This is a genomic window from Dysgonomonas mossii DSM 22836, from assembly GCF_000213575.1.
Classification (GTDB): Bacteria; Bacteroidota; Bacteroidia; order Bacteroidales; family Dysgonomonadaceae; genus Dysgonomonas; species Dysgonomonas mossii.
Genome location: NZ_GL892006.1, coordinates 618,730 through 734,072 on the forward strand (window position 1 = coordinate 618,730; position 115,343 = coordinate 734,072).

General features: G+C 38.1%; 108 protein-coding genes and 1 pseudogene (1 of these 109 running past the window's edge). 63 read left to right on the forward strand and 46 right to left on the reverse strand.

The window, feature by feature from the left end; translation table 11 throughout:
- Positions 1 to 47 precede the first annotated feature (47 nt).
- Positions 48 to 971, reverse strand: a complete 924-nt coding sequence (locus HMPREF9456_RS09535; RefSeq protein ID WP_006843303.1) for an HU domain-containing protein — start codon at positions 969 to 971, stop codon at positions 48 to 50.
- A gap of 132 nt (positions 972 to 1,103) precedes the next feature.
- Here HMPREF9456_RS09535 and HMPREF9456_RS09540 point away from each other — a divergent pair, with 132 nt between their 5' ends.
- The 18 genes from HMPREF9456_RS09540 to HMPREF9456_RS09625 all read left to right on the forward strand — a co-directional run bounded on the left by HMPREF9456_RS09540 (position 1,104) and on the right by HMPREF9456_RS09625 (position 21,463).
- The gene (locus HMPREF9456_RS09540; RefSeq protein WP_006843304.1) at positions 1,104 to 1,694 is read left to right on the forward strand and encodes a D-sedoheptulose-7-phosphate isomerase; all 591 of its coding nucleotides are present in this window, start codon (positions 1,104 to 1,106) and stop codon (positions 1,692 to 1,694) included.
- A gap of 300 nt (positions 1,695 to 1,994) precedes the next feature.
- On the forward strand, positions 1,995 to 4,412 hold the full coding sequence (locus HMPREF9456_RS09545) for an SLBB domain-containing protein (RefSeq protein ID WP_006843305.1): 2,418 nt from the start codon (positions 1,995 to 1,997) through the stop codon (positions 4,410 to 4,412).
- A 1-nt stretch (position 4,413) separates the two neighbouring features.
- Positions 4,414 to 5,493: a Wzz/FepE/Etk N-terminal domain-containing protein gene (locus tag HMPREF9456_RS09550; RefSeq protein WP_006843306.1), complete on the forward strand. Its 1,080-nt coding sequence runs from the start codon at positions 4,414 to 4,416 to the stop codon at positions 5,491 to 5,493.
- A 7-nt stretch (positions 5,494 to 5,500) separates the two neighbouring features.
- Positions 5,501 to 7,036, forward strand: coding sequence for an MATE family efflux transporter (locus HMPREF9456_RS09555; protein WP_006843307.1), 1,536 nt, complete (start codon positions 5,501 to 5,503; stop codon positions 7,034 to 7,036).
- Positions 7,037 to 7,045: 9 nt separating this feature from the next.
- Positions 7,046 to 8,263, forward strand: a complete 1,218-nt coding sequence (locus HMPREF9456_RS09560) for a CapA family protein (protein ID WP_006843308.1) — start codon at positions 7,046 to 7,048, stop codon at positions 8,261 to 8,263.
- Positions 8,260 to 9,531 (forward strand): hypothetical protein, encoded by a 1,272-nt coding sequence (locus tag HMPREF9456_RS09565; RefSeq protein ID WP_006843309.1) that lies wholly within the window; start codon positions 8,260 to 8,262, stop codon positions 9,529 to 9,531. Before HMPREF9456_RS09560 ends, HMPREF9456_RS09565 begins: the two co-directional genes overlap by 4 nt.
- A complete protein-coding gene (locus HMPREF9456_RS09570; RefSeq protein ID WP_006843310.1) occupies positions 9,528 to 10,460 on the forward strand; it encodes a polysaccharide pyruvyl transferase family protein in 933 nt (310 codons plus the stop codon). Before HMPREF9456_RS09565 ends, HMPREF9456_RS09570 begins: the two co-directional genes overlap by 4 nt.
- A 7-nt stretch (positions 10,461 to 10,467) precedes the next feature.
- Positions 10,468 to 11,502 carry a glycosyltransferase family 2 protein gene (locus tag HMPREF9456_RS09575; RefSeq protein ID WP_006843311.1) on the forward strand — a complete coding sequence of 345 codons (1,035 nt, stop codon included), beginning with the start codon at positions 10,468 to 10,470 and terminating at the stop codon, positions 11,500 to 11,502.
- A gap of 30 nt (positions 11,503 to 11,532) precedes the next feature.
- On the forward strand, positions 11,533 to 13,077 hold the full coding sequence (locus HMPREF9456_RS09580) for an aldolase catalytic domain-containing protein (protein WP_006843312.1): 1,545 nt from the start codon (positions 11,533 to 11,535) through the stop codon (positions 13,075 to 13,077).
- A 1-nt stretch (position 13,078) separates the two neighbouring features.
- Entirely contained in the window at positions 13,079 to 13,771 is a 693-nt protein-coding gene (locus tag HMPREF9456_RS09585; RefSeq protein WP_006843313.1) for an acylneuraminate cytidylyltransferase family protein, read from the forward strand.
- 20 nt (positions 13,772 to 13,791) lie between these two features.
- Entirely contained in the window at positions 13,792 to 14,961 is a 1,170-nt protein-coding gene (locus HMPREF9456_RS09590; RefSeq protein ID WP_006843314.1) for a sialidase family protein, read from the forward strand.
- 104 nt (positions 14,962 to 15,065) lie between these two features.
- Positions 15,066 to 15,659, forward strand: coding sequence for a hypothetical protein (locus tag HMPREF9456_RS09595; RefSeq protein WP_006843315.1), 594 nt, complete (start codon positions 15,066 to 15,068; stop codon positions 15,657 to 15,659).
- A 299-nt stretch (positions 15,660 to 15,958) separates the two neighbouring features.
- On the forward strand, positions 15,959 to 16,744 hold the full coding sequence (locus HMPREF9456_RS09600; protein ID WP_035329735.1) for a glycosyltransferase family 2 protein: 786 nt from the start codon (positions 15,959 to 15,961) through the stop codon (positions 16,742 to 16,744).
- Positions 16,745 to 16,746: 2 nt separating this feature from the next.
- Entirely contained in the window at positions 16,747 to 17,979 is a 1,233-nt protein-coding gene (locus HMPREF9456_RS09605; RefSeq protein WP_006843318.1) for an O-antigen ligase family protein, read from the forward strand.
- Positions 17,976 to 19,088 carry a glycosyltransferase family 4 protein gene (locus HMPREF9456_RS09610; protein WP_006843319.1) on the forward strand — a complete coding sequence of 371 codons (1,113 nt, stop codon included), beginning with the start codon at positions 17,976 to 17,978 and terminating at the stop codon, positions 19,086 to 19,088. Before HMPREF9456_RS09605 ends, HMPREF9456_RS09610 begins: the two co-directional genes overlap by 4 nt.
- Before the next feature lie 22 nt (positions 19,089 to 19,110).
- Positions 19,111 to 20,262, forward strand: a complete 1,152-nt coding sequence (locus HMPREF9456_RS09615) for a glycosyltransferase family 4 protein (RefSeq protein ID WP_006843320.1) — start codon at positions 19,111 to 19,113, stop codon at positions 20,260 to 20,262.
- A gap of 9 nt (positions 20,263 to 20,271) precedes the next feature.
- The gene (locus tag HMPREF9456_RS09620) at positions 20,272 to 20,988 is read left to right on the forward strand and encodes a WecB/TagA/CpsF family glycosyltransferase (RefSeq protein WP_006843321.1); all 717 of its coding nucleotides are present in this window, start codon (positions 20,272 to 20,274) and stop codon (positions 20,986 to 20,988) included.
- Positions 20,981 to 21,463: a GAF domain-containing protein gene (locus tag HMPREF9456_RS09625; RefSeq protein WP_006843322.1), complete on the forward strand. Its 483-nt coding sequence runs from the start codon at positions 20,981 to 20,983 to the stop codon at positions 21,461 to 21,463. The genes HMPREF9456_RS09620 and HMPREF9456_RS09625 overlap by 8 nt, the downstream gene beginning before the upstream one ends.
- Positions 21,464 to 21,469: 6 nt before the next feature.
- Here the strand turns inward: HMPREF9456_RS09625 and HMPREF9456_RS09630 are convergent, their stop codons facing one another.
- Both HMPREF9456_RS09630 and HMPREF9456_RS09635 read right to left on the reverse strand, forming a co-directional pair.
- Complete coding sequence (locus HMPREF9456_RS09630) at positions 21,470 to 23,299, reverse strand: SLC13 family permease (protein WP_026177068.1); 1,830 nt, start codon at positions 23,297 to 23,299, stop codon at positions 21,470 to 21,472.
- A gap of 469 nt (positions 23,300 to 23,768) precedes the next feature.
- The gene (locus tag HMPREF9456_RS09635) at positions 23,769 to 24,296 is read right to left on the reverse strand and encodes a hypothetical protein (protein WP_006843324.1); all 528 of its coding nucleotides are present in this window, start codon (positions 24,294 to 24,296) and stop codon (positions 23,769 to 23,771) included.
- Between the two features lie 393 nt (positions 24,297 to 24,689).
- Between HMPREF9456_RS09635 and HMPREF9456_RS09640 the strand changes: the two genes are divergently transcribed.
- The 7 genes from HMPREF9456_RS09640 (at position 24,690) to HMPREF9456_RS09670 (ending at position 34,599) form a co-directional block, all read left to right on the forward strand.
- Positions 24,690 to 25,244, forward strand: a complete 555-nt coding sequence (locus tag HMPREF9456_RS09640; protein WP_006843325.1) for a nucleotide exchange factor GrpE — start codon at positions 24,690 to 24,692, stop codon at positions 25,242 to 25,244.
- A gap of 15 nt (positions 25,245 to 25,259) precedes the next feature.
- A complete protein-coding gene (gene dnaJ, locus HMPREF9456_RS09645) occupies positions 25,260 to 26,396 on the forward strand; it encodes a molecular chaperone DnaJ (RefSeq protein ID WP_006843326.1) in 1,137 nt (378 codons plus the stop codon).
- A 233-nt stretch (positions 26,397 to 26,629) separates the two neighbouring features.
- Positions 26,630 to 28,180, forward strand: coding sequence for a phage tail sheath family protein (locus HMPREF9456_RS09650; RefSeq protein WP_006843327.1), 1,551 nt, complete (start codon positions 26,630 to 26,632; stop codon positions 28,178 to 28,180).
- 113 nt (positions 28,181 to 28,293) lie between these two features.
- Entirely contained in the window at positions 28,294 to 29,388 is a 1,095-nt protein-coding gene (locus HMPREF9456_RS09655) for a Nif3-like dinuclear metal center hexameric protein (protein WP_018074912.1), read from the forward strand.
- Between the two features lie 111 nt (positions 29,389 to 29,499).
- A complete protein-coding gene (locus HMPREF9456_RS09660; RefSeq protein ID WP_006843329.1) occupies positions 29,500 to 30,255 on the forward strand; it encodes a zinc ribbon domain-containing protein in 756 nt (251 codons plus the stop codon).
- A gap of 326 nt (positions 30,256 to 30,581) precedes the next feature.
- A complete protein-coding gene (locus tag HMPREF9456_RS09665) occupies positions 30,582 to 33,125 on the forward strand; it encodes an adenosylcobalamin-dependent ribonucleoside-diphosphate reductase (protein WP_006843330.1) in 2,544 nt (847 codons plus the stop codon).
- Positions 33,126 to 33,216: 91 nt separating this feature from the next.
- Positions 33,217 to 34,599, forward strand: coding sequence for a DUF3329 domain-containing protein (locus HMPREF9456_RS09670; protein ID WP_006843331.1), 1,383 nt, complete (start codon positions 33,217 to 33,219; stop codon positions 34,597 to 34,599).
- A 12-nt stretch (positions 34,600 to 34,611) separates the two neighbouring features.
- Here HMPREF9456_RS09670 and HMPREF9456_RS09675 read toward each other — a convergent pair whose 3' ends face one another.
- The 5 genes from HMPREF9456_RS09675 to HMPREF9456_RS09695 all read right to left on the reverse strand — a co-directional run bounded on the left by HMPREF9456_RS09675 (position 34,612) and on the right by HMPREF9456_RS09695 (position 40,767).
- Entirely contained in the window at positions 34,612 to 35,259 is a 648-nt protein-coding gene (locus HMPREF9456_RS09675) for a LysE family translocator (RefSeq protein ID WP_006843332.1), read from the reverse strand.
- A gap of 312 nt (positions 35,260 to 35,571) precedes the next feature.
- A complete protein-coding gene (locus HMPREF9456_RS09680; RefSeq protein ID WP_006843333.1) occupies positions 35,572 to 37,857 on the reverse strand; it encodes a TonB-dependent receptor in 2,286 nt (761 codons plus the stop codon).
- Between the two features lie 195 nt (positions 37,858 to 38,052).
- The gene (locus HMPREF9456_RS09685; RefSeq protein ID WP_006843334.1) at positions 38,053 to 38,433 is read right to left on the reverse strand and encodes a hypothetical protein; all 381 of its coding nucleotides are present in this window, start codon (positions 38,431 to 38,433) and stop codon (positions 38,053 to 38,055) included.
- Between the two features lie 17 nt (positions 38,434 to 38,450).
- Positions 38,451 to 39,863: a DUF4270 domain-containing protein gene (locus HMPREF9456_RS09690; protein WP_006843335.1), complete on the reverse strand. Its 1,413-nt coding sequence runs from the start codon at positions 39,861 to 39,863 to the stop codon at positions 38,451 to 38,453.
- Between the two features lie 97 nt (positions 39,864 to 39,960).
- Positions 39,961 to 40,767, reverse strand: a complete 807-nt coding sequence (locus tag HMPREF9456_RS09695) for a glycogen/starch synthase (RefSeq protein WP_006843336.1) — start codon at positions 40,765 to 40,767, stop codon at positions 39,961 to 39,963.
- 229 nt (positions 40,768 to 40,996) lie between these two features.
- Here HMPREF9456_RS09695 and panC point away from each other — a divergent pair, with 229 nt between their 5' ends.
- Genes panC through HMPREF9456_RS09710 form a run of 3 tightly spaced genes read left to right on the forward strand, consistent with a single transcriptional unit; the run spans position 40,997 to position 43,633 of the window.
- Positions 40,997 to 41,848 (forward strand): pantoate--beta-alanine ligase, encoded by an 852-nt coding sequence (gene panC / locus HMPREF9456_RS09700; RefSeq protein WP_006843337.1) that lies wholly within the window; start codon positions 40,997 to 40,999, stop codon positions 41,846 to 41,848.
- Between the two features lie 15 nt (positions 41,849 to 41,863).
- Positions 41,864 to 42,217 (forward strand): aspartate 1-decarboxylase, encoded by a 354-nt coding sequence (gene panD / locus HMPREF9456_RS09705; protein WP_006843338.1) that lies wholly within the window; start codon positions 41,864 to 41,866, stop codon positions 42,215 to 42,217.
- A gap of 60 nt (positions 42,218 to 42,277) precedes the next feature.
- Positions 42,278 to 43,633 carry an MATE family efflux transporter gene (locus tag HMPREF9456_RS09710; protein ID WP_006843339.1) on the forward strand — a complete coding sequence of 452 codons (1,356 nt, stop codon included), beginning with the start codon at positions 42,278 to 42,280 and terminating at the stop codon, positions 43,631 to 43,633.
- A gap of 38 nt (positions 43,634 to 43,671) precedes the next feature.
- On the opposite strand, the gene HMPREF9456_RS09715 is transcribed toward HMPREF9456_RS09710, so the two are convergent.
- Positions 43,672 to 44,382 carry a tRNA1(Val) (adenine(37)-N6)-methyltransferase gene (locus HMPREF9456_RS09715; protein WP_006843340.1) on the reverse strand — a complete coding sequence of 237 codons (711 nt, stop codon included), beginning with the start codon at positions 44,380 to 44,382 and terminating at the stop codon, positions 43,672 to 43,674.
- Between the two features lie 200 nt (positions 44,383 to 44,582).
- On the opposite strand from HMPREF9456_RS09715, the gene lon reads away from it, so the two are divergent.
- From lon to HMPREF9456_RS09745, 6 genes are all read left to right on the forward strand, one after another.
- A complete protein-coding gene (gene lon / locus HMPREF9456_RS09720) occupies positions 44,583 to 47,072 on the forward strand; it encodes an endopeptidase La (RefSeq protein WP_006843341.1) in 2,490 nt (829 codons plus the stop codon).
- Positions 47,073 to 47,221: 149 nt separating this feature from the next.
- Positions 47,222 to 47,776: a DUF4199 domain-containing protein gene (locus HMPREF9456_RS09725; protein ID WP_006843342.1), complete on the forward strand. Its 555-nt coding sequence runs from the start codon at positions 47,222 to 47,224 to the stop codon at positions 47,774 to 47,776.
- Between the two features lie 7 nt (positions 47,777 to 47,783).
- On the forward strand, positions 47,784 to 48,734 hold the full coding sequence (locus tag HMPREF9456_RS09730; protein WP_006843343.1) for a glycosyltransferase family 2 protein: 951 nt from the start codon (positions 47,784 to 47,786) through the stop codon (positions 48,732 to 48,734).
- A gap of 85 nt (positions 48,735 to 48,819) precedes the next feature.
- Complete coding sequence (locus tag HMPREF9456_RS09735; RefSeq protein ID WP_006843344.1) at positions 48,820 to 49,338, forward strand: nitroreductase family protein; 519 nt, start codon at positions 48,820 to 48,822, stop codon at positions 49,336 to 49,338.
- Complete coding sequence (locus HMPREF9456_RS09740; RefSeq protein WP_147591735.1) at positions 49,335 to 49,949, forward strand: manganese efflux pump MntP; 615 nt, start codon at positions 49,335 to 49,337, stop codon at positions 49,947 to 49,949. Before HMPREF9456_RS09735 ends, HMPREF9456_RS09740 begins: the two co-directional genes overlap by 4 nt.
- Before the next feature lie 91 nt (positions 49,950 to 50,040).
- The gene (locus HMPREF9456_RS09745; protein WP_006843346.1) at positions 50,041 to 50,292 is read left to right on the forward strand and encodes a DUF4834 family protein; all 252 of its coding nucleotides are present in this window, start codon (positions 50,041 to 50,043) and stop codon (positions 50,290 to 50,292) included.
- Between the two features lie 71 nt (positions 50,293 to 50,363).
- Here HMPREF9456_RS09745 and HMPREF9456_RS09750 read toward each other — a convergent pair whose 3' ends face one another.
- The 21 genes from HMPREF9456_RS09750 to HMPREF9456_RS09850 all read right to left on the reverse strand — a co-directional run bounded on the left by HMPREF9456_RS09750 (position 50,364) and on the right by HMPREF9456_RS09850 (position 74,192).
- Positions 50,364 to 51,032 carry an HD domain-containing protein gene (locus HMPREF9456_RS09750; protein WP_006843347.1) on the reverse strand — a complete coding sequence of 223 codons (669 nt, stop codon included), beginning with the start codon at positions 51,030 to 51,032 and terminating at the stop codon, positions 50,364 to 50,366.
- Between the two features lie 126 nt (positions 51,033 to 51,158).
- On the reverse strand, positions 51,159 to 52,559 hold the full coding sequence (asnS, locus tag HMPREF9456_RS09755; protein ID WP_026177070.1) for an asparagine--tRNA ligase: 1,401 nt from the start codon (positions 52,557 to 52,559) through the stop codon (positions 51,159 to 51,161).
- A gap of 98 nt (positions 52,560 to 52,657) precedes the next feature.
- Positions 52,658 to 54,106: a pseudouridine synthase gene (locus HMPREF9456_RS09760; RefSeq protein WP_006843349.1), complete on the reverse strand. Its 1,449-nt coding sequence runs from the start codon at positions 54,104 to 54,106 to the stop codon at positions 52,658 to 52,660.
- 76 nt (positions 54,107 to 54,182) lie between these two features.
- On the reverse strand, positions 54,183 to 55,526 hold the full coding sequence (gene purB, locus HMPREF9456_RS09765; protein ID WP_006843350.1) for an adenylosuccinate lyase: 1,344 nt from the start codon (positions 55,524 to 55,526) through the stop codon (positions 54,183 to 54,185).
- A 334-nt stretch (positions 55,527 to 55,860) separates the two neighbouring features.
- Entirely contained in the window at positions 55,861 to 56,964 is a 1,104-nt protein-coding gene (locus HMPREF9456_RS09770; RefSeq protein ID WP_006843351.1) for a DegT/DnrJ/EryC1/StrS family aminotransferase, read from the reverse strand.
- Between the two features lie 5 nt (positions 56,965 to 56,969).
- Positions 56,970 to 58,634 (reverse strand): DNA repair protein RecN, encoded by a 1,665-nt coding sequence (gene recN, locus HMPREF9456_RS09775; protein WP_006843352.1) that lies wholly within the window; start codon positions 58,632 to 58,634, stop codon positions 56,970 to 56,972.
- A 10-nt stretch (positions 58,635 to 58,644) separates the two neighbouring features.
- On the reverse strand, positions 58,645 to 59,838 hold the full coding sequence (locus HMPREF9456_RS09780; RefSeq protein WP_006843353.1) for a metallophosphoesterase: 1,194 nt from the start codon (positions 59,836 to 59,838) through the stop codon (positions 58,645 to 58,647).
- Positions 59,835 to 60,977 (reverse strand): metallophosphoesterase, encoded by a 1,143-nt coding sequence (locus HMPREF9456_RS09785; RefSeq protein ID WP_006843354.1) that lies wholly within the window; start codon positions 60,975 to 60,977, stop codon positions 59,835 to 59,837. Before HMPREF9456_RS09785 ends, HMPREF9456_RS09780 begins: the two co-directional genes overlap by 4 nt.
- A gap of 144 nt (positions 60,978 to 61,121) precedes the next feature.
- A complete protein-coding gene (locus HMPREF9456_RS09790) occupies positions 61,122 to 61,805 on the reverse strand; it encodes a zinc metallopeptidase (RefSeq protein ID WP_006843355.1) in 684 nt (227 codons plus the stop codon).
- Between the two features lie 262 nt (positions 61,806 to 62,067).
- Complete coding sequence (locus HMPREF9456_RS09795) at positions 62,068 to 63,333, reverse strand: adenylosuccinate synthase (RefSeq protein ID WP_006843356.1); 1,266 nt, start codon at positions 63,331 to 63,333, stop codon at positions 62,068 to 62,070.
- A complete protein-coding gene (locus HMPREF9456_RS09800) occupies positions 63,330 to 63,842 on the reverse strand; it encodes a Fur family transcriptional regulator (protein ID WP_006843357.1) in 513 nt (170 codons plus the stop codon). The genes HMPREF9456_RS09795 and HMPREF9456_RS09800 overlap by 4 nt, the downstream gene beginning before the upstream one ends.
- A gap of 177 nt (positions 63,843 to 64,019) precedes the next feature.
- Entirely contained in the window at positions 64,020 to 64,778 is a 759-nt protein-coding gene (locus HMPREF9456_RS09805) for a NigD1/NigD2 family lipoprotein (RefSeq protein ID WP_006843358.1), read from the reverse strand.
- Between the two features lie 140 nt (positions 64,779 to 64,918).
- Complete coding sequence (locus HMPREF9456_RS09810; protein ID WP_006843359.1) at positions 64,919 to 65,365, reverse strand: nucleoside deaminase; 447 nt, start codon at positions 65,363 to 65,365, stop codon at positions 64,919 to 64,921.
- Positions 65,362 to 65,577, reverse strand: coding sequence for a hypothetical protein (locus HMPREF9456_RS09815; protein ID WP_018074919.1), 216 nt, complete (start codon positions 65,575 to 65,577; stop codon positions 65,362 to 65,364). Before HMPREF9456_RS09815 ends, HMPREF9456_RS09810 begins: the two co-directional genes overlap by 4 nt.
- A gap of 63 nt (positions 65,578 to 65,640) precedes the next feature.
- Positions 65,641 to 66,726, reverse strand: a complete 1,086-nt coding sequence (gene dinB / locus HMPREF9456_RS09820; protein WP_018074920.1) for a DNA polymerase IV — start codon at positions 66,724 to 66,726, stop codon at positions 65,641 to 65,643.
- Positions 66,727 to 66,786: 60 nt separating this feature from the next.
- Positions 66,787 to 67,962 carry an anaerobic sulfatase-maturation protein gene (locus tag HMPREF9456_RS09825; protein WP_006843361.1) on the reverse strand — a complete coding sequence of 392 codons (1,176 nt, stop codon included), beginning with the start codon at positions 67,960 to 67,962 and terminating at the stop codon, positions 66,787 to 66,789.
- 70 nt (positions 67,963 to 68,032) lie between these two features.
- Positions 68,033 to 69,595, reverse strand: a complete 1,563-nt coding sequence (locus HMPREF9456_RS09830; protein ID WP_006843362.1) for a sulfatase family protein — start codon at positions 69,593 to 69,595, stop codon at positions 68,033 to 68,035.
- A gap of 223 nt (positions 69,596 to 69,818) precedes the next feature.
- On the reverse strand, positions 69,819 to 70,469 hold the full coding sequence (locus HMPREF9456_RS09835; RefSeq protein ID WP_006843363.1) for a hypothetical protein: 651 nt from the start codon (positions 70,467 to 70,469) through the stop codon (positions 69,819 to 69,821).
- A 157-nt stretch (positions 70,470 to 70,626) separates the two neighbouring features.
- Positions 70,627 to 71,454, reverse strand: coding sequence for a glutamate racemase (gene murI, locus HMPREF9456_RS09840; RefSeq protein ID WP_006843364.1), 828 nt, complete (start codon positions 71,452 to 71,454; stop codon positions 70,627 to 70,629).
- 243 nt (positions 71,455 to 71,697) lie between these two features.
- On the reverse strand, positions 71,698 to 72,183 hold the full coding sequence (locus tag HMPREF9456_RS09845; protein ID WP_006843365.1) for a GyrI-like domain-containing protein: 486 nt from the start codon (positions 72,181 to 72,183) through the stop codon (positions 71,698 to 71,700).
- Between the two features lie 131 nt (positions 72,184 to 72,314).
- Positions 72,315 to 74,192, reverse strand: coding sequence for an ABC-F family ATP-binding cassette domain-containing protein (locus HMPREF9456_RS09850; RefSeq protein WP_006843366.1), 1,878 nt, complete (start codon positions 74,190 to 74,192; stop codon positions 72,315 to 72,317).
- A gap of 313 nt (positions 74,193 to 74,505) precedes the next feature.
- On the opposite strand from HMPREF9456_RS09850, the gene HMPREF9456_RS09855 reads away from it, so the two are divergent.
- Positions 74,506 to 75,639, forward strand: a complete 1,134-nt coding sequence (locus tag HMPREF9456_RS09855) for an NAD(P)-dependent alcohol dehydrogenase (RefSeq protein WP_006843367.1) — start codon at positions 74,506 to 74,508, stop codon at positions 75,637 to 75,639.
- A gap of 72 nt (positions 75,640 to 75,711) precedes the next feature.
- On the opposite strand, the gene HMPREF9456_RS09860 is transcribed toward HMPREF9456_RS09855, so the two are convergent.
- Together HMPREF9456_RS09860 and HMPREF9456_RS09865 are read right to left on the reverse strand one after the other, a co-directional pair.
- On the reverse strand, positions 75,712 to 76,410 hold the full coding sequence (locus tag HMPREF9456_RS09860) for an LrgB family protein (RefSeq protein WP_006843368.1): 699 nt from the start codon (positions 76,408 to 76,410) through the stop codon (positions 75,712 to 75,714).
- Positions 76,407 to 76,754 carry a CidA/LrgA family protein gene (locus tag HMPREF9456_RS09865; RefSeq protein WP_006843369.1) on the reverse strand — a complete coding sequence of 116 codons (348 nt, stop codon included), beginning with the start codon at positions 76,752 to 76,754 and terminating at the stop codon, positions 76,407 to 76,409. Before HMPREF9456_RS09865 ends, HMPREF9456_RS09860 begins: the two co-directional genes overlap by 4 nt.
- A gap of 402 nt (positions 76,755 to 77,156) precedes the next feature.
- Between HMPREF9456_RS09865 and HMPREF9456_RS09870 the strand changes: the two genes are divergently transcribed.
- Positions 77,157 to 77,636 carry an outer membrane beta-barrel protein gene (locus HMPREF9456_RS09870; RefSeq protein WP_006843370.1) on the forward strand — a complete coding sequence of 160 codons (480 nt, stop codon included), beginning with the start codon at positions 77,157 to 77,159 and terminating at the stop codon, positions 77,634 to 77,636.
- A gap of 67 nt (positions 77,637 to 77,703) precedes the next feature.
- Here the strand turns inward: HMPREF9456_RS09870 and HMPREF9456_RS09875 are convergent, their stop codons facing one another.
- The 6 genes from HMPREF9456_RS09875 to HMPREF9456_RS09900 form a co-directional block, all read right to left on the reverse strand.
- Positions 77,704 to 78,510, reverse strand: coding sequence for a UDP-2,3-diacylglucosamine diphosphatase (locus HMPREF9456_RS09875; protein WP_006843371.1), 807 nt, complete (start codon positions 78,508 to 78,510; stop codon positions 77,704 to 77,706).
- 10 nt (positions 78,511 to 78,520) lie between these two features.
- Positions 78,521 to 78,835, reverse strand: a complete 315-nt coding sequence (locus HMPREF9456_RS09880; RefSeq protein WP_006843372.1) for a metal-sulfur cluster assembly factor — start codon at positions 78,833 to 78,835, stop codon at positions 78,521 to 78,523.
- Between the two features lie 95 nt (positions 78,836 to 78,930).
- A complete protein-coding gene (locus HMPREF9456_RS09885) occupies positions 78,931 to 79,482 on the reverse strand; it encodes an SMI1/KNR4 family protein (RefSeq protein ID WP_006843373.1) in 552 nt (183 codons plus the stop codon).
- A 21-nt stretch (positions 79,483 to 79,503) separates the two neighbouring features.
- Positions 79,504 to 80,202, reverse strand: coding sequence for a RadC family protein (gene radC, locus HMPREF9456_RS09890; protein ID WP_006843374.1), 699 nt, complete (start codon positions 80,200 to 80,202; stop codon positions 79,504 to 79,506).
- Positions 80,203 to 80,331: 129 nt separating this feature from the next.
- Entirely contained in the window at positions 80,332 to 80,898 is a 567-nt protein-coding gene (gene efp, locus HMPREF9456_RS09895) for an elongation factor P (RefSeq protein WP_006843375.1), read from the reverse strand.
- Positions 80,899 to 80,996: 98 nt separating this feature from the next.
- Positions 80,997 to 83,150: a M3 family metallopeptidase gene (locus tag HMPREF9456_RS09900; RefSeq protein WP_006843376.1), complete on the reverse strand. Its 2,154-nt coding sequence runs from the start codon at positions 83,148 to 83,150 to the stop codon at positions 80,997 to 80,999.
- Between the two features lie 164 nt (positions 83,151 to 83,314).
- On the opposite strand from HMPREF9456_RS09900, the gene HMPREF9456_RS09905 reads away from it, so the two are divergent.
- The 4 genes from HMPREF9456_RS09905 to HMPREF9456_RS09920 are packed head-to-tail and all read left to right on the forward strand — an operon-like array spanning position 83,315 to position 86,644.
- Positions 83,315 to 83,719, forward strand: a complete 405-nt coding sequence (locus HMPREF9456_RS09905; protein ID WP_006843377.1) for a hypothetical protein — start codon at positions 83,315 to 83,317, stop codon at positions 83,717 to 83,719.
- Positions 83,720 to 83,739: 20 nt separating this feature from the next.
- Positions 83,740 to 84,129 (forward strand): DUF805 domain-containing protein, encoded by a 390-nt coding sequence (locus HMPREF9456_RS09910; protein WP_006843378.1) that lies wholly within the window; start codon positions 83,740 to 83,742, stop codon positions 84,127 to 84,129.
- 13 nt (positions 84,130 to 84,142) lie between these two features.
- A complete protein-coding gene (locus HMPREF9456_RS09915; protein ID WP_006843379.1) occupies positions 84,143 to 84,589 on the forward strand; it encodes a NanQ anomerase/TabA/YiaL family protein in 447 nt (148 codons plus the stop codon).
- 48 nt (positions 84,590 to 84,637) lie between these two features.
- The gene (locus tag HMPREF9456_RS09920) at positions 84,638 to 86,644 is read left to right on the forward strand and encodes an alpha amylase C-terminal domain-containing protein (RefSeq protein ID WP_006843380.1); all 2,007 of its coding nucleotides are present in this window, start codon (positions 84,638 to 84,640) and stop codon (positions 86,642 to 86,644) included.
- 58 nt (positions 86,645 to 86,702) lie between these two features.
- Here the strand turns inward: HMPREF9456_RS09920 and HMPREF9456_RS17215 are convergent, their stop codons facing one another.
- Positions 86,703 to 87,305, reverse strand: a complete 603-nt coding sequence (locus HMPREF9456_RS17215) for a hypothetical protein (protein WP_006843381.1) — start codon at positions 87,303 to 87,305, stop codon at positions 86,703 to 86,705.
- A gap of 258 nt (positions 87,306 to 87,563) precedes the next feature.
- On the opposite strand from HMPREF9456_RS17215, the gene HMPREF9456_RS09930 reads away from it, so the two are divergent.
- The 13 genes and pseudogenes from HMPREF9456_RS09930 to HMPREF9456_RS09990 all read left to right on the forward strand — a co-directional run bounded on the left by HMPREF9456_RS09930 (position 87,564) and on the right by HMPREF9456_RS09990 (position 104,656).
- On the forward strand, positions 87,564 to 88,538 hold the full coding sequence (locus HMPREF9456_RS09930) for a type I phosphomannose isomerase catalytic subunit (RefSeq protein ID WP_006843382.1): 975 nt from the start codon (positions 87,564 to 87,566) through the stop codon (positions 88,536 to 88,538).
- An 81-nt stretch (positions 88,539 to 88,619) separates the two neighbouring features.
- Positions 88,620 to 89,579, forward strand: a complete 960-nt coding sequence (gene hemH, locus HMPREF9456_RS09935) for a ferrochelatase (protein WP_006843383.1) — start codon at positions 88,620 to 88,622, stop codon at positions 89,577 to 89,579.
- Positions 89,580 to 90,743, forward strand: a complete 1,164-nt coding sequence (locus HMPREF9456_RS09940; RefSeq protein ID WP_006843384.1) for a glycosyltransferase — start codon at positions 89,580 to 89,582, stop codon at positions 90,741 to 90,743.
- 152 nt (positions 90,744 to 90,895) lie between these two features.
- Positions 90,896 to 91,660, forward strand: a complete 765-nt coding sequence (locus tag HMPREF9456_RS09945) for a ParA family protein (protein WP_006843385.1) — start codon at positions 90,896 to 90,898, stop codon at positions 91,658 to 91,660.
- Positions 91,661 to 91,694: 34 nt separating this feature from the next.
- On the forward strand, positions 91,695 to 92,603 hold the full coding sequence (locus HMPREF9456_RS09950) for a ParB/RepB/Spo0J family partition protein (RefSeq protein ID WP_018074925.1): 909 nt from the start codon (positions 91,695 to 91,697) through the stop codon (positions 92,601 to 92,603).
- A 26-nt stretch (positions 92,604 to 92,629) separates the two neighbouring features.
- Positions 92,630 to 93,328: a DUF5683 domain-containing protein gene (locus HMPREF9456_RS09955; protein ID WP_006843387.1), complete on the forward strand. Its 699-nt coding sequence runs from the start codon at positions 92,630 to 92,632 to the stop codon at positions 93,326 to 93,328.
- A gap of 26 nt (positions 93,329 to 93,354) precedes the next feature.
- Positions 93,355 to 94,632 (forward strand): annotated as a pseudogene (locus tag HMPREF9456_RS17675) (lytic transglycosylase domain-containing protein); the annotation flags it as partial.
- An 824-nt stretch (positions 94,633 to 95,456) separates the two neighbouring features.
- A complete protein-coding gene (locus tag HMPREF9456_RS09965; RefSeq protein WP_006843389.1) occupies positions 95,457 to 97,724 on the forward strand; it encodes a RelA/SpoT family protein in 2,268 nt (755 codons plus the stop codon).
- Between the two features lie 134 nt (positions 97,725 to 97,858).
- Positions 97,859 to 98,326, forward strand: a complete 468-nt coding sequence (rimP, locus tag HMPREF9456_RS09970; protein WP_026177075.1) for a ribosome assembly cofactor RimP — start codon at positions 97,859 to 97,861, stop codon at positions 98,324 to 98,326.
- A gap of 5 nt (positions 98,327 to 98,331) precedes the next feature.
- Entirely contained in the window at positions 98,332 to 99,588 is a 1,257-nt protein-coding gene (gene nusA, locus HMPREF9456_RS09975) for a transcription termination factor NusA (protein WP_006843391.1), read from the forward strand.
- 118 nt (positions 99,589 to 99,706) lie between these two features.
- A complete protein-coding gene (gene infB, locus HMPREF9456_RS09980; protein WP_006843392.1) occupies positions 99,707 to 102,679 on the forward strand; it encodes a translation initiation factor IF-2 in 2,973 nt (990 codons plus the stop codon).
- 211 nt (positions 102,680 to 102,890) lie between these two features.
- Complete coding sequence (locus tag HMPREF9456_RS09985) at positions 102,891 to 103,415, forward strand: OmpH/Skp family outer membrane protein (RefSeq protein ID WP_006843393.1); 525 nt, start codon at positions 102,891 to 102,893, stop codon at positions 103,413 to 103,415.
- 71 nt (positions 103,416 to 103,486) lie between these two features.
- Positions 103,487 to 104,656, forward strand: coding sequence for an MFS transporter (locus HMPREF9456_RS09990; protein WP_006843394.1), 1,170 nt, complete (start codon positions 103,487 to 103,489; stop codon positions 104,654 to 104,656).
- Between the two features lie 11 nt (positions 104,657 to 104,667).
- On the opposite strand, the gene HMPREF9456_RS09995 is transcribed toward HMPREF9456_RS09990, so the two are convergent.
- From HMPREF9456_RS09995 to HMPREF9456_RS17370, 5 genes are all read right to left on the reverse strand, one after another.
- The gene (locus HMPREF9456_RS09995) at positions 104,668 to 105,648 is read right to left on the reverse strand and encodes a Gfo/Idh/MocA family protein (protein ID WP_006843395.1); all 981 of its coding nucleotides are present in this window, start codon (positions 105,646 to 105,648) and stop codon (positions 104,668 to 104,670) included.
- A 7-nt stretch (positions 105,649 to 105,655) separates the two neighbouring features.
- The gene (locus HMPREF9456_RS10000) at positions 105,656 to 106,435 is read right to left on the reverse strand and encodes a 4Fe-4S binding protein (RefSeq protein ID WP_006843396.1); all 780 of its coding nucleotides are present in this window, start codon (positions 106,433 to 106,435) and stop codon (positions 105,656 to 105,658) included.
- A gap of 94 nt (positions 106,436 to 106,529) precedes the next feature.
- A complete protein-coding gene (locus tag HMPREF9456_RS10005; protein ID WP_006843397.1) occupies positions 106,530 to 107,396 on the reverse strand; it encodes a hypothetical protein in 867 nt (288 codons plus the stop codon).
- Between the two features lie 292 nt (positions 107,397 to 107,688).
- Entirely contained in the window at positions 107,689 to 109,047 is a 1,359-nt protein-coding gene (locus HMPREF9456_RS10010; RefSeq protein WP_006843398.1) for a T9SS type A sorting domain-containing protein, read from the reverse strand.
- A gap of 403 nt (positions 109,048 to 109,450) precedes the next feature.
- On the reverse strand, positions 109,451 to 109,624 hold the full coding sequence (locus HMPREF9456_RS17370; protein WP_006843399.1) for a hypothetical protein: 174 nt from the start codon (positions 109,622 to 109,624) through the stop codon (positions 109,451 to 109,453).
- A gap of 380 nt (positions 109,625 to 110,004) precedes the next feature.
- On the opposite strand from HMPREF9456_RS17370, the gene HMPREF9456_RS17375 reads away from it, so the two are divergent.
- From HMPREF9456_RS17375 to HMPREF9456_RS10025, 5 genes are all read left to right on the forward strand, one after another.
- On the forward strand, positions 110,005 to 110,172 hold the full coding sequence (locus HMPREF9456_RS17375; protein WP_006843400.1) for a hypothetical protein: 168 nt from the start codon (positions 110,005 to 110,007) through the stop codon (positions 110,170 to 110,172).
- 81 nt (positions 110,173 to 110,253) lie between these two features.
- Positions 110,254 to 110,748, forward strand: a complete 495-nt coding sequence (locus HMPREF9456_RS10015) for a DUF2628 domain-containing protein (protein WP_006843401.1) — start codon at positions 110,254 to 110,256, stop codon at positions 110,746 to 110,748.
- Positions 110,749 to 110,928: 180 nt separating this feature from the next.
- The gene (locus HMPREF9456_RS17500; RefSeq protein WP_006843402.1) at positions 110,929 to 111,363 is read left to right on the forward strand and encodes a hypothetical protein; all 435 of its coding nucleotides are present in this window, start codon (positions 110,929 to 110,931) and stop codon (positions 111,361 to 111,363) included.
- 55 nt (positions 111,364 to 111,418) lie between these two features.
- Positions 111,419 to 111,826: a hypothetical protein gene (locus tag HMPREF9456_RS17220; RefSeq protein ID WP_006843403.1), complete on the forward strand. Its 408-nt coding sequence runs from the start codon at positions 111,419 to 111,421 to the stop codon at positions 111,824 to 111,826.
- A gap of 177 nt (positions 111,827 to 112,003) precedes the next feature.
- Entirely contained in the window at positions 112,004 to 112,528 is a 525-nt protein-coding gene (locus HMPREF9456_RS10025) for a hypothetical protein (protein ID WP_006843404.1), read from the forward strand.
- A 257-nt stretch (positions 112,529 to 112,785) separates the two neighbouring features.
- Here HMPREF9456_RS10025 and HMPREF9456_RS10035 read toward each other — a convergent pair whose 3' ends face one another.
- A complete protein-coding gene (locus tag HMPREF9456_RS10035) occupies positions 112,786 to 113,481 on the reverse strand; it encodes a S24 family peptidase (protein WP_006843405.1) in 696 nt (231 codons plus the stop codon).
- Between the two features lie 134 nt (positions 113,482 to 113,615).
- On the opposite strand from HMPREF9456_RS10035, the gene HMPREF9456_RS17380 reads away from it, so the two are divergent.
- Positions 113,616 to 113,768 carry a hypothetical protein gene (locus HMPREF9456_RS17380; RefSeq protein ID WP_006843406.1) on the forward strand — a complete coding sequence of 51 codons (153 nt, stop codon included), beginning with the start codon at positions 113,616 to 113,618 and terminating at the stop codon, positions 113,766 to 113,768.
- Positions 113,769 to 113,776: 8 nt separating this feature from the next.
- On the opposite strand, the gene HMPREF9456_RS10040 is transcribed toward HMPREF9456_RS17380, so the two are convergent.
- A complete protein-coding gene (locus HMPREF9456_RS10040) occupies positions 113,777 to 114,160 on the reverse strand; it encodes a hypothetical protein (protein ID WP_006843407.1) in 384 nt (127 codons plus the stop codon).
- Between the two features lie 143 nt (positions 114,161 to 114,303).
- Between HMPREF9456_RS10040 and HMPREF9456_RS10045 the strand changes: the two genes are divergently transcribed.
- From HMPREF9456_RS10045 to HMPREF9456_RS17385, 4 genes are all read left to right on the forward strand, one after another.
- Positions 114,304 to 114,513, forward strand: coding sequence for a hypothetical protein (locus tag HMPREF9456_RS10045; protein WP_006843408.1), 210 nt, complete (start codon positions 114,304 to 114,306; stop codon positions 114,511 to 114,513).
- Between the two features lie 6 nt (positions 114,514 to 114,519).
- Positions 114,520 to 114,702 (forward strand): helix-turn-helix domain-containing protein, encoded by a 183-nt coding sequence (locus HMPREF9456_RS10050; protein WP_006843409.1) that lies wholly within the window; start codon positions 114,520 to 114,522, stop codon positions 114,700 to 114,702.
- 2 nt (positions 114,703 to 114,704) lie between these two features.
- On the forward strand, positions 114,705 to 115,046 hold the full coding sequence (locus HMPREF9456_RS10055) for a hypothetical protein (protein WP_006843410.1): 342 nt from the start codon (positions 114,705 to 114,707) through the stop codon (positions 115,044 to 115,046).
- A gap of 163 nt (positions 115,047 to 115,209) precedes the next feature.
- A protein-coding gene (locus HMPREF9456_RS17385) for a hypothetical protein (RefSeq protein WP_006843412.1) crosses the window boundary here: on the forward strand, positions 115,210 to 115,343 show its 5' portion. It continues 28 nt past the right edge of the window; 134 of the gene's 162 nt are visible here — the first part of the coding sequence; it begins with the start codon at positions 115,210 to 115,212; its stop codon lies beyond the right edge, outside the window.

Below are 115,343 nucleotides of genomic sequence, written 5' to 3' on the forward strand. Positions count from 1 at the left end.
GAGGAAAGATTATCTTTCCTCTTTTTTGCTATATATTGTTCTACAAACTAGTTCCTTTTGGAATACAACCAAGCTGTTTCGTATTTTGGATTCTCTTTACGGAATGTGTCCAAAAAGCCTTCGGCTTCAGGCTTATCAGAGAATGAAGCTACATAGATACGGAAACGACCTCCCGACTCTAGTATACTTGCACTATGAAGTCCATTCTTCTTTATCTTATCCAATAAACGGTCAGCTCTGGACTGTGTATCCTCTCCTCCTACAATGATATAGTAGGTACGTAAAGATTGAGGCTGTGCTTCAGACTCTTTACTCTCTGCCTTCGCATCGACAACCTTAACAGAATCAACCTCCAACAATGGTTTTACTTGTTCTGCAAGAGAATAGATAAAGCCCGATTGCTGAGGTATCCCTCCTTGCAAACCTGTATTATTACTTACATTTGCTGATGGTACAGTGAATAAAAACATGGCAACCACAGCAGCAGCAACACTTCCGAGGGTATATTTAACCGGAAAGCTTTTCCTCGAAGCAGACTCACGCCTATTTATATCCGACAGGTTGCTTAACCCTACAGCGGTAAGACCATAAAGAGATGGAAATACAAAAGATGGATTAGCCTCGAACAGAAGTTTACCTTCCTTATTCATGTATAGGCTGCCCAGTCTTCCACAAGTTACAGGCTTTTGAGTAGAAAGCTCTTGTTTTAACCCTTTGACAAAATCTTTTATTTTTTGCAATGCAGCATTATATGTCATTTTCCCGTCTCTTATATAATAAGAGACGATTACACCATCATCATGTTTCAGATCAGGGTTGAAAGTTATCATATATCCGGGTACGCACACATTAGCATCAATATGATGTAATGGCTCCACCTGATTGACAATAAAACCACCCAACTCCGGTATAATCACACAGTTATGGATTGGCAAGGCAAATTCTAAATATGTAAAAACTTTGTTTTCCATAAAGACAAAGATAATTATAAGTTGTAGAAATGAAAAAGATGACGTTGTCTTTTATTTAAAAAGTTACTAACAATTAATCGTGAAGATTGTTAAAAAAAGGTTACTTTTGAGACTAATTAGCTAAAACAGAATATGGAACTCGAACAAATTATTACAGAGCACATCCGAAAGTCTATCTCTGTAAAGGAATCTATACTATCCGACCCAGCTGTCATGGCAAGCATCAAAGATGCCGTTACAGCAACAGTGGATACGTATAAAAGAGGAAAAAAGACGCTGATTGCAGGAAATGGAGGAAGTGCTGCAGACGCACAACATATAGCCGGGGAGTTTGTCAGCCGATTTTATTTCGATAGACCCGGAATCCCTTCCATAGCATTATCTACTGATACATCTATTATAACTGCAATAGGAAACGATTATGGGTTCGACAGACTCTTTGAGCGGCAAGTACATGCTCAGGGCACAGAGGGGGATATTTTTATCGGTCTTACAACATCGGGGAACTCCGAAAACATTGTCAGAGCACTGCATGCATGTAAAGAAAAAGGTATAAAGTCTATAATCTTGACAGGTAAATCGGGAGGCAAAGCTTCTGATCTATGTGATATTTGTATAAAAGTTCCGTCGGAGGAAACTCCAAGAATACAAGAATCACATATACTGATAGCTCATATTATTTGCTGTATCGTTGAAGAAGAGTTATTTGGGAATCTAAAGTAGACTCAATCTTGATTGTATTGAAACCTACTCCAGATACCAATATATGTATTATCTAAAATTGTTTTAATTTAAAAATTAGCTACATTTGTAACGTTAAAAAGAACAAACATTATATGATCAAGACACAATATCAAAACAAATTATCCCGCAACAATCTGACTTGCAACCAATTAAACACCACCAGTTGTTAAAAAAGGATATTTATAGATTATTGAATTGTGTAGAAAAGATAAACCTTCAATACAAATTAACATAGAAAATCTAGAGTCATTGCTTTTAAGCCTTTAATATTTTAAATATATGAAAAGAGTTATTCTTTATTTTTTTATTTCATTAATTTCAGGAAACCTGTTGTTTGCCCAGATGTCCGATTCGCAGGTCATAGAATATGTTAAAACAGAGGCAGCCAAAGGAACTTCCCAACAAATGATCGCTACCGAACTTTTGAAGCGGGGAGCAACTCAAGATCAGCTATTAAGAATAAAAAGTCAGGTAAATCAGCAAAATCAGAATACCTCCAATATAAACAACCCTACAAACAGACCAACACTAAGAAAAGACGTAACGAATGAAACGTATGCTCTTAGAAATGATTCCATAGCCAGACTGTTGGAATACCAACGAGAAAATGGACTTTTAGAGGATAAAAAGCCTGTAATTTTTGGTAAAAATATATTCAATCAGAAGAATCTTTCATTTGTGCCCAATATGAATATCCCGACGCCCGAAGATTATAAATTGGGTCCCGGCGATGAAATAGTCATAGATATATGGGGGGCATCTCAAACATCACTTCAACAAGTAATTTCTCCGGAAGGGAGTATTGTCGTCGACAGACTTGGACCTGTTTACTTAAACGGAATGACAATAAGAGAAGCAAACTCTTATATCCAACAAAAGTTTTCGAGTGTCTATTCAGGCATCGGTAGCGAAGGAGGATCTTCACAAATAAAACTTAGCTTAGGACAAATACGTACTATCCAGATAAACATATTAGGAGAAGTAGCCGTACCGGGTACGTATGCTTTATCTTCTCTCTCATCTGTATTTCATGCTTTATACAACGCCGGAGGGATAAACGACATAGGATCCTTACGTTCTATTCAACTGTATCGTAAAGGTAAGCTCATAAAAACAATAGATATCTATCAGTATCTATTGAATGGGAATGCAAGTGGCGAAACCCGTTTGATGGACGGAGATATTATTATGGTTCCTCCATATATTTCCCTCGTAGAAATAGTCGGAAAAATAAAACGCCCTATGTTTTATGAGATGACAGTAACTGAAACCCTTTCAGACCTAATCAAATACTCAGGTGGTTTTACGGGCGATGCATACAAAGAAAAAATAGATATTACGAGAAAGACAGGGAAATACGATAAGGCCTATACTGTTAGCTCAAAAGATTTTGAGAACTTTATATTAGACGATAAAGATAAGATACTTGTCAGTGCTGGCTTAAATCAATTTGACAATAGAGTTGAAATAAAAGGTGCAGTATTCAGACCCGGTTACTATGAAGTGGGCGAACAGATAAAAACAATAAAGAATCTAATCGAAAAAGCCGGAGGTATTAAAGAAAATGCATTCCTCAACAGAGCGATACTCACAAGGGAAAGAGCTGACTTAACACGTGAAACAGTTCCCATCAACCTGAAAAATCTTCTTGATGGTCGTACGGCGGATATCAGTCTGAAGAAAAATGATATGCTCCTCATAGCTTCTGATAGCGTATTAGTTGAATTGGGCAGCTTTACAATTTATGGAGATGTACAGACTCCGGGTGAATACGACTATGCCGAAGGAACAAGTATCGAAGACTTAATCATCAAAGCTGGAGGGCTTCTAAAGTCAGCCTCTTTAGCAAAAGTGGATGTTTCGAGAAGGATTGTTGACCCTTTAAGTATTGAGAGCCCAAATGTAATAGCCGATATTTATACGTTTAATATAAAAGATGGATTGGTAGTAGATGGTCCGCCGGATTTTGTATTGAGTCCATACGATCAAGTTTACGTACGACGTAGCCCCGGATATATCGAACAAAGAAATATAGAAATTGCAGGAGAAGTTCTATTTCCGGGCAGATATGCTTTGAAGGAGAAAACTGAAAGACTTTCGGATATTGTAAAACGAGCCGGAAATTTAACCCCCCACGCATTTTCTGCCGGAGCAAGGTTATTAAGAGAAAAAACAATAATGGAAATGACTGAAGAGAGAAAAGCTATGCAAGCCCTATCAAAGGGACTGAAAGACTCTATTTCTACAGATTTACTAAACATTAATCCATATTACTCAGTAGGTATAGAATTGGACAAAGCGATTGCAAATCCAAAATCAGAATATGACCTTGTTCTTCGAGAAGGGGATCAGCTTATTGTACCGGAATATGATAATACGGTAAAAATAAATGGATCTGTCATGTACCCAAATACTGTTCTGTATAAGAAAGGGCAAAAAGTATCCTACTACATTAATCAAGCTGGAGGATACAGTGATTTGGCTGAAAAGAAAAGAGCATATATCGTATATATGAATGGGACTGTTGCCAAGGTAAAGGGGTCAAACAGAGATGCAATCCAACCGGGATGTAATATTGTCATCCCTTCTAAGGAACAGAAAGAGAAAATGTCATTAGCTCAGATATTAAGCCTAGGTACCAGTGTTACTTCTATGGCTTCTGTCGTTGCTTTATTAATAAATAATTTGAGCAAGTAAAATGGAAGAACAAAGACAAGATAATATATCAGAGGAAAAAGAAATAGACCTACTAGCATTAGGTAAGAAAATCTGGCTAAAGAAAAAGTTTATACTAAAAGTTGTTGGTATAGGTCTTATTTTCGGATTGGTAGTTGCTTTTAGTATTCCTAAGGAGTATACAACGACGGTAATACTTATTCCTGATTCAAAATCTACAACGTCTGGGAATATGGGATCGTTAGCTGCGTTAGCAGGAATAAATTTGAATAATAATTCAGGTGAAGATGCTTTAGCTTCACCTAATTTATATCCCACGATATTTAGCTCAACGTCATTTCTTAAAGGGTTGTTTGAAATTCCGATTAGCGACAGTGATAAGGCGATAGATACTAACTTATATACCTATATAAAGGACTACGAAAAGGGGGCATGGTGGGGATATTTATTGAATGTTCCGTTTTATCTAAAAAAATTAATTACTTCATCTGAACCAACAATTGAAAGTAAAGAAAAATCTCCAAGAGTACTATCGAAGGAAGAGACCGCAGTAATAGAATCATTAAGAAGTAAGTTAACAGTTAGCTCTGACAAAAAGACAAGTACCATAAGTATAGATGTCACCATGCAAAGTCCTAAAGTATCTGCGTTGATAGCAGATACTCTCACTTCATATCTTCAATCTTACATTATAAAGTATCGGACACAAAAAGCCAGAGAGGATTTACTTTTTGCTGAAAAACTAAATCAAGAAGCTAAGGAAAATTATAATAAAGCACAGTCGACTCTTGCTTCGTTTATTGATGGTAATATGAATGTAGTTTCTGCAAGATATAGAACTACACAAGAAAGACTTCAAAATGAGGTAACTCTTGCATACTCTGTATATAATCAGACAGCACAACAATTACAAATGGCAAAAATAAAAGTACAAAATACAACACCTGTATTTACAATTATACAACCTTCTATAGAACCGTTGTACGCATCGAAACCACAAAAAAAAATAATATTATTAGGAGTTTTATTCCTTTCTTTTATAGGAGCCTGTGCATGGATAGCAAGAAATGATATAAAAGTTTTGTTATTTGATAACAATTGATACTTGAATGACATCCAGTTCTGAAAATAGTAAAAGAGTCGCAAAAAATACATTATTCCTGTATTTTCGAACAATGTTAACTATGTTTGTTGCATTGTTTACATCTCGAGTGATATTAAATGCTTTAGGTGTTGTAGATTATGGGCTGAATAATGTGATTGCCGGTGTCATTACTTTGTTTGCTTTTCTAAATGGAGCGTTAGGGTCCGCGACATCACGTTTCTTAACTTTTGAATTAGGTCGAGGAAATAAAGAGCAAGTAAAAAAAACGTTTTGTACTGCGTTCAACATCCATTTTGCAATTGCTATTATTATTGTTATATTGTGCGAAACAGGAGGTTTATGGATAGTAAACAACATATTGGAAATCCCTTCCAACAGACTGTTTGCTTGTAATGTAATCTATCAATTTGTCGTAATTTCGGCATTCTTAAGTATCACGCAAGTACCTTTAAATGCAATGATTATTTCACACGAGCGAATGAATATATATGCATACGTAGGAATATCTGACGCTATACTAAAATTATGTATTGCTTACATAATAAGTATCACAGCTTTTGACAAACTCATTACATTAGGAGCTCTTAATCTACTTATCACTATTGGCATGTATATTTTTTATCATATCTATTGCAAACGTAGTTTTACTGAATATAATATCGCTATAAGTAGAGAGAAGAAGCTTTATAAAGAGATGATTGGTTTTTCTTCATGGAGTTTTTTGGGGAATCTACAAGTTGTGTTAAAAAATCAGGGTATAAATATGCTAATCAATGTATTTTTTGGACCAGCCGTAAATGCAGCTAATGCTATTGCATATCAAGTGAATAATGCTATCTATAATTTCTCGAATAATTTTACAACAGCATTAATCCCCTCAATAATTAAATCATATGCAGCCGGAGAAAGAGAACAAATGAAAAATCTAATATTTAGAGGTGCCAGATTTTCTTTTTTCTTACTTATGTTCTTTTTCATATCAGCTATTTTAGAGACAGAGATTATTTTACATTTGTGGTTAAAAAAAGTACCTGAATATACAGTTGTCCTAACGAGATTGATAATCATTTTTACATTAATTGAAAGCTATGCATTTACTGTATGGTCAACAATAAATGCAACAGGTAAGATTCGTGATTTTCAACTAATAGTAGCAGGTATTTTCTTATTAAATTTACCATTGTCTTTTTTATTATATAAGCTAGGTGCGGGACCAAGTGCGGCTTTGATTGTTTCAAATATTCTGTGCATTGTTGTCATTCCAGTTCGGCTATTTTTTTTAAAAAAAGCAATCGGTATAGGTATAATTGAATATATAAGAAAGGTTTTTCTTATTGATATTATTGTATTTATATCAAGTATAACGCCTCCATTAATAATTCATTTATATCTACCATCTGGTATCACTAGGCTCCTGACCGTTGGATCTATTTCCGTAGTAACCTCTATTATAAGTATATATTTATTTGGATTAACAAAAATGGAAAGAAATTACCTTTTAGCATTAATTAAAAAAAAATTACGCTTTTCTACAAAATAAAGTGGTTAAATGAATATGAATAAAAATAGTATTAAACTCACATTCACGGGCGATATCATGTGCGATATGCTAGAAATATCAGCATATAAAAACAGTTTAGGACACTATAGTTTTCTTGAAAAATTTAGTTCTTGTGAGAAGTATTTTCAAGAATCAGATTTTATTGTAGGTAACTTGGAAACACCCATTGGAGATACTGATTTTTGTTCAGAACAATATACATTTAATAGCCCTATTGAATTAGCACTCGCTATAAAAAAATGTGGAATATCTTTAGTTACAACAGCAAATAATCACTGTCTAGATAGAGGAGTTGAAGGTTTGAATAGAACAATTGAGTTACTTGACAAAATAAATCTTAAGCACACAGGGACTAACCTAACCCTCCCTCTTAAACACCAAACAACAGGTATCATTGAATCAATTAATGGTATTAATATTGGTTTTTTATCATATACATATGGTACAAATGCATTTCACAACCATAACTATTTAAGTAGAAAAGATATTTATAAGGTAAATTTATATCAAGAACAAGAATTACATAATAAAATTTACAGAAGAATATATTATTCGCGCTTATATAAATTATACAAACAAGTTGTTGAGAGATTTGCAAGAAAATTATTTCACAAAAAACATATCTTCTGTCCTGTACATGAGCGTAATGAAGGTAGACTTTATTTCAAGAAAAAGATAAAACAGGATATAGCTAATATGCGCAACCTGGGTGCAAACTATATAATCATGTGCCTACATGCTGGAGGACAATATAATGAAAAGCCTTTAGTTAAAACAAAAAAGATAATAGATCAGCTAATTAGCTATGGCGTTGACTCTGTGATCTGTAATCATGAACATGTTATCCACTCCTATAGAAAATTTGATGACAATAAGATAATCACTTTTTCTTTAGGTAATTTTTCCTCCACTATAGGCGTACAGATTCCGCCTTACGATAAAATGGCTGAATATTCAATACTATTCAATTTATATTTATTAAAAGATGATCTTGAGGTAAAATTAGAAAAACACTCCTTTTCAATAGTAAAAAATATATCTATAAAAGAAGGTCAGATTAAAACAGTTTTACTATACGATCTAATTAACAATTGTAATAATAGTGAAGAAAAAAGAAAACTCCTAGCGGACAATTTAAAGATATACAATATTTTCACTAATTCTAGGTGTAAAAATATAAACTTAGAAAAAGAATATTTCCTATGAATCCCCAAATTATAGTAACAAACATAATAGCAACTAATAATTCCATATTATATAATTTTACATATTCCAATTCTTTGAAAGACTATTTCAATTCTGAAGAATCTTTTTTTATAGAATATGGTGTTGATCAGAACAGAAAATTAGATATTGCATCTGTTCCTGATAGTTTATTAATAGTACCTTTCCTCTGTAATATATTACCTATTGCATGGATATTAGATGCCGAAGTTAAAGTAAAGGCTGTAGACAAAAGCTTCTATGAAAGTGTTCCTATGTTTAAGAACGGATATATCAATATGTATCCGAATGTGGAATTTAAAGGAAACTTGAATGCTGATGAAATAATTGAAAACAGATATGAGATTAAAGAAAATAACAATCTAGCATTCTTTAGTGGAGGAGTCGATGCATTCAATACACTAGTTAACCATATTGAAGAAAAACCAATTTTATTAACATTATGGGGGTCCGACATTTTCTTTAAAGATATTAAAGGTTGGAATAACGTTAAGCAACATATCGAAAAAACAGCGGTTGAGTTTAACTTAGAATATTTCTATATAAAGTCAAATTTTCGGAAATTTTTGAACGAAGGAGTCTTGAGCCTTTTGGTGACTAAGAATGCAAAAGACAATTGGTGGCACGGATTCCAACATGGTATTGGGTTGATAGGACATGCTGCACCCTTAGCCTATTTATTGAACTCTAACCTTGTATATATTGCTTCTTCATTTACGAGCAAAGATGCAGGTAAAGTCCCTTGCGCTTCAGACCCTACTATTGATAATTTTGTAAGATTTGCAAATTGTGAGACAATTCATGACGGCTATGAATTTACAAGACAGGATAAAATACAAAATATTACTAAATATGCCATAGCACAAAACAAATCGATTGAGTTGAGGGTATGTTGGCAATCGTCAGGAGGGAGAAACTGCTGTAAATGTGAAAAATGCTATAGAACCATAATGGGCATTCTTGCAGAAGGACAGAACCCTAATAACTTTGGTCTATTATACAAAAAAGAAGATAACCCTACAATAAAAAAGTTCATTAAATATAAATTAAAAATGAATAGTGTCTCTGTTGCTTATTGGCAAGATATTCAACAGCGTTTTTTAGAAAACCAAGATATCAAAGTATATAATCCTGAATTAAAATGGATTTACACAACTGATTTTGAAAGAATTAATAACAATCCAGGGAAGAAAGCTTATTTTTTGTATCACAGAATTATAAACAAAATAAAAAGAACAATATTAAAATGAATTTCCAACAAAAAATAGACGAATTAAAAAATAAGATATATGAAGAGTTAACTCCATTAATTGATTCGGATTATATTTATTTAGATTTACCTTACTACTCTAATATAGGGGATACATTAATTTGGGAAGGTACGGAGTCTTTTCTAAAAACACTACCGCACAAATGCTTATATAAGGCTTCGAATCAAACATTTAAGCACAAAAACCTCCAATCATCCACAATAATTATTTTACAAGGTGGCGGAAATTTCGGTGATTTATGGGGACGTTTTCAAGATTTTCGTTTAGATATCATTAAACAATATCGAAACAATAAGATTATAATTTTTCCTCAGACAGTTTGGTATAAAAATGAGCTTAAAGTCAAGGCGGATGCAGAAAAGATGGCTTCACATCCAAACCTTACTATATGTGCCCGGGATCAAATTTCTTATGATTTTTTAAAAACACACTTCAGTAACAATATCTTATTATTACCAGATATGGCATTCTATATAGAACAGCAAAGATTAAAGAAGTATGTAGCTAAACCAATAAAAGATATTCTTTTGCTGAAAAGGAAAGATCAAGAACTTTCATTAAGAAATGATTATTATAAATATATTACCGAAGAAGGAAATGTTGAAATACATGATTGGCCGACGATGGAACATTCTGATATAATCACAAAAACATTCCAAAAAATTGGTTTTTTAGGTAAATCAGTAGTGGATAAATATGCCAATTATATCTATAGACCTTACTTAATTAAAACAGGAGTTGTTTTTTTAAGTAATTACAAGTATATATATGCAACTAGACTCCATGTAGCTATTTTGTCAATATTGCTTAATAAACCTTTTGTTTTTTTTGATAACTCTTATGGAAAAAACAGCTCTTTTTATGATACGTGGCTATCTGATTCTGATTTTATAAAATTTATAAGATAATAAGATTATGTATAAAGTAACAATTGCCATACCTGTATATAACGTAGAAAAATATATAAAGAGAGCATTATTATCTGCATTGAATCAAACTTTTGAATCAATAGAATTTTTACTTATCGATGATAGAGGTTCTGATAATAGTATGGCTATTGCAATGGATGTCGCAAAGAATCACCAAAGGGGCAAAGATATCAGAGTTATTGACCATGAAATCAATATTGGATTAGGGGCAGTAAGAAATACAGCAATAGAAAATGCTAAAGGTGAATATTTGTATTTTTTAGACAGTGATGACGATATTACTCCTGATTGTATTAGTATATTATATAAGCTCATGATTGAATACCCTGTAGATTTCATAGCGGCTTCACATGGAATTATGTCCTCTGAAGGTTGTTTAAAAGAACAGATTATCTACAAAAACCATATTATTTATGACGATGGTATTTTTTCTGTTGCAAAAGCTTATTATAAAGATGGAATACACATAAATGTTTATGCTTGGAATAAACTTTATAATCTTAACTTTTTACGAAAGAACAATATCAGGTGTAGCCATCTCACTTATGAAGATGTTTTATTTACCTACGAAGTAATATTAAATGCTCGATCATGCCAGTTAATATCCGACGTCTTTTATTCCTATTATGAAATGGACAATTCGATAATGGCACAGACAAGAAAGTCATATACTCCTGAAGCCGCAAAAATTTTTGAAGATATTTTTCTAAAGAAGAAAGAATCTTTATCAAGTTTCTCAAACTATGACTTCTTCCCAAACATGGTAAAACATATCTTTCGGGAAGGGATACCTCGAGCGATTGCTATATATAAAAGCGAGAAGATTCCTTATAATGAAAAAAAAACTTATATCTATAATATATTAGATTATCCTCTTCCATTTAAGAAAATGGTTAAATTCAAAAATATAAGTCATTGGATAATTTACTTTATAACAAAAACACCTAATTTGTTTGTAAAAATTTTACTTTGCAGGTTTTTATTATTTATTATAGGCATGAAGAGTAAACTTGTAAAATAAAACTATTAGCAAAAGATAAAATTATTAATAATGGATAAATTAAAAATACTTGATTGTACACTTCGAGACGGAGGCTATTACAATAACTGGGATTTTGAAGATACATTATATGAACAATATCTTAGATGTATGGAAAGATTGCCTATTGATATCATTGAGATAGGATATAGAAGTCTTCCTAAAAAAGAGTATTTAGGTAAATTTTTTTACTGTCCGGAGTTTTTACTCATAAAAGCACGAGAATTAGCTCCTTCGAAGAAGATTTCAATAATGCTGAATGAGAGGGACAACAATCCTGAACAAGTAGTTAATCTTTTAGGTGAAGTAAAGAGTTATATAGATATAGTGAGATTAGCTGTTGATCCCAAACGATTATCTTCAGCCATAACTTTATCACAATCAATAAAGGCATTAGGTTATGAAGTTGGTTTTAACCTGATGTATATGTCTGATATTTTTAAGGACATAAAAAGTCTCAGAGAATTAAGTGTATTAAATGGCATTATTGATTCTTTCTGCTTGGTAGATTCATTCGGTGGAGTGTATCCTGTAGATGTTAACAATATAGTAGGACAAATAAAAAACATTTTAACAATGCCGATAGGATTCCACGGACATAATAATATTGAAATGGCGTTGGTAAATTCTTTAGAAGCAATAGATTCAGGATGCACAATAATAGACAGTACTGTAACAGGAATGGGTCGCGGAGCTGGAAATTTAAAAACTGAATTATTATTGTCAGTTTTAAACGCAAAAGGAAAATTAGATGTAGATTATAATTCCTTAAGTGAGATTGTTAGTATTTTTACTCAACTACAAAAGAAATATGAATGGGGAACTAATCTACCATACATGGTATCAGGGAGCAACTCCCTCCCTCAAAAAAATGTTATGGACTGGGTCACTAAGAGATTTTATTCTTTTAACAGTATTATTCGAACCCTTAATAATCAAAAAGAAGGCAAAGCTGATAATGTTAAATTATCGAAGTTTAACTCAGACAGAAAATTTAAATCTGCATTATTAATTGGAGGAGGAGCATCTCCCCGAATTCATTCGGAAGGAGTTATTAAATTCTTAGAAAAACAATCGGATATCTGTATTATTCATGCAAGTTCGAAAAATGCAAAATATTATAAAAATGTAAAACGAGAGCAGTTTTTCTGTCTTGTTGGGAATGAAGGATACCGACTCGAAAGTGTATTTAATGGAGATCTAAATGATTTTTCCGGACAATGTATTCTACCTCCTTATCCTCGAAAAATGGGGACATACATCCCTTCTATTGTTGCAAAAAAATCGTTCGAATTAAATGGAGTAGATTTTACAAATAAATATATTGATTCACATACGGTATTGGCAATTCAGACCGCTATTGAATTGGGTGTAGACAATCTATTTATCATTGGTTATGACGGGTATGACAATATGATTATTACATCAAAAGAGAGAGATCTGATAGTAGAAAATGAATATACTTTTGCTAAAGCAGCAAATAAAGTAAAGTCCATTCGCTCTTTATTCCCTTCACAATATTCACTAACTGTGTCATCCTTATATTCTTATTTATAATATGAATAGTATTTCAGTATTCCTCCCATGCAGAGCTGGAAGCGAACGTGTTCCACAGAAGAACATCAAACCGTTTGCAGGTATAACAAATGGTCTATTAGAGATCAAGTTGCAGCAACTACTTAAGATACCTCTAATAAATGAAATTGTACTTTCTACAAATGATGATTTAATCATCGAATATGCAAAGAAACTAAATAATAGTAAAATAAGTTTAGATATTCGTCCCGAATATTTATGTACATCCTCTACGACTACAGATGAGTTGATACAATATGTTCCGTCAATTATGAAAAAGACTGAGCATATTATGTGGACACATGTCACATCCCCAATGTGCAATGAGGACGATTATATAAAAGCTATTGATAAATATTTTAAGGCTTTAGCACAAGGATATGATTCTTTAATGAGCGTAACATTATTGAGGAAATTTCTTTTTTATAAAAATGGGAAATCTGTAAACTATGACAGATCTATAGAATTATGGCCTCGCACACAGACTTTATCCCCAATTTATGAGGCAAACAGTGCTTTTTTCATTAATTCCATTGATAATTACAATCTATACAAAGATAGAATAGGTAAATCTCCGTACTTTTATGAGCTCGATCAGATAAAATCATTTGATATTGATTGGGAAGAGGATTTCAAAATAGCAGAAATTATATATAAGCAAACATTATCAGAATAAATCAATCTTAAATAACAACGATGAAAAGAAACTTATTACTAATATTTACATTCTTTTTATGTTTTACAATAGCTTCGTGCACTGCAGAAGATTCTATAAATTTCAATCCTCCAATAATTGACAATCCTCAATTACCATATTTATTAGTCAATAAAGGAATAGCATTCAAAGGTATAGATAAAAGACAATTAATACAAGGGAAACATTCGAGTTGGACACATGCTACAGTAGCTTACGATAAAGAAATAAATAAATTTATTATTTTTTATGATATAAAAAATGCACATGAAGTGATCAACAATAAAGTAGCTATGAGATTCAAATCTCCTACAGGAGGTTTTAGCAATCTACAAATAGTCGCAGATAGATTATCAGAGGGTATTAGTTGTAAAACCCAAGCTAGTGGTATTGCCAAGAATGGAGATTACATATCTTTAGTTGTAAATATAAATAATAATTCAAGAAGTATACAAGAAACAAAGGTATATAGATCAAAAGACAAAGGTACAACATGGAGTATTCAAAGTTTATTGATAAATGAAGGTGGTATAATGAAGCCCTTTCTTGGGTGGGTTGAAGGCTTTTTAGTTTTGAAATCAGGGAGAATATTGACTTTAGGATTATATCAAAAACAAGCCCGAGTACTTTACTCTGATGATAACGGTTACTCATGGAATTATTCCTCTATGCCTAAGTGCTATCATTTTGAACCCGCCTGGTGTGAACTCTCTGATGGAACTATTATATGCTACATGCGAGCTACATCTATGGCAGGATATAAAACCAAAATACCTGCATATTTCACAAAAAGCTCAGACGGGGGATTAACTTGGGAATTGCCTATTCCATCAAAGTCTATCATAAATATGACAGAAGCGAATGGTCATCTTTTCTATCATAAAGATATCAAAAAAGTTGAATTCATTTATCATAGTCGTTTTACTGAAAGTGATGGGTATTCAAGTATATATCAATGTGCCGCAAATGAAGATGATGCAAAAAATGACAATATGGGAGAACAGTTTCGAATACACTATTTACCCCCTCAAGACAGAATTGGTGATAGTGGTTATATCGGTGGCACTATATCATCAGATAATATCATGAATATATTTTATTATGCTGGCACATCGCAAAATGCTGATATATATTATATGGAAGGAAAGAAAAACTCTGAATATTATAAATGAGTTTTTATCATTTTAATATTAAATTTTCAAACAAAAAACGAACAAGCGAAGTATTTAAGCATAATGAATACTATTGCATAAATTTATAATACTATTTCTCTAGGATGAAAGATTTTATAAAAAACAGCTTTTATTTTATTATTTTTCTGATAAAGTTGATATATCATGGTCATTTTTGGAATCCTATAAAAAAAGAATCTTTAGGTACTATTGCCGTATTAGCCAATGGACCTTCTTTAAAAGATATCATACCCAATCTCTTAATAAAAGAGGAATTTAAAGACGTTGATTATATTGTATTAAACTTTTTTGCTTTTGATAATATTTTTTTTAAAATTAAACCTAAATATTACTGCTTTGCAGATCCCATGTTTTTCCATGAAAATCATAGAATAAAAGATGTAAGAAAATTATTTTCAATATTAGAAAATGAGGTGGATTGGAATCTGACTATTTTTATACCATCACCTTTTTATCGTAGTTTTGTCTCATTTAGTCAGCTTAAAAACAAATATATTAATATTATAAAAATAAACAATTTAATATGTAAGGGATTTCCTAATGTGAGAAACTTCTTTTACAAAAAAGGTCTTGCAGCCCCCCCCTTTGGGAGTGTAGCCAATTTAGCTATATTTGTAGCTTTAAATAAAGGATATACAAATATAAATCTTTACGGAGTTGACCACACTTTTTTTTGATTCATTATGCATAAATGATAAAAATCAGTTATGTAACAGAGATATTCATTTTTATAATAACGATACAGCTGCCTTAAAGCCTATTCTTAGAAACGATAATAATGAACCCTGGAAAATAAGTGAATATTTAAAGGGTATCTCTTTAATGTTTGAAGGTCATGATTTACTGCTTGAATATTCACAATATTTAGGAAGTAACATCCTAAATTGTACAGAAAACTCAATGATTGATAGCTATAAAAGATATACGAATAATTAAATATGTTGTGAGAGCTTCACTCATTTATAAATCAATAATTATGCAAACGAATAATCCTAAAATAACAGTCATTACAGTTTCCTATAATGTGTTGTCAACTATAGAAAAAACTATTCTATCTGTTATAAACCAGACATATCGCAACATTGAATATATAATTATTGATGGAGGAAGCTCTGATGGAACTGTTGATATAATAAAAAAATATGAGGACAAACTCGCTTATTGGATTAGTGAACCTGATAATGGGATTTATGATGCGATGAATAAAGGCATAACCAAAGCTACGGGAGATTGGATTAATTTTATAAATAGTGGAGATTATTTCTTAGATAATAATGTTATTTCAAAATTTATACAATTACATGACGTCAATGCTGATATTGTTTATGGAAACACAGAAATAAGTATTTCTAATATAGAAACTTCATATATACACAAGCCTGAACCAATAGAGCTCATAGAAAAGAAAATGACCTTTGGCCATCCATCATCATTTGTAAAAGCATATTTATTAAAAGAAATGCCTTTTGATACATCTTTTAAAAGTAGTGGGGATTATAATTTTTTCATACAATGCTATAGAAAGCATAAATTATTCCAATATATATCAATTGTAATTTCTGTTTTCGATTATGGAACAGGAATGTCAAATAATTTTAAGATAAATAGATATGAAGATGCACGAATACATGGTATTGAAAATAAAATTTCGTGGAAAATATCTTTTCTTATAAGTTATATTATTTGGAAAATCAGAGTGTTTTTTAAAAACATATTACCTAAAGGTATCGTACAGAAATATTACAAGAGAAGAGGTCTGTGAATATGAAGATTTTACAAAAAAAATATTTATATCCATTCTTTCTTTTGTCTTTTCCTATTGTTATAGATTGCCTTAATGGTTATCTCAAAGGAGCATCAGGAGAAGGTGAGAGCATGATTGGCATTCTTTATAGAGGTGCTGTAGTTATTTTCGCCCTGCCTTATCTACTTAAAAACAGATTCTCTAGATACATTTTTTTAATCTTAATTACTTCTTTTATCTCTTTCAGTTATCATATAATAATGGGGTATTTTTCTATATCCTCCATTTCTAACCTTATCAAGATTATATACATCTTTTGTGTATTAAGCATTTTATTGAAGAATAAATATTTTGATAATATTTGGACTGTTTCAAATTGTGCCATTGGTTATGGTTTTACTGCAGCTTCAGTTTTAATATTAAGTTATATTTTTGATTTTGGTTATAGTGCGTATGTAGAAAACACTTTTGGAACCAAAGGTTTTTTCATCGCGATGAATGATGTCGGCTTAACAATATTGTTATTAAATGCCTTGTCCTGCTTTTGCTTTCTAAAAACAAAAAAGAAAATATATTTAATAGCAACTCTAACCATGTCTGCTGGCACTATTTTTGTCGGTTCAATGGCCTGCTACTTTGGTACTGGAGCTATAATGCTATGTTTCTTTTTTAATATAGTTTTTAATAATACAAAAGATTATAAAAGCACTCTCAAACAAAGAATAATAGTTATTCTCCTTTTCTCTTTTGGCCTAATACAATCTATTAACTTCATTGTAAACTTAATACTTAATGACTCGTATTTATCACAAAAGTATAGTAACATTATAGGAATATTTATGGAGATGTCTGGAAGAGATTACCTTATAGAAGCATCTTTTAAAACATTTGAGAAATTCTCCTTATTTGACTGGTTATTTGGTACAGGAATCCAATTTAGTATTTCGATACAATACATATTAGGACTAAATAATCCCAAAGGAGTGGAAGTAGACCCCATAGACTTGATCGGAATCTACGGTCTCATTTTCGCAATATTACTAATGATATTTCCTATACGTATTCTAGGTAAGACAATCAAAAGTTATTTAAAGAACAAAGACCTATTATCATACTGGCTTACGATTGGATTAAGCTTTTATATATTGCATGCCATATATGGAGGCCATGCATATACTAGTCCTTTAGTCTCTTCCTATTTGGCTGTATATATCTATTTATATGTAAAAAGACAAAATCTAACAACTATATGAAAATCTTATTTTTTGTTGATGGAGGTTTCAATAATGGTGTAGGAGCACTACTCGTTGAACAAATAAAAGCTATACATAAACAGTATAAAAACATACATGCGGTAACAAGTTCGAAAGAACAAGAAGCTAATTTGATTAAGGCTCTAAAAGATCAGAACATACCAATACTTCATCTTGAAGGCTTGGAAGTACATAATAATTACAAATGTCACATAGAACAGCTAATGAGCTATATTCTTGATAACAATATAAAATTAATTCACGTCCAAGCTAATTGGCAATTGGCATTAGTTACAATTGCTAGGAGCAAACTATATTTACACCATCGCTACCGATTTAAAGTGATCTATTCTATTCATTCTTATAGAAATAATTTACACCCAATAAAAGCATTCATTGGAAGATTGATTATTGGTTTTGCACTACTTCTATTCTCTGATAAGATTATATGTTCATCTTCCTTTTTAAAGAAGAAATTTAGGTTGTTAACTCCCAAAATAATATTATTACCAATAGGTGTTTCCAGCACGTTCTTTGAAGACTATAAAGAAAGCAATACAGATAATTTAAATTTAGTTTTTCCTGCTCAATTCAGACCTGGAAAAAATCAAGATATTTTAATTAAGGCTTTTTCGGAATATGTATATGAGACTAAGGAAATAAATGCTAATTTATGCTTACCTGGAGAAGGAGAATTACTTGATAAAATGAAAATGCTAGCTCATGAACTTAAAGTAGAGAAGCAAATTATATTCCCAGGTCAATGCTCTATGAGTAAAATAAAAGATTTCTACCTACAATCCAATATAGGGGTTATATCTTCTAACTCTGAAACTTTTGGATTATGTATTGCTGAGCCATATGTTCTTGGGAGATGCGTAATAACGCGACACATCGGAGTGGCTGATGATATCATAAAGGATGGCATTAGTGGGTATTTTTTCCATAATAAAGAAGACTTAAAAAATATATTACTCAATATCTCAAAAAATAGAGAGAAATTAAAAATAATCGGAGAGCATAATTTCAAAGATCGTGATCGTTTTAGCTGGCATAAAATAGCATCAGAGTACTTAGAAGTAGTAAATAAACTTCAATTTGACTCTTAATTATTTAAATCTTATCATTAAGATGAAAATACTTCTTATCCATACATATTACCAACAATCAGGGGGTGAAGATACGGTTTTTCAACAAGAATATTCCTTATTGGCAGAAGACAATATTGTCGAAAAGGTTTCTTTTCAAAATAAAAAAGGATTGAAAGGTATGATACAATTTCTTTTTTCAATATGGAATATTTATGCAGCAATCAAAGTTAGAAAAAAAATAAAATTATTTCAGCCTGATATTATACATTTGCATAATTGGCATTACGCATCAGGACCATTAATTATCAGAACTATAAAGAAGAAGAAAATCCCACTTATTATAACTCTACATAATTATAGATTAATCTGTCCATCAGGCATTCTGATGCATAAAGGCATAATATATAAAAAAAGTATAAATAAAAGCTTCCCTTACCAAGCTATAAAAGACAAAGTATTTAGAGATTCTTTATTTCAAACATTTTGGGTCGCATTCATTGTTTGGTTTCATAAAATATTAGGCACATGGAATATGCCTCAAAAATATATTGTATTAACTGAGTTTGCGAAGAAACTATTTACAGAATCCTATATTGGCATAGATAAAGACCGATTTATAATAAAACCAAACTTTTCAGAAAATCCACTATTAGAATGTAATTTAAAAAAATCAGACTTTTTATTCATCGGACGAATCAGTGAAGAAAAAGGTATAAGATGTTTACTTGAAGCATTTAAGAAAGTTCATTACACTATTAAGATTGGGGGAGATGGTCCGCTTGTAAATGAAGTAATATTAGCTGGGAAGGAACATCCAAATATACAATATTTAGGAAAATTAGAAAAAGCGCTCGTAGTTTATTATATGCAAAATAGTTCTATATTAGTTTTCCCTTCAATTTGGTACGAAGGAATGCCAATGACTATTATTGAAGCTCTTGCTTTAGGGACTCCTGTTCTAGCCAGTAATCTTGGAGCAATGCCATCCATGATTGAGGATCAATTTAATGGACTTTTGTTTGAAACAAATAACCCAAAAGATTTAGTAAAAAAATTAAAGGAATGGGAAAGCATTTCTTCTGAAAAAAAAAGAGAGTTTTATTTAAATTCTAGAGACTCTTATCTAAATAAATACACTCCTGAAATAAATAAAAAAATATTGCTAAATATATATAGTAATTCTATTAAATAAGCACTATCTATGTTCAACTTAAAGACAATCAATGCCCTAAGAAATCTTAATGATATATCTTCTAAAGAAAAGAAGAGTATTCTAATAAATACAATTAATGCTCATTCATATAATGTAGCAAAAAAAGATCAGCAATTTGCTAAAGTATTATTGCAATCCGATTATGTATTACCAGACGGACAAAGTATTATTTGGGCCAAAAGAATACTATCAGGAGATAAATTAACAAGGATTGCAGGATTTGATTTATTTCAATGGGAAATGAATCGATTGAACAATATCTATGGAAGTTGTTTTTTCTTAGGTAGCAAAAACGAGATATTACAAAAAATATTAGTTAAAGCTGCTCTTGAATATCCCAATGTTAAAATCAAAACATACTCACCACCATATAAATCGCTATTTTCTATAGAAGAAAATAGAATTATGATAAATGAAATAAATGTGTTTAAACCTAATGTTCTTTTTGTTGGTATGACAGCACCAAAACAAGAAAAATGGGCATTTGAAAATAAAGATAATTTAAAGGTAGGTCATATATGCTCCATAGGAGCTGTTTTTGACTTTTATGCAGGCAACATACAAAGAGCTCCTAAATGGATGCAAAGAAATGGATTAGAGTGGCTATATAGATTAATCAAAGAACCTCGTAGAATGTGGAAACGATACATCATAGGAAATACTAAATTTATCTTTTATATTATTAAAGAAAAAATAAATGGCTGAACACCTCCACATATCCACCTCTTCCAAAGAAGAAAAATACCTCACTCTCCTACCCCAGCTAAAAAGCTTACTTGAAGGAGAGACAGACACTATTGCCAATATGGCAAATATATCTGCTGCCTTGAAAATGACGTTTGGATTTTTCTGGGTAGGGTTCTATATCGTAAAAAGAGAAGAACTTGTGCTTGGCCCATTCCAAGGAACAATAGCCTGTACCCGTATCAAATACGGTAAAGGTGTCTGCGGCACAGCATGGAAAGAAAAGCGAACCGTTATAGTAGAGAATGTTAACCAATTTCCCGGTCATATAGCTTGTGATGCGGCATCACAGTCCGAAATTGTAATACCGCTATTCAACCATAACGACGTAATCGCTGTTTTAGATGTAGACAGTGAACATCTCAATCATTTCGACAAAACGGACGCTCTTTACCTCGAGCAGATAGTGAAGCTGCTTGAAGATAAAATCAATTAATCTGTTTTAGAAAGGAAACAGTAAAGGCAGGGCCAGTATCATAATTATTCCCATAATCACTTGCAAAGGCAAGCCGACCTTCATATAATCCATAAAGGTATAACGTCCCGCAGTCATTACCAGCGCATTGGGTGGAGTTGAGAATGGAGAAGCAAAACACATACTAGCGGCAACTGCTACTGCAAACAAGAACGGATAAGGACTTATGCCCATCCCCTCAGCAGCCTTCAAGGCTATAGGTGTAAACAACACAGCTGTGGCAGTATTACTTATAAACATAGTGAGCAAAGACGTACAAAAGTAAATCCCCGCAAGCAATGCATAAGGGCCCATATCTCCCAAATGATTAACCAAAGAACCTGAGATAAGAGTATCTACTCCTGTATTCTGAAAAGCAGTGGCCATCGGCAACATAGCACCAATCAGCACTACACTTTCCCAGTTTATGCTATTATACGCTTCTTCCATATTACGAAGACAGCCCGTTACCACCATCAGCACAGCAGCTAACATTATAGCAATCACCGAAGGAAGAATCTCTAGCACCATCGCCAATACCATCAATATCATTATACCGGCTGCAATAGGAGCATTCTGATCCAATGTTACTTTAGCTGCCTCTTTCAGTGGTTGACCAACAAGCACCAAATCATCCTGTCTGTTATCTAAGTTCGCCAAATCTTTCCAAGTACCCTGTATCAAAAGAGCATCCCCCGAATGTAACTTAGTATCCTTAATATCCCGCATCTTATATTCATTCTGACGCTGAATACCCAATACATTTACATTATACTCTTCCCTGAAACTAATTTCAGAAATCGTACGATTTATCAATCTCGAATTTGGCATAATAAAGACCTCTGCAATACCCGACTCCTGAAATCCTGCGAATGGACTTGCATCGGTTTTTTTCTCCAAATGGAAAGCATTATCAGAAACAAATCTTTCTATATTTTCTATATCTCCGAGGCAGTATAATACATCATCTTTCAATATTACCGACTTAGGACCTGCAACTTCCTCTACAAGCTTTTTTCTGAATCTCGAATTACCATTCTTACGTATAATTTTACTGACACTGATATCATACGTTGATGCAATCTTTAGTTCGGCAAGAGTTTTGTTCAACAAAGGCGAATCGGACTTTACCTCCACCTTGTAAGATTGTTGTTGTAGTTGGTATTCCTGAGCCAATTCAGCCAAGGATTTTCCTTCTTTCTTCTTACCCGAAGACGAGTCGCTCTTCGAAACAAGTAATTTGCTCAAAAAGAAGAGAACCACAACACCAATACCCAACGCAATGAAACCGATAGGTGCAAACGAGAAAAAGGATAAAGCCTCATATCCGGCATCAACAAGCGCATTCTGAATCACAAGATTGGGAGGTGTACTAATCAATGTGAACATACCCATACTACTGGCAAAAGCCAAAGGCATAAGGTAACGACGTGGACTTATATTGGCGCTGGCAGCCATACTCACAATAATAGGCATCATCACGGCCACAGTACCCGTATTACTCACAAAAGCTCCGATAGAAGCCGTAACCAACATGACCAGAATAAATAGTTTATTCTCATTCTGCCCTGCGGTCTGAAGTATTTTGCTACTTATCATCTTTGCCAGCCCTGTGCGGAAAATACCGGCTCCTACGACAAAGAGACCGATCATCATAATTACAACCGAATTAGAAAAACCGGCTAAAGCTTCGGTAGGTGTCAACACTCCGGTTAATGCCAATATGAGTAAAGCACATACAGCCACGAGGTCTGAGCGAACCTTTCCCCGCATGAAGAAAAAAGATGCGACGAACAAAGTTGCTAATGTTATATTGATGGGAGATAGTAAAGACGAAAGTTCCATTTGCGTAATTGTTTATAATTCCTTTCCAGTTTGTAAACAATGCAAAGATAAAAAATACTGATTCATCCAGCTACTTGTTTCTAACAACAACAATAAAAAGATAAGAATTGTTTGTATTTTTTCACTTTCGTTGAGTACGAAGTCTCTTTTATAGAAAAAGGAACATTATACGAAGAATTTTCTTACGGCTTGCTAAGGAGAGGAATTTAGTTGTCTCCGAACAGAATGAAGTGCCTAAGGCTAAAAGTCTACAAGCAAAACTCCTTTCTGTTCAGAAAACAACAACATACAAACACGCTTCTGTGTACAAAGATACTTATATGTGAAAAAGGAATATCTTTCTATAAATTATACTCTAAAACACTACAAAAACAAGAATGTTCACACATTATGTTAGACGCAAATATTTTTTAAATGTTACACAAATGGCAAAAATATATTCTTAATCAAAAGTGATCGAGTTGATGCTTTTGATACTTATCCCTCTAAAACAATCATCTTGGCAGCCCTTCTCATTATAGCCACACAAGGAAATCATTCCATCATTTTTTGTTTCAAAGTAAGTTTCTGTGCCTTTTCTTTTTTTCAACCAATCTTGTTCTGCCCTTTGATAGACTTCATCAAGAGTTAAAACATCCGATGCCGGCGTATCTTTATGGCTACCTAGTTCCAATACGTTTTCGGTCCATTCCAATTCAAGATCAGGACTTACGTCATTCGGATAGCCGGTATATTTAAAGCTTCGTCTATTTACTTTGCCATCATAAACAGTTATAGTCGTTTGCCAAGAATAACCAACCCATGTACTTCCTGTTGTTGTATATTCGTATGTATTATTGGTTTGTTTCTTAAAACGACTCCAAACTTCCTTACTATCCTTGAATTTATCTTCATATTCAAAATCGCCTTTATCACAAGATGTAAAAGCAAAACCAACGAACAACAGTATAAGTAGCATTTTATGTTTCATAGTCTATACACTTTGGGGGTCTTTATTAGCAATATATTATTATAATCTGGATGTTTTTATTTAAGCAATACTTTCTGAATAGAAATAAGCAAGTTCATCTTCTATAATATTATGATGCAAAACGAGTCTTTTTCGTTGCATTTACTTTTTATATATCTCAAAAAAATAAAGCTCAACAGTTTAAGGATATACCAATCCGCTCAACACTAAAAAGATACTCTATATATTCCTTTCAAGAACAATCGATATTTTATTGAGAATTTAGACTCGATCAGAATTTTGGCAAGCCTTTTGCTATATACTTATCAACATCAATTTGGATACAATAAATTACGCTTGTTAATTTGTTGAAAACATCTTTGTTATTAGCTGAAAATAAAATAAATATAAAATATGAAAGAGGATATTTCTGATAAAGATCTTGAAAGAGATGAATTTGTAGAAACAGACAATCTGACAAATAATCAGACAGAAGAAAATGTAGAAGACCAAGCAAGTGACAATGTGACTGATTGGGAAGCAAAATATAATGAGCTCAACAACTCTTACCTACGCCTTAATGCAGAATTCGATAACTATCGCAAACGCACATTAAAAGAAAAAGCTGAACTGCTTAAATCAGGTAGCGAAAGAGTCTTGCTAGACATTATAGCAGTAGTCGACGACTTTGAGAGAGCATTAGACAACATCTCTAAAACGGAAGATATAGATGCCGTAAAAGAAGGTATAAATCTTATATACAGCAAGTTTTCAAACTTCCTTACCAAGCACGGAGTAAAGGAAATAGAAACCATTGGTCACGCATTCGACACCGATAAGCATGAGGCGGTGACTACCGTTCCGGCTCAGAGCGAAGAAGACAAAGACAAAATCATAGACAGTATACAAAAAGGATATACACTCGACGATAAAGTCATCAGATATCCTAAAGTAATTGTTGCAAAATAAAACAAGCATATTTCGATGGCAACAAAGAGAGACTATTACGAAGTACTGGAGGTTACAAAAACCGCAACATCAGAGGAAATAAAAAAAGCATATCGCAAAAAAGCAATTCAGTATCACCCCGACAAAAATCCGGGAAATAGTGAGGCAGAGGAAAAATTTAAGGAAGCTGCCGAAGCCTACGAGATACTGAGCGACGAGCAGAAACGTGCCAAATATGACAGATACGGGCACGAAGCTCCCGGCGGATTTGGCGGTGCAGGAGGATTCTCGATGGATGATATATTCTCTCAGTTTGGCGATATATTCGGTGGGCACTTTGGAGGAGGATTTGGCGGGTTTGGCGGTCAACGTGGCCCTAGAACAAACAGAGGCTCAGACCTTCGTGTAAAAGTTAAACTTTCTCTGAAAGATATCGCATCGGGCGTAGAGAAAAAGATAAAAGTAAACAAGTTTGTTTCTTGTACACACTGTAAGGGTACAGGAGCCGACAAAGGCACAGCCTACGAAACATGTTCGACCTGTAAAGGTTCGGGAGTTGTTACTCGTGTGATGAACACCATTTTGGGGCAAATGCAAACACAGTCTACCTGCCCGACATGTAATGGTGAAGGAAAGACCATTACAAAAAAATGTGCTCACTGTGCCGGAGAAGGTATCACCCGAGAAGAAGAAGTGATAACCATCAACATTCCTGCCGGAGTAGCAGAAGGCATGCAACTATCGATGAGTGGTAAGGGAAATGCAGCTCGTCATGGTGGTATAAATGGCGACTTGCTGATCTTGGTAGAAGAAGAACAGCATCCTGAATTGTTCCGAGACGACAATGATATAGTCTATAACCTACTGCTGAGTGTTTCAACAGCCGCACTGGGAGGCAGTGTCGTTGTGCCTACTATAGACGGAAAAGTAAAAGTAACGATAGAACCGGGAACTCAACCGGGTAAGGTCTTACGACTCAAAAATAAAGGCTTGCCAAGCATCAACAGATACGGCACGGGAGACTTGTTGATAAACATCAGTGTGTATATTCCCGAAAACCTCAGCGACAGCGAGAAGGAGACCCTCACAGGGTTGGAGAACTCTCCTAACTTTCAGCCTAGCAAATCGGTAAAAGAGAAAATATTCACTCATTTCAGAAAGATGTTCGATTAATCTCAATATTATTTAGATAAATAAAAAGCAATTCTTCCTTCTATATAGGGAGAGTTGCTTTTTTATTTCTTTACACAACATCCGAAGTTATAAAAAGTAATCATAGCATCTTCTTCAAAAAAAAAGATAAAGATTTAGAAACAAAACACACTCAAATAAATAAATTTGCTATACATTTGAGATATAGACAGATATAAACCCAGATTACCATAACCTTTATTAAGATTTACATTATGAGTGCCATGAAAACACCGGGTGTGTATATTGTTGATAAAGAAACATATCCAAATGCTGTAATAGAAGCAGCTACGGCAATTCCTGCTTTTATAGGTTATACAGAGAAAGCATCTGAAAAAGATCAGTTTCTATTAAACAAACCAGTGCGAATAAGTTCCATAAATGAATTTATAGCATATTTTGGTGGTGCTCCCAAGCCTAAATTTGACATAAAAAAAGGCGATGGAGATTTTAATGCAAGTCTAAATGGAGAAAGTTATACTCTAACTCGCACAGACAGCTATATTCTGTATTACTGTATGCTTACTTTCTACGCCAACGGAGGGAGTGATTGCTACATCGTATCTGTAGGCAACTATACGAACAAAATAGAATATTCGGCACTAGCGGCTGGTATAGCTCCATTGGTAAAAGAACAAGAACCTACCATGCTGGTAATACCCGAGGCTGTATGCCTCGCTAAAGCCGAAGATTGCTATGTATTACAACAAGCAATGGCAAGTCACTGCGGCTTTTATATGAAAAACAGAATCGCTATATTTGATATTTATGAAGGGTACAAAAATCGCAAAGCACCTAATGGAGATGTGGTAACCAAATTCAGAGAGAATATAGGTGTCAACTTTCTCAGCTTTTGTGCAGCTTATTATCCATGGATTAATTTTAATATTATACAAGAAAAAGATTTAGATTATTCAAATTTAGACTTGAAAGAATTAATACCTCTCATTACACAAGAAATAGAGGTAAGCAGTAAAAAACAAGCAACCAAGGAGGGTGATCTAAAAAAGGAGGAGATACTGAAACTAATTCAAAAAATAAAAGAAAACGAAGAGATAATAGAGGCCGAAATAGCTAGCGGAAAAGACATTCACGACCAAGAACAAATCCGCAAAGAAAATCATAGAACATTGCTCAACTGTAGCCCTTTTTACAAAGAGGTAATGAGGCAGATACTACTTTCTCTCAACCGGCTTCCGGCAGCTCCTTCCATAGCAGGCATAATAACGTTGGTAGACAATACAAGTGAGGTATGGAAAGCCCCGGCTAACATAAACCTCGCATCGGCAATTAGTTCTACACAAAATGTTTCGAACGAAGAGCAAGAAGACTTAAATATACCGTTGGATGGCAAATCAGTAAACACCATTCGGGTATTCCCCGGAGAAGGTATAAAGGTTTGGGGGGCACGCACCTTAGACAGCAATTCGATGGATTGGAAATACATCAATGTGCGGCGCACTATGATCATGCTCGAAGAATCGATAAAAAATGCAACCAAGGCCTATATATTTGAACCCAATATGGGAAATACTTGGATAAGCGTAAAAAGCATGATATCAAACTTCCTGTACGAAATATGGAAACGAGGAGGTTTAATTGGCAGCACTCCTGATGATGCATATAGTGTACACATCGGACTTGGAGAGACAATGACACCAACAGATATACTTGAGGGCATTATGCGCATCACTGTATTGGTCGCCATAGTCCATCCGGGTGTATTTGCAGAAATCACTTTTGAGATACAAATGCAGAATAGCTAAATCGGTAATGCACCTCACGTCTTCCTTATTTTTTGGTATTCACAAATGATGTAATATTTCATTTTCTATTATATCTTTGTTATAACCTAATGTTTATACAAATACAGCGAGCGATGAAGATTAAAGAGATTCTGCATGCCATAGAACAAATTGCCCCTATTCCTTTGCAGGAAGGATTTGATAATAGTGGAGTGCAAATAGGAGATATACATCAGGAAGCCAAAGGCGCAATTGTTTGCATAGACGTTACCGAGGCCGTAATGGACGAAGCGATAGCCTTAGGTTGCAATCTGATCATATCGCACCATCCTCTGGCTTTTCGCAGCTTCAAATCTCTCACAGGCAAAAACTATATCGAACGTTGTATGATAAAAGCATGCAAGCACGACATCGTTGTGTATGCAGCTCATACCAATTTGGATAATGCTTCGGAGGGAATTAATCAGTATCTAGCAGATATGCTCAACCTGCAACATGTAAGGATTCTTGATCCGCAAAAAGATAAATTACTAAAACTTGTAACCTTTGTACCACATTCACATGCCGAGCTTTTGCGCAATACATTGTTCAATGCAGGAGCAGGATCGATAGGCAACTACGACTCGTGCAGCTATAATATAACAGGAGAAGGGACATTCAGAGCAGGCGACGAAGCCAAGCCGTACTGCGGCGAAATAGGCGAATTGCACACCGAGCCCGAAACACGCATCGAAATGGTATTGCCGGTATACAAACGGTCGGAAGTTTTGCGTGCGCTTATTTCCGTACATCCATACGAAGAACCCGCATACGATTTCTACGCTCTACAAAACGAGTGGAGTAAAGCTGGAAGCGGTATCGTGGGTACGCTGCCCGAAGAGATGGACGAAGAAGATTTCTTATACTTGCTCAAAGACACATTCCATCTCAACATGCTGCAGCACTCGCCTTTGCGTGGCACACCTATACGTGATGTGGCTATATGCAGCGGCAGCGGAGCATTCCTTATCCCCAAAGCCGTTTCTTACAGTGCCGACATTTTCATCACGGGAGAAGCTAAGTATAACGACTTCTACGACGTGGAAGACAAAATATTGCTTGCAGTGATAGGACATTACGAATCTGAAATTTTCACAAAGAATATTTTTTTCGATATTATTTCAAAAAAATATCCTACCTTTGCCGTATATATGTCAGGGTTTGACGTAAATCCTGTAAAATATTTGTAATCAGGCGGCGACGCACTCCCGCTTATTACGGATGATGTAGTAAGAAGATAGTTGAAGCTATTCGATTACTGCATTTTTTTATGATAGAAATTCAATAAACAAAAATATCTTATGGCAAAAAAACCGACAGAAAAAGAAGTAACGGTAGAAGAAAAGCTACATACGCTTTATAATCTACAGCTGAAACTATCTGAAATAGATAATATCAAAATCCTACGTGGAGAACTTCCTCTTGAAGTAGCCGACCTTGAAGATGAAATTATCGGATTGGAAACTCGTATCAAAAAACACGAGGCTGAATTGAAAGAAGCTGAAACTGCGATTTCGAATCAAAAGCAAAAAGCAAAAGACAGCGAGCTTAAAATTGCAAAATATAAAGAACAGCTCGATAATGTTCGCAACAATCGTGAATTTGACCACCTCAGCAAAGAGATAGAGTTCGAAACGCTGGAGATTGAGCTATCCGAAAAACGTATCCGTGAATTTAGCCAAGATTCTAAAGGCCTTGCTGAGCAAATAGAAAAGAGCAAAGCTTTTCTTAGCGAACGTGCTGCCGATCTTGCTCAAAAGAAAGAAGAACTGGATGGTATTGTATCTGAAACAAAACAACAAGAAGAACAACTTCGCGACGAAGTGAAAGATATTGAGGCTGAAGTAGAACCTCGTTTATTACAAGCCTTCAAGAGAATTCGCAAAAGTGCACGCAACGGCTTGGCTGTTGTATGTATAGAACGTGGTGCTTGCGGAGGTTGCTTCAACAAAATTCCACCACAAAAACAAATGGATATCAAAATCGGTAAGAAGATTATCGTTTGCGAATATTGTGGTCGTATCATGATTGATCCGGAACTGATAGCAGCAGAGTAACTTATCAGAAAATAACATATTTTACAAATAATCGGAAAGGTTAAAAAGACCTTTCTGATTATTTTTTTTGCTTTTTTCTTAAACATTATCTTCCATACCTTGTTCTATTTCTTATACAGTGAAAAACAAAATGGAAAACTTTTCTTCAACATATAATTTTCACACATCTAATTATCAGTCAATTACATTTTAAAATGGAAAACTTTTTACTTTGTTAATAAATAGATATTACAAAATTTGCTTCATCATCACATAATCTGTAATATTGCATTAGCAAAAAAATAAGAGAAACAGACAAAATAATTTATATAAAAAAACATAAACAAATGGCACAGAAGGTTTACACTTTTGACGAGGCGTACAGAGCCGCACTTGATTACTTTAACGGCGATGAGCTAGCCGCTAAAGTATGGGTTAATAAATACGCCCTAAAAGATGCAACAGGCAATATCTACGAACAATCGCCCGAAGATATGCATTGGAGATTGGCGAACGAAATAGGCCGTATAGAATCAAAATATAAAAATGGACTTACTACCCAAGAACTATACGATTTGTTTGACCAATTTAAATATATTGTGCCACAAGGAAGCCCAATGACAGGAATAGGCAACGACTATCAAATAGCATCATTGTCGAACTGTTTTGTTATCGGTATGGAAGGATCATCGGATTCATACGGGGCTATTATCCGTGTTGACGAAGAACAAGTACAACTGATGAAACGCCGTGGAGGTGTTGGACACGATTTATCTCACATACGCCCTAAAGGATCTCCTGTAAAAAACTCAGCTCTTACATCTACCGGGCTTGTTCCTTTTATGGAAAGATATTCTAACTCTACCCGTGAAGTCGCTCAAGACGGACGCCGTGGAGCTCTTATGCTTAGCGTATCGATTAAGCACCCTGACTCGGAATCATTCATTGATGCCAAGATGATAGAAGGAAAGGTTACCGGCGCCAATGTTTCGGTGAGGATAGACGATGCCTTTATGCAAGCAGTAGTAGACGGAACTCCATACACACAGCAATACCCGATAGACTCGGACAACCCGACTACAGTAAAAGACACCGATGCTACCGAGCTGTGGAAAAAGATAGTTCACAATGCGTGGAAATCGGCAGAACCGGGAGTATTGTTTTGGGATACCATTATCAGAGAATCTGTGCCTGACTGCTATGCAGACCTTGGATTCAAGACTATATCTACAAATCCATGTGGCGAAATCCCTCTTTGTCCTTATGATAGCTGTCGCCTATTGGCAATCAATTTATATTCATACGTAGTTAATCCATTCAAAGAAGATGCATATTTCGACTTCGAACTATTCAAAAAACACGTAGGACTGGCACAACGAATCATGGACGATATTATCGATCTTGAAACCGAAAAGATAGATAAAATACTGAACAAGATAGAAATCGACCCTGAGAACGAAGAAGTTAAATGGCCTGAAAGACATCTATGGGAAAAAATTCGTAAGAAAACACTACAAGGCCGTCGTACAGGAGTAGGTATCACTGCCGAGGGCGACATGATTGCCGCTATGGGCTTGCGCTACGGAACAGAAGAGGCCACAACTTTTGCCGAAGAAGTACACCGCACACTGGCTGTTGCTGCATACCGTGCCTCTGTGGAACTGGCGAAGGAACGTGGAGCATTCGAAATATTCGACATCGAACGTGAAAGAAACAATCCTTTCATCAATCGTTTGGCTGAAGTTGATCCAAAGCTATACAAAGACATGGAAAAGTACGGACGCCGCAACATAGCATGCCTTACAGTAGCACCTACAGGAACAACAAGCTTGATGACGCAATCTACATCAGGTATCGAGCCGGTATTCCTCCCGGTGTATAAACGTCGCCGCAAAGTAAATCCGAACGACAAGGAAGTACGTGTAGACTTTGTTGACGAAAACGGAGACTCTTGGGAAGAATATGTGGTATTCCACCACAAGTTTGTGACATGGATGGAAAGTAAAGGATACCCTGCTGCCAAGCGATATACAAATGAAGAAATAGACAAAATGATTGCCGAATCGCCTTACTACAAGGCTACTTCAAACGATGTAGACTGGCTACAGAAAGTAAAAATGCAGGGACGCATCCAAAAGTGGGTAGACCACTCTATCAGCGTAACAATCAATCTGCCATCTGATGTTTCGGAAGACCTCGTCAACCAACTTTATATAGAAGCTTGGAAAAGCGGATGTAAAGGATGTACTGTATACCGTGACGGATCACGCGCCGGAGTTCTTATTGCCAACGACAGCAAAAAGGAAGAAGAAGACTGCGGAGACTGCTACGAACGCCCTCAGATAGTAATGGAACGTCCTCGCGAACTGGCTGCGGATGTAATCAAATTCCAAAACAACAAGGAAAAATGGATTGCTTTCATCGGCTTATTAGATGGACGTCCTTACGAGATCTTTACCGGATTGTCGGACGACGACGAAGGTCTAGTACTTCCGAAGAACATCAATCAGGGTGTGATTATCAAGACAATGAACGATGAAGGTCAACGCTCATACGACTTCCAGTTTAAGAACAAGAGGGGTTACAAAACAACAATCGAAGGGCTGAACGGCAAGTTCAACCCTGAGTTTTGGAACTACGCCAAACTTATATCGGGAGTGTTGCGTTACGGAATGCCTATCGATCAGGTTGTAAAACTTGTTCAGGGACTTGAACTCAACAGCGAAACTATCAACACATGGAAGAATGGTGTTGAACGTGCACTGAAAAAATACCTCCCAAATGAAACAGAGGCCAAAGGTCAAAAATGCCCTGTCTGTGGATTAGAAACATTGGTGTATCAAGAAGGCTGTATGAAATGTACAAACTGTGGTGCATCGAAATGCGGATAAAGCATTTTTAAATAATAATAGAGCAGCAAGACGAATCGTCTTGCTGCTTTTGTTTTTTATTGTACTTTTGTAACAAACTTACAATAACTTCATGTACGCTCAAAAGAATAGTTTCGACGATGGAGTATCTCTTGTTCGGAAAATATACAACAACACAGAGAAACTCTTGCACTCTATCAGCAACACCAAAACAAAGACAAGGGCGTGCTGGATAGTTGTGATAGCAATCTGTTTCACAGCTATATATTCACTAAACAGGCTGACTCCTATTATATCCGATGACTTTGCATACCTCTTCGTCTACGGAGAAGATGGCCGTATCACTTCCATCAAAGATATTATACATTCGCAAATCAACCACTACTACATGTGGGGAGGTCGCTCCGTTGTTCATTTTATTGCACAAGTACTGCTAATGCTGCCTAAATATATAGCCGATTTACTAAACACACTGGTTTACATAAGCTATATATCTTTAATCTACATGCACATAAAAGGAAGTGCAAAAAATAGCATCTTTTTGTTTTTAATGATCAATCTGGGAGTTTGGTTCTTGCAGCCCGTACTTGGAGACACCGTCTTTTGGCTAACAGGCTCTGCCAACTACCTTTGGGGAACATGGCTTATTTTACTACTTCTTCTGCCCTTCAGGCTTTACAGAGGGAAAATATCAACGCCTATATTGCAAATCCTTTACTCTATCTGTATTTTTATATCGGGAATACTAGCCGGATGGACAAACGAAAACACAGCGGCCGCAATGCTAGTAATCATCATAGGCTTTTTCATATATTACCGTTCACATAAATGGTCGATTCCCGTTTGGGCTATTGCGGGATTTGCAGGAGCTGTTATAGGCTTTATCATTATGATAGCTGCGCCGGGAAATTTTGTAAGGGCGGGAGAAACTACAACATTCAGCTTATACAACCTAAGTTACCGCCTATTCATGTGGACGCTGACATTTTTTTATTATAGCGGACCTCTTTTTCTTATCGCTCTCATTTCTGTTATCACTTTCAGTCGTTTTTCGAGAGGGGATAAAAAGGACAAAATGAAGCTTGTACTCATATATGCAGTAGCGGCTATTGTTGCAGTATATGCCATGCTGGCTTCACCTACATTCCCCCGCAGAGCACTTTTCGGCGTTGTCACTTTCCTTATTATTGCCATAGGCATCTGCCTTTACAATCTGGATTACAAAAACGTATTTCTGAGGCAGATAAGGCTTGTCGTAGTATCAGTATCGCTGATAGCATTTTCATTTACCTTTTATCTGGGTTGGAAAGAGATCAATTCGTACAGTCAAATCGTAGCACAACGTGAAGCCGTTATAAAACAAGCAAAAGAAGAAGGATTAGATTACTGCGAATTTACACGATACAACGGAAATTCGTACATACACGGAGAAGATCCATACTCGGAAGTGCTGATGTCTCGTTATTATGGGATAGCGATCAAATTAAAAGATTGAAGCGGAATTAAGCTAAAAGATATCGATCCCCATCAATGTTCCTGTAATAATGCCTGCTACACCCAAACCTACCAATAACACTCCTATGATCTTATTAAAGATCTGAAGTCCTCTCGGATTGAATCGGGAACGCAATTTATTAACAAAGTAAGTGACTAGTAACCACCACAACATAGCTCCAATACCGATAAAAGATATGGTAAGAAGATCGTAGCCGAAAGGCTTATCTGCATCGATCACATTGAAGCGAGCAAACAGAGCTATATAAAGAAATAATGTAGCGATATTGGAAACGGTGAGTCCCAGCGAAGATGCAAAAACCTTCCAGAAAGACATGGCATTTTCTTTTAGTTTTGTAAGGCTTTTCGACGGGTTTTTATTGAAAACCACATACCCGAAAGCAATAAGAACAATACTACCCACAATCTTAAGAGGACCTTCGTGTTGTTGAATAAATTCGGTACTGAACCCTAGACCTAAAGCTGCAATAATAGCAAGCAATGCTATCAGCATATCACCCACAGCGGCTCCGAGTCCGGTTATCAATCCTTGCTTCTTTCCTTCGTTCAGAGTACGCTGAATACACAGCATGCCAACAGGTCCCATAGGAGCAGAAGACAAAAAACCAATAAATAATCCTTTTATAATGATATATACCATTAACTATATATTAGTGGAACACCCTGTCTGTCAACAGGGAAAAAACTATAAGGTTTCATTTTTTATAGTTAAGAGTCCCTCTCAGCTTCACAAAGATAGTATCAAAATCTTAGAATATGATACAAATGGGATAAAACCAAGTTTGAGATTAAGTATTTTTAATCTAATCGGATCATCATCGGCAGTTTAAAAATATCTATTTATATTTTCTTTTATCTTGTTAAATAAAAAATTTGAAAGTGGAGAATAAAAAGGAAATTTGAAAAAAATGCGTCTCAAGAATGACGTAAGATTCTTGAGACACATTCAATTTTATATAGAACTTATCTTAAGACCAATAAAGAATGTACGAGGCAATGATGGTCCGTAAATATACTCAGAATCCCTGTTAGGGCCTTTGTCGTAATCTTTCTGTATCTGATTGAACATATTCTGTATTCCGCCATTAATCTCCACCTTATTGGTAGCATTCAGGTTGAAGAAATAAGACAGCTTCACGGTCATATCCACAAAGCTGCGTGTTTTTACAGTCACATCTTTTTCAACACCTTCTGCACCGGCAAAGTGCGGAGCCAACATAGAGCCGGTATACACCCCCGACAAAGAAACGGCATAGCTTCTCTTAGGTGTAGCGGTTGCCGAAAAGAATCCATACGTATCAGGCGATCGGAGCATCTTCTTAACAGGTTCTACATACAACTCTGACGACCAGCTTACAGGCTCTGTATAGCGGCTTCTCTGCCAAGTAAATCCACCTTGCAGCTCAAGCCAATCAATAGGCTGTATTGTTGTTTCCAGGTTTAACCCATATACGTATGCACCATCACCATTCTTGCGGGTCATTATAATATTACCCATAGCATCGGTTCCTGTTTCTTCTACTATAAATACTCGGTTTATCTTATTATAAAATCCTTCGACAAGAAAGTAAGAGTAGAACTTATTATTAAACAAAGTATAATCAAATCCTCCGTTGATAGCATTCGAATATTCACGCTTCAGATTTTCTCCCAGCACGGTGATCGTAGCCTTTCCTCCGATAACAGGGACATCCAGATCAGATGCAATTATTTCGGGAGCTCTATACCCCATAGAATACGCCGCACGTAAATTTACCTTCTCCCCTACTTTGTATCTTATACTCGAACGAGGGATGATATTTACATTGTTCAGTTTATTATGTTTATCACCTCTTATTCCTACAATGAAAGTCAGCTTATCGTCACGCCATTCATTCTGTGCATAGAGGCTGCTTACATTCAGAATTTGCTTTATGTTCCGGCTATGAATCGTATCATGAAGGTTTGTATACTCTTGTGTAAAACCTACAGTAAACTTAGCAGGCATAAACAGCAGTTTATCGGTGTTCACCTCGTAGCGGACAGTACCTGTGGCTGCCAATTCGGATGTATTACCGTAGCCATTCAGATCACGACCACCACCATAATAACTATCTCTGCCTGTTTTTTGTATAGAGCCATTCACCATCAGCTTACGTTTGTTATCGTCACTCGAATGTATATAACCTACACTCCCTGCGTGTATACTATAATCTGTAGTCTCGGCTATCTCGGCTTCATGGGGTGGGCGGTTGAGGTTATCCCCTCCCCTTCTGTACTCGGATATATAGTGATATTCGAGCGTGAGCTTATCATTTAAAGTAGGCTTTGTAAAACTGCGGAAGCCAATAGATGTCGCCTTATTTTTCCCAATTTCGGAGAAACCATCACCGTTGGCATCCCAAGCATTACGATGGCGCATATTAGCAAATAATGAAATACCCGAAGTCTTCGTTCTGTCTACAAATGAAGAATTGAGAGATAAAATATTATCCGCCGATTTTCCATCTATTAAGGACATATTATATTTTGCCTGATAAGAATTTTTCTCCGGCTCTTTTGTTATCACATTAATAACTCCGCCAATTGCATTTGCGCCATATAGAACAGAACCGCCACCTCTGATTACTTCTACCTGCTCTATCATATTGGTCGGCATCTGTTCTAATCCATACATTTTAGATAAGGAGGTAAATACAGCTTGTCCGTCAATCAGCATTTGCGAGTACTGCCCCTCCAAGCCATTGATGCGGACTTCTTGTGTACCGCAATTCTGACAATTGGTCTCTACACGCAAGCCCGGCATATAATTCAAGCCTTGCGAAAGCGATACAGAGTTGGTAGCCTCAAATGTTTTTGTTGTAAGCTCATTTACCACCACAGGCGAAATCTTCCGATTGAGAGCCCTCAAAGATGCTGTTACTGCAACTTCGCCGAGCTGCTGGTTTTCGGGTTCTATATACATGGTCACATTTCGGGTAACGCCGTGTCCTATAGTCACCTCTTGCCTTATGGGAGCATATCCTATATACTGCGTTACCAGAATATATGTCCCTGCGGGCATTCTGTCGATAGAGAAATGCCCTGTTTCGTCTGTTACGGCAACATGGTTGGTCTTGTCGATATAAACAGTTACACCCGGAAGATGCTCTTCGGTTTGTCCATCAAGCACATGCCCTTTGATGGATGAAGTTTTCGATTGCGCTATAGAACTTATAGCATATAGTATATAGAATGATAAAAGTATAATCTTTTTCATATTGATTAAATATATAATAATGGTACAATAACAATCGGGTAATGCACCATTTTGTATGATGTACTAGCAATACAAATTTCGTTCAAGAAGTTTGCATTGCACTTTTTGGGAATAAGTTAAATGAATAGAGACTGAAGCATAAACACTTCAATCACAGGGAGGAAAACAATTCCTCAAAATTTGACATAATTAGTCTCAGGATAGAAACGAAGGGGGTGCTCTATAATTGGTAGAATACAAAACAGGTGGAATTATATCCTTTAATATTACCTGCTTGTATGTAAAGATTATCTCGGGAATATATATATCACCGATATGGGAAGATACAGCCTCGAAAGAGGCGAGATTAGATACCTGATTGAAAGTAAAGAAACCGGCCGAGGTATGATGGTGGGTTTCGAACGGCAGTTGCCTATTATCGTCGCCATCTTTTGCCAGCTTCTTATATGGATGTGAGTGCACATAAACCACTCCATTATACACGTGGCTATGTACAAAATAAGATACACAGCCCAGATATCCTATATACAATAGGAATAATACTCTGGCTGTGTATCTTATTTTATTTCTCGACACTATATCTTTTTAGCTAATCATTTCGAGCTGCTATTATAGTTACTGAATATAAGCCCCATCTTCATATTGTTAACATCTGTTCTGAATATAGCTGATGCCGGAGACATTAAGTTATAAACATTTGTATAGATAGTAACACTAGAGCCTGAAGAGGTTGTAGACGATTGGGTCTTAGCCGAAACAGGTATAACCAAATATTTAAGATCAGGAATATTGTCTTTTCCTTTATAATAATCCATATAGTGGTTAATCAGGTTAGCTATATTATTCACAGTAGATCCTTTCATATTTCCATAGACGAAATTATAAATATTAGTCGACGACCGCTCCATCACAAAGCTGGTTTTGGCATCGGGTCTATTCTTATTTCTATCCGAAAAGAAATTAGTCAAAGAATCTTTATTTATAAACAAAAGAGTTGATGGCCTTCCCAAATTGGTTTTTTCTTCCTCCTCGGTGAATCCTTTAATCTTAAAGTTAGCAGCGTTCAATTTATTATTTTTCTTACCCGTCTCTTCGGCTTTTTTCATTATTTCAGCCAAAGGTATTGTCAATTCGGTACATACTCCCGCCGGGCTTTTCATGTATGTACGTGTATCATTATTCGTAAACAAGTAGTCCGGGTTTTTGTTCTGAATGTGGTTCAACTGTATCACTTCGGGTGTAAAAGCCATTCTAAAGATCCCTACTCGAACAGAGTCTTCGGTATCTGCTATATTTCTGCCATTATATTTAAGATATACCTTAAATATTGTAGTACTCGCACTAATCATTGTTCCCGAACCAAAGGTAGATGTGAGATACATACCTTTAAAGAATTTGCGGAAAGAATCAGAATTTTTGAATGTCGCGCCTTTAGAGTTCACCCATTCATCATAAAACTCTTGCCCCATATCCTTTTTGAGACGAAGGGAGTATGTTCTTTGACCGCTATTGTTCGGAGCAGAGATTACTGTAAATATACCTTGTCCTAGAGGTTGCGTCATATCACAATATTTCTTCGGATCTATATTCGTAAAGAAATTAGCGGTAAGAGGCTGTGTTGCTCTGTATGCAGCGATACCAAACGGAGCGATACTATCACCTAAATACTGATCAGAAATCACTTCAAGGAAAGTAGAATCGATAGAAAGTGTTTTTGGTGGAAACTCCGTATTCTCAGGACAATATAGTTCTGATAAGTAATCAGACTTAATGTTCCCGAATACAGGATCTACATAATTTCCTAATAACCCTGTTTGAGATTTGGCATATACCGAATCTTCGAGCGATACAGTTCTTGCTGTTATCGCAACAGTATCAACATATACAAATATATCGTCTCCTTCGGGCAGTATAGAATTTCCTATCTTGTTCAAATCGTCATCACAAGAAATAAAAACAACCATCAGGATTGTAATTATCAGACTCAGTAAAGCTTTACTCTTCATTCAAAATTAAGGGTTAAATTAAATTGGTTTCAAATATCCAAAAAAATGCTGTTCTCATGAAATAAAACAGCATTTTTCTATTTTTATTTTAGATACTTTAAAGATTCTCGTAAAAATTATTGATTGCATCAACAGAATTCTCCAAATCTCCCTGATAAGGAAGGAAGTTTTTAGCTGATTTACTTGCGAAATCGAGTACATCTTTATTAATCAAATCTTCACTTTGTATTACTCCGTCTGCATTTTTGATTGCAAATTTAGCCAGAGTTTCGAAATCAACAACGCCTTTTAGGTCTGCGATTTCCTTATCTTTTATTCCGTCAAACTTTAATTTATCGATAAATTTATTGCTGAACGGCTTCTTAAAGTCATCATTATAGAGAGAGTAAACAACCTTCGAATTTTTGAAACAAGGGTCGTCAGCATACGCAGTCTTAATATAAAGACCTGTAAGAGCCGTCATCCAACCATGACAATCGATCACATCAGGTATCCAGCGGAGTTTTTTTATTGTTTCCAATACACCCCTCACATAGAATATGCTTCGTTCGTCATTGTCGTCAAACTCTACACCATTATCGTCTGCCACAGTGTATTTACGCTTAAAATAATCATCATTATCTATAAAGTAGATCTGCATGCGGGCAGCTTGTATCGATGCCACTTTTATTATCAGAGGATGGTCTGTATCATCTATTATAAGATTCATTCCCGATAGGCGTATTACTTCGTGCAACTGATTACGCCGTTCGTTTATACTGCCGAACTTCGGCATAAACGTTCTTATTTCCTGTCCTTTTTCTTGTATTGCTTGAGGTAAGTATCTACAATTAGTTGCTATTGGTGAATCCGGCAAGTAAGGAGTGATCTCCTGCGTGATGTATAAAATCTTTTTAGTACCCATTTAATTATAATCCTCTTCTGTTTCTTGAATTGAAAGTACAAAGATAATAAAAAAAAATCTTGTTTTTTGCAAATTTTACAAGACAAAATCCTGCAACCCTTTAATTTAAGGTCTTTCTTCCTTGTTTTGGTGAAGATTTATTCGTTAAAATTGAAACAAAAAAGCCTGATTGTTTCGTCGTTACACAAATATTTAGTTGCTTTGTATCCGCTTTTGATTTTTGAAAAAGATGAGATTATTAAATACTGTAAAAGAGGTACAAGATGTTGTTGCACCATTGCGCCTGAAAGACAAAAAAATAGGATTCGTACCCACCATGGGTGCACTGCATAACGGTCATATTTCTCTTGTAAAACAATGTATCGCAGACAATGACATCTCTATTGTCAGCGTATTTGTAAACCCGACACAGTTTAACAACAAAGAAGATCTTGTAAAATATCCGCGCAACCTGGAACAAGATTGCCTATTTCTGGAAAAAGCAGGCGTAGATTTCGTCTTTGCCCCTTCCGAAAAAGAAATATACCCCGAGCCGGATACAAGAGAGTTCGATTTTGGACAGATTGACAAAGTGATGGAAGGCGTGCATCGCCCGGGACACTTCAACGGTGTAGCACAAGTGGTGAGCCGTTTGTTTGACATTGTAAAACCTGACAAGGCTTATTTTGGAGAAAAAGATTTCCAACAATTGGCAGTAATCAGGGCTATGGTCAAGCAACTGGAGTTGCCGGTACAGATTGTACCAATGCCGATAGTACGGGAACCCAGCGGACTGGCACTAAGCAGTCGGAACGAAAGACTGAACGCAGCTCAAAAACAGGTGGCTGTAAATATATCTAAAACCTTATTCGAAAGTAAGGAATGGATGCAATCCCAGACCGTAAAAGAGGTGATAGACAAAGTAACCAATCAGCTCAATTCACAAGAAGAGCTTAATGTGGAATACTACGAAATAGTAGACGGCGATTCTTTACAGTCGGTAAACAACTGGCAAGAATCTGATTATATAGTAGGATGCATCGCAGTATTTTGTGGCGATGTACGTTTGATAGATAATATTGTATACAAAGCGAAAGCTTAATTATAAAGATAAAAAATGATCATAGAAGTTGTAAAATCGAAGTTACATCGTGTTACTGTAACCGAAGCCAACTTGAATTATATCGGAAGTATCACGATAGATGAAGATTTGATGGACGCGGCAAACCTGATAGAAGGCGAAAAAGTCCAGATCGTCAATAATAACAATGGCGAACGCCTCGAAACATACGTCATCAGAGGCGAACGTGGATCGGGTGCAATTTGCCTGAATGGAGCTGCCGCCCGTAAAGTACAACCGGGAGACATTGTTATTATAATGTCTTATGCCCAAATGGAGTTTGAAGAAGCTAAGTCTTTCAAGCCATGGGTTGTATTTCCTGACACTAAGACTAACAAGATTATCAAATAAGACCTATTTTTAGGAATTTATATTAACTCTGCTATTGGCAAATAGCAAACAGCTAAACTTATGCATTCATATACATATAAAGATATATGGAAGATAAGTATTCCTATCATGCTAGGATTGCTTGCCCAAAATATCATACAACTAACAGGCACTTTTTTCCTCGGACATGTTGTCAATCCCGACCACCCCGGTTTGGCGGGTATATATCAAAGTGCTTCAGGGCTTGCAGGAATATATTATGTAGCCATTTTTACCATTTGCTTCGGGTTCAGTATCGGTGGGCAGATTATGATCAGCCGCCGCAATGGCGAAAAAAATTACGATAAGATAGGTACGATCGTGATACAGGGGCTTATGTTTTTACAGGTATTTGCCCTTATTCTGTTTTTCATGTCACAGCTGCTAATCGATCAGGTGCTGTCTACATTCCTCAAATCGCCGGATGTATTTGACGCTATCGACAGATACCTGTCTATACGCATCTATGGTTTCTTCTTTGCAGCATTCAACGTAATGTTCCGTGCATTCTATGTCGGAATCGCCCGCACGAAGGTATTGACATTCAATGCTATCACAATGGCTGTTGTAAATATTATAGCCGACTATGCCCTGATATTCGGTAACTTCGGTTGCCCCGAGATGGGAATTGAAGGTGCTGCCATCGCTGCGGTATTGTCGGAGATAGCCTCTGTGCTATTCTTCACCATATATACATTTGCAACCGTCGACTTCAAGAAATATGGCTTTGCAAAGATGAAATTCAAGCTATCGATTATCAGAAGCATCCTGAATATATCATCCTTTACGATGGTGCAGTATTTTATCTCCATGTCCACATGGTTTATCTTCTTTGTTGCCATAGAGCAACACTCCGAAGATGCACTCAAAATAACGAACCTCGTCCGAAGTTTCTATATGGTTTATTTCATTCCGATGAATGCATTAGCAACCACTGCCAACACACTGGTGGGAAATACGATGGGGACAGGAAATATAAAAGGGGTTATTCCCCTTGTAAAGAAAATATGCTTATTGAATCTGGGAATAATCGTTTTCATGATGGGAATAACATTTATTTCTCCCGAGTTTTGGATATCAATTATAGCTCCTATCGATCAGAAAACACTTATCGCAGAAACGGTGATGCCTCTCATCGTATTACTTTTCTCGTTACCGATATCAGCGTTAAGCATTGTAGTATTCAACTCCATCTCAGGGACAGGAAACACCAAAGCTGCCCTTATCTTGGAAATGATAACAATGGTAATATACATTGTGGCTATGTGCTGGATAGTAATATATAAAGAAATGTCTGTCGCATGGTGTTGGACTGTAGAATACTGCTATTGGGGACCTCTATTGATATTCTCAGTCATATATCTCACACGTGCCCGATGGCAAAATAAGGTGGTATAAAAACAGCTCTGGCGAAACGTATAATCCGAAAACCCTCGTTACATTTTCAGATAAAAATCTTTCAGTAGAGCCGTAAAGCCATCCGAATATACATGTCTTGCTTTTTCTACAATCAAGTCATTTTCGATTGGTGCGGTTTCCTCTTTCGAGAGCTCTATCAAAATGCGTTTTGGTGCAGAATCAGGGGTAGAAAACACATTGGTTATACGTGACACTGACAGCTTATATTGTTCTGCAAGCTTTATAAGCTCCGTTTTATAATCAAAAGGATAGATAAAAGACATCCGCCCTCTTTGAGACAAAAGTGAAGCAGACAAACCAATCAAATCTTCGACAGGCAAACTATCGGTATGCCGAGCCAAAGAACGTTCTTTGTTTGGTGACTTTAAGGATTGCACAAAAAAAGGAGGGTTGGAAACAATCACATTATATCGTTTCTCGGCTTTTGAGGAAAACTCTTGCAACGAAGCATTCCAAGAATTGATACGATTACCAAATGGAGAATTTTCAATATTATCCTTTGCCTGACTTACAGCATCGCTATCAATGTCTATTGCATCTATTATAGTTTTTTCGTTGCGCTGAGCCATCATCAACGAAATGAGCCCCGTACCTGTACCTACATCCAGAATATTATCACCCGAAACATTTACCCATGCACCAAGCAAAACACCGTCTGTACCCACCTTCATGGCACAACGATCGTGATAGACTGTAAATTTTTTGAACCTGAAATAAGGATTCGGCATATTTATTCGAGTAACATTTTTATAGTAAAATCAATGTACAATTTATTATTATAGTTATTGTACTATCCCTCATTCAAAAAATCTATAACCATTTATGGCATAAATTTTGTTATATATGTAAACAAAGTTAGTTATTATTCCATATTTTTACCTGCTTCTTGTAAATAAGGGGCATAAAAACAAAAACAAGGATTATAAGTATGTTTAGTAAAAAGAAAGATTTTCTCAGTCTCGAAGAAAACACTGGACCGGTTATATCGATCATAGCTAATGACTTCGATGATGGAGATTGCTATATAAATGAAAACGACCTGAAAGAAGAAATCGCAATTCTGCCGTTAAGAAACACGATTATTTTTCCGGGGACCAGTATGCCGATATCTGTTGCACGAAAGAAATCGTTGAAGTTGATAAAAAGTGTAGGCCGTCTGAAAGGAAAATACGTGGGACTTGTCTGCCAAAAAGACGCAGACAATGAAGAACCCGAAATAAACGACCTGTATTCAATAGGTGTTATCGGCGAAATCATACGTGTAATCGAGCTTCCGGACGATGAAAACGTGACTGTCATCTTTCAGGGAAAAAAACGCTTTCGCCTGACAGAACTGACACAAACCGAACCGTTCCTTAAAGGAAGATACGAAATTAAGGAAAGTGTTCCTGTTCTCAAGACAGACACAGAATACAAAGCACTGTTAGATTCTATTCGCGACCAGATGATACTCATGCTGCGTATGTATGGCGAACCACCAAAGGAATTCATACAGCGAATAAAGTCGGATAGTGTATCTTCGGTATTGGTGAATTACTGTTGTGCAAATCTGCCTGTTTCGGGATCGGAGAAGCAAGCTCTGTTGGAAATAGACGACGAAAAAGAACGTGCTTACCGTCTGTTGGTGATCCTCAATCGTGAAACACAGATGATGGAGATGAAGCTCAACATACAAATGAAAACACGTGAAGAGCTCAACCAACAACAAAAAGAATATTTCCTTCAACAGCAGATAAAAACAATTCAGGACGAGTTGGGCGGAAGCCCTCAACAAGCCGACCTCGAAGAGTTTAAACAGAGGGCAGCAAAGAAGAAGTGGGGTAAAGATGTAGCCGCTATTTTCGAAAAAGAAATAACAAAGCTTGAACGCCTGCACCCGCAGTCGCCTGACTACTCTACTCAATATACATATATAGAAACCATACTCGACTTGCCTTGGGGTGAGTACACGAAAGACAATTTCAATCTGAAAAATGCTCAGAAGGTACTCGATCAAGATCATTTTGGTTTGGAAAAAGTAAAAGAGCGTATCATTGAGCATCTTGCCGTACTGAAACTGAAAGGTGACCTCAAATCGCCTATCATTTGTCTTTATGGCCCTCCGGGAGTAGGGAAAACATCCTTAGGCAAATCTGTTGCAAAAGCGCTCAATCGCAACTATGTGAGAGTGTCCTTGGGCGGATTGCACGACGAGTCGGAAATACGAGGACATCGACGTACATATATTGGAGCCATGCCGGGACGTATTATCCAAAATATACTGAAAGCAGGTTCTTCAAATCCTGTATTTGTGCTGGATGAAATCGATAAAATAGGAAGTGACTTTAAAGGTGATCCATCTTCTGCACTATTAGAAGTACTTGATCCTGAACAGAATTCAACATTCCATGACAATTACCTGAATATCGATTACGATTTATCGAAAGTAATGTTCCTTGCTACTGCAAACAACCTATCGACAATCTCTCAGCCATTGCTCGACCGTATGGAACTGATAGACGTGAGCGGGTACATTATAGAAGAGAAAATAGAAATAGCTCGCCGTCACCTGATACCTAAACAATTGGAAAATCACGGACTGACAAAAGATACTATCGATATTCCGAAAAAGACAATAGAAAAAATTGTAGAAAACTATACCCGCGAATCGGGAGTACGCGAACTGGACAAGAAGATTGCCAAAATCATGCGTAAACTGGCTCGCAAGGTAGCTTCTGATGATGAATACAAGAAAGTGATCGACCCGGATGATTTGCAAGAGTATCTGGGAGCAGTAGAATATACCCGTGATCAATATCAGGGCAACGAATATGCAGGAGTCGTTACAGGCTTGGCTTGGACTTCGGTAGGTGGAGAAATTCTGTTTATAGAAACATCGCTGAACAAAGGAAAGGGTAGCAAACTGACTCTTACTGGAAACCTGGGGGATGTAATGAAAGAATCGGCAATACTTGCACTCCAATATCTACAGTCGCACGGACAGCAATTGCTCGGTATCGACGAAAAGGTATTCGACAACTGGAATGTACATGTCCACGTTCCCGAAGGGGCTATTCCGAAAGATGGTCCGTCGGCAGGTATAACAATGGTTACATCGCTGGCTTCGGCTTTCACACAACGCAAGGTTAGACCAAATCTGGCAATGACCGGAGAGATAACCCTGCGTGGAAAAGTTCTACCTGTGGGTGGTATTCGTGAGAAAATACTGGCTGCAAAACGTGCCGGAATAAAAGAGATTATCCTTTGTAAAGAAAACAAAAAGAATATAGACGAAATCAAACCTCTATATCTCAAAGGATTGACTTTCCACTATGTAGACGACATAAAGGAGGTTCTCGATATAGCCTTGCTAAAAGAGAAGGTGAAACACCCTTTAGACTTAACGGTAAAAGAAGAAAAAGAGAACAAAGGGAACTAATAGGTAAAGAAATTTCTGAATACACAAAGAGGCTGTCTAATTTTTGGATAGCCTCTTTGCATAACCCACTACCCTCTTACTTATTTCTTGGTAATTGTTTATGGGGCTGCTTTATAGAATCTGATAATTTTCTTACATTTGTATCACTTATGGCAAAAAATCAACGTTTAGGCGAGAGCTTCTCTATAATCAACAGATATGCTATGTTTTATGGTCTGTTGCTCGGATTATTCTGGGTTATCAGATACATATTTCTTATTATAGCAGGCATAGGTGTATCAGACAGGTTTGCATTCATCTTTTATCTGCTCAATATTGTCACACTGCTGGTAGTGTATATTTTCTATTACAGGTTTAAGACTTCCGACCCCGACAATCCGCAAAGCGCATGGCATTGCATCGCCTTTACGGTATTGATGTGCTTTTATGCCTCTTTTCTCGAAGGCGTAATCATGTTTGCTCACTATCAGTTTATCGACCCGGCATTCTTTAGCCGCATGATAGAGCCGGTGATGAAAAGCATAGAAGTTGCCCCTATAATAAAAGTACCTGAGGCCGACTACGAACGGGCAAAGGATATCATGAGAGTAATATTTTCCAACAAACTGACATATATTGTAATGGAATTTGTAAAGAACATATTCTTAGGATTTTTCCTTAGCTTTGTTCTCAACTTTGTAGTCAAAATAAAAAAGAATAACTAAGGCATCTATGGATATATCTGTTGTTATACCTTTATATAATGAAGAAGAATCGCTAAGCGAGCTCCATGCGTGGATAAAAAGGGTTATGAATGAGAACGGCTTCTCGTATGAGATCTTTTTTGTTGACGATGGCAGCAAAGACCGTTCGTGGGAAATAATCACTGATTTGAAAAAATCGGACGAAAATGTAAAAGCAATTCGATTCAGACGCAACTATGGCAAATCTCCTGCCCTGCATTGCGCCTTCGGACGTACTGCCGGCGATGTTGTGATCACGATGGATGCCGACTTGCAAGACAGTCCGGACGAAATACCGGAACTCTACAAGATGATAAAGGAAGACAAGTATGATCTTGTCTCGGGATGGAAAAAGAAACGTTACGATCCACTATCGAAAACATTGCCTACAAAGCTATTCAATGCCACAGCCAGAAAAGTTTCAGGAGTGAAGCTCCATGACTTCAACTGCGGGCTGAAAGCCTATCGCAAAGATGTGGTGAAAAGCATAGAGATATATAACGATATGCACCGTTATATACCATACCTTGCAAAAATAGCAGGGTTTACAAAAATTACAGAAAAAGAAGTACACCATCAAGCCCGTAAATATGGCAAAAGCAAATTTGCCGGATTCAGCCGCTTTGTAAACGGTTATCTCGATTTGCTAACCCTTTGGTTTTTATCGGTATTTGGACGAAAACCAATGCACTTTTTTGGACTGTGGGGGACTGTCATGTTCTTTATAGGATTCATTGCTGCTGTTATTTTAGGTTGCAGCAAATTGTATGCTATGAGCAAAGGAATAGCACACCCGTTGGTGACTAGTTCGCCGTATTTTTTCATTGCCCTGACAATGATGATACTGGGAACTCAACTTTTTCTTGCAGGATTTCTGGGAGAGATTATCTCACGCAGTTCGAGCGAAAGGAACAATTATAAAGTAGAAGAAGAATTATAAGTAAGTCTGAATATCAGCCTATAGCTGTATCCTTTTCATTCCATTAAGAACAAAAGGTATCAGTTAAGACTACTACATAAAGCTAATGCGACTAAAAAATCTTATCGAAAACCGCTATTCGGTTAGGGCTTACATGCCTCAACCTGTAGAAGCGGAAAAAGTGAATTACATTCTTGATTGTGCACGCCTAGCACCGTCAGCTTGTAACTACCAGCCTTGGGTATTTTATGTTGTTACCGACGAGGATGCAATAGAAAAAATACAGGAATCGTACAACAGAGAGTGGTTCAAATCGGCACCTATGCATATAATCGTTTGCAAGGATTCTGAGCAATCGTGGAAAAGAAAAAGCACTGACAACAAAGACTTTGGTGATGTTGATGCAGCCATTGCTGCCGAGCATATATGCCTTGCTGCAGCCGAAACAGGCTTAGGAACGTGTTGGGTTTGCAACTTCGATCCCCACATTCTGCGTAAGGCTCTCGATATACCGGCTCATCTGGAAGCCATAGCTATATTCCCTCTCGGATATATTGACGAAGAAAAAAGCATTTGCCCAAACAAAAACCGCAAGGAACTGAACGAGATTACCAAATGGATATGATCCAAATTATTATATTAGCTATAGGTCTGTCGATGGACAGCCTCGTTATAGCGCTTACCAGTGGGGCTATAATAAAAAATCACGATACGATCAACATCTTGAAAATAGCCGGTATGCTGGCGTTCATGCAAATGAGCCTCACTGTTTTTGGATGGTTTATAGGCTCTACATTTGCTGAATATATCGACGAGTACGATCATTGGCTGGCATTTATCATTCTCTTTTTCTTAGGCACAAGAGTAATATACTCGAGTATCAAAAACGAAGGAGAAAGCAAGCCATTCAATCCGCTTAATTTCAAAACCATGTTTAGTCTGGGCGTTGCAACCAGTATCGATGCCACAGCCGTAGGGCTATCCATGTCGCTGATCAATATAAACATATTCCTTCCGGCAATAGTTATCGGTGTGGTTACAATGCTTGTAGCTTCGTTTGGTGTGATATCGGGAAGCAAAGTCGGGCAACGGTACAATCTTAGAATAAATATCATAGGAGGCATTATCCTCATCATTATCGGATGCAGTATACTTATGCAGCATACAGTTTTTCATCACGAAGGCTGGGCTACATCTGATATTGTTTACAATGCTAAAGTCTTGTTAAATAAATAAAACTATTACATCTAAAGGCTTATATACGTGTTATCTTTAGTAATGCAAATATTATATTTGCTTTGGTTATAATTTATAAAACTAAAAACAAATGACACTTATATTCTTTCTGATATTTTCCATTGCTATTTTAGGGATAATGTTTGTCTTTTCTCTGATCAGGGGAGTAGCGTCTTTTATATTCGGAAGACCATCGTCTTCTCCTTTTTCGGGACAAAGGGCAAATAATACTTATTCATCGAATAATAACGAGCAATACAATCACTCATCAAAAAACGATCAACGCAAAGTCTTTTCGAAGAACGAAGGCGAATATGTAAAGTTTGAAGAGATAAAAGAATAGGAAAAAGTAAACATAAACAAAAAGCAGAAAGTCGAACGATTTTCTGCTTTATTTGTTTATACATTAAATGTCTACATTATCGCATTACCATTTATATTCAATTTAAAGCTGAACCCGAAATAGTCTGTCGCCTTACGGCATAGGAGCATACGCTCTATAAAGATCTCAAAATATTCCATCACAGCACTGATCTTCGTATCAATTGTAAGACAAAGAGTTATCGTCTTATTCTCTGTATCGAGTTTTAAATCAGCTTTCTCTACCGCATAGTTTACTCTATCATGTATATCGGTATGTATAGTTCTTTTGCGACGTACCCTGCTGCGACGCACATCTGTCTTATCGGCAATAATGAGTGCTGCCGCTACAGCATTGACAGGGAAGGCTGTTTTTTCATCATGGTTTCCTATAGCAGTGATAATCGTTGCAATATCTTCGGCTGGCATACCCATTTTTTCTAATAACCTAAAAGCCATCACTGCTCCGCTTTGCGCATGGTCGGCACGATTTATTACATTCCCTATATCGTGCATATAAGCAGCTATCTTTGCCAATTCTATATCCCGATCTTCATAGCCCAGATCTTTTAGTAATTGTCCTGCAACTTCGGCGCATTTGGTTGTATGGGCAAAGCTATGTTCGGTGTATCCCATCACAGCCAATGATGCGTCGGCCTGCTTGATATATGTTTTTATTTCCTGAGACTTCTTTACGTCTGCAAATGTTATTTTAATACTCATATTCAGTATTTGTAGGGTGTGGGGCTACAAATATATTATTTTTTGAGTAATACAAAGAACTAACTCTTCAAAATAAAAAGAGCAGCAAAATATTTTGCTACTCTTTCATATACTTGATTGCCTGATTTAAAACTCGGCATTGTTTGGTGTACGGGGGAAAGGAATCACATCACGGATATTCGCCATACCTGTAATAAACAAGATAAGACGCTCAAACCCTAATCCGAAACCGGCATGAGGTGCTGTACCGAATTTACGTGTTTCGAGATACCACCAGATAGGGTCTGTATTCATTCCCAGTTCCTTGGTACGGGTAATAAGTTTATCATAATCAGCTTCACGCTCCGAACCTCCGATGATTTCTCCAATCTTAGGGAAAAGGACATCCATGCCACGAACAGTTTTGCCATCTTCGTTCTGTTTCATATAGAAAGACTTGATCTCCTTTGGATAGTCGGTCAGGATAACAGGACGCTTGAAATGTTTTTCTACCAGATAGCGTTCGTGTTCCGATTGCAAGTCGGCTCCCCAATAAACAGGGAATTCGAATTTGTGTCCGCTCTTCTCCAGTATTTCTACCCCTTCGGTATATGTAAGGCGAACAAAGTCGTTAGCTGTAACAAAGTTCAGACGGTCTATCAATTCCTTATCGAAATGTTCGCTCAAGAATTCCAGATCATCCTTGCAGTTTTCCAACGCATAACGTATCAGATATTTTAGGAAGTCTTCCGCCAAGTCCATATTGTCGTGAATATCGTAGAACGCTACTTCGGGCTCTATCATCCAAAATTCGGCAAGATGTCGTGGAGTATTTGAATTCTCGGCACGGAATGTTGGGCCAAATGTATAAATAGCACCAAGAGCCATTGCACCAAGCTCCCCTTCGAGCTGTCCCGATACGGTAAGGTTGGTCTGGCGTCCGAAGAAATCTTCAACATAGTCTACCTGCCCTTTATCGTTGCGTGGAACGTTATTGAAGTCGAGTGTAGTTACCTGAAACATAGACCCTGCACCTTCTGCATCCGAAGCAGTTACAATAGGAGTATGGAAATAGAAAAATCCATTGTCATTGAAATATTTATGAATGGCATAAGCCATATGGTGACGTATACGGAATATTGCACCGAAAGTATTTGTACGAGGGCGCAGATAAGCAATCTCTCTCAAAAACTCGAGCGAGTGCCCTTTCTTTTGCAACGGATAAGTTTCAGGGTCTGCTGTTCCGTAGATCTCTACAGAGTCTGCCTGAATTTCCATTGTTTGTCCCTTACCCTGCGATTCTACCAACTTTCCGATAACATGGATACATGCTCCGGTACTTACTGGTTTGAAGAACGTCTCTCCAAATTTTTCCACATCGGCTACGATCTGAAGATTATGAATTGTAGAGCCATCGTTGAGGTGAATAAAATTCACATATTTATTACCACGAATAGTTCTTACCCATCCTTTTACGGCGACTGTAGCTCCAAATTCTTTCTCTTTTCGGAGCAGATCTACAATTTTTGTTCTACGAATACTTTCCATCTTTGTAATGTGTATTAAATCTTCAATTTGTCTATTTTGAACAAACTTGGCATAATGCCTTTTCAGGTTATGCCAAGTTTTCATTTAATATAATTATTTTATTCAAAAGCTCCCATACGAAGCATGTTCACTTCTTTTTCGGTCAGATAACGCCATTTGCTTCTCGGTATGTTTTTCTTTGTCAATCCGGCAAAGTATACACGGTCGAGTTTCACTACCTGATAACCTAATTTTTCGAATATACGACGAACAATTCGGTTACGTCCCGAGTGTATTTCAATACCTACCACATTCAGTACATCTTCTGCCTGATATGCAATTGAGTCGGCATGTATTTCTCCATCATCCAGCTCTACTCCGTCGGCTATAGCCTGCATATCTTCGATGGCTACATCACGGTCGAGAGTTACCTGATAGATTTTCTTTTTCTTAAACTTAGGATGCATCAGTTTAGATGCAAGGTCTCCGTCGTTTGTCAACAATAAAACACCTGTTGTGTTTCTATCGAGACGACCAACCGGATAGATACGTTCCGGGCAGGCATTTTTCACCAAGTCCATCACAGTAAGACGGTTTTGCGGATCATCTGATGTTGTCACACAATTTTTCGGTTTGTTGAGCAATACGTATACTTTACTTTCCAAGCGTACCGGCTGATCGTGGAATGTAACCAAGTCACCACGTGTAACTTTTGCTCCCAACTGATCTACTACCTCACCGTTTACCTTCACTACACCCGATGTGATAAACGCATCAGCTTCGCGACGTGAACATACTCCGGCATTAGCCAGATATTTGTTCAAACGTAAAGGCGTACTTGGATCTATATTTTCTTTGTACTTTACAGGCTTAACAAGTCTTTTAACTCCTTCGGCTGCTTTATTGTAGCCACCGCCACCACGGTTCGTATCACCATAGCCACCACCGCCGGAACGATTGCCGCCGCCATAGCTACCGCCACCGCTGCGATTACCGCCACCATAGCTACCGCCACCGCCACGATTGCCACCGCCATAGCTACCACCGCCAGAACGATTGCCAACTCCATAACTGCTGCCGCCGGTGCGATTGCCGCCGCCATAGCTACCGCCACCACTGCTGTAGTTGCCACCGCTACGGTTACCGCTATTATAATTACCGCCACGATTGCCCGAGTCGTAGTTACCGCCACGGTTGCCACCGCCGCTATAATTACCACCGCTACGGTTACCGCTATTGTAATTACCTCCGCCGCGATTACCTGAATCGTAGTTACCGCCACGACTACCTGAATAGCCGCCGCCGTCTCTGTCTCGATTGTCGGAATAACCACCACCGCTATATGATCGACGCTCTTCGTTTCCTCTATCGTAAGAAGAGCCTTGTCTGTCGCCACCTGCCTTATACGGATTTCTTTCTTTTCCACGGTCAGGGCTATCGTAAGATTGTTTGCGTAGATCGCCTACACGAGCTCGCTTCTTCTTTACAGGATCATTTCCATTTGATTTGTTTTCTGATGAAGAGTAACCATCCCGGCCGTCTCTATCACTTCCATTTTCTGTCACCATTTGATTTTTTTCTTGTTTAATTATATTACATTCATTTTTTTCAAAACAACCTCACGGTTATTATACAACGTAAAATTTATACACCTGTGTAAGTATGAGGTGTAATTTTTCTCAGTTCATCTTTCACAGCATTACTAACATTCAGCTCATCGATAAACTCTGCAATTGATTCTGCTGTAATTGCATTGTTCGTACGAGTAAGAGCCTTCAGTGCTTCATAAGGTTTCGGATATCCTTCACGACGAAGGATTGTTTGAATTCCTTCTGCTACAACTGCCCAGCAATTGTCCAGATCTCTATATAATGCTTCTTTATTCAACAATAATTTATCCAACCCTTTCAGTGTGCTTTGAATAGCTATCACGATATGCCCCATCGGTATACCGATATTGCGCAATACGGTAGAGTCTGTCAAGTCTCTTTGCAAGCGTGAAATAGGCAGTTTAACCGCCAGGTGTTCCAGTATTGCATTTGCTATACCCAGGTTACCTTCTGCATTTTCAAAATCGATAGGGTTTACTTTATGCGGCATTGCGGATGATCCGATTTCGCCCTCTTTGATCTTTTGCTTAAAATATTCCATCGAAATATATTGCCAAAAATCTCTGTTGAGGTCTATCATTATCGTATCGATGCGTTTCAAAGCATCAAACACCGCTGCCAAGTTGTCGTAATTGGATATCTGTGTTGTCCACTCTTCTCTCACCAATCCTAACTTTTCGGATACAAACTTGTTTCCAAAAGCTTTCCAGTCATATTCGGGATAGGCTACCGTGTGTGCGTTATAGTTTCCTGTAGCTCCTCCAAATTTAGCAGACAAAGGCACCGAGCGGAGCAATTGCAGCTGAGCCTGCAGGCGGCTGACAAAAACCATAATCTCCTTACCCAAGCGTGTTGGCGATGCAGGTTGTCCGTGCGTTTTGGCCAACATAGCCACATCTGCCCAAGCCTCAGCCTGAGATGTAAGCTTTACGATCAGCTCGTCGAGCAAAGGATAATACACGTCTGTCAATGCATCTTTTAAAGATAAAGGAACAGATGTATTATTTATATCCTGCGAGGTAAGTCCAAAGTGAATAAACTCTTTGTATTGTTCCAGTCCAAGCTCATCGAATTTCTCTTTTATAAAATATTCGACAGCCTTTACATCATGATTTGTTACTTTTTCAGTCTCTTTTACACGTGAAGCATCTTCTTCCGAAAAATTATCAACGATAGACTGTAGCTTAGGAAAAACTTCTTTATTTATATTTTTCAATTGAGGTAGCGGCAATTCACATAGAGCTATAAAGTATTCTACTTCTACTCGCACGCGATACTTTACAAGGGCATACTCTGAAAAATAATCGGCTAGTTTTTCTGTCTTATTGCGATAACGACCATCTATTGGCGAAATGGCAGTTAAGGGAGTTAGTCTCATTTTATGTTATAAGTACTTATGTGTTTTTAATTAGTCCTTTCTTAAAAAATCTCTCTTTCAATATCACTACTTACTTTGAACTACAAATATACAACAAAATATAGTTCTAAAAGGTTTTTATAGACTGTAAATCATCGTTTTTTTATCTTTTTAAGACAAAAAAAACAGCCTTGAAGTTCTTTTCCTAATCTGCATTTGTAAAAACATTGCAACGCATTTCTTTCGTGATAAAAAATCCACTTCGAATTTCTCTATGTACGTTTACTATCTTCTTTAAGAAAATAGATTAGCAAACACCGCACACAGAAGATAAGAAACTAGTAATCAAAGAGTATCAAAAACCATTCAAGATCTCCACAATCTTTACCAATTCATCTTCTCGCAAAGATGGATAAAGCGGAAGGCTCAATACCTGATCTTGTAACAATTCGCATACAGGCAAATGCAAATGACTTAGTTCAGCATAAGCCGGCTGTTTGTGTATGGCATACGGATAATGTATTTGAGTCTGGATGGAATTTTGCGATAAATACGGTTGGAGTTCTTCACGATCTTTGCAACGCAATACAAACAAATGAAACACATGACTATCCCAATCTCTTATTTCGGGCAAAATAAATCTTTCATTTTTTATGTTATCCAAGTAGAATTTTGCAATCTCCCGACGGCGTGAATTATCCGCATCCAAGTACTTTAATTTGACAGAAAGAATGGCGGCTTGCACTTCATCAAGGCGAGAGTTTAGTCCTTTGTAGTTGTGTATATACTTTTCATCAGAGCCGTAATTTGATAAACTATTTACCACCTCTGCCAATTGTGTATCGTCCGTTGTTACTGCTCCTGCATCGCCCAACGAGCCAAGATTCTTTACAGGATAAAAGCTAAATACTGCCGCATCGCCAATACTGCCCACTTTTTTGCCTTTATAGACTGCACCATGAGCTTGTGCAGCATCTTCGATAAGCAGAAGGTTATATTTGAGTGATAATTGCTTCAACTTATCCATATCCGCAACTTGCCCATATAGATGAACGGCAATTATAGCCCGGGTTTTGTTTGTTATTTTTTCTTCTGCCGAAGCAGGATCGATATTGTAAGTGGCAAGGTCGCAATCGGCTAAAACAGGAACAAGCCCGCATAGTGAAACAGCTAAGGCGGTAGCGATAAATGTATTGGCAGGCAGGATCACCTCATCTCCCTCCTTTATTCGCCCCATCGCCATATATCCCATCAGAATGAGACGCAGGGCATCAAGACCGTTGCCCACACCCACACAGTGAGAGACACTACAATGAGATGCAAATTGAGACTGAAAAGATTTATTCGCCGCTCCTCGTATATACCAACCTGAATCTATAATATGAGCAGTTGCTTCTTTCAGTTCAGGTGCATAGCGTTCGTTTTCTCGTTTTAGGTTAAGGAATAAAATTTCGTTCATGTCGTCTAAACTTTTTTGCCCAACATAACTTTCGCATTTTGTATAGCCGCCTCTGTTACCGTAGAACCGCTCAGCATACGGGCTATTTCCGTTAAACGTTCTTCATCGGACAAGCGCACCAAGTTTGTAGTTGTGGTATGTTCGTCATCCGATTTGTAAACCTTGTAATGCGCTTTGCCTTTAGCGGCAATCTGTGGCAAGTGTGTAATGGCCAGCACTTGCATATTCTTGCCAAACTCACGCATCACCTCTCCCATTTTGTCTGCTATTTCGCCCGAAACACCTGTATCTATTTCATCGAATATAATAGTAGGCAATGCCGTTGCACCTGCAATCATCGATTTGAGACAGAGCATCAGACGGGAAATTTCACCACCCGAGGCGATCTCCGCAACAGGTTGTAGAGGTACATTTTTATTTGCAGAAAACTGAAACAGCACACTGTCTAACCCATATATATTGGGATGTTTCTCTGCTATAATTTCACTTCTGAAACGAATGTTAGGCATACCCAAATAAGCAACCCGATCGGTGAGATCTTTCTCGAAACTATCGGTTATCGACGTACGACTATCGGTCAACTGCTTCGCAAGAGCGAATACCTTTTCCGACTTTTCGTGGACTTCCTTTTCCAGAGCTTCCACTTGCTGATCGGATGATTCTATATTTTCTATCTTTTGTTTAAATTCTTCATACAAAGCCAACAGTTCGGGCACAGTATTTACATGATACTTCTTCTGCAATGTGTAGATCAGATCGAGCCGTGATTCGATAAAAGCCAAACGCTCGGGGTTGAATTCCACGTCGTTTGCCAGTTTATCCATTTCAGAAGCAAGATCTTTAAGATCGATATACGCTGTTTGCAGACGCTCGGATATTTCTTCCGAACGGGCATATACCTTTGCCAACTGTTGAGACGTATTAAGCCCCTCTTTCAGCTCCAGCACGATTCCTTTATCGTCGTCAGACAACAAAGAGTGTATCTTGAACAATGCCGACTTTATATCTTCGGCGTGAGTTAGTGTCTCCAATTCGTTTTCCAATTCTTCCTGCTCCCCTTCCTGAAGAGCGGCTTCTGTCAAGGATTCGATCTGAAAACGAAGATAGTCTTCTTCCTCTTTACTTTTCCTCACGGCTTCACGAAGCTCTGCCAATGCCTTTTCCGATTGCTTGTATTGATGAAAGGCTTGTCGATATTTGCTCAGCAAGTCTTTATTGCCTGCCAAGGCATCCACCACCTGCATTTGGAAACGAGTGTCGGATAGCAACAAGTTCTGATGCTGCGAGTGTATATCGATCAACTGGCTACCCAATTCTTTCAGATCGGTGAGTGAGACAGGCGAATCGTTGATAAATGCTCTTGATTTTCCTGTAGAGAGTATTTCCCTGCGCAGGATATAACTATCGGGATCGTAGTCTATGCCTTTCTCTTCGCAAAAAGCTCTGAGATCGTATGCCGAAACATCGAACGATCCTTCGATAACGCATTTACTCTCCCCTTGCTTGATAGCCTTCATATCGGCACGCTGCCCAAGTATAAGAGACAGTGCTCCCAGAATAATAGATTTTCCGGCTCCCGTTTCTCCGGTAATAACAGAAAAGCCAGGCTCGAAGTCAATTTCGAGACTGTCTATCAAAGCATAATTTTTTATGTATAGCGATCTTAGCATGGCTAATATATCATTTACTAAAGTTGACATTCAGAACTACAATCTCCGACACTGTGCCAATCCTGTATTGAGGTCCCGCCAATCCAAGCCCGGAGGACACATATACATGCGTATCTCCTTTTTTCTTATATCCGTACGGAATCTCATACATAAATTTCATTTTCGAAGAAATACTCTCGGGCAATATCCCCCAATTGTATATCATGGACGAAACAGCCATAATCACATTGTTTGGGAAAAACTGACCGTTATGGGTATGACCATACAGAGCGATATCTGCACCGGCTTCAACCTCTTCTTGTAAGCGATGCGGTTCGTGATTCATCACAATTACAGGATATTGCCTGTCTACCCCCTGCATTATTTCGGGCAATTGTTTCCGGGTTTTGCACAAATCATCTTCCCTGCCCACAAGATAGAAAGAATCTGCGATCATAACAGTAGTATCACGCAAAACATTTATTCCGGCCTTTTGGCTCAACCACAAGATTTTTTCGTCCTTGGGTTCGCCCAGATCTATATACTCATGATTTCCTGTGGATGCATACACCCCATAAGGAGCTTTGAGCCGATGAAACTCTGTTTCCATTTGCTGCTCGTATAGCGATTTGGCATCGTAATCGACAATATCACCCACTAATAATATCAGGTCGGGTTTTTGCTCCATTATCTTATCCACATACATGGAAATAATTTTCTTGTCGATCAAGTATCCCGCATGTATATCTGTAGCCACCACTATGCGCAAGTTTTTCACATTGGGCGAATGCTTCTCTATCGTCAGGCTTTTCTCCGTTATCACAGGATGCCAGAATCGGTAGTTCCCATTCCACATCACAGCCACTACCAAGAGCAATGCTGTACAAAAATAAACAAGTCGAGGCTTTTTTGCTGCAAAATCGAGCGAAAATATTTTTTTCTTTTTATTAATATATTTCACTAAATCATACAATAAGAGCAGAGACGTCATATAGATAGTAAACAACATCCACGTTGTACCCGTCCAAGCGAATGTATGAAGTGCATCGAACGATAAGTGTTTTGAGGTAAAGAATCCGATAAAGTATATTATCAGCTCTGCAACATATATTGCAGTGTAAGGAATCTTAATATACTTCTTATCGGGCAATGCCTGCCATCCTCTCCAGTAGATGTATGCACTGAAGAATATCTGAATAATTATGGCATTGAAAAATACTCTCATTTCTTTTTGTTCACATCTATTACAACATACTCGGATTGTGTACCTATACGGAATTTCCCACCCCAGATACCAATACCCGAACTTACGTATATATTTGAATTCCCTTTTTTCACAAAACCATGATCTCTCTCATATAGCTTTTTGGTAATCATCGATATAGGCCACACCTGCCCTTGGTGGGTATGCCCCGAAATCTGTATATCGATACCGTTGGCTTCCGCCTCTTCGAGGTGATAAGGCTGATGATCGAGCATTATGATCGGCTTGGTATGATCGAGCCCAGCGACGAGCTCCTTCAACGATTTGCGGTTCGGGTTAGACTTATCGTCTCTCCCAACCACGTAGAAACAACTATCTACCTCGGCTACAGAATCACGCAAGAGACGCACTCCTGCTTTTGTAATAAAATCGAAGCTCTCTTTTGCTCCGCTTATATATTCATGGTTTCCGGGGCAAGCATAAATGCCCATCGGTGCTTTTATCTTATGAAAGACTTCTGCAAAACGTCCTTTTTTGAGCGGACGCACACTATTATCGATAATATCTCCCGCTATGAGTACAATGTCGGGATTTTCGGCATTTATCAGGTCTACCCATTTCTCAAACTCCTTTTCTCCGATACCATACCCCAAATGCAGATCGGTAATAGCAACAATGCGCAACGAGCGTGGCGAAATGGTATCGCCAAAGGTTTTATATATCTGAACAGGAAGATCGACCCTTACTTTCCATTGATATTTGAGATAGCCACAAGTCATCAGCAATGCAACAAAGCCTACCATCAGCCCCAACCCAACCCAGTTGTCTCTCGTATAACGGGTAATGGAGTCGCTCGGCATAAAGTGCAGCAGCTTATTACTAAGCCCCAGCAAATCCTTTGCGGCAATTATCATAAGGAAATAAAGAAGGATAAAAAACCATGCTGTACCCACTTTGTATAGCAACGAAGTAAGACCTACCGGCAAGGAGTCCCCGATCAAGAAGGATATAAAAAATGAAGTAACCGCTATAACCGCAAACGAAAGAAGTGCTATACGCCCCACATTACTCGGAGGCATCGCAATCCAAAAGTGCCTGAACACATAAAAATTAGCTAAGAGGTATACTGTGAATACTATAATAAAAAACATCGTTTTCATTTATACGTTTATTGTGTGTATATGTATATACAGATGCAAAAGATGCATAGGTAAAGAGTACGAGCTATCAACCTTTCGGTTTATGTAAAAAAAGAGCAGTCGCCAATGACCACTCTTTCGAATATCTTTCTATCGTATAAACGATTAGCTACGTCTGCCACTCATGGCTATCATGATGTAATATATAAGCGTAGCCAATGAGCCGATGGCGGCTATTACATACGTATAAGCTGCCCATTTGAGAGCATCCTTAGCCATATCATGATTGTTTACATTTGTCACTCCGGCAGTATTAAGCCAAGCCAAAGCACGGCTGCTGGCATTCACCTCTACAGGGAGTGTCACAAAACTGAATACCGTTGTCATTGCAAAAAGCGCAATACCAATCCATATCAAGGCAGGAAATATATTAATCGTAAATATTCCGGCAAGAATAACCCACATCACAATGCTTGATGAAAAGCTTACAACAGGCACAAGTGCCGAACGCATCTTCAATGGTCCGTACTCGTGAGCATGCTGTACTGCATGACCACATTCGTGAGCAGCTACGGCAGCAGCAGCCACACTATTGCTGGCATATACACCTTCGCTCAGGTTGACTGTCTTATTGGCAGGGTTGTAGTGATCCGAAAGCATACCGCTTGTAGATACAACTTTCACATCATAAATCCCATTGTCATGAAGCATCTTTTCGGCTACATCACGACCTGTCATTCCGCTACTCAACGGAACTTTAGAGTACTTATTAAACTTGCTTTTCAGCATCTGCTGAACTGCAAAACTGGCTATTGCTATTAGTCCAAATAATATCCAACCTATAGGCATAGTCTATTTCTTTTTAAAATGTTTTTTCTACTAATTTACTTGTTAATAACTAAACAAAAAATGTGCCACCTGAGTTTTTGTCATATAATGTATTTGAATGACAATCACATTTCTTAATTAAATTTGACTTATTTTTCGTTTCAGTCGTCTTTATTAAAAACCTAATGTCATGCAGAATGAAACAAAATCGTCTTTTTCTATCTTCAAGACGCCTTATTCTCATTCAGCATGACAAAGAGGTCGATATATTTCTTATCAGAAATTATTTACGAATAATGGTCTGCGCTCTGTCTGGCCCGAGCGAAACAATACGGATAGGCACACCAAGTTCTTTTTCGAGGAATGCAACATAATCGCTGAATTCTTTCGGAAACTGGTCTTCCTTCTGCATTTTTGTCATATCGGTTTGCCAGCCCTTCATTTCCTGATATATCGGTTTGATAGTATCATCTATCTCGAAAGGAAATTCAGTTACTCTCTCTCCGTTTACTTCATAAGCTACACAGGCTTTTATCGTATCGAACGTATCGAGTACGTCGCTCTTCATCATTATCAACTGGCTCACACCGTCTATCATTATAGCGTAGCGCAATGCAACCAGATCGATCCATCCGCAACGACGTGGACGGCCTGTTACCGAGCCAAACTCAAATCCGAATTCACGCAACTTATCTCCTGTAGCATCATGCAGCTCGGTAGGAAACGGCCCGCTACCCACACGTGTACAATATGCCTTGAAAATTCCGTACACCTCTCCGATATTTCGAGGGGCAATACCCAGACCTGTAGATGCTCCGGCTGTGATTGTATTGGAAGATGTAACAAACGGATACGACCCGAAATCGATATCAAGCATTGTACCTTGTGCACCCTCTGCCAATATTTTTTTGCCCGACTTGGTCGCATTATTTATAAAATGCTCGCTGTCGATAAAAGTAAATTCTTTGAGCTTCTTCACTCCTTCAAACCACTCTTTCTCGATATCAGCCAGCGCATTTGTATCGTAATTATATTGATTGAGAATTCTCAGATGCTTTGCTTTGGCAGCATTGTATTTTTCTTCAAAGTTGTGAAGAATATCTCCCACACGCAAGCCGTTGCGGCTAACCTTGTCGGTATATGTAGGGCCAATACCCTTACCTGTAGTTCCTATCTTAGAGTCTCCCTTCGATGCTTCGTAGCATGCGTCGAGCAAACGGTGTGTAGGAAGGATAAGATGAGCCTTCTTGGAGATATATAGTCTCGATTTGAGATCATGTCCCGATTTTTCCAATGCTTCTATTTCTCCTTTGAATAAAGCAGGATCGAGCACAACACCGTTGCCGATAACATTCAGCTTATTACCCTGAAATATACCGGATGGCACTGAACGGAGAACATACTTTTTGCCTTCAAACTCCAGTGTATGCCCAGCATTTGGGCCACCTTGAAAACGGGCTACGATTTCATAATCAGGCGTTAGAACATCTACTATCTTTCCTTTACCTTCGTCGCCCCATTGCAGGCCGAGCAATACATCTACTTTCATTTTTTCTTATTAATACGAGTATTCTTACTTTCTGTTACTTTATTCTTTTTTTCTTCGGTCTTCTTCGCACGCATACATTTGTTGCATATACCATAAATATACATGCTGTAATAGCTAACCTTGAAGCGTTGCAGTTTTTTCTGTTGAGCAGGAGTGAACAGATTGCCATTTTTGTGCTCTTTCACCTCGCCGCAACTAAGACAGATCAGATGGTCATGATTTTCATTACCAAAAGCACGTTCGTACTGAGACACATTTGCTCCAAACTGATGCTTGACTACCAGATTGCAATCCAGCAACAGCTCTATCGTATTGTACAATGTGGCTCGGCTAACCCTAAAACACGACTGCTTCATAGAATTGTAAAGGGAGTCCATATCGAAATGCCCTTTGGTAGAATAGATGTGATCCAGTATTGCGTATCTTTCGGGAGTTTTACGATGCTTGTTTAAATTCAGATAATCTGTGAATTCGTTCTTAACTTGTTCTTTTAGTTTAATGTTATCCATTTAAAAAAATCTGATCTGAACAAAAATACATCTTTTTAAAGAATAAACAGTGGTATAACCCCATAAAAAAAAGAAAGTGTTCATAAAAATCAGTACCTCAAAGACTTTATAACAGAAAAAAAAAGAAAAAGAGAACTCTCACGAGCTCTCTTTTTCGAAAGGAAATCAAAAAGAATATTAATAAATATTCAGGTTAGTCGTTTCGCTATCGTCGCTTGGTATGTCTTTAGGTTGAGCTTCAACCGCACCATACTTGTATTCAATCGTATCTGTCTTGGTTTTCCCATCAAAGTCCACCCATGTTATTTCAAATGTTACTTTATCCCGTCCTTCTATCAGATATGGCTCTAGGTTGAAAGATACATAGCCACTCACAGGATAATGCTCCGGATCTTGTCGTTGGTTGTGTCTGAATTCCAGTTTCACCACATCACCTGACACCGACAAGTCGGGTTGAGCTGACACAAGATTGAGCATGTGAGCTGTAGTTCCGCCACTGTTATATCCGAAATAGATATTCAGATAGCCCCCACTTGCCCATGCAGAATGAACCTTAATAGGATTGTGCCCGATACTGTCTTGCTTTGCCTGATCGTCAGACGGGATGTATATTACTCCCTTGGTCAGTACATCTTTGTAGCCGTTGAGTTTGATAGCATGATCATATCCCTGATATTGGTCGGATAAGATCGTGTAGTTTATAATAGCTCTGTTATATTTTGGTTTAAGATTTAACCCAACAGGAGCTGCAATCCACAGTTTTTTTCCATTATCGAGCGTAAAATCATACGTGTTTTCTCCCACTTTGTTTACGGTTACCATCGACACCCAATATTTATCGAGTGAGTAACCATCATCATCCGAACAAGAAGAAAATCCTGTTGTTAAAACAAAGCCGAGAATTGATGCTAAAAATAGTTTTACAGTTTTCTTCATAACTCTTTATTTTTTTAATGTATAGTTTAAAATACTTTTCCCTTACAATATAATAGACAATATTTTGCCCCTCATGCTGCATGAGAAAAATACAAATTAATGTTAAACAATCAATTATTATCTATAATACAGAAAGTTAGCTACCTCTTCTGTTTGAAAAATTCTTTCATCAAAGAAGCGCATTCGTCTTCCATGACTCCGGAAACAACTTCAGTTTTGGGGTGTAATATGGATGGAGAAAATACAGAGTAGCCTTTTTTTTCATCTTTTGCCCCATATACAATTTTAGAGATTTGAGACCAGAGTAAACCTCCGGCACACATCGGGCATGGTTCTATGGTAACATACAAGATACAATCGGTAAGATATTTACCACCAAGCACATTGGCTGCTGCCGTAATCGCCTGCATCTCTGCATGGGCTGTGACATCGGTAAGCGTTTCGGTAAGATTGTGTCCACGTGCAATAATACGCCCCTTGCAAACAACTACTGCACCTATAGGCACTTCGCCCTTGTCGAATGCCTGACGGGCTTCGTTGAGAGCCTGACGCATATAGTAGTCGTCGTTGAGAATATTGGTTGTCATCGGCGCATTTCGTTTTCGCCAAAGAGCGTAGGATAATCCTGCTCAAGGCTTTTAAGTACATGGGTAATAATTGTTTCCCTGCACCATCGCGAACGGTTGGCTATCTTGTATTTTTTTATGTACGAAGATATAAGGGCATACTCTTCTTCGTTGAGCGAGAAAAGCAAATGCTTCGTGCGGTTACTATGTGCCCCTTTCTTCTTTGGTTTCATTGCTGCAAAAGTAAGTACTTATCTGAATATCTGAAAGGATTTTGAGAAGAATATACATTTAGCCTAACCTTTAGCCTCATCTTCTTCAAAATTGATGCGCAACTGAACAGCATCGTACCAACCCATTTCATCATCGCTATTCTTTACCCCCAAACCAATAAGGCGAACTTTAGGAGATAGATCGACGAGCTTAAGCAACTCAAATCCTGCTTTGTAAAACAATTCGTAGTCTTCCACAGCATCGGCGAATGTACGGCTTCGGGTTATTATCTTAAAGTCAGCATATTTGATTTTCAGGGTTACGGTTCTTCCCTTAAACTTCTTCTTCTGTAAGTAATCGAACGTATCGCGTGCCACGGCATCCAACTCCACAGCCAATTCGTCGAGCGAGTCGATATCCCTGTCGAAGGTTGTTTCGGAGCTGATAGACTTTCTGATGCGTTGCGACTCCACAGGGCGATAATCGATGGCTCGTGCATTCTGATAATAAATATGCCCTGCTTTACCAAATACAGATACAAGCTCATTCTCCGAACGTTGCTTCAAGTCCCATCCCGTCTTGATGCCCATTTGATGCATTACTTTGGCTGTCACCTTCCCTACCCCAAAGAATCGCTCGATAGCCAGCGACTCCACAAACTGCTCTGCCACTTTCGGTTTTACAACAAACAGCCCGTTTGGTTTATTCTGATCGGAGGCGATCTTAGCTAAAAACTTATTGAACGAAACTCCTGCCGAAGCTGTCAGATTTGTAGCTTCTCGTATCTTTTGCTTAATCTCCTGTGCTATCTGAGTGGCTGAAGCTATATTCATATTATTCTCGGTAACATCGAGGAACGCTTCGTCCAGCGAGAGGGGCTCTACCAAATCGGTGTATTCGTGGAATATCTCCATTATTTGTCTCGAAACAGACTTGTAGACATCGAAGCGAGCAGGAACAAATATCAGATGCGGGCATTTACGCAAAGCCGTTTTGGATGCCATAGCCGAACGCACACCGTAGCGACGAGCCTCGTAACTGGCTGCCGCCACTACTCCCCGAGGTCCCGCATAACCCACAGCAAGAGGCTTACCCCTGTATTCGGGATAGTCACGCTGCTCGATAGATGCATAGAAAGCATCCATGTCTATGTGGATTATTTTTCGCATATTCTTTCTTACTCCAACTAAAGAGTAACAAAAGTGTACATAAAAATCTTATTGCAATAATTATTTTAAGACTTTCATAATATTACCGGGAGGACGTTGTGCTTCCAACTCTTTTTTCATGAAGTCCATATAGGGGGCTATATGTTCGAAGAACTTGTAATACCCATTACATAGATAATTGATTTCTTCGCCCGATTGAGTTTTTGATATTCGGTTTTTAGGGCATTCGCCACGACAAGCAAACAAATACTTACATTGCTTACACTGAGAAGATAAGGAAGCCGACTTTGCTAACCCAAAATCTGTTTGTTGCGTCGAGTACATCATCTCCATTAATGTCTTGTCTTTTATATTACCCAGCTTATATTGAGGATATACGAAGTGATCGCAAGAATACACATCACCATTAAATTCCATAACTCCCGCATGTCCGCAATTCTTAGCAAAGATACAAATTCCGGGGTCTACCCCAACCCAATTGGCGAGTGCAGAATCGAAGTATTGAACGAAATATGTTCCGACATCTTTTCTTACCCACTCGTTGAATACAGCAATGAGAAAATCGCCCCATTTTTCGGGTGTAACACTCCATTGAGTTACATTCCCATTGCTGTCTCTTTCTACAGCGGGAGAGAATTGGATGTAATGAGAATCGATATCTTTAAAAAACTGATAAAACTCTAGCGGATAGTTGATATTAAAGTCATTTACAACTCCCATTATATTGTATTCCACTCCATGCTTCTTTAGAAGATTGACCCCTCGCACAACATGATCGAATGTCGGACGCAGATCTTTTGTTGTTCTGTATTTGTCATGGAAGGGCTTAGCCCCATCAATGGAGATACCGATCAGGAAGTTGTTTTCTCTAAAAAACTCACACCACTCATCATTCAACAGCGTGCCGTTGGTTTGCAGGGTATTCGATATTTGTTTCCCTTTAGCATATTTACGTTGCAGCTCAAGTGCTTTCTTATAAAACGAGATGTCACGCATCAAAGGTTCGCCCCCATGCCATGTAAAAAGTATCGGCTGCATGGTTTGCGCCTCGATGTATTGAGAGACAAACCGCTCCAGCAGATCGTCACTCATTATTGTCTTACTACCCTTATAGGAATACAGTTCCTTCTTCTCCAGATAATAACAGTAAGTGCACCCTAGATTACAAACAGCTCCTATTGGCTTGAGCATCACATACAGTGGCTTTGCAAAAGGAGCATACGTTTTTGAAGACATCCGGTCTGGTTTTAGATTGTGATATTATTTCTAGTTGATAATAGAAGGACGAAAAAAGCTTTTCACTCACTTAAAATTCATCTACCTTGAGTGTCTTTCTATAATTATCGAGAGCTGTCTGCAACTCCTTCGTTATTTCTTCATACCCTTCTTTTCCGTAGAGGTTATGTAATTCAGTCGGATCATTTTGCAGATCGAACAATTCGTTACAATTGAGATCTTCATCATTGCCTATTTCCCCTTTACCGTAGAAATGAATCAGCTTATATCTTTCTGTCCTTACTCCATCATGACGCCGTACATTGTGAATGGCAGGATAATCATAATAGTGATAATATAAATCTTTTCTCCAATTTTTAGGAGTTTTGCCGTCAAACAATCCTTCAAGAGAAACTCCGCTCATTTCTGTGGGCTTCTCTACTCCGGCTAATGACAAGTAAGTAGGTGCAAAGTCTATATTCTGTACCAAAGCAGCGGTTTTCGTCCCTGACTTTATGGCTTTGGGATAACGTATTATCAGCGGTGTTCTGAACGATTCTTCGTACATAAAACGCTTATCGAACCACCCATGTTCTCCCATATAAAAACCTTGATCGGAGGTGTACACAATAATTGTATTATCCATCAAGCCTTCTTTTTCGAGGTAATCAATCAAACGTCCGACTTCATCGTCAATCGATTTTATACAGCGAAGATAATCTCTCATATAACGTTGAAATTTCCAATCGAGCAGCGCATCGCCGGACAGGTTACTGTTGATGAATTCCATATTCTTAGGGTGATAGGCCTTCTCCCAAGCTTCACGCTGAGCTGGAGTCATTTGATTCATCGCTTGTTGCAAGCCTCCATCACTCCATTCCTTATTATAGGGTGGTGTATTCTTTAATTCATTTAGCTTCAGATCATAAATAAATGTCATGGTCTTATCGATAGTCATATCCTGAGTGCGGGCAGCAGAGCAACGGCTTTCGTAATCGTCATAGAATGTTTCAGGTTTAGGGAATTCTACATCTTCGTACAAGTCGTAGTACTTGGCTTCGGGCATCCAGTTTCTGTGTGGAGCTTTATGATGTACCAATAGGGCAAAAGGTTTGCTCTTATCTCTGTTTTTAAGAAAATCTATCGAATGAGTTGTAATCAGGTTGGTCGCATACCCCTCTTCTCGAATGTATTTGCCGTGAGAGCCTTTCGTTTTGAAGCTCGGATTATAATAATCTCCCTGATCGTTGAGCACGCAATAATAATCAAACCCTTTTGGTTCGCATTGCATATGCCATTTACCTACAATTCCTGTTTGATACCCTGCCTGTGTAAGCAATTCAGAAAAAAAGATTTTGGTTGTATCTATACCTGCACCCAACTGACGTTGCCCGTTCTGATGGCTATACAAGCCTGTCATAAGGCATGCCCGACTCGGTGTAGATAATGAGTTTTCGACAAAGGCTTGCTGAAACAACATACCTTCGTTCGCCAATCGGTCTATATTGGGTGTAGGAGCTAATTTGGAGATAGGATGCCCGTATGCACTGATTGTCTGAAACGAATGATCGTCCGTCATTATATGAATAATATTGGGACGGGATTGAGGTGTATCGCTCTGTTTATTTTGGCTATAACTATATGGGCTAAGCATTGATGCGGGAATAATTACTAAAGTAAACCTCTTTAAATCTATCATGGAATATCAGGTGTTTGGGTTAAAACAATACTCTAAAATTAATAAAAATAAATTGAATGATAAAACAAAAGTAACACGCCTCAGGCTGTTACTTTTATATTATTTCCCTCACATCTAATGTTATATTTACTGAAAGATAGAAAGTTGCAAGTTCAAGAAGCTATAGAAAAATTATCTCTTATAATTGATAGCCATATTTTAGAAGCAGTGTTTCTAATTTTTTCCACAGCTGCCCATTTTCGTTAATTTCAATAACGTGGCTATGCGATCTATCGAAACGTGATGTTAAAATAAATTCGTCATCTTCTCCCGCCAGATCAACGATAAAACTATGAGTCAATGCCATTTTAGGGTAATTGTCGCGAAACAGCATTTTTGCTTTGTGATGAGAATGATTTAAATAAACTCCCAAAATAAATTCGATCCGCTGATTGAGGCTCAAGGGATATGTCCCCAATGATGGTTTATAAAGCGTATTGAAGAGTATCTTCTCATCTTCGTATTTTAAAGACTGTAAGCAGTTGCAAATATTATTGGAAGAGAAAGTGATGGTAGTCTCTTTACTTTCATGGTCAGTTTCTGTTTTCACATCCAAGTCTTCTTTTACATTCACCTCCCTAAACAAGCTTTGACACAATTTCTTGAAATTATCAATTCTTACTTGTTCGGGTAAATCATTAGGTTTTAATGTAAATATCTGAACAATATTTTTATTGTAGTTAAAACTTCCGGGTTGTTTGCTAAACACAAATCCAAAGATGCGGTAAGCACTTGGAGGATATTTTGAGAAATTCCACTGTTCCTGATATTCTTTCGAGAGGTAGCTCATTCTGTTTGTTTATTTTTATTGAAATGTTCTAAATGATGTATATTTATATAATATACAATAGGGGGTTTTTACTTTTCTATTTCCTTTTTGTAAAATCCATGCCAATTAACAAAAACAAATATAATTGTTTTTTAGCAGACCGGAAAACAAGGGATTTTTAATCGAGTGTAATATGCTTTACTTCTATCTCTTTGTTCAGAAAAATAGTTGCCGCACCTGAAAATTTTTCGGAAGATTCGGTTGTAAAATAATGTGTCTCTCCGTTTTTGGTACATGCCCCATCCATCTCGGGATGCCGTCGCAGATAATCTTTGAGGCTATGGGCAATGTATTCCCCCTGAGGCAAGGCGGTTACCTCCTTGGGTAGGATTTTCTTTATCTTATGCAGCAACAACGGGTAATGCGTGCAGCCAAGAATAAGTATATCTATATCGGGATCTTTAGCTAAAATATTATCCAGATTTTTTTTTACAAAGTAGTCTGCTCCTTCACTTTCGTATTCGTTATTTTCTACCAGGGGAACCCACATAGGACAAGCCTCGCCGGTTACTTTTATATCGGGAAACAGTTTATTTATCTCTATCGGGTACGACTGCGACTGTATAGTGCCCACTGTACCCAATACTCCCACATGCCTGCTGCGTGTTATCTGTCCGATGATTTCGGCTGTAGGGCGTATAATACCCAACACCCTCTTATCGGGATTCATATTCGGCAGATCTTTTTGCTGGATCGTACGCAAAGCTTTTGCCGATGCTGTATTACAGGCAAGGATAACAAGGTTACACCCCATATCGAACAATGCCGTCACAGCCTGTTTGGTAAACTCATAGACCACCTCAAACGACCGAGCGCCATAGGGTGCACGCGAGTTATCGCCAAGATAGCAATAATCGTATTCGGGCATAAGGGCTTGTATCTCCGATAGTATCGTGAGACCTCCATATCCTGAATCAAATACACCAATAGGTCCGGGTTTAAGCATCATCTTTTTGTTTCTGCAAAGATAAATACAATATTGAAGTTATTTGATTAATCTTGATATTAAAAATTAAATCGGGAGTAGTATCATTCCTCTATCTTTCTTTCGGATTTATAATCCGGAAGGATGGTAGTATATTTATCATGATTCTATTTGCGGATTGCAAATCCTACTAATATATACTTTCGGATTGCAAATCCGAAAGGACGATCGGACGGTAAAATTGGAGAGGAACAAATCTTCTCTTTACTTTTTAATCTTTATCGGGATATAGATATCCTCTTCAGATTCAGGATCATTATTTTTATATTTCTCACCCAACACTTCAAAATGAGGTCTGTTATTATCTAAGAGATATTCAGATTGGGGTAGCCACTCATTAAAAATATATCCAAAGACACGTGTATCTGTACTCAACCCCTTATAATGAATCAGGGTATAAAGTCCTCCTTGTATAGTATAACTTTCCATATTCTGAGGAATATCTTCAACCAGTGAAACCTCTACAGCAGCCCACTTTCTAAAATTTATATTTGGAGAAAAATCAAAAGAAACTGGATAAATTTGCATAGAGATTAAATCAGAATTTATTATACGTTTAATTTCATGCTTTCGAGGCATAAAACTTCTCCACAAATTTGCGGTCAAGTTATTAGCATAAGACATTTCTAAAGATAATCCTACTAATTTTCGTTCGTTTAACTCTATTATTTTAACATTCAAATTTTTCATTATATTTCTATCTTTATCGAATGGAATTAATACCTTCGTTGCAGGGGATTTGTAATCACCTGCGTTCTATTATAAGGATTTACAATCCGAAAGATTAAGTCATGAGGGATTTGCAATCACCTATTCTAATACTATGCCAGCTCGCTCAACTCCAGCCAACGCATTGTTTTTTCTTCTATCGCCTCTATCAGTTGACTGATACGATTTGATTTCTGTAACAACTCATCGGTAGATAATGTACCACTGGATAATTCATTTTCAAGCTTCGCTTTTTCTTCTTCGAGTTGCGGTATCAGAGCGTCGAGTTCTTCAAACTCACGCTTTTCTTTGAACGACAGCTTTTTCTTTTCGTCATTCTTAGGCTGCACCTGTTGCACCTTTTCTTCTTTAGGCTTCGCAGCCTGTTCCTTTTCTTTTTCCAAAAGCTCCTGCACCTCTTTCCACTCACGGTACTGAGTATAGTTGCCCGGAAAATCTTTTATACGAGCACTTCCCTGAAAAGCAAGCAAGTGATCTACAACCTTATCCATAAAATAGCGGTCGTGCGATACCACAATCACACAGCCTTTGAACTGTTGAAGGTATTCTTCGAGAATATTGAGCGTGACGATATCCAGATCGTTGGTAGGCTCGTCCAACACAAGGAAGTTAGGATTGGTTATCAAGACTGTACAGAGGTACAGACGGCGTTTTTCTCCTCCCGAAAGCTTATACACAAAGTTGTGCTGTTTTTCGGGTGGAAAGAGAAAATGTTGTAGAAATTGCGATGCTGTCAGCTTGCTGCCATTGCCCAAGTCTATCACCTCAGCTATATTCTGAACCACATCAATAACCTTCATCTGTTCGTCAAACTTCAATCCGTCCTGACTGTAGTAACCGAACTTTACGGTTTCGCCAATGTCAAAACCACCTTTGTCGGGTGCAACCTCCCCCATCAGCATTTTGATGAAAGTAGATTTACCCGTACCGTTATTTCCTACAACACCCAGTTTTTCGTATCGGGCAAACACATAATTAAAATCTTCGAGTATCTTAATATCTCCAAAAGCCTTATAAACATGCTGCGCTTCGAAAATTTTATTGCCGATATATGTACCTTTCATCTGCAATTGCACATTTCCGGCATCACGCACCTGCTGGGCTTTCTTTTCTAAGTCGTAGAATGCATCGATCCTCGACTTTGCCTTCGTTGCCCGGGCTTGCGGCTGACGCCGCATCCATTCCAACTCTTTACGCAGAATATTGTTAGCACGATCCAGTTCGGCATTCTGTGCAGAAACACGCTCGTCACGCTTTTCGAGATAGTACGAAAAGTTTCCCTTATACTGATACAACTGTTGTTGATCGATCTCTATGATTTCGTTACATACACGATCGAGGAAATAACGGTCGTGTGTTACCATCAACAGGCTCAGGCGTGAACGTTGGAGGTATTCTTCGAGCCATTCTACCATATCGAGATCGAGGTGGTTGGTAGGCTCATCGAGAATAATAAGATCGGGTTCGGTAATCAGCACATTGGCGAGTGCCACACGCTTGAGCTGTCCTCCCGACAGCTGCGATATTTTTTGTTCGAAATCGGTAATTTTCAACTGTCCCAAAATCTGCTTTGCACGATGCTCATAGTCCCATGCCTGCAAAATATCCATTTTCTGCAAGATAGCATCGAGTCCCGAATGGTCTTTCGAGTTGATTACCCTTTCGTATTCGGCAATGAGGTCTGTAACATCATTCCCCGAATGGAAGCACGCTTCTAACACTGTCAGGTTTTCGGGATAGGCAGGATCTTGTTCTAGATACGCAACACGCAAGTCGCGGCGAAAAACAACGGCTCCGCTATCGTAAGGTTCTTTTCCTGTGAGAATATTCAACAAGGTGGTCTTGCCCGACCCATTTTTTGCGATCAGCCCGATGCGTTCGCCCTCGGCTATACCGAATGATATATCACGAAACAAAACCAAATCACCAAAGCTTTTTGTAAGTCCTTCAACTTGCAGGAAAGAAGCCATATATATTTTGAGTTATAAATTGAAAACTATTTTTCTAAACCGAGATTGTATTTCTAATCATCGCAAAGGTAACCAAAAAAAGAACTGCCTGATATTATAAGTAACCTAAAACGTTATCACCGCAGATCATGTACACTCAGTCATACTGACGATAGGAAGTATCTTTTGTCTTTAGCATCTAAAATAAGACAAGAATATTTTCAAATCGCCGATGTGAAAAAAGTAATTTTTCCTTTAGGGTTTTTCTTTTCTCAACGATCATATTATGTATACGGTCATTTTAGTCTATCACTTTAAAGTATCGACAATCATCATGAAGACACAATTTCTTAGTAGCCTCGTTGCTCTGTTTATTTTCGGAGTCATTCATCTCAATGCTCAATGCGACCACCAACATCATGGGCATATCTGTACAAAAGCTTATGCGGCAACAGATCCCTCCGCACCTCTTACCCCTTACGAATTTGAACGCAGAAGCCTCAACGATGATGATATACTGATAGAGATACTGTATTCAGGTATCTGTCACTCAGACATACATACCGTTAAAGGCGACTGGGGGCAAGTAGCCTATCCGCTTGTTCCGGGACATGAGATTGTGGGCAAGGTAGTGAAAGCAGGGAAGAATGTCACTAAGTTCAAAGTCGGAGATTATGCAGGCGTGGGTTGTATGGTCAACTCGTGCGGAGAATGTTACTACTGCAAAGCGGGTGAAGAACAATATTGCACCAAAGGGGCTACTTATACCTACAGCAGTAAGGAAGGTGACGGATATACGCAAGGCGGATACTCAAACAATATTGTTGTCAGAGAAGCTTTTGCGATAACCATACCGAAAGATGCTCCGCTCGAAAAAATAGCTCCTCTCTTATGTGCGGGTATTACTACCTATTCGCCGTTGAAATATAACAAAGTGAAGGCGGGCGATAAGGTTGCCGTTGCTGGTTTTGGAGGTTTGGGACATATGGCTGTGCAATATGCGGTAAAAATGGGTGCCGAAGTCACTGTTTTCGACATTACCGAAGACAAACGTGAAGCTGCCGCCAAACTGGGTGCGGTGAGATATGTAAACACAAAAAATGCAGACGAATCGAAAGATCTGGAAGGTACATTCGATCTCATCTTGAGCACAATACCTGTTTCGTTCAGCGTAGAATCGTATCTGTCGATGCTAAAAGTAGATGGTACAATGGTTCTGATTGGTGTTCCGGCGATCAAAGACATGCCGTCTGTGCAAACGTGGGCTTTGCAAGGACGCAAGAAAATATATGGGGCGTTGATCGGCGGCATACGCGAGACACAGGAAATGATGGATTACTCGGTCGCTAACAACATTTACCCGATGGTAGAGATTATACCGATACAACAGGTAAATGAAGCATACAAAAATGTACTGGCCGGAAAAGTTCAATTCCGGTACGTTATAGACATATCATCTTTGAGATAAGAGTTTTGCTGAATTCAATAAGCTATTAATGCTTGGAGGCTGATAAGGATTTCTCATCCTATCGGCCTTTTTCTATAATGAAGCAAACAGCTGGTGCAATATAGGTATCAGCAATGCAGTCATTACCCCCATCAGACCGATAGCAAGCCCACTCAATGCGCCCTCTATCATCCCCATTTCCATCGCTTTGGCTGTGCCTACCCCGTGCGACGAAGCTCCCATCGCCAAGCCTCTGGCAACACTACTTTTGATACCCAGCAAACGCAAGATAGGAGGTCCGATAATACTTCCGAATATACCGCAGAAAAGCACAATCACCGCCGTAAGCGATACATTTCCTCCCGACTGTTCGGCAATACTCATCGCAATGGGTGTAGTCACCGATTTGGGTTCGAGAGAATGGATAAGCATCTGATCGGCACCTGTTATTCTAGCCAATAATACCACACTGAGTATCCCCACAATGCTACCCATAAAGATAGAAGTAAGGATGGATATTACATTGCCCTTGAGGTATGCCAACTGCTCGTATAAGATATAGCCTAATGCCACAACCGAAGGCCCGAGCATAAAGCTTACAAACCGGCTGCTCTCTTCGAAAGTCCGGTAATCGATACCTGTCACCTTCAAGAATGCTATGATAATAGCAATGGCAACAATCATAGGATGCAACAAAGCGATGCGTGTCTTCTTAAAAACCCATTGTCCGAACAGGTAACTGCCAAAAACAAGAAGAAGCGTAAATTCTGTGGATTCAAATAGTGCTCTCATTTTCTTCTTCGCTCCATTTGTTGTTGAACAATAGCGACAACCATAATAACCAATACGGTACTCACCGAACAGACGATGAGTATAGACATCCAGAATTTACTGATCACACCATACGCACCCAATAATCCTGCTCCGGCAGGAATAAAGAATATTGCCATGTTGCGGGTAAACACATTTGCTACGTCTTTTACATTGTCGGGAGAGATAGCCTTGAAGTAAAGACTGAGGAATAATAAAACCATTCCGATGATATTCCCGGGCACGAATCCTTGAATAAGATAGCTGATTCCTTGTCCCAAGAAATAAAACAGGAGAATGATAAAGATACCTTTTATCATTTTCATAACGATAACCTTCTAATTAACTCGGGTACAAAGTTAGATGTTTTTTATTGATAAGCTATCAGACCTTACTTTTATTTTTCAGACAGACCAAACTATCTAAGTATTATTTAACTATGCAGATTTTAAAGTCATTTTAGAGTCTGTAAATATTTATCAGAAACATTTTAGTTTAGAAAAAATAAACCTAAAAGCACAAATATTTGTGAACTTTATATTATGTTTGTGCGTTTGTTTGTTAAAAGGGATTTAAAAAGGACACAAAAATAACATTAAATAAAAAATTAAAACCAGAACAAATTTTTTAACCGTAGCACATTACAATCTGAAAAAATAATCAAATCTTAATTTTAAATATTTAAAGTATATTTTATTGTATAATAATAATTTATTAAATAATTGTATATGAAAAAAGTATTATTCGTTTTTATGTTTGCCTTATTGGCAATCGGTGTTCAGGCACAACAAGGGTCGAAAGCTATTATGCCCAAGTTAGGTTACCAAACAGAATTTGAACGTCTAGGCTTAGGGGTAGAAGGCCGTTATTTTCTAACAAACAATATCCGCATCGCTCCGGGGTTAACATTCCTTGTTCCAAATAATAATATTACAGGATTGGATGTTGACATCAATGTACATTACGTATTTCCTATAGAAGGTGTACAAGGACTAGCTCTTTATCCTTTTGTGGGTGGAGCAATGTTGAATAACCGCATTTCAGTTAGTGGAGTAAGTGCTAGTGACACTAGTTTCGGTCTCAATATTGGTGCCGGTGCACAATATGATGTTACAGATAATGGTTATGTGAACTTCGAATTCAAATATACTTTTGTTGAAGGTAGCGACCCTGCATATTTCATGCTTGGTTATGGAATCAGATTCTAAAATCTATAAACAACAAAAAAGGGAGAATCGTTATTCTCCCTTTTTTTTGTGTCTATTGCTTAATAGTTTATTCTTCAAACAGCTCTAACGAAAAGTTCTCACCATCGTATACGCCATAAGAGAAAAACTTAATCCAATCGCCCAATATCACTACCCTGCCGGTAGCAGAAATCATCAGGTCGAGCATTATATGCCGATGTCCGAAGATGAAGAAGTTGATATTCGGAGCCAGTTTCAAATGATTTTTGGCATAAACCACCAAGTGCTCTTTATCTTCACCAAAATAGTCAGGCATTTCGTCGTTCTCACGGTTGTGGTTCGACCACCATTGCGCAAAGCCTACCGTCCAACGGGGATGAATAGCAGCATAAGCTTTTCTGCATATTTTGCTATGGAAAATAGAACGCAGAATTTTAAATGATGCAGAATCATCGCCTAAGCCATCTCCATGTGCAAGAAAAAACTTTTTGCCGAATATATCTTTTACCAAAGGCTGAACATGAACAATCATACCACACTCTTTCTGTAGATAGTCGGTTACCCATATATCGTGATTGCCGATAAAGAAGTGCACCTCTATCCCCATATCTGTAAGCTCGGCTACTTTGCCCAAGAAACGGACAAATCCACGCGGAACCACATTGCGGTACTCGAACCAGTAGTCGAAGATATCACCCAACAGATAAACTGCCTGTGCATCTTGCTTTACCATATCGAGCCAGCGGCACAGCTTGCGCTCCACCTCATGTTGTGGGAAATAACTTTCTTTGATTTTTACAGATGGCAATGTCATCATCTGTTGCTTATCCATCTTTTTCTTATGAAAAGCAGAACCCAGATGGGCATCGGATAAAAAATAAACTTTCTTTCCCACCACCTGTGTTTTATAAAAATCCTAACTCAAGTTTTGCCTCTTCGCTAAGCATATCTTTGTTCCACTCGGGTTCGAAAGTAAGATCTACAATCACATTATTGACTCCCGCAACCGACTGTACTTTATACCTTACATCTTCGAGTATAAAATCGGCTGCCGGACAGTTTGGGGCTGTCAGTGTCATTGTGATGGTTACATTTTTGTCATCGTCTATATCCACTTCGTAGATTAGTCCGAGATCGTAAACGTTGACTGGTATTTCCGGGTCGTAAACAGTCTTCAACATGTTTACTATTTTGCTTTCCAATTGTAATAAATCACTCATAATTCTTTTTTTGTATGTGAGTTATAAACATTCTTTGGCATATAATGTTTACAATCACCCTCTGTTAGAGGTACAAAAATAATGAAAAAAGATGATTATACGAACATCGCCCGGTTCAAGTCGTATGCAAAATTAGAAACCCAAGAGCTAAAAGATGGTGCTTGCCTGAATCGACCGGTATCGTCGTGCCATATACGAATTATCTGACCACGCGATCCCCTGGTTGCAGGAGCCATATCCAGACACAAGTGATTGCCCAACCCATCGTCGGTAAAAGGTATCCACGAGCGACTATGCCACACCTCTTGTACGCCATCGTCTGCATTTGCCATCGTATCATCAAAGGCTCCGGAAGCAGCCAGACGCTGCCAGACAACCCATTCTTCTACAATACGCTCAAGACTCATCAGTTCTTCGCCGTTGACGATGCCATACGCATTGGGTATCTGCCCGTTATGTATTTTATAAAATTCAAGAAAATCGATGGGTAACTTTACACCAAGCACAGACTCGGCCCAGCCTATCTGTTCTTGCGTAGCCCCGGGTAGTAATACTGCATCAGGTTTCACGCCTCGTTTCAATAAATAGCTCTCTATACGAGGCCAACTTTCCTCTACAATTGAGTTTTGTGTAATAGCGGTTTTCATCTTTATACTTATTTTGCTCTTCTATAATCTCCCAGTATCCATATAGCTGTAGTATGAGTTGTCACAAATAATGATATGATCGAGCAGGCGGATATCCATAATATGCCCTGCATCTTTGAGCCGCTTTGTAATCTGATCATCATCGTCGCTCGGTTGAGTGTTTCCCGAGGGATGATTATGACACAGTACCATAGCCGAGGCTAAGGATTGGATACCTTCTTTCATTATCAGACGGATATCCACTACTGTTGCGGTCAAACCACCTTTACTTATCTGTATATTTTTCACCACTTTATTAGCCCGGTTAAGGAACAAAACCCATACTTCTTCATGCTTTAGGTCTGCTAATATCGGATGAAATATATCATACACATCTTTACTGGACGTAATTTGCGGACTGACAAGGGCTTCAGACAATTTCCTTCTTTTTCCCAATTCCAGTGCCGCCACTATTGTTATTGCTTTCGCTTCTCCTATTCCTTTAAAATCCTTTATAAGGTCTTTTATTTCCAATTTACCCAGAGTGTTCAGGTTATTGGAAACGCTATGTAAAATCCGTTGGGACAGCTCAACCGCTGTTTCGCTTTTATTGCCCGAACCGATCAGTATACCTAGCAATTCAGCATCAGAAAGTGCCGATACCCCTTTTAACAACATCTTTTCGCGGGGTCGGTCTTCTTCAGCCCAATCCTTAATGTTTAGTTTTGTATTAAATTTCATGTAGGTTATTTGTCTCCTAGATCCATTCAACTTCAAAATTATACATAATATTTGAATATAAAATGTTTTTCAACAAAAAAATAAGGTCAGTTTCGAAAACTGACCTTATCCTCTATAAAAGTAATATTACTATGCTTTTACTCTTTCTACATACGAGCCGTCGGCCGTATTAATTTTAATTTTGTCTCCTTCGTTAATAAAGAGAGGAACACGCACCTCAGCTCCTGTTTCTACAGTAGCCGGCTTTAACGTATTGGTTGCAGTATCACCTTTCAGTCCGGGTTCGGTATAAGTTACCAAAAGCACAACGTTCTGAGGCATTTCGGCTGTTAATACAGTTTCTGTTTCGGCATGAACCTGTACTTCTACCATATCTCCTTCTTTAAGAAAAGCCACTCCGGCTATCATATCCCCGGCAAGAGATATTTGCTCGAAAGTTTCGGTATTCATAAAGTTATACCCCATATCGTCCTGATAAAGGAATTGATACGGACGTCTTTCGATACGCACTTCATCCAGTTTCACTCCGGCATTGAATGTTCTTTCAAGAACACGTCCGGTAGTTACACTTCTCATTTTTGTACGTACAAATGCGGCACCTTTACCCGGTTTCACATGAAGGAATTCGATTATTACATAATATTGTCCATCGATATCGATGCACATACCGTTTCTTATATCTGCAGTAGTTGCCATTGATTGTATTTTATTGTTATTATTTTTTTCGAGTTGCAAAGATAATAAATTACATTTATCAGCCAACAGTTATCAGTTAACAAACAACTTAGAACTTATTACTTTACAAATCCCCTGTTCTTCAACAGATAAATCGGATTAGGTTCTGCCCCTCTGAACTTTTTGTACAATACCATTGGCTCGTCCGATCCACCTTTCGACAGTACGTTTTCACGGAATGCTTTTGCAGTTTCCTGATCAAAAATATTTCCTTTCTCTACAAAAGCCTGGAATGCGTCAGAGTCCAAAACTTCAGACCACAAGTAGCTGTAATATCCCGCAGAATAGCCTCCGCTGAATACATGTTGGAAATACGTGCTTCTGTATCGAGGTATTATTTCGGAGATCAAGCCGATTTCTTTCATTGCATCCGCTTCAAATTTATCTACGTTCAGCTTTTCGAGACCTTCGCCATGTTTAGGATCAAAGTTTGGTGAAGAAGCGGTCAGCGTATGCCATTTCATATCCAGAATTGCAGCAGCCACAAGTTCTGTGGTAGCAAATCCTTGATTGAAATAACCCGCATTCTGAATCTTTTGTATCAGCTCGGCAGGAATAGTTTCGCCTGTTTCATAATGTTTTGCATACATTTTCAGTACTTCCGGCTCAAACGCCCAGTGCTCCATTATCTGAGATGGCAGCTCTACAAAGTCGCGAACAACCGATGTACCCGATACGCCGTTGTAAGTACATTTTGACAACAATCCGTGTAATCCGTGCCCGAATTCGTGGAACATTGTTTCCACCTGATCGAGTGTCAACAGTGCCGGCTTGCCATCTGTTGGAGGATTGTAGTTACCCACATTGTAGATCAATGGATAAACGAACTCACCTTTATATACTTCCTGTTTGCGGAAGCTGCTCATCCATGCTCCGGGACGCTTGCCCTGACGTGCAAAATCGTCGAAATAAATGATTCCGATAAATGAACCGTCGGCGTCGCTTACCTCGTATGCTTTTACGTCTTGCTGATATACAGGTATATCTGTTTTCGGCTTGAATGTAATGCCATATAGTTTGTTTGCCACAGCAAATACACCTTCACGCACATTATCCGCTTTGAAGTAAGGTTTCAAAGCCTCTTCATCCAATGCGTATTTTTCTTTACGAAGCTTTTCGGCATAGTACCACCAGTCCCACGATTCTATTTTGATATCATGTCCTTCTTTCTTGGCAATAGCCTGAAGTTCGGCAGCCTCTTTTTGAGCTTGCGGCAGAGCATACTTCCATATATTGTTTAGCAGCCCCATCACATTATCAGGAGTCTTCGCCATTGTTTCTTCGAGCACATAGTCGGCATGCGATTTATAGCCAAGCATATTTGCTTTTTCGAGTCTTAGGCTTACTATCTTCTTGATGTTCTCTTTGTTGTCGAATTCATTTCCGTTGTCGCAACGCATATACATCGCCTTGTATAGTTTTTCGCGAAGCGCACGATTGTCAGCATATTGCAAAAACGGCTCCCAGCTTGGCTTACTCAGACCAAACACCCATTTGCCTTCCAGCCCTTTGTCTTTGGCTGTTTTTGCAGCAGCGGCAATCACATCTTCAGGCAAGCCCGACAGGTCTTCTTTTTTATCTATTACCAATTGGTAACTATCTGTTTCCTTCAACAAGTTCTGATTAAAACTAAGCGATGCGTTGCTCAGCTCTTTATTGATCTCACGCAAGCGTTCTTGTTTCGAACCATCGAGCAAGATACCCGAACGAACAAAGCCTTTGTATGTTTTATCCAACAACATCTTTTGCTCCGTAGTCAGGGTCTTTACTTGCAGGCTATCGTCGTACACGGTTTTGATACGTGCAAAAAGCTTTTCGTTGAAGTTGATATTATCATAGTGCTCGGTACGTAAAGGAGTAATCTCTTTTTCTATGTTCTGATACACAGAATCGGACATTGTACCCGTCATTACAGAAAATACAGAACCTACCCTATCAAGCATCCGGCCCGACTCGTCCAAAGCCACTACTGTATTTTGAAAAGTAGGTGCTTCGGGGTTGTTGATGATAGAATCAATTTCGGCATTATGACGCTTCATTGCTTCTTCGAAAGCAGGCATAAAATGTTCTGCTTTTATTTTATCAAAAGGAGGAACCCCTTCCGGAGTGTCGAACTCAGAAAAGAAAGGATTACCTTTCCCATCCTTATTGCTTGTAGTGTTACAAGAATAAACCATAATTAGAATACTAAGAATAAATAAGATTTTCTTCATACAAATAAGTTAATCGTGTGAATGATTAGATTTTATGACAAAAGTAAGTAAAAATAACGTTAAGGAGAAACATTTAATCGGCTTCCACAATAAAAAACAGCGGAATTAACAGATAATCCGATTAATTTTCTTAAACTTGTATGGTTTATAAAATTTAAGCATCCATGAACAAACTTCTAAATAGCCGAAACCTTATTTGCACATTTCTGCTAATTAGCATTTTTTCATTCACCCGGTGTGCAGGCAGTATCGAAAGCAAGTTGCAGACAATAGCAGCCGAGACAAATAAAGATTGTCCTAAGACATTGGATCAGTGGACTCGCCTAGATAAGTGCGTTGCCGTGGGCAGTAGTAATTTTGAGTATCATCTTACCGTATTGCAAGTAGTGATAAGTGATACCACTACTTTCAAGACACAATTGAAGCCGCAGCTTTTGGAGGTATTGAAAACAAACCCCGACTTAAAAATATTCAGGGATAACGATATCACCGTAAAGTATATATACAACGACCAAAATGGAAAGTATATATTTTCTACAATCGTAACACCTCAGGAATATAAACAATAAAAAGAATTACAAAATAAAATATGGAAGACAAACAACGCATGTTTCAAAATCCCTTTTCTGCAAAAGGACGTATCCGCAGACTAGAATATGGGCTTAGTTATCTTATTTACCTAGCATATTATTTTACTATCGCTCTCATAATGGAGTTATCCGGCCGATTGGAAGAAAGCGCAGCATTTCTTTTTTTATTTTTAATACCTGCTTATTGGTTTTTGATTACACAAGGAGCAAAAAGATGTCACGACAGGGGTAATAGCGGATTCTATCAGCTCATTCCTTTTTATGGTTTTTGGATGCTTTTTGCAGGAAGTGATTATGGCGAAAATGAATATGGACTTAATCCCAAAGGCGAAGGCAACGAAAGCGTAGAAGATATGATAGACAATATAGGAGTACCCGAACAGGAGTAAAAGAAGAGAAAAAATGATATTAGACAAATTAGAAAACTCAGGAAAATACGAACAACTACACCCACTGTTTAAACAGGCATTTGACTATCTGAAATCGATTGATTTCTCGAAAACCGAACCGACTAAGACAGAACTGAAAGGCAAAGACCTTTTTGTAATGGTAAGCGACAGTGACCTGAGAGCCGCCGACAATGCGAAGCCGGAGGCGCACAACAAATATATAGATATACAACTGCCAATAAGCAGACCTGAAACCTTCGGATGGAAAGCTCGCCAAGACCTGACGCATCCTATCGGCAACTTTGATGAAGAAAAAGACATTCAGTTCTTTGACGACAAAACTGAAACACAGATAACAGTCTTACCCGGCAACTTCCTTATATTCTTCCCCGAAGATGGGCATGCCCCTTGCATAGGCGAAGGACAGGTAAGAAAAGTAGTGGTAAAAATAAAAATATAAGTCCCTCCCCCACGTTGGGAGACGGACTGTAATTAACAATTGACAGACATGCTTAAACTCATTAAAAACGACCCTTGGTTAGAACCTTATGCAGCAGCGATAGAAGGCCGTTACGAATATATTCAGAAAAGAGAGGCCGACCTTACCGGCAACGGAAAGATCACTCTTTCTGAATTTGCCTCAGGACACCTGTATTTTGGGCTTCACAAAACAGAAACGTCGTGGATATTCAGAGAATGGGCACCCAATGCAACGGCTATCTATATGATAGGCGATTTCAACGGCTGGCAAAAAACTGAAGAGTTCAGACTGCAACCAAACGGTAACGGTGAATGGCAAATAGAACTGCCTCTGGACAAGATAAAACATCACGACCTGTACAAACTTATTGTATGTTGGAATGGTGGCGAGGGCGAACGTATCCCCGCATGGACAACCAGAGTAGTACAAGACTATCAAACACATATATTCAGCGCACAGGTGTGGGATCCTGTACAGCCTTATGAGTTCCGAACAAAGAAATTTAAGCCGGATACCAATCCCCTTCTGATTTACGAATGCCATATAGGTATGGCCGTAGAAGACGAAAGGGTGGGTACATACGAAGAGTTCAGAATAAATGTACTTCCCCGTATCAAAGAAGACGGCTACAATGCCATCCAGATAATGGCTATACAGGAGCATCCGTATTACGGTTCGTTCGGATATCACGTCTCCAGCTTTTTTGCGGCATCTTCACGCTTTGGCACACCCGACGAACTAAAGCACCTGATAGACGATGCGCATGCGATGGGCATAGCTGTGATTATGGACATCGTACACTCGCATGCCGTAAAAAATGAAAAAGAAGGACTGGGACGATTCGACGGTTCTTACACCCAATATTTTCATGGAGGCAGCAGGCGTGAGCACCCGGCTTGGGATTCGTTGATCTTCGACTATGGAAAAAGTCAGGTCGTACACTTCCTGCTTTCCAACTGTAAATTTTGGCTCGAAGAATACAACTTCGACGGCTTCCGTTTCGATGGGGTCACCTCTATGCTTTATTACTCGCACGGACTGGGAGATAACTTTAGCGGCTATGACGACTACTACAACGGCAACGAAGACGACGATGCCATCTGCTACCTTACATTGGCAAACAAGCTAATTCACGAAGTACGCCCTAATGCCATTACCATAGCAGAAGAAGTAAGCGGCATGCCGGGACTGGCAACGAAAATAAAAGACGGCGGATACGGCTTCGACTACCGCATGGCGATGAATATACCCGACTACTGGATAAAAATCATCAAAGAGCGAAAAGACGAAGACTGGCATCCTACAAGCATATTCTGGGAACTGACAAATCGCCGTGAGGAAGAGAAAACAATCTCTTACGCCGAGAGCCACGACCAAGCATTGGTAGGCGACAAAACAATAATATTCAGGCTTATAGACTCTGATATGTATTGGTATATGTCGAAGCATTACGGCAGTTCGTACGCCACCGACAGAGGAATAGCCCTGCACAAAATGATACGCCTTGCAACTGCCTCAACAATCAATGGCGGCTACCTCAACTTTATGGGGAACGAATTCGGACACCCCGAATGGGTAGACTTCCCTCGTGAGGGCAACGGATGGTCGCACAAGTATGCCCGCCGACAATGGTGGCTGGCAGACAACAAAGACCTGCGCTATCATCATTTGGGAGATTTTGATAAAGCCATGCTTTCGCTTCTAAAATCGGAAAAGAAATTTGAGCAAACACCTATTATAAGACTCTGGGACAAGGACGAAGATCAGGTGCTCGCCTACATGCGTGGCAATCTGATATTTGTTTTCAGTTTCAACCCGAGCCAATCGTTCTACGATTATGGATTCCTTGCCCCTGAAGGGAAATATCAGGTAGTGCTCGATACCGATTCGCTGGCTTTTGGAGGAAACGGTCTGACGGACGACAGTATAGAACATTTCACGATACACGACGAGCTATACCACAAAGACGGAAAAGGCTGGCTCAAGTTATACATACCTGCCCGTACGGCTTTTGTACTGAGAAAAATAGACTAGCTCTTAGATAAAACAAGTTGCCTAAAAGGTAGAATCCCCTCTACCTTTTAGGCAATTCTTATCTTTCAATCTTCAAAATTTCTACTCCTTTCACCGAATTAGATTTCAGTTCATCCTTCGAAAAACCCTTCTTTAAGATTGTATCGTAAACATCAACTCCGGGCATCATATCCAACCCTCTCTCTTCAGTTCTACCGGGAGACAAATAAAAATAAATAGAATCGACCGTAAATGATGCAACCTTCATCAGGCTATATTCATTTTTGTCGTACCTCACATAGTAAACATCTCCCACCTGTGGATTCACTACCTTGTCTTTTATATCCACTTCGCCGGATATAGCGTTTACGACAACCCACACAAGGATAAAGATGATTAGTAGTGCGAGCACTGATGGTATAATAAATATCCACCGAGGGGTTTTGAACCGATTGCGAATTTCGTCCGTCACGGGAAATTGTTGGATGGTAAACGATGTTTCGCATGAACAACAAGCAGGTGTGAAATGTTTAGTTGTCGGAAATAAGGGAATCCGAAACAAATGAAAATAATGCTGATGTGGCACCATAAGAATAGAATCTTCCTTACCACATGCAGGGCATGACTGTCGTGTCTGAATAGGAGAAGCGGACGTTCCCCTTGTTCCAAAAATAAAATTCATAGCGTAGTCTATTATCGTGTAACTGTAAGTTTGTGTGCTTAGTAAGCTTCTACGAATATATTAATTTTTTATAAATACAGATTACACTTATTTAGGTAAATTAAATAATAACGGATAATAATAAAAAGATTGACTATTTTTGTTCTGATTTCTTGAAAAGCTTATAATAAACGTAAGCTTACTGTTCGGAAATCACGAAAATAGATTAATCGCAATCACGGATATTCAGTGTAATCACAAAAATAAATTTTCAACCAAATGAGTTTATACCCATTAAAATTTAAACCTATCCTCAAATCCATCATCTGGGGGGGAGACGAAATATGTAAGTTTAAAAACGTAAGCCCGCTTCGGGCAGGGATCGGCGAAAGCTGGGAAATATCGAGTGTGGAAGGTAACGTTTCGGTAGTGGCCAACGGAGACTTGGAAAACAAAAGCCTCGACGAAATTATTTCTACATACAAAGAGCAGTTGCTCGGGAAGAATAATTTTGAAACGTTCGGCACTACATTTCCTTTGCTTATCAAGTTTATAGATGCACGAGACAATCTGTCGATACAGGTACACCCTGACGATGAACTGGCCAAGAAAAGACACAACTCTTTCGGAAAAACAGAGATGTGGTACGTTATCAATGCTGCTCCGGGCGCATTCCTGTATTCGGGATTCGAAAAAGAAATAACTCCCGATGGATATGTAAAAAGCATTGAGGACAATACATTTGTAGATTATCTTGCAAAACATGACGTTAAAAAAGGAGATGTATTCTTCTTGCCTGCCGGACGTGTTCATGCAATCGGTGCGGGAACATTCATCGCAGAAATACAACAAACATCGAACATCACATACCGTATCTACGACTACAACCGCAAAGATGCCAACGGTAACGGACGCGAGTTGCATACCGAACTGGCTAAAGATGCTATCGATTATAAATTGTACGACAGCTACCAAACAGCATATACCCGCAAGGAAAATCAACCGGTAGAACTGGAATCGTGCAGATATTTCACAACCAATCTGCTTGAGCTTACCAAAGATATTACAAGAGACTATAGCGACAATGATTCATTTGTTGCTTATATTTGTATGGGAGGTGCTTGCAGCATACGAGACAACAAAGGCAACGACCTGAGTGTGAAGCAAGGTGAAACAATCCTTATCCCTGCCGACACACAAAGCGTAAGCATCAGCCCCGAAGGCAATGTCCTACTTTTGGAAACATATGTATAGTTAGTTTATAAGATATTTATATAATAACGTGACACCATATTTTCCTTTCCGGGAGCGTATGGTGTCTTTTTTAGAAGAAAAATGAGAGGAGTATTGATAGTAAATACAGGTAGTCCGAAGACATGTGAACGAAAAGATGTAAAATTCTTTATCCGTTCGATGCTTTCCGACCCCTATGTGATGACCGTTCCCGATTGGTTTAGACCTATCTTGGTCAACGGAATTATTATTCCGCTCCGTCAGTTCAGCTCTACAGCACATTACGAACTCATCTGGGACGATTCGCTCGACGACTCGCCATTGATACATCAGGCAAAACAATTGTCCGAAAAGCTGGAAGAGCTCACAGGCCTCCCCACCGAACCGGCCATGAGATACGGTCAACCCGATACGGCTGCCGCACTCGATTACCTGATGAGCAAGAATAACCGATTGCATGAGGTAGTTGTGTTCCCACTGTTTCCTCAGTATGCAGAATCATCGTACAAGACAGCGGTAGATCAGGTTGGCAAAGAGTTTTTTAAACGCCCGTACCCTTTCAGACTAAAATTTATAGAGCCGTACTTCAATCATCCTGCCTATATTTCTGCTTTAGCCGAAAGTATACGACCATATATCGAAAAAGAATACGACAAAATTATTTTCAGTTTCCACAGCCTGCCGCTCGACCATGTAGAAAAAGGCTGGAAGAAAGGAAAAGAATTCGACTACGTATATCAAACCAAAGAAACAGTGAGGCTTGTGATCAAGGAGCTGGGTATCGACACGAAGAAAACCCGCCAAACCTACCACTCGGCAATGGGCAAGAAATGGCTGGGCCCCGACTTGGATGAAATAGTAAAAGAACTGGCAGAAGAAGGCCAGAAGAAGCTGCTGGTGGTTGCTCCGGGCTTTGCTGCCGACAATCTGGAAACATTATACGATATAGATATAAAAACAAAAGAACTGTTCCTTAAACAAGGAGGTACAGACCTTACATATATCCCTTGCCTCAACAGTGAGCCGCATTGGGTAGAAGCTGTAGCTAAAATAATTTCTTAGATGAAACGTATTTTATTCTTCAACGATGGCATGGAAACAGGCGGAACCGAAAAGCTATTGGTGAGCCTGCTCAATCATCTGGCAGACAAGGAGTGTGCAATCACGCTTCTTTTGCCAATGCCTTCGGACAAGAATATATTGATCGAAGAAATATCCCAATCAATTACTATAAAGTATATATACAAAGAGAATACATCGCACCTGAAAAGAAAGTTGGGAGAGAATTTTATGGTATTCTTTCCCCGCTTGTTTGCCAAATGGAAAGGCATAAAAGAATCTGACTACGACCAGATCGTTTGTTTCAAAGAAACATTTTTTGCTCGTATCTTCAGCAAGATGCGGTTACCTAAAATATTATGGATACACAACATCTTATATAAACGCATATACGAAACTGATTCTTTGCGAGATAAATTCTCTGCATGGCTCAACAAGAAGCAATTAAAACTTGTGCAAGGCTCATACAACCATTTTGATAAAATAGTATGTGTGTCGGATGCAGCCAGAAACGCATACCTATCGGTATTGCACAACGGAACAAGTCCCAATCAGGACATACGGGTTTTATACAACGCTATAGACCTTACAAAAGCGATCGAAAAATCGAAACAAACGATAGACGCCCTGCCGCAAGGACAAACTAACTTCATATTACTAACCCGTACTTCTCCCGAAAAACGTACCGATAGGCTCATTAGTGCAGCAAGGAGGTTAAAAGAAGAAGGATACGATTTCCATATATATATAATAGGCGAAGGCATGGATAGCCAATCGATGCAAGATTCCATTACAATATCACACCTGCAGGACACAATCACGCTGAAAGGACGTATCGATAATCCTTTTCCTTATATATTACAATGCAAGTGGTCGCTATGCGTATCCGAGAGAGAAAGCTTTTCACTCGCCTTACTCGAATCGATGGCACTAAAAACACCTGTGATAACAACCAACTGCGGAGGCCCGGGCGACATTGTAGACGGAGGCAAATACGGCATCCTTGTAGACAATAGTACCGAAGGGGTTTATCAGGGCATGAAGATGGTTTTGGACAACCCTACCCTATCCGTCAAATACAGTACAGACCTCGACAAGGCTGTCGCCCGATTCGACTATCAGGGCTGGCTGAAAAGCGTGGAAAAACTATTGGCTGTTAATTCATAGCTTTTGGTGTACAAGTAGATAAATACGCTCGACTTTTATTAACAATTACACTTACTTTTCAACAAAAAATATCTTGTTACACATATTTAACTTCTAAATCCTATTTTTATTTATTTAATTTGTCCTCGGAAATTTTATTATTAACTTTCTCTATGGGTAAAATTATAGCATTAGCTAATCAAAAGGGTGGCGTAGGAAAAACCACCACCACAATCAACTTGGCGGCATCGTTGGCAGCACTCGAAAAAAAGGTACTGGTAGTAGACGCCGACCCTCAAGCAAATGCATCTTCCGGGCTTGGGGTAGACATAAAGAAAGTAAACAAAACGATCTATGAATGCCTTATCGGCACAGCATTGCCCAAAGATGCAATCGTAAATACCGACATAGAACGCCTTGATGTATTGCCTTCGCACATCAATCTGGTAGGAGCCGAATTGGAAATGCTGAACATAGAAAACAGGGAAAAACAACTGGCAGCAGTGTTAGTTCCCCTGAAGGCCGATTATGATTTTATACTCATCGACTGCTCTCCGTCATTGGGGTTGATTACAGTAAATGCGCTTACAGCGGCAGACTCTATCATCATACCCGTGCAGTGCGAATATTTCGCCCTCGAAGGAATCAGCAAATTACTGAATACAATAAAGATAATAAAGAACAAGCTAAACCCGGCATTAGAAATAGAAGGATTCCTTCTCACGATGTACGATGCCCGTTTGCGCTTGGCAAACCAAATATATGAAGAGGTGAAAAACCACTTCCAAGACTTGGTATTTACTACCGTTATACAGCGAAATATAAAACTCAGCGAATCGCAAAGTTTCGCTCAGCCGGTATTGGTATACGATGCAGCATCCAAAGGAGCAGTCAATCATATGCAGCTGGCGCAAGAGCTTATTGAGAAAAATTCTTAACTTTGTTTTTCTGTAGAATATATAACTAACAATTATGGCTAAAAAAATGGTTTTAGGAAGAGGACTCGATGCACTGATTGCCATTGACGAAGTAAAGACCGAAGGCTCTTCCTCTATCAACGAAATAGAATTGTCGAAAATACAGGCTAATCCCGATCAGCCAAGACGTATTTTTGATGATGAAGCATTACAAGAGCTTGCATCTTCTATTCGCCAGATAGGTGTTATACAGCCAATTACTTTACGAAAAATAAACGAAGACTCATATCAGATCATAGCCGGAGAACGTCGCTACAGAGCTTCACTCATGGCCTCCCTGACTACAATCCCTGCATATATAAAAACTGCAGAGGACGAAAATGTGATGGAGATGGCCCTTGTGGAAAATATCCAGCGTGAAGACCTAAACTCGATAGAAATAGCTTTGGCATATCAAAATCTGATAGAAACATATAATCTCACACAGGAACGCCTGAGTGAGCGTATAGGCAAAAAAAGAACAACAATAGCCAACTACCTGCGCTTGTTGAAGCTTCCGGCTGAAATACAAATGGGAATCAGAGACAAGAAGATAGATATGGCACACGCCCGTACACTTGTCACTCTCGAAGACCCTACCGCTCAACTCGAAGTATACGAACTGATACTTGAAGAAGGGCTGTCGGTACGCAAAGTAGAAGAATACGTAAGAGCTATCAGCAAGGGAGAAAAGCTTGAAGACCTGCTTAAAGAAGAGAAAGCAGTAGAAACCGTAAAAAAAGCGGGAATAAAAAAGGCGACACCCGAAGAATTTGAATTGTTGAAAGACCATTTATCAAAATTCTTTTCTACAAAGGTTCAACTGACTTGCAACGAAAAAGGAAAAGGGAAAATAAGCATCCCTTTCAAGTCGGAAGAAGATCTGGAAAAAATTATAGCTATTTTTGACCAATTAAAAAAATAAAACGAAGTATTCTCCGTAATATCTATATGAGGAAGGGGTTAATAATTGGTTTGTGTTGCGTTTTAGGGAACTTTTATCTGAGTAGCAATGCTCAGGAGGCACTTCCAAATGATTCTACCATTCTCAAAAATGCACGGCGGGAAGCAAAACAAAACGCTATCAAGAGTGATACCGTATCTCCGCTGATAAAGGAAAAACCTGTAGTAGTATTAGGCGATTCTATAATTACGATTGGCAAACCTGAGTTTAAGCCCGACTCTAAAAAGGCAGTCTTATATTCGGCTATCTTTCCGGGAGCAGGGCAGATCTACAACCGCAAATACTGGAAACTACCCATTATCTATGGAGGCGCATTAGGGCTTACCTATGCCATAACATGGAATGGAGCACGTTACAACGAGTATTCGCAAGCTTATAAAGACTTGGTATTGGGAACAGGAACAAGTTATCTGAACTTTATAAGCAACAAAGACGTACAGGCAAATAAACAAGTTTGGATCGATAGATTTAAGCGTCAGAAAGACTTTTTCAGGAGAAATCGCGACCTGGCTATTATTGCTTCGGTTGGAGTATATGCACTATGTATGATCGACGCGTATGTCGATGCTCAATTATATGATTTTGATATGTCTCCGGATCTATCCATGCGGATTGAACCCATGATCTGGATACCGACACCCTATTCTAAAGCCGCTTTCGGGCTTCAATGTATTATAAATTTTTAAACTAAGCAGGGTTCCTATCCCTTGCTATGTATCATAAAAAAACACTTATGCTGAGAAAAATTATATTTACCGGATTTCTTATTGGCTGCTCACTCGCAGTCGTCGGGCAAAGTAATCGCAAATCTCTCGCATTACGCGACACAATCACAGACAATTCGATTATTTTCCCTGCAGACATGGAGCAAAATTACGACCAGTTGTTGTCTACATGGAGTAAGAATGTTAAATATGGAGACGATTGCAAATCACTAAGCGACCTGCCAATCGTTTTTGACGATTCGATTTACATACGCCGCTTGTATAGCCTGCCTACTAAGATGGAGTTGGTATTCAACCCCGTAGTAAGAAGCTATATAGAAATGTATGCCGGACGTAGAAAAAATCAGGTGAGCTACATGCTGGGAGAAGGAAAATATTATTTCCCGCTATTTGAAGAAGCTCTCGACCGTGAAGGATTACCTCTCGAACTAAAATATCTGCCCGTTATAGAATCAGCACTCAATCCTATTGCCCGCTCAAGAGTAGGAGCAACAGGACTTTGGCAATTCATGGCAAGTACCGGAAAGATGTACGATCTGGAGATAAACAGTCTGGTAGACGAACGCCGCGACCCGATGAAGTCGACAAATGCCGCAGCCAAATACCTCAAAGATTTATACTCTATCTATGGCGACTGGAATCTTGTGATTGCTGCATACAACTGCGGACCCGGAAATGTAAACAAAGCCATACGACGCAGTGGAGGACAAACCGACTATTGGGCTATCTACCCTTATCTGCCTCGCGAAACCAGAGGATATGTACCTGCATTTATCGCTGCTACATATATAATGAATTATTACAACGACCATAATATCTGTCCTATAGAGTGTAGCAATCCGGCATCGATGGACTCGTTGATGATTAATAAAAACGTGCACTTCCAGCAAATCGCCGATATAATAAATGTATCTGTTGACGACTTGCGCCAGTTCAACCCTCAGTTTAAGAGCGACATAATACCCGGCGAATACAAAGGATATGCACTGAACCTGCCAATACAAAAGGTATCTGCATTTATCGAGAACAAGGATACAATATACGCTCATAAGTTTGAAGAGCTGATGCCGCACCGCAAGGTTGCAGGACTGGATGTAGTTGGCGGAGGCACATCGGGCTCCAAAACAATTACCTATCGGGTAAAAAGAGGAGACACACTATCTAAGCTGGCAAACAAATACGGAGTAACATCCAATCAGATAAAACAATGGAATAGCCTATCGTCTAACAAACTGACAGTAGGTAGACGCCTGAAAATATATCGTGAAGTTCCGCAAAAAGCAGAACAACAATCAGGCGAAGCAGTATTGGCATCCAATACTCAAAGCTCGGGTAATACAAGCAATCAGTCGGTAAATACCATAAAAAAAACCGAAGCTAAAACAGTAACCTCGTACTACAAAATTCGCAGAGGTGATACTTGGTCTGGGATAGCAAAGAAGAACGGAACAACAGTGGCTCAGCTAAAGAAATGGAACAATATAAAAAACAATAGCCTGATAGCCGGCAAGCAACTGAAAATTCAGAAAACAAAATATATTGAGGTAGAAGAAGAAGTAGCTGTACAAAACAAACTGAGTGAGCCGATATTGCCAACAGTAGAAATAGATACAGCCTTTACAGCATCACTCTTCGACACCTACCTGAAAAAAGTAGGAACAGAACGAGATGAATCTCAGCTTCCTCGTGTACGCATAGCTTCAGACGATAGCGACGATGAAGACGACAACTCTACTGCTAAAGAAACCCGCTCGGCAGGTGAATCCAAAATTATATACCACAAAGTAAGAATTGGAGAAACCATTACACAGATAGCTTCACGCTATAATGTAACAAAAAAGGAGATCATAACTTGGAATAAGCTGTCATCGAATGTAGCAAAGGTTGGACAACGATTATTGATCATTCTTCCCGACAGCAGAACCGAGGGTGCATCGAATATCAAAGCGCAACAGCCAACAAAAGACGAAACGCTTACAGCCGGCAACTAATAAGGAAATAAAACATTATTGTTAAAACCACTTTATTGCAACACTCTTGCTGTTAATTGTCGTTGAATTTACTATTTTTGTATCCTTACTGAATATTTATGGGTAAAGAGGATACACATACGAATGATGATTTAGCCATCGAGGCGGAATTTAACGGTCTGATCGATGATTATCTTAAGACGAACCACAGGCGCAAGGTAGAAATTATTACCAAAGCTTTCCTTCTGGCAAAGGAGGCTCACAAAGGAGCCCGTCGCCGTTCGGGAGAGCCATATATTATGCACCCGATAGCCGTCGCACGCATTGTTTGCGGCGAGATAGGGCTGGGTTCCACATCCATCTGTGCGGCATTGCTGCACGACGTGGTAGAAGATACCGAATATACAGTAGAAGATATAAAAGTTCTCTTTGGTGAGAAAATAGCTCAGATTGTAGACGGGCTGACAAAAATATCGAGTGGCATGTTTGGGGAGAATGTTTCGGCACAGGCCGAGAATTTCAGGAAACTGCTGCTTACCATGTCGGACGATATCCGTGTTATCCTGGTCAAGATAGCCGACCGCTTGCACAACATGCGAACATTGGGGTCTATGGCGCCGGCCAAGCAATACAAAATAGCCGGAGAAACCATGTTTATTTATGCCCCCCTCGCCCATCGCTTAGGACTATTTGCCATAAAAACAGAACTTGAAGAACTCAGCTTCAAATGGGAAAACCCACAAATATATCAGGAAATATCATCCAAACTTCAAGAAACACACCTCTCGAGAAAAGACCTCTACGAACATTTTGCACAACCTGTTATAGAAAAACTGAATGAGCTTGGATTTAAATACGAAATCAGGGCGCGAGACAAATCGGTGTATTCTATCTGGAACAAGATGCAAGCCAAAGGTGTGCCATTCGAGGAGATATACGATATATTCGCTGTCCGCATCATTTTCGAAAACGAACTCGGTGTAGACGAGAAAAAGCGATGTTGGGATATATATTCCGTCATAACAGACATTTACAAGCTTCGCCCCGACCGTATCCGAGACTGGGTAAGCCGTCCCAAAGCCAACGGTTATCAGGCACTGCACCTCACCGTAATGGGACCCGACGGGCAGTGGGTAGAAATACAAATACGCAGTCGTCGAATGGACGATGTCGCAGAAAAAGGATTTGCGGCACATTGGAAATACAAAGAAGGCAAAGTAGAAGAAGATACCGAGCTAGACAAGTGGCTCAAAACAATTCAGGAAATACTGGAAAGCCCAAGCCCGAACGCACTGGACTTTTTGGATACAATAAAACTCAATCTCTTTTCGCAAGAGATATTCGTATTCACCCCAAAAGGTGAAATCAGGACATTGGCGCAGGGAGCCACAGCTTTAGACTTTGCTTACGATCTGCATTCCGACATCGGAGACCATTGCATCGGAGCCAAAGTAAATCATAAGCTCGTTCCGCTGAGTGAGAAGCTAAAAAGTGGAGATCAGGTAGAAATACTTACATCCAAATCGCAGATACCTAAGTTCGAATGGCTGAGCATCGTTACTACTGCCAAAGCCCGCACAAAGGTAGAATATGCTCTGCGAAAACTGAAAAGGGACATCGCCAAGCAAGGAGAGGAAATGCTTTACAAAAGCACCGAAGGCTCAACGATAGAGATTACGCAGCCTATCCTCGACAAAATGATGGACTACTATCAGAAAACGAATAAAGAAGATCTTTTCTATGCTATCGGCAACCAAGAAATAGCTCTGCCACAGAAAATAGAAAAGCTGCTAACGCTAAAAAAGCAAAACCCTAACAATGGTATATTCAGCTACATGAAACAAGCATTGCATGTAGGCAAAAAAATAGGGAAAGCAGAAACAAAAATATCGGAGAACGAGCCGATAGACCCTAAAAAAACATATATCCTCGAAGAAGATTCTTTCAACAAGAATTTTATAATGCCAACCTGCTGCAACCCCATTCCGGGCGACAAGGTAATCGGATATATTACAGACAACAACGAAGTAGAAGTACACAGCATAAACTGCCCCGTAGCACTCAAACTGAAAGCCAGCTACGGCAACAGGATTGTAAACCTCGAATGGGGTAGCTATACACAATTTCCGTTCATTTCGGCCATCACCATCAACGGTATCGACCGCATAGGAATGCTCAACGACATCACAAAAGTGATCACTGCCGGGTCGCTGAATATCAAAAACATGAGCATAGAATCGAACGATGGCGTATTTGAAGGGCGAATCGTGGTAAACGTTCACGATGTGAACGACTTGCAGGCATTATGCGCTCGCTTAGCCAAAATAAAGGGAGTAAAAGCCGTTAACAGGAAGCAAATCGGAGGAGAATATACTCAACCTGTATAAATAAAAAATCTTAAGATCAACATATTCGCTTCCAAAATTTGGAAAAAAAAATAAAATTCCCTAATTTTGTATCCGAAATACAAAAGGGAGAGAAGGAGGCTGTGGCTTCCTTTTTTTATTACTTGGTAAAAAAAATGATAGAAAAAGAACTCATAAGAGATATCACAGAGAAATATCTGGAAGGAACAACAATGTTTCTTGTAGATGTAGTGGTAAAACCCGGCAATGCAATAGTTGTAGAAGTAGACAGCGACGAAGGTGTAAGCATTGACGACTGCATTGCATTGAGCCGCAATATAGAATCGCATCTAGACAGAGAAGCGGAAGATTTTGAGCTCGAAGTAGGATCGGCAGGTATAACTTCTCCTCTGAAAATACCACGCCAGTACAAGAAATATATTGGTAACGAAGTAGAAGTGCTGACAAAGAAAGGACAAAAACTTTCGGGTGTACTCAAATCGTGCGACGATAATTCTTTTGTAATTACCGTTACCAAGATGGTGAAACCCGATGGAGGGAAAAAGAAAGTTGCAGTAGACGAAGATTTCTCTTTTGTTTATCAAGACGTAAAACATACAAAATATTTAATAAGATTTAAATAACAACCATGGCTAAGAAAGAAACTATCAATCTAATTGATACATTTTCAGAATTTAAAGAACTGAAGAGCATAGACAGAATGACTATGATCAGTGTGCTCGAAGACTCTTTCCGCAATGTAATAGCAAAACTGTTTGGGTCGAATGATAATTATGACGTAATCATCAACCCCGACAAAGGAGACCTTGAGATATGGCGCAATCGTGTCATCGTAGAAGACGATCAATTAGAGGATGATAATACAGAAATTGCACTTTCGGAAGCCAAAAAGATAGACGAAGACTTTGAGGTAGGAGAAGAAGTGACAGACGAAGTATTTTTCGAAGACTTCGGACGTCGTGCCATCCTCAACCTTCGCCAGACGTTGACATCCAAAATACTTGAGCTGCAAAAAGAAAGCTTATACAACCGCTACAAAGAGAAGATAGGCGAAATCGTATCGGGTGAAGTTTACCAGATATGGAAAAAAGAAATCCTGTTGCTCGATGACGAAAAAGAAGAACTTCTTTTACCTAAAACAGAACAGATCCCTAGCGACTTTTTCCGCAAAGGCGAGCATGTTCGTGCAGTAGTAGAAAGAGTTGACAATAAGAACAACAATCCGAAGATTATTTTATCAAGAACTTCACCGACATTCCTCGAAAGATTGCTCGAGCTCGAAGTTCCTGAAATAAACGACGGACTGATCACAATAAAAAACATAGCCCGCATACCGGGAGAAAGAGCCAAAGTAGCCGTAGAATCGTACGACGAACGCATCGACCCTGTGGGTGCCTGCGTAGGTATGAAAGGATCGCGTATACATGGAATCGTGAGAGAGTTGCGCAACGAGAATATCGACATTATCAACTATACGTCGAATATGAATCTGTATATACAACGTGCCCTTAGCCCTGCCAAAATAACTTCGGTGAAGATCAATGAAGAAGAAAAACGTGCAGAAGTATTGCTACGTCCCGAAGAAGTATCACTTGCTATCGGTAAGGGCGGTTTCAATATCAAGCTGGCAAGTATGCTTACCGGATACACGATAGACGTGTACCGCGACATCGACGACTTCGACGAAGAAGACATCTACTTGGACGAGTTCCGCGACGAAATCGACGGATGGGTTATCGATCAGTTGAAAAAAATTGGTTGCGTTACAGCTAAAAACGTGTTGGCTACCGACAGAGACAAACTCATACAGGAAGCCGACCTTGAAGAAAACACTGTAGACGAAATACTCAATATTTTACGTGCCGAATTTGATGATGAAGCTTAAGCTTTATTTGGTGATTAGCTGATTTCTTAATACTTTTGTATTTGGAGAAAGCCAACCTCATCTGTTTTCAGAAGCATTTATTGGGTTCACTGTCTATTTTTAGAATTAAAAAAAATATATGTCGATAAGATTAATAAAAATATCCAAAGATTTGAATGTAGGAATCAGCAGCCTTGTTGAATTCCTACATAAGAAAGGCTTTGATGTAGAATCAAACCCGAATACTAAAATTGGCAGTGAACAATACGAATTGCTGGTAAAAGAATTCGGACGAGACTCCGACATCGATGCTCTATTAAGCAGACGAGAAGAAAAGAAAGAGCTTGTAAAAGCTCAGGCTAAGAAAGAAGAGGAAGAAGCCAAAGCTCAAAATGAACCGGAAGTGATCAGAACAGAGATACCCGAATCCATTAAGCCGCATGTGCAGATTGTGGATAAGATTGATCTCGATGCTCTGAACAGACCAAAAAGAGTAGAAGTGAAACAAGAAGAGCAAGCCCCTGAGGCGGAGGCTCCGGTTGTTGAAGCACCAAAGGTTGAGGTTCCTGAAGTAAAAGCCCCAGAAATAGAAGTAGAAGAAGCCCCGGCTCCTATCGTAGAAAAAGTAGAAGAAGAGCCTAAGGCCGAAGAAGAAATAAAGCAACCGGCTATAGAAAAAACACCAAAAGAAGAACCTGTGTTTATACAAAAAGAAGAAAATGCCATTATTGAGAAAGACGAAGAAAAAGAGGATAAACCTCAACCGACGTCTACTGCTCCCGCAAATGAAGAAACAGAAGAAAGGGGAGATAAAATATTCAGGCTGAATAAGGCAACGATAAAATCAAATATTGTTGTAAAAGGCACTATCGACTTAAGTTCGATAAACGATAAAACCCGTCCTGCAAAGAAAACCAAAGCCGAAAAGAAAAAAGAACGCTTGGAAAAAGAAATGCAAGATCAGAAAAGGGTGAAAGAAAACACTGTTCGCCTGTTGAAAAAAGAAACAGACGAAGAGAAGAAACGAAAAGCAATCAACGATGACAATGATGACGCATCGAAGAAAAAACGCAATCGTATCAAAAAAGGAAAAGTCGACATCGAGAAAGGAGCTATACCTCAAGGTGGCGGTGGCGGACAACAGCAACCACATGCCGGAGGCGACAGATCGAAACGCAGCGTACGCAAGCCTATCATCAAGCATGCTGTAAACGAAGAAGACGTACAAAAGCAAATAAAAGAAACCCTGGCGCGCTTGACTAGCAAAGGCGGAAAAAACAAAGGGGCTAAATATAGAAGAGAGAAGCGTGAAGCTGTATCTCAAAGACAACAGGAGGAACTAGAACAACAGATGCACGAAAGCAAGGTGTTGAAGATTACAGAATTTGTAACCGCCAACGACCTCGCCAACATGATGAATGTACCTGTGATAAAAGTTATCTCTACTTGTATGAGTATCGGTATCATGGTGTCTATCAACCAACGACTAGATGCTGAAACGATCAATATCGTTGCCGAAGAATTCGGATTCGAAACCGAATACGTAAGTGCCGAAGTAGTGGAAGCAATAAACGAGGAAGAAGACAATCCCGAAGATATGGAACCTCGTGCTCCTATCGTTACCGTAATGGGACACGTAGACCACGGTAAAACATCGCTACTGGATACCATACGCCAAACAAATGTGATTGCCGGCGAAGCAGGGGGAATCACCCAGCACATCGGGGCATACAACGTTAAACTGAAATCGGGAAGACGTATCACATTCCTCGATACTCCGGGTCACGAAGCCTTTACGGCGATGCGTGCACGTGGAGCAAAAGTAACAGATATAGCAATTATCATTGTAGCAGCCGACGACAGCGTCATGCCTCAAACCGTGGAAGCAATAAACCACGCAGCAGCGGCAGGCGTACCAATCGTGTTTGCTATCAATAAAATAGATAAGCCAAGTGCCAACCCTGAAAAAATAAAGGAAACACTGGCAGGAATGAACTACCTTGTAGAAGACTGGGGAGGAAAATACCAGTCGCAAGATATTTCGGCAAAACAAGGTCTTGGTGTAGATGAGCTACTCGAAAAAGTACTATTGGAAGCCGAACTCCTAGATCTGAAAGCAAACCCTAACAGGAGAGCTACCGGATCGGTGATTGAGTCGTCTCTCGACAAAGGTAGAGGATACCTGTCTACGGTACTTGTAGAAAACGGTACACTGAGAAAAGGAGATATCGTATTGGCCGGAACATATTACGGTCGTGTTAAAGCAATGTTTAACGAGCGTAACCAACCTACAGAAGCAGCTGCGCCTGCCGCACCGGCACTCATACTAGGTCTTAACGGTGCTCCACAGGCCGGTGATATATTCCACGTGCTGGAAACAGAGCAGGAAGCCCGCGAAATAGCAGCGAAACGTGAACAGCTACAACGCGAACAAGGTCTGCGTACACAGAAAATACTTACTCTCGATGATATAGGTCGCCGTATTGCTATCGGTAACTTCCAACAGCTGAACGTGATTGTGAAAGGTGACGTGGATGGTTCGGTAGAGGCTCTTGCAGACTCACTGATCAGGCTGTCGACAGAAGAAATACAGGTGAATGTGATACACAAAGCCGTAGGTCAGATATCAGAATCAGACATCACGCTGGCTGCCGCATCAGACGCTATCGTTATCGGGTTCCAAGTGCGTCCGTCACAGGCTGCCCGCAGAATTGCAGAGAAAGACGGAGTTGAAATCCGCTTGTATTCTATCATCTATGATGCTATAGACGAAGTAACATCGGCGATGGAAGGTATGTTATCTCCTGAAATCAAAGAAGTACAAACCGGATATGTGGAAGTACGCGAAGTCTTCAAGATCACAAAGGTGGGTACAGTTGCCGGTTGTATGGTGAAAGAAGGAAAGCTGAAACGTGCAAACAAGATACGTATCATCCGCGACGGTATCGTAATCTATTCGGGAGAGCTGGGATCGCTCAAACGCTTCAAAGACGATGTGAAAGAAGTAGCATCGGGATATGAGTGCGGTTTGAACATCCACAACTACAATGATATAAAAGTTGGCGACATAATTGAGCCATTTGAAGAAATAGAAGTGAAGAAAACTTTGTAATATTAAATTATTGTATACCTTTGTATCCAATATAATAAAGATTTAACCTAAGAAACCAATTGATAGTTGTTACAAGCAAATCTTGCCTTGAAGGTCGGTGGTACTAACCATGCCACCGAAACACACAACTATCAATCAGTTTTGCGGTTGATTACAAAAGATTTCTTCGTCAGATTTTGAAAATTGTCATACACAGAAACGACAAATCATCATGATGAAAAAAATTATTCTTATATCTACACTTATAATTCTTCCTTTATTTTTTGCGAAAGATCTGGCAGCACAAACTGCTCAGCAGATTGCGTTTATTAATTCGAACGAGTTGCTCGAAGCTATGCCCGAAAAGGTGAAAGCATCGAATCAGTTGATCGACCTGAATAACAAGTACAAGGAAGAGATGAAGGTTATGCAGAATGATTATAATAAGAAATATTCTGACTTCATATCATATCAGACATCTATGGCGGAAAATATTCGTTTGCGCCGTATGCAAGAACTTTACGAGCTTGAACGTCAAATCAATGATTTTATGAAAGTGGCTCAAGAAGATATCCAAAATCAGGAGAAAGCTCTGATAGAACCTCTACGCCAGAGACTAAAGGATGCTATCTATCAGGTAGGAATCGAAAACGGATTTGTATGTATTTACGATCTTGCCAATCCATCTATAGCATTCGTTACTCCGGACGCTACTAATGCTACATTGTTGGTAAAACAGAAATTAGGAATCAGGTAAGATTTATCAAATAATTGTATAATGAATGCTTCTGATTATCGGAAGCATTTTGTTTTTAGGCAACACCGTATATGTCACAAAAAGCAAAACTTTGGTCGTTAAGCTATCTCAATGTATGTTTGGCTAACTTCCTGATGGCATGCTCATTCAATCTGCTAATGCCATCCATTCCTCTATATATTACCGAACAGATGGGCGTTCCCCAATCTCAAACGGGTATTGTGCTGGCATCGTATGCCATTGCACTGATGTTTGTTCGTCCTTTTTCGGGATTTATCGTAGACCTGTATTCCCGCAAGAAGATACTGCTGATTGCTTTTTCGTGTTATGTACTTATATTCTTCGGCTATTTTTGGGCAACAACCGTCTTGCTGTTCATTGTTGTCCGCTTTATACATGGCATCACTTGGGGATTGTCTACCGTATCGTCGAGCACATTGGCGATAGACGTTGTTCCCTCCGAGCGGCGAGCTGAGGGCATTGGCTACTATGGCACATTTATGAATGTAGCGATGGCCATCGGCCCTTTTATAGCCATCCATATATATAATCATTCAGGATTTGATGTATTGCTATGGTGCGCCATTGCAATGGGGGCATTGGGTATTATCACCGTATCGCTTATAAAAGCACCGATAAAGACAAAAGTAGAAAGACAGAAAATTTCGTTCGACCGCTTTTTCCTGATCAAAGGCTGGCCTATATTCCTCAACCAACTCCTACCCTGCTTTGCATGGGGTACAATAGGCCCGTTTGTTGCGCAGTATGGCAAGGGGCTCGGTATTCCTAATGCGGGGATTTTCTTCCTGTTCTGGGCGGGAGGTATTATTGCTTCGCGCGTCTTTGCGGGAAAACTCGTTGATAAAGGCAAAATACACGAGGTAAATGTATCGGCAATGGCCATTGTTGCTATTGCTTTTCTTGTATTTGCTTTGGTTCATAATATCTATGCCTTCTGCATATCGGGGCTGTTTATCGGAGTAGGATTCGGAATGATGTTTCCGGCACTGCAAACACTATACATCAATCTTGCAGAGAATAATCAACGAGGGACAGCCAACTCAACTTACCTCATCGGGTTCGACCTCGGTCTGGCACTGGGTATGCTGGTAGGTGGTTACCTCACAGGATATTTCTCTTTCGAAACACTATATATGGTCGCTTCGGGTCTGTGCGCGGTAAGTGTAGTTGTATACTGGACTTGCTCGCGGGTTATCTTTGAAAGAAAGAGGTTGAGATAAATCGCAGCAATCTATATCTTCCCGATTATCATATCCATCACCTTTGCCGTTCTTAATGCAGTCTCTCCGGTAGATGGACACGGACAAGACCCTCTGAGCTCATCTACTATCGTCTGAATGAGCGGTTGTTGAATATGATCGGGTTGAGCGGGCATGAAGAACTGCTCTCTATCAATGGATGATAAAAGAATAGGCGTAAACTGGAAGGTACTGAAACGAATAGAACCTTCTGTTCCCGTAATGGTGATCGTATCTTCTCTCGACTTTTCGGACGATATAAAACACCATTCGGCAACACCTTGCGCCCCCGACTTAAACTGTAAAATTGCGGACAGAGTGTCTGCAACGTCATAGCATCCCCCCAGATTACTATAATATCCTTTGGCATCAGAGATCTCACCTAAAAGAAAATCGAGTATATCGAGCGTATGTGGAGCGAGGTCGAAAAAATAACCTTCGCCTGCTATCTCACGTTTTAGCCGCCACGTCTGCTGCTGCTTATCCATATCGGAAGCACTGGCAGGACGGAAGAGACGAACATTAACAGTCAAAATCTTACCTATAGCCTGACTGTCGATCAGATCTTTTACTTTCAGGAAATAAGGCAGTGCTCTGCGATAATGTGCTACAAATAATTTCTGATTTGCCTGCTTTGCCGCTTCTACCATTTCGAGACATTCGGCATAACTCATAGCCATTGGTTTCTCTACATAAACGGGCTTACCTGCCTGCAACACCCTTATTGCATATTCTTTATGCAAGTGTGGCGGAGTAGCTATATATACAATATTCACTTCCGGATCGTTGATCAATTGGTCGGCATCGGTATAATATCTTCTTACACCGTGACGCTTGGCAAAATCCGCTGCTTTTTCTGCATCACGGCGCATAATAGCCCGCAACCATGAATGCTCTATCTCATAAAATGCAGGTCCGCTTTTTCTTTCACAGACGGCTCCTGCGCCTATTATACCCCATTTTACACTTTTCATATCGCCTTTATATTTTACACATATACACTTCCGGCTCTTTGCGTACAGCCATAAGTGGTGCAAATTTCGTTTTAACCGTTTCGTATAATTCGCCTCTAAACGCACGCGAATGCTCAGGACATAGAGTAATACAACGTGCGCAACGGATACATAGATCCATATTCGTCACTTTGGGATTACTCCTTGGTATGGCACTTGTCGGACATTGACTTACACATGTTCCGCAATCGTCGCACCTATCATCACCTGTAGGAACATATCCTCCCTGTGTTGGTTCACGATAGGGATAATTACCTTTAACGTCTGGCAAGCTATATTGTTTGTTTTTGTTGTAAGATTGATATAATCGGAAGCATTCTTGTGCAAATTTTTGAATCTCCTGCTTGTCTTCCTTATCGGGACGTCCCACAGCAACATCCGAGAAGATAGAATGGCGTGCAATGAAAGCACCGGCCGCTATGGGCACAAAGCCATTTGCCACGGATATATCTTTGAGCTCAAGAAGGGCATCGTCATAGTTTCTGTTGCCATACACGCATACCAACACGGCGGGAGTCTTATCGCCTTTTATCTTCTCGAAAGCCTTGACCGCTAATTGAGGTACACGTCCTGCATAAACAGGAATACCAAATATGACAAGATCATGACTCTCGATGTTCAATGTATCGGGGAATCCCATTGTAACGTCATGTTCTTTAATCTTTGTACCCATCTCTTTGCCGATCTTACGGATTATCTTGCGGGTAGACAGGGAAGGACTAAAATAGATAAGATGTATATTTTTCATGTCAGTAGTTTTATAATCGCTATTAAAGTTACAAATAAATACAAAACCCACCTTTATGAGATGGGTCTTATTTTATTATATGATTATATGACTCTCAATTGCTTCTGGGTTCGGCATAAATATAATATGCTTCATAGTCTCCCCAGTCTACGTTTTTTTGGACTAAGGCAATATTGGTTGTTTTTGTTTGCCAAACATATCTAGGAGTATAAACATCCTCTTCTTGTTTAAATATCTTATGATATGATTCTACAAGTTGGTCAGCATCTTTTTCGAAACTGAACTTCGGATCGCCGTATAGCTTCGAAATATAGTTTCGTATCAAGGGTTCTTGCTTCTGAGTATAAAAAATCTTTGATAATTTTTCATCTCTACCGACTTCCCAAGCAGGTTCAAAATAGACATACAACGAAGGCAATCCATCGATATATCTTTCTATAAAAGAAATTTCCAATTCAGATTTCAATATATTTGCTATTCCTGTACGATGGTTTGTTGAAGAAGTAATATCTTCCCAGTTATATCCAAGAAAATCACGTTTATTGTATACCTCAATTCTCACCGAATCGGATAATACTACCTTACCATCCTTAAACCCTTCAAGGATAACACTACCGTGATTCTCTTCATAAAAACAGTGTCCCCATCTACTAGTAAAAGACATCCAACCAGGGGCATGAGACAGCAAATTAAGACGTCCTTTTTCTCCCTCTATACGCCAAACCAAAGAGTCGTAGCTCTCCATTATATCGAGCATTGTACAGTCTTCACCGGGCACTAAGTAAAACTCCATCATAGTATGGATATTAGCTTCTTGTACCTTTGCCTTTAAAGAGATTTTTACCGAAGAAGAATTATTCCCATTGCCGGAATCATCACCATCATCTTTACCAAGATCATTGCCATCGGAACACGAATATAGGAATAGGAATGTTAGTAGAACGAATACTATTTTTCTCATAGTTTATGATATCTAGGCGTTTGTTACTTTTATCTTCAAAGTTAACATTTTTTATTTTTCAGAAAAAGTAAAGTAAGCCTTTTTAATTATCATTTACCATAAATATGGTATTGTATTGAGCAGAAACACAATATATCTTTGTACTGTGTTTTTCATGGTATTAGATTTATGGTTAAAAAGTTGAGATTGGTTGTCGAGATGACAGCCTTTTTTTATGTTATAAAAAATAAATAATCAAGAAAGCTTTCTTGTTTTAGAAAACTTTCTTGTTTGAACAAATATATAAATAATACTAAAATCTCTTCACAACCTTTTCTCTAACAACATTCCCTTTATCGTCTACACTCTCTATTAAATACACCCCTTTATTTAATGGCACATTTTCAATATTAAAGTTAATTATACCTTTTTCTGTATACATCAATGAACCAGTATTTATCGAATATATTTTTATAGATTTAGGCGACTCTTCCCCAATCGTTGTTGAAGATTTAAGAATAGGAACCTCATCTGGATCAGCTACAATTGTCACAAGAAAAGTTCGTATCAATGAAGTTCCACAAGCATTTGTTGCTTTGACGGAATATTCATAAACCCCTACAGGTAAATATTTAAATAATATTGAAATAGTCCCGGCATCATCATTTATATATCGGGAAGATAAATCAGTTCCATTAACCTTCCACTCATAGATTGTTGGATTACCATAAAACGGTGCTGTTAGCATAAATGTTTCAGTTAAATCTCTATATTGAGTCAATTGATTATTATCAGCTGACTCATTATATTTGGGAGCACCAATCCAAACTTGAGAATTCTCTACATTATAGCTTTTACCTCCAGATGTAAGTGTCGCTTTTACCACTCCAAAATTATTTCCAGAGGCTTTAAATATAGGCGTAGATGATTCTTGTCCAGACACTAAAGTCATATTATTTCCAGCCTGCCAGCTAATCGGCGTTGGTCCTGTTGTATTTACAAAATAAGTAACATTTTCCCCATTGCAGACAACTGATTCATTAGAGTAAATCTTAAACACGGGTTCAATTGAGACTAATTTAATTGTAGACAAAACCCCATAATCAGTTTGTGCAGTAACAGTTATCGCATTACTTACACTTTTTGATTCATTTTTGATAACTTTCACCTTATATTTTGAAGTACCCTGACCACTTACATAGTTAAATTCTGCTGAATTTCCCCAGTTAGCACTACTTATGGAAATGCTTGGATTAGCAGATAAAGTATACTCTAAAACATCACCATACTTAGCAGAAGAAGGACCAGATATGAAAACTTCTGGTTTTTCTATATTAACAACGTAACTCGTTCTGTAACCACTATTATCTTCCCCATATATTTCTCCGCGCCCAGCATTTCCCCATTTTACTTTTAATGAAAAACTATTTGTAGCATAAGTATTATAAACAGAACTGTTGTTAATAGTAAATACACCGTTGGTACACCTTAAACTTACTCCTGTAGCATAGCTCCCTCCTGACATAGAAATTGTATAATCATATTCTTTTCCTTCTAATGGGCGATTCCCTCCATTATTGTATGTTGGAAAGATAGAATTTAACTGGGAGGTTTGTGCATAAAAACTTGTGATTGAAATAAGAGAAATAATCATTAATAAAACCTTTTTCATAATTCTAAAAATTAGTTTAACAATAAATCTAACATATTCTATATTCAAAATAATAGGGAAACAAATACCAATGGGGCAAAAAAGCAAAAAGAAAGAAATTACAAACTTCAACAAATATACATCGAACAAAACTAGTAAAAAACAATCATTTTAATCTTAACTCCAGATCAAATATGACTTTTAACAATAAATAAAAACTTCTATATATCAGATTATATATATATTATACAATAAAGTTATATCACTAAATATGACTTTTTATTAAAAAATACAACAACTTATTTAAATAGATATAAGCTATGAAACTAAAAGTATATGAGGCTTATTTCTAATGAAAATAAGCCTCATATACTTTTAGCATATATAAAATATCAAATTCCTTTCTTCTGTATATTAGATAATTTTAAGGTTCCTTACTTTTACTATCTTTTATGGTAATATCTCCGCGGAAGGCATGAAGATGTTCCGATTCAGCCTTTTTCATGTCACTACTCAATCCTTCTACTTTTTTCATCGGGGCTCCCAGCCTGCTATCGAGCATAGACTTATTTTTCAATTTATCATCATCGTTAAGCATGGTAGTATTTATTAGATTCGCAATTAAAACTGTATTATCTTAGAACAGCCCTTAACATCAAATTGTTTCTTGATAATGCATGAAAATAAGAATCTTAACACCTTTAGCCGCTTTTTTGATCTCTTGCCTTGTAAAAGTCAGATTACTTCTTATCAATAACTTAACAATTTACCATAAAGATGGTATTGTATTTATATGAAACAGAATTTATCTTTGTAATGTATTTTTCATGGTATTAGACTTTAGGTTATAAAATTGAAGATTGGTTGTCGTGATGACAGCCTTTTTGTTTTTATACAGAAGATAATAAACGATCCGAGAACATTATTCCGATTCGCTTTGTTTAGTTTATGTATGTCGAACATTAAATTTATTGAACCATGAAAGAAGATATATCAAAAACACAATCCAAAGAACATAAATTTGAGGGATACGAACATGCCCGAAAGGTTAAAGACATCAAAAATCCTGTACCTAGCTCCGAAAAATCGGTAAAGGCTGCCACAAACAGAATTAATCCGGATGAAAATTCTAATGATAGAGGGTAGTTTTTTGAAAACTTACCGTAATAAGATATTGTACCTATTGCTTTATAGGTACAATATTAAGTTGTGGCTTCAAAAAATATTATGAAAGACAAGCAAACTCAAATTACAGGTGAACAATTTGAAGAGGAGTTGCTATATTCTATCTTTTATGGAAATAATTCCTTCTATTATCTAAACTGTTTAGAGAAAATAAAAAATGGAAAAAAACTGATATTTAATCCGTATGCTTTCGTTTTTAGTATACTGTGGCTAGCTTACCGTAAAATGTATTTAGAATTCGCTATTTCTTTATTGATAGGAATATCTCTGGCTATATCTATAGGCATATCATTAAGCATATTTACATTGTCCCTAATTCTTGGATTGACAGGAAACTACTTATATTTAAAGAAGTCGATTAGAGAAATGCAAAAAGCACAAGCAAACTACCCCAATTTAAATGACCGAATAGACTATTTGAGAAGAATAGGAGGAGCAAGTTATAATATTGTTTTTACTGTTATTGGTTTATTTATTCTTATCTCACTTCTCACATTTGCAATACTAGCTTATATTATTGGACATAAAGCTATTTGAGCAATCTGCACTAAATAATTTTTTTTCCCTCATCAAATATTTAGAAAAATTTATTGTATATAGAATCAATACAATGAAATTTTCTTCTAATTTCACAGAAAAAATCCTGTTAACCAAAATATAATACAACACTCTCTAAAAAGCATATCTATTTGATTAATAAAACAAACATTATTACGTATGACCTTACTCGATTATATATTTTTTCGATTTTATGATTATTTCAAGAGAAAAAAAGATTATTATGCGATGACAAATACGCTTATGATTGTATATATAATAGAGCTATCTCTTTTTTTGTTCACCTATTATTTTATTAGTCTGTTTGTAGAATTAAATTTTATAAAAAATATTTTACAGGAGAACAGAAGTAATAAGATTTTAATCGCTACAATTCTTACTATTGTTATTTTTTTTCTCAATTATATTTACTTCTCACCTAAAAGAAAAAAAGATTATTATTTAGGATTAGAGAAAAAATATTTAAAAGATAAATATAAGCTACCAATGTGGATAATGTTTAGTTTTCCTATATTTATACTACTTATTTCTATTATTGGATATGGGCTGATTAAAGGAACTCTAAAATCTCCTTTATTAGATAGTTTATTTTAGACTTATTGAATGATCTTAAAAGGTTCCCTTTAACAAGAAATAAAAACAACTATCTATGTTTGATTATCTTTTTTATAGATTTTATGATATTTATAAAAGGAAAGAAGGAGATACATCTGCTTTCTCTGCTACTGCTGCCATTTCCTTTATCCAAATATTAATCATATCCAGCATTATCTTGTCGATAAGTTTTATTACAAATATTATTTTATCTGTCAACTTTCTGACTCCAATGGCATTAGCAATAGGAGAAACCTTATCTAAATTTATAATTGTATTATTATCGTCATTATTATTTATCTGTAATTACTTAAAATACAGAAAAAGTTTAGATAAGATTATTTCTAAACACTCTAAATCCGAATTAAACAGAAAATTAAAAATGTGGATTATTTTTTTGATAATGCCTGCCACTATGACTTTTCCTTTTGCCTTAAGATATATTTTAAGTTCCTTTTTATGAAAAGACATTAGATAAATAAGTCATATCCTCATTTATTTATATCATTACTATTCAACCTAATAACTTTTGGCTCCTTTATAAATAGTCATATCTTATAAAAACATTAAGAATACAAAGTTCATAATTGTTTATTTTATAAATAAAAATAAAATTAATTGTCAAACTAAAATCCAGATTATGAAAAGTATTATTTATTTCCTTTTTAGTGTCCTATTTTTAACGGCATGTAACTCAGAGGAAGATCTTTTGGTTGTTGATAACAATATAACAACACGTGACAGCGCTGTGATAAAGTCAGCTAAAGATAAACCGTTAGAAATGTCTTGCGATCTTTTTTATTATTTAGAAGGAGGAGGAGGCAACGCAATGTTCCCATCAACAAAAATCCAATATAAGGTTGGATCCTATATGATGTTTGATCCGTATAACAATAAAATAATGAATTTAGAGACTACATTAAGCATAAATGCAACATTAGCATCGAATTACTATCATCAGATTTTATCTTGGAATCAATCACATTGGAGCCAAAAGCCTGTTGCGAATAGCAATCAAATTACAGTGTCTTTTAGTGGGAGCTATTCTTGTTCTTCGGGTAATATAACTTATCTTGATCTAGAGTATGTTTATGATCCAGCGACTAATACATCTAGACCTAAACGTCCCAAACCAGTAGCAATGGATGCTGAAGTTTGCTACTGACAAGTCATATAAAAATACGCATATTTATACAGAGCAGTTGGAATGCCAACTGCTTTTTTATTTATTCTCACTATACATTTATGATAAAGTATCCCTCGTCTCTTCGGATTTGCAATTCGAAGATTAATGAAGTAAGGCTCTCTAACAACAAAAGCCGCTTCACCAGCGACTTCTTCTTGTAGCACAGCCGGGAATTTGTTATTTTCTTTATATCAATTACTTACATATATATGTCCGAAATAGAGCCGAGACAGTAATTAAATAAGGCTTATTTGCCTTGCCACTACCTTACAAACAATGAAGATCTGATATATGTCTGAGAGCTCCATTTTAAAGTCCGGATATATCGGATTAAATGAATGACAAATAATATATCCTTCTTCTGTGTTTATTTCTTTAATCTGCTTTAGGACATTCCCTTCTCTTGATGTAATTACAAATACAGTCTTTTTAATTGGCAAGTCTTTTACATGAAAATCTTTCTTCTCTTTAATAAGCACTTCGTCACCATCGCATAAAGATCGTTTAGTTCCATCATCCATAGAATCTCCATCAACTCTCACTACTAGAAATCCTCCGTTCTTATATTCTTTAGGAACTAACCTTACATGCGTTTCAGGTAATAAATCTATATCAGCACCCCCAAGCCTGCCCGCACTTGCTCGGAGATCAACATATTCTACCATCATATAATCACTTTCTGCTTTGGGTGTAACTTCGCTTTTAATTTTTAGCATTTCCCCCTCTCCTGTGGTCAACCAATTATAACTATAATGAGGATATACTGCTAATATCTTTTTTGCATAATTGGTTGATATTTTTTTTACTTTACAATTTATAATATCATAAATAGGTTGAGTTCTTTCCAATCCTATCGATTCTGCGAATTGATTTGGATTTAATTTCTCGTTTTCAAGGATTTTGTTCAAAACGATACTTCCTAATGTTTTCATATTACTGTAATTTACTGTATATTTGTATTGTAATCAATTGGGGTGATTTCAATAATTAAGAAATTAGGTTTAAACCTTGAGAGCAGTATGCAACCCCAATTTGTATACTGCTTTCTGTTTTAATATTTAATGTTATGAAAAATCCGATAGAATATTTCAAAAGGCGTAAACGAAGAAGATTATTTCTTCGTATCTATTTTGCTCATTTAGAACATATATCAGGAAACCCTAGGGATGCACTACGTGACACTATAGATCAGTATATGAAAATAAAAGATATGCTTTAAGCTGAAAACTAACGAATATTTAGCGCACTAATAGGTATGTGCCCACCCTCTCTATCGACATAAGGAAGCACTGCTACAACAGAAAATTCAATACTTGTTACGGATTGAATTTCAGAACCCTTGGAACTTTCTGCACCTAAAGACATCTTTCCCAAAAATACGCCTATTCCCTTTTTATTATCTTTTGTATCAGACTCTGTAAGCCCTACTTTAAAAGTTATTTTAGTAGCAGGATAATCAGAGTCATGGTGTTTATATACCTCTTCATTGCTAGTTTTAACTGCCAGCATTGGGTTTATCAACCCTCCTGATTTAAAGCACTCTTCCTGCGCTTCCATGACTCCTTCTGTTATTTGGATCAATGTTTCTTTTACAAACTCTTTTAATTCCATCCCCCCAATTTTAAGTTAAAACACTACGTATCCTTAAATAAAGTTAAATACAAAAATAAATACTGTATTTATTTTCATATTACTGTATTTTACTGTATGTTTGTATCAACAATTAAGTATAACAATTGCAAATATACAGAAAGATGAATACAATCAAAGCAAAAAAAGTAAAAACTATCAATTGGACAGCAACATTAAGACTAATGCCTATTTCATCTGTATTACAATGTACCATAGAAGAGAAAGACACATTGGCTCCTATTGCTACCAAATTAAAATTTAGCGAAGGTAAAGAATACTCATTCATGAAAGATTCTTCAACAAAGACTTACAATATAACAAGAGTAAAATAATAGGATATGGACGCTTTACTTACAAATAAAGATGTAATGAGAATATTCTCTATATCGGATGAAACGATTCCACGATTGAGAAAACAAGGTCTACAATATCTGAAAGTAGGTTCTGAGTATCGCTATAAACTAGAATGGATAGAGGATTATATAAATAAGAAATCATCATTATCACTAAATACAAAATAACCATGGGAGCACTAAAAATAGATTGCCATTGCAACGAGACACAGATGGATAATATAGTGAATGCTGTATTAAGACACATCAATAATTCAGACAGAAGAGAGATACCTGATTTTGATGATACAATAGGCGATGTAAGGGTGTGTGTTGAGTTTGATTCATACTTAGACATAGTAGGCATAAGATCATCAGAGATTTTAGATTCTGATTGGGATTTACTTTATGAAGATACTGCAGTATTTACATCTCGCTTGAATCGTTTAGTTGAAGATCTAAATAATAGATCAAAAGAAGCCACAAAACAAGGCTTTGAAATCCTTAAAGACAAAATGGAATACGCCCTATGAAAACAGAATCAAAATTAATCGGTCAACGAGTAGAGTGTAAAGATAAACCTAATGAAATAGGTGTCATATCCTTTTATAATTCAGACAATGGAGATATGGATATAAAATATGGTGAAACAACTCTTCTTACCCACATATCAAAATGCAAAATAGTAAAAGCCTCATGAAAAAGAAAAGCATAAACCCACTAAAGACAATAATCATTGCAGCTATCATGTTAGGTTGCCTTGGTTATATGGTTAAATGTGCAATAGACTGCAAAAGACAAGTAGAAGCTCTTACTGAAATGAAACATCA

Coding starts and splice junctions, on each gene's coding strand:
- HMPREF9456_RS09805 (WP_006843358.1), bottom strand. CDS start 64,778: ATGAAGAAAACTGTAAAACTATTTTTAGCATCAATTCTCGGCTTTGTT.
- HMPREF9456_RS17380 (WP_006843406.1), top strand. CDS start 113,616: ATGAAAAATCCGATAGAATATTTCAAAAGGCGTAAACGAAGAAGATTA.
- HMPREF9456_RS09660 (WP_006843329.1), top strand. CDS start 29,500: ATGGCAAAAAAACCGACAGAAAAAGAAGTAACGGTAGAAGAAAAGCTA.
- HMPREF9456_RS10015 (WP_006843401.1), top strand. CDS start 110,254: ATGAAAGACAAGCAAACTCAAATTACAGGTGAACAATTTGAAGAGGAG.
- HMPREF9456_RS09860 (WP_006843368.1), bottom strand. CDS start 76,410: ATGAGAGCACTATTTGAATCCACAGAATTTACGCTTCTTCTTGTTTTT.
- HMPREF9456_RS09605 (WP_006843318.1), top strand. CDS start 16,747: ATGAAGATTTTACAAAAAAAATATTTATATCCATTCTTTCTTTTGTCT.
- HMPREF9456_RS09675 (WP_006843332.1), bottom strand. CDS start 35,259: ATGGTATATATCATTATAAAAGGATTATTTATTGGTTTTTTGTCTTCT.
- HMPREF9456_RS10035 (WP_006843405.1), bottom strand. CDS start 113,481: ATGAAAACATTAGGAAGTATCGTTTTGAACAAAATCCTTGAAAACGAG.
- HMPREF9456_RS09610 (WP_006843319.1), top strand. CDS start 17,976: ATGAAAATCTTATTTTTTGTTGATGGAGGTTTCAATAATGGTGTAGGA.
- infB (WP_006843392.1), top strand. CDS start 99,707: ATGTCGATAAGATTAATAAAAATATCCAAAGATTTGAATGTAGGAATC.
- HMPREF9456_RS09930 (WP_006843382.1), top strand. CDS start 87,564: ATGAGTTTATACCCATTAAAATTTAAACCTATCCTCAAATCCATCATC.
- purB (WP_006843350.1), bottom strand. CDS start 55,526: ATGAGACTAACTCCCTTAACTGCCATTTCGCCAATAGATGGTCGTTAT.
- lon (WP_006843341.1), top strand. CDS start 44,583: ATGTTTAGTAAAAAGAAAGATTTTCTCAGTCTCGAAGAAAACACTGGA.
- asnS (WP_026177070.1), bottom strand. CDS start 52,559: ATGGAAAGTATTCGTAGAACAAAAATTGTAGATCTGCTCCGAAAAGAG.
- HMPREF9456_RS09825 (WP_006843361.1), bottom strand. CDS start 67,962: ATGTCTTCAAAAACGTATGCTCCTTTTGCAAAGCCACTGTATGTGATG.
- radC (WP_006843374.1), bottom strand. CDS start 80,202: ATGAAATTTAATACAAAACTAAACATTAAGGATTGGGCTGAAGAAGAC.
- dinB (WP_018074920.1), bottom strand. CDS start 66,726: ATGCGAAAAATAATCCACATAGACATGGATGCTTTCTATGCATCTATC.
- HMPREF9456_RS09950 (WP_018074925.1), top strand. CDS start 91,695: ATGGCTAAAAAAATGGTTTTAGGAAGAGGACTCGATGCACTGATTGCC.
- HMPREF9456_RS09915 (WP_006843379.1), top strand. CDS start 84,143: ATGATATTAGACAAATTAGAAAACTCAGGAAAATACGAACAACTACAC.
- HMPREF9456_RS09695 (WP_006843336.1), bottom strand. CDS start 40,767: ATGGGTACTAAAAAGATTTTATACATCACGCAGGAGATCACTCCTTAC.
- HMPREF9456_RS09640 (WP_006843325.1), top strand. CDS start 24,690: ATGAAAGAGGATATTTCTGATAAAGATCTTGAAAGAGATGAATTTGTA.
- HMPREF9456_RS09625 (WP_006843322.1), top strand. CDS start 20,981: ATGGCTGAACACCTCCACATATCCACCTCTTCCAAAGAAGAAAAATAC.
- HMPREF9456_RS09810 (WP_006843359.1), bottom strand. CDS start 65,365: ATGACAACCAATATTCTCAACGACGACTACTATATGCGTCAGGCTCTC.
- HMPREF9456_RS17215 (WP_006843381.1), bottom strand. CDS start 87,305: ATGAATTTTATTTTTGGAACAAGGGGAACGTCCGCTTCTCCTATTCAG.
- HMPREF9456_RS09815 (WP_018074919.1), bottom strand. CDS start 65,577: ATGAAACCAAAGAAGAAAGGGGCACATAGTAACCGCACGAAGCATTTG.
- HMPREF9456_RS09585 (WP_006843313.1), top strand. CDS start 13,079: ATGAATAGTATTTCAGTATTCCTCCCATGCAGAGCTGGAAGCGAACGT.
- HMPREF9456_RS09650 (WP_006843327.1), top strand. CDS start 26,630: ATGAGTGCCATGAAAACACCGGGTGTGTATATTGTTGATAAAGAAACA.
- HMPREF9456_RS09845 (WP_006843365.1), bottom strand. CDS start 72,183: ATGAAAAATTTGAATGTTAAAATAATAGAGTTAAACGAACGAAAATTA.
- HMPREF9456_RS09905 (WP_006843377.1), top strand. CDS start 83,315: ATGAACAAACTTCTAAATAGCCGAAACCTTATTTGCACATTTCTGCTA.
- HMPREF9456_RS09535 (WP_006843303.1), bottom strand. CDS start 971: ATGGAAAACAAAGTTTTTACATATTTAGAATTTGCCTTGCCAATCCAT.
- HMPREF9456_RS09635 (WP_006843324.1), bottom strand. CDS start 24,296: ATGAAACATAAAATGCTACTTATACTGTTGTTCGTTGGTTTTGCTTTT.
- HMPREF9456_RS10055 (WP_006843410.1), top strand. CDS start 114,705: ATGGGAGCACTAAAAATAGATTGCCATTGCAACGAGACACAGATGGAT.
- HMPREF9456_RS09910 (WP_006843378.1), top strand. CDS start 83,740: ATGGAAGACAAACAACGCATGTTTCAAAATCCCTTTTCTGCAAAAGGA.
- HMPREF9456_RS09985 (WP_006843393.1), top strand. CDS start 102,891: ATGATGAAAAAAATTATTCTTATATCTACACTTATAATTCTTCCTTTA.
- HMPREF9456_RS09920 (WP_006843380.1), top strand. CDS start 84,638: ATGCTTAAACTCATTAAAAACGACCCTTGGTTAGAACCTTATGCAGCA.
- hemH (WP_006843383.1), top strand. CDS start 88,620: ATGAGAGGAGTATTGATAGTAAATACAGGTAGTCCGAAGACATGTGAA.
- HMPREF9456_RS17370 (WP_006843399.1), bottom strand. CDS start 109,624: ATGCTTAACGATGATGATAAATTGAAAAATAAGTCTATGCTCGATAGC.
- HMPREF9456_RS09885 (WP_006843373.1), bottom strand. CDS start 79,482: ATGAAAACCGCTATTACACAAAACTCAATTGTAGAGGAAAGTTGGCCT.
- HMPREF9456_RS17220 (WP_006843403.1), top strand. CDS start 111,419: ATGTTTGATTATCTTTTTTATAGATTTTATGATATTTATAAAAGGAAA.
- HMPREF9456_RS09670 (WP_006843331.1), top strand. CDS start 33,217: ATGTACGCTCAAAAGAATAGTTTCGACGATGGAGTATCTCTTGTTCGG.
- HMPREF9456_RS09770 (WP_006843351.1), bottom strand. CDS start 56,964: ATGAACGAAATTTTATTCCTTAACCTAAAACGAGAAAACGAACGCTAT.
- HMPREF9456_RS09785 (WP_006843354.1), bottom strand. CDS start 60,977: ATGAAAACGATGTTTTTTATTATAGTATTCACAGTATACCTCTTAGCT.
- HMPREF9456_RS09590 (WP_006843314.1), top strand. CDS start 13,792: ATGAAAAGAAACTTATTACTAATATTTACATTCTTTTTATGTTTTACA.
- HMPREF9456_RS09830 (WP_006843362.1), bottom strand. CDS start 69,595: ATGCTTAGCCCATATAGTTATAGCCAAAATAAACAGAGCGATACACCT.
- HMPREF9456_RS09945 (WP_006843385.1), top strand. CDS start 90,896: ATGGGTAAAATTATAGCATTAGCTAATCAAAAGGGTGGCGTAGGAAAA.
- HMPREF9456_RS09990 (WP_006843394.1), top strand. CDS start 103,487: ATGTCACAAAAAGCAAAACTTTGGTCGTTAAGCTATCTCAATGTATGT.
- nusA (WP_006843391.1), top strand. CDS start 98,332: ATGGCTAAGAAAGAAACTATCAATCTAATTGATACATTTTCAGAATTT.
- HMPREF9456_RS09790 (WP_006843355.1), bottom strand. CDS start 61,805: ATGCCTATAGGTTGGATATTATTTGGACTAATAGCAATAGCCAGTTTT.
- HMPREF9456_RS09680 (WP_006843333.1), bottom strand. CDS start 37,857: ATGAAAAAGATTATACTTTTATCATTCTATATACTATATGCTATAAGT.
- dnaJ (WP_006843326.1), top strand. CDS start 25,260: ATGGCAACAAAGAGAGACTATTACGAAGTACTGGAGGTTACAAAAACC.
- HMPREF9456_RS09595 (WP_006843315.1), top strand. CDS start 15,066: ATGAAAGATTTTATAAAAAACAGCTTTTATTTTATTATTTTTCTGATA.
- HMPREF9456_RS10045 (WP_006843408.1), top strand. CDS start 114,304: ATGAATACAATCAAAGCAAAAAAAGTAAAAACTATCAATTGGACAGCA.
- HMPREF9456_RS09555 (WP_006843307.1), top strand. CDS start 5,501: ATGACATCCAGTTCTGAAAATAGTAAAAGAGTCGCAAAAAATACATTA.
- HMPREF9456_RS09665 (WP_006843330.1), top strand. CDS start 30,582: ATGGCACAGAAGGTTTACACTTTTGACGAGGCGTACAGAGCCGCACTT.
- HMPREF9456_RS17500 (WP_006843402.1), top strand. CDS start 110,929: ATGACCTTACTCGATTATATATTTTTTCGATTTTATGATTATTTCAAG.
- HMPREF9456_RS09940 (WP_006843384.1), top strand. CDS start 89,580: ATGAAACGTATTTTATTCTTCAACGATGGCATGGAAACAGGCGGAACC.
- HMPREF9456_RS09880 (WP_006843372.1), bottom strand. CDS start 78,835: ATGAGTGATTTATTACAATTGGAAAGCAAAATAGTAAACATGTTGAAG.
- HMPREF9456_RS10005 (WP_006843397.1), bottom strand. CDS start 107,396: ATGAGAAAAATAGTATTCGTTCTACTAACATTCCTATTCCTATATTCG.
- HMPREF9456_RS09540 (WP_006843304.1), top strand. CDS start 1,104: ATGGAACTCGAACAAATTATTACAGAGCACATCCGAAAGTCTATCTCT.
- HMPREF9456_RS09600 (WP_035329735.1), top strand. CDS start 15,959: ATGCAAACGAATAATCCTAAAATAACAGTCATTACAGTTTCCTATAAT.
- HMPREF9456_RS10040 (WP_006843407.1), bottom strand. CDS start 114,160: ATGGAATTAAAAGAGTTTGTAAAAGAAACATTGATCCAAATAACAGAA.
- HMPREF9456_RS17375 (WP_006843400.1), top strand. CDS start 110,005: ATGAAAGAAGATATATCAAAAACACAATCCAAAGAACATAAATTTGAG.
- HMPREF9456_RS09800 (WP_006843357.1), bottom strand. CDS start 63,842: ATGGATAACATTAAACTAAAAGAACAAGTTAAGAACGAATTCACAGAT.
- HMPREF9456_RS10025 (WP_006843404.1), top strand. CDS start 112,004: ATGAAAAGTATTATTTATTTCCTTTTTAGTGTCCTATTTTTAACGGCA.
- HMPREF9456_RS09900 (WP_006843376.1), bottom strand. CDS start 83,150: ATGAAGAAAATCTTATTTATTCTTAGTATTCTAATTATGGTTTATTCT.
- HMPREF9456_RS09715 (WP_006843340.1), bottom strand. CDS start 44,382: ATGCCGAATCCTTATTTCAGGTTCAAAAAATTTACAGTCTATCACGAT.
- HMPREF9456_RS09745 (WP_006843346.1), top strand. CDS start 50,041: ATGACACTTATATTCTTTCTGATATTTTCCATTGCTATTTTAGGGATA.
- HMPREF9456_RS09955 (WP_006843387.1), top strand. CDS start 92,630: ATGAGGAAGGGGTTAATAATTGGTTTGTGTTGCGTTTTAGGGAACTTT.
- HMPREF9456_RS10010 (WP_006843398.1), bottom strand. CDS start 109,047: ATGAAAAAGGTTTTATTAATGATTATTTCTCTTATTTCAATCACAAGT.
- HMPREF9456_RS09565 (WP_006843309.1), top strand. CDS start 8,260: ATGAATCCCCAAATTATAGTAACAAACATAATAGCAACTAATAATTCC.
- rimP (WP_026177075.1), top strand. CDS start 97,859: ATGATAGAAAAAGAACTCATAAGAGATATCACAGAGAAATATCTGGAA.
- HMPREF9456_RS09620 (WP_006843321.1), top strand. CDS start 20,272: ATGTTCAACTTAAAGACAATCAATGCCCTAAGAAATCTTAATGATATA.
- HMPREF9456_RS09725 (WP_006843342.1), top strand. CDS start 47,222: ATGGCAAAAAATCAACGTTTAGGCGAGAGCTTCTCTATAATCAACAGA.
- HMPREF9456_RS09560 (WP_006843308.1), top strand. CDS start 7,046: ATGAATATGAATAAAAATAGTATTAAACTCACATTCACGGGCGATATC.
- efp (WP_006843375.1), bottom strand. CDS start 80,898: ATGGCAACTACTGCAGATATAAGAAACGGTATGTGCATCGATATCGAT.
- HMPREF9456_RS09655 (WP_018074912.1), top strand. CDS start 28,294: ATGAAGATTAAAGAGATTCTGCATGCCATAGAACAAATTGCCCCTATT.
- HMPREF9456_RS09855 (WP_006843367.1), top strand. CDS start 74,506: ATGAAGACACAATTTCTTAGTAGCCTCGTTGCTCTGTTTATTTTCGGA.
- panC (WP_006843337.1), top strand. CDS start 40,997: ATGAGATTATTAAATACTGTAAAAGAGGTACAAGATGTTGTTGCACCA.
- HMPREF9456_RS09835 (WP_006843363.1), bottom strand. CDS start 70,469: ATGAGCTACCTCTCGAAAGAATATCAGGAACAGTGGAATTTCTCAAAA.
- HMPREF9456_RS09760 (WP_006843349.1), bottom strand. CDS start 54,106: ATGGTGACAGAAAATGGAAGTGATAGAGACGGCCGGGATGGTTACTCT.
- HMPREF9456_RS09710 (WP_006843339.1), top strand. CDS start 42,278: ATGCATTCATATACATATAAAGATATATGGAAGATAAGTATTCCTATC.
- HMPREF9456_RS09545 (WP_006843305.1), top strand. CDS start 1,995: ATGAAAAGAGTTATTCTTTATTTTTTTATTTCATTAATTTCAGGAAAC.
- HMPREF9456_RS09735 (WP_006843344.1), top strand. CDS start 48,820: ATGCGACTAAAAAATCTTATCGAAAACCGCTATTCGGTTAGGGCTTAC.
- HMPREF9456_RS09690 (WP_006843335.1), bottom strand. CDS start 39,863: ATGAAGAGTAAAGCTTTACTGAGTCTGATAATTACAATCCTGATGGTT.
- HMPREF9456_RS09740 (WP_147591735.1), top strand. CDS start 49,335: ATGATCCAAATTATTATATTAGCTATAGGTCTGTCGATGGACAGCCTC.
- HMPREF9456_RS09550 (WP_006843306.1), top strand. CDS start 4,414: ATGGAAGAACAAAGACAAGATAATATATCAGAGGAAAAAGAAATAGAC.
- HMPREF9456_RS09580 (WP_006843312.1), top strand. CDS start 11,533: ATGGATAAATTAAAAATACTTGATTGTACACTTCGAGACGGAGGCTAT.
- HMPREF9456_RS09780 (WP_006843353.1), bottom strand. CDS start 59,838: ATGAGAGTATTTTTCAATGCCATAATTATTCAGATATTCTTCAGTGCA.
- HMPREF9456_RS09995 (WP_006843395.1), bottom strand. CDS start 105,648: ATGAAAAGTGTAAAATGGGGTATAATAGGCGCAGGAGCCGTCTGTGAA.
- HMPREF9456_RS09570 (WP_006843310.1), top strand. CDS start 9,528: ATGAATTTCCAACAAAAAATAGACGAATTAAAAAATAAGATATATGAA.
- HMPREF9456_RS10000 (WP_006843396.1), bottom strand. CDS start 106,435: ATGAAAAATATACATCTTATCTATTTTAGTCCTTCCCTGTCTACCCGC.
- HMPREF9456_RS09965 (WP_006843389.1), top strand. CDS start 95,457: ATGGGTAAAGAGGATACACATACGAATGATGATTTAGCCATCGAGGCG.
- HMPREF9456_RS09730 (WP_006843343.1), top strand. CDS start 47,784: ATGGATATATCTGTTGTTATACCTTTATATAATGAAGAAGAATCGCTA.
- HMPREF9456_RS09750 (WP_006843347.1), bottom strand. CDS start 51,032: ATGAGTATTAAAATAACATTTGCAGACGTAAAGAAGTCTCAGGAAATA.
- murI (WP_006843364.1), bottom strand. CDS start 71,454: ATGCTTAAACCCGGACCTATTGGTGTATTTGATTCAGGATATGGAGGT.
- HMPREF9456_RS09615 (WP_006843320.1), top strand. CDS start 19,111: ATGAAAATACTTCTTATCCATACATATTACCAACAATCAGGGGGTGAA.
- HMPREF9456_RS09850 (WP_006843366.1), bottom strand. CDS start 74,192: ATGGCTTCTTTCCTGCAAGTTGAAGGACTTACAAAAAGCTTTGGTGAT.
- HMPREF9456_RS09865 (WP_006843369.1), bottom strand. CDS start 76,754: ATGAAAATGATAAAAGGTATCTTTATCATTCTCCTGTTTTATTTCTTG.
- HMPREF9456_RS09575 (WP_006843311.1), top strand. CDS start 10,468: ATGTATAAAGTAACAATTGCCATACCTGTATATAACGTAGAAAAATAT.
- HMPREF9456_RS09870 (WP_006843370.1), top strand. CDS start 77,157: ATGAAAAAAGTATTATTCGTTTTTATGTTTGCCTTATTGGCAATCGGT.
- recN (WP_006843352.1), bottom strand. CDS start 58,634: ATGCTAAGATCGCTATACATAAAAAATTATGCTTTGATAGACAGTCTC.
- panD (WP_006843338.1), top strand. CDS start 41,864: ATGATCATAGAAGTTGTAAAATCGAAGTTACATCGTGTTACTGTAACC.
- HMPREF9456_RS09795 (WP_006843356.1), bottom strand. CDS start 63,333: ATGAAAGTAGATGTATTGCTCGGCCTGCAATGGGGCGACGAAGGTAAA.
- HMPREF9456_RS10050 (WP_006843409.1), top strand. CDS start 114,520: ATGGACGCTTTACTTACAAATAAAGATGTAATGAGAATATTCTCTATA.